The 115,343-nt window shown below is 64.4% G+C and carries 95 protein-coding genes and 2 pseudogenes (1 of these 97 running past the window's edge); 42 read left to right on the forward strand and 55 right to left on the reverse strand.

The window, feature by feature from the left end:
* The 3 genes from dnaA to AEB_RS00015 all read left to right on the forward strand — a co-directional run bounded on the left by dnaA (position 1) and on the right by AEB_RS00015 (position 2,700).
* Positions 1–1,404 carry a chromosomal replication initiator protein DnaA gene (dnaA, locus tag AEB_RS00005; protein ID WP_231958823.1) on the forward strand — a complete coding sequence of 468 codons (1,404 nt, stop codon included), beginning with the start codon at positions 1–3 and terminating at the stop codon, positions 1,402–1,404.
* An 82-nt stretch (positions 1,405–1,486) separates the two neighbouring features.
* A complete protein-coding gene (locus AEB_RS00010) occupies positions 1,487–1,930 on the forward strand; it encodes a DUF983 domain-containing protein (RefSeq protein ID WP_119081246.1) in 444 nt (147 codons plus the stop codon).
* Positions 1,927–2,700, forward strand: coding sequence for a HesA/MoeB/ThiF family protein (locus AEB_RS00015; protein ID WP_172592938.1), 774 nt, complete (start codon positions 1,927–1,929; stop codon positions 2,698–2,700). The genes AEB_RS00010 and AEB_RS00015 overlap by 4 nt, the downstream gene beginning before the upstream one ends.
* On the opposite strand, the gene AEB_RS00020 is transcribed toward AEB_RS00015, so the two are convergent.
* The gene (locus AEB_RS00020) at positions 2,689–3,390 is read right to left on the reverse strand and encodes an NAD-dependent deacylase (protein WP_119081248.1); all 702 of its coding nucleotides are present in this window, start codon (positions 3,388–3,390) and stop codon (positions 2,689–2,691) included. The two genes, AEB_RS00015 and AEB_RS00020, sit on opposite strands and share 12 nt — an antisense overlap.
* A gap of 35 nt (positions 3,391–3,425) precedes the next feature.
* On the opposite strand from AEB_RS00020, the gene dapB reads away from it, so the two are divergent.
* Positions 3,426–4,154, forward strand: a complete 729-nt coding sequence (gene dapB, locus AEB_RS00025; protein ID WP_119081249.1) for a 4-hydroxy-tetrahydrodipicolinate reductase — start codon at positions 3,426–3,428, stop codon at positions 4,152–4,154.
* Positions 4,151–4,810 carry an endonuclease III gene (nth, locus tag AEB_RS00030; RefSeq protein WP_119081250.1) on the forward strand — a complete coding sequence of 220 codons (660 nt, stop codon included), beginning with the start codon at positions 4,151–4,153 and terminating at the stop codon, positions 4,808–4,810. The genes dapB and nth overlap by 4 nt, the downstream gene beginning before the upstream one ends.
* On the opposite strand, the gene AEB_RS00035 is transcribed toward nth, so the two are convergent.
* The 3 genes from AEB_RS00035 to AEB_RS00045 all read right to left on the reverse strand — a co-directional run bounded on the left by AEB_RS00035 (position 4,764) and on the right by AEB_RS00045 (position 7,991).
* Positions 4,764–6,086, reverse strand: a complete 1,323-nt coding sequence (locus AEB_RS00035; RefSeq protein ID WP_119081251.1) for a dicarboxylate/amino acid:cation symporter — start codon at positions 6,084–6,086, stop codon at positions 4,764–4,766. The two genes, nth and AEB_RS00035, sit on opposite strands and share 47 nt — an antisense overlap.
* A gap of 112 nt (positions 6,087–6,198) precedes the next feature.
* Entirely contained in the window at positions 6,199–7,326 is a 1,128-nt protein-coding gene (dapE, locus tag AEB_RS00040) for a succinyl-diaminopimelate desuccinylase (protein ID WP_119081252.1), read from the reverse strand.
* Positions 7,323–7,991, reverse strand: coding sequence for a glutathione S-transferase family protein (locus AEB_RS00045; protein WP_119081253.1), 669 nt, complete (start codon positions 7,989–7,991; stop codon positions 7,323–7,325). Before AEB_RS00045 ends, dapE begins: the two co-directional genes overlap by 4 nt.
* A gap of 171 nt (positions 7,992–8,162) precedes the next feature.
* Here AEB_RS00045 and AEB_RS00050 point away from each other — a divergent pair, with 171 nt between their 5' ends.
* From AEB_RS00050 to AEB_RS00060, 3 genes are read left to right on the forward strand one after another with little or no spacing between them, the layout of a single operon-like run.
* Positions 8,163–10,244 carry a TonB-dependent siderophore receptor gene (locus AEB_RS00050; RefSeq protein WP_119081254.1) on the forward strand — a complete coding sequence of 694 codons (2,082 nt, stop codon included), beginning with the start codon at positions 8,163–8,165 and terminating at the stop codon, positions 10,242–10,244.
* On the forward strand, positions 10,244–10,840 hold the full coding sequence (locus AEB_RS00055) for a hypothetical protein (RefSeq protein ID WP_119081255.1): 597 nt from the start codon (positions 10,244–10,246) through the stop codon (positions 10,838–10,840). Before AEB_RS00050 ends, AEB_RS00055 begins: the two co-directional genes overlap by 1 nt.
* Positions 10,837–12,180 carry a PepSY-associated TM helix domain-containing protein gene (locus AEB_RS00060; RefSeq protein WP_119081256.1) on the forward strand — a complete coding sequence of 448 codons (1,344 nt, stop codon included), beginning with the start codon at positions 10,837–10,839 and terminating at the stop codon, positions 12,178–12,180. Before AEB_RS00055 ends, AEB_RS00060 begins: the two co-directional genes overlap by 4 nt.
* Before the next feature lie 9 nt (positions 12,181–12,189).
* On the opposite strand, the gene yihA is transcribed toward AEB_RS00060, so the two are convergent.
* The 6 genes from yihA to AEB_RS00090 all read right to left on the reverse strand — a co-directional run bounded on the left by yihA (position 12,190) and on the right by AEB_RS00090 (position 16,192).
* Positions 12,190–12,852, reverse strand: coding sequence for a ribosome biogenesis GTP-binding protein YihA/YsxC (gene yihA, locus AEB_RS00065; protein WP_119081257.1), 663 nt, complete (start codon positions 12,850–12,852; stop codon positions 12,190–12,192).
* Complete coding sequence (yidC, locus tag AEB_RS00070) at positions 12,849–14,642, reverse strand: membrane protein insertase YidC (RefSeq protein ID WP_119081258.1); 1,794 nt, start codon at positions 14,640–14,642, stop codon at positions 12,849–12,851. Before yidC ends, yihA begins: the two co-directional genes overlap by 4 nt.
* 34 nt (positions 14,643–14,676) lie before the next feature.
* Complete coding sequence (yidD, locus tag AEB_RS00075; RefSeq protein ID WP_119081259.1) at positions 14,677–14,886, reverse strand: membrane protein insertion efficiency factor YidD; 210 nt, start codon at positions 14,884–14,886, stop codon at positions 14,677–14,679.
* Positions 14,883–15,245, reverse strand: coding sequence for a ribonuclease P protein component (rnpA, locus tag AEB_RS00080; protein WP_231958824.1), 363 nt, complete (start codon positions 15,243–15,245; stop codon positions 14,883–14,885). Before rnpA ends, yidD begins: the two co-directional genes overlap by 4 nt.
* Before the next feature lie 22 nt (positions 15,246–15,267).
* Positions 15,268–15,402: a 50S ribosomal protein L34 gene (gene rpmH, locus AEB_RS00085; RefSeq protein WP_119081261.1), complete on the reverse strand. Its 135-nt coding sequence runs from the start codon at positions 15,400–15,402 to the stop codon at positions 15,268–15,270.
* Positions 15,403–15,469: 67 nt separating this feature from the next.
* Entirely contained in the window at positions 15,470–16,192 is a 723-nt protein-coding gene (locus AEB_RS00090; protein ID WP_119081262.1) for an alpha/beta hydrolase, read from the reverse strand.
* Positions 16,193–16,343: 151 nt separating this feature from the next.
* Between AEB_RS00090 and AEB_RS00095 the strand changes: the two are divergent.
* A pseudogene (locus tag AEB_RS00095) lies at positions 16,344–17,525 on the forward strand (YifB family Mg chelatase-like AAA ATPase); the annotation flags it as partial.
* A 410-nt stretch (positions 17,526–17,935) separates the two neighbouring features.
* On the opposite strand, the gene AEB_RS00100 reads toward AEB_RS00095, so the two are convergent.
* From AEB_RS00100 to AEB_RS18045, 3 genes are read right to left on the reverse strand one after another with little or no spacing between them, the layout of a single operon-like run.
* Positions 17,936–18,331 (reverse strand): antitoxin Xre-like helix-turn-helix domain-containing protein, encoded by a 396-nt coding sequence (locus AEB_RS00100; protein ID WP_119081263.1) that lies wholly within the window; start codon positions 18,329–18,331, stop codon positions 17,936–17,938.
* A 2-nt stretch (positions 18,332–18,333) separates the two neighbouring features.
* Complete coding sequence (locus AEB_RS00105; RefSeq protein ID WP_119081264.1) at positions 18,334–18,783, reverse strand: MbcA/ParS/Xre antitoxin family protein; 450 nt, start codon at positions 18,781–18,783, stop codon at positions 18,334–18,336.
* A gap of 24 nt (positions 18,784–18,807) precedes the next feature.
* Positions 18,808–19,446, reverse strand: coding sequence for a hypothetical protein (locus AEB_RS18045; RefSeq protein WP_145985241.1), 639 nt, complete (start codon positions 19,444–19,446; stop codon positions 18,808–18,810).
* 601 nt (positions 19,447–20,047) lie between these two features.
* On the opposite strand from AEB_RS18045, the gene AEB_RS18095 reads away from it, so the two are divergent.
* A complete protein-coding gene (locus AEB_RS18095) occupies positions 20,048–20,191 on the forward strand; it encodes a hypothetical protein (RefSeq protein WP_172592939.1) in 144 nt (47 codons plus the stop codon).
* Positions 20,192–20,519: 328 nt separating this feature from the next.
* Here the strand turns inward: AEB_RS18095 and AEB_RS00120 are convergent, their stop codons facing one another.
* The 7 genes from AEB_RS00120 to AEB_RS00150 all read right to left on the reverse strand — a co-directional run bounded on the left by AEB_RS00120 (position 20,520) and on the right by AEB_RS00150 (position 34,088).
* Positions 20,520–21,629 carry a DUF4062 domain-containing protein gene (locus AEB_RS00120; RefSeq protein WP_119081266.1) on the reverse strand — a complete coding sequence of 370 codons (1,110 nt, stop codon included), beginning with the start codon at positions 21,627–21,629 and terminating at the stop codon, positions 20,520–20,522.
* Positions 21,629–22,897, reverse strand: a complete 1,269-nt coding sequence (locus AEB_RS00125; protein ID WP_119081267.1) for a DUF6161 domain-containing protein — start codon at positions 22,895–22,897, stop codon at positions 21,629–21,631. Before AEB_RS00125 ends, AEB_RS00120 begins: the two co-directional genes overlap by 1 nt.
* Positions 22,884–24,356, reverse strand: a complete 1,473-nt coding sequence (locus AEB_RS00130) for a DUF2235 domain-containing protein (protein WP_231958825.1) — start codon at positions 24,354–24,356, stop codon at positions 22,884–22,886. Before AEB_RS00130 ends, AEB_RS00125 begins: the two co-directional genes overlap by 14 nt.
* Before the next feature lie 197 nt (positions 24,357–24,553).
* A complete protein-coding gene (locus AEB_RS00135; protein ID WP_119081268.1) occupies positions 24,554–27,334 on the reverse strand; it encodes a phospholipase D-like domain-containing anti-phage protein in 2,781 nt (926 codons plus the stop codon).
* A gap of 8 nt (positions 27,335–27,342) precedes the next feature.
* Positions 27,343–30,378 (reverse strand): anti-phage-associated DUF1156 domain-containing protein, encoded by a 3,036-nt coding sequence (locus tag AEB_RS00140; protein WP_119081269.1) that lies wholly within the window; start codon positions 30,376–30,378, stop codon positions 27,343–27,345.
* A gap of 3 nt (positions 30,379–30,381) precedes the next feature.
* Positions 30,382–30,948, reverse strand: coding sequence for a DUF3780 domain-containing protein (locus tag AEB_RS00145; RefSeq protein WP_145985242.1), 567 nt, complete (start codon positions 30,946–30,948; stop codon positions 30,382–30,384).
* A 38-nt stretch (positions 30,949–30,986) separates the two neighbouring features.
* Complete coding sequence (locus tag AEB_RS00150; protein ID WP_119081271.1) at positions 30,987–34,088, reverse strand: anti-phage-associated DUF499 domain-containing protein; 3,102 nt, start codon at positions 34,086–34,088, stop codon at positions 30,987–30,989.
* A 361-nt stretch (positions 34,089–34,449) separates the two neighbouring features.
* On the opposite strand from AEB_RS00150, the gene AEB_RS00160 reads away from it, so the two are divergent.
* The 4 genes from AEB_RS00160 to AEB_RS00175 all read left to right on the forward strand — a co-directional run bounded on the left by AEB_RS00160 (position 34,450) and on the right by AEB_RS00175 (position 41,116).
* Entirely contained in the window at positions 34,450–36,564 is a 2,115-nt protein-coding gene (locus tag AEB_RS00160; protein ID WP_172592941.1) for a metallophosphoesterase family protein, read from the forward strand.
* 100 nt (positions 36,565–36,664) lie between these two features.
* Positions 36,665–38,014 (forward strand): IS1380 family transposase, encoded by a 1,350-nt coding sequence (locus tag AEB_RS00165; RefSeq protein ID WP_172592942.1) that lies wholly within the window; start codon positions 36,665–36,667, stop codon positions 38,012–38,014.
* Positions 38,015–38,235: 221 nt separating this feature from the next.
* Positions 38,236–39,291 carry a hypothetical protein gene (locus AEB_RS00170; RefSeq protein WP_119081274.1) on the forward strand — a complete coding sequence of 352 codons (1,056 nt, stop codon included), beginning with the start codon at positions 38,236–38,238 and terminating at the stop codon, positions 39,289–39,291.
* Positions 39,292–39,436: 145 nt separating this feature from the next.
* Complete coding sequence (locus AEB_RS00175) at positions 39,437–41,116, forward strand: hypothetical protein (protein ID WP_119081275.1); 1,680 nt, start codon at positions 39,437–39,439, stop codon at positions 41,114–41,116.
* On the opposite strand, the gene AEB_RS00180 is transcribed toward AEB_RS00175, so the two are convergent.
* The 4 genes from AEB_RS00180 to AEB_RS00195 form a co-directional block, all read right to left on the reverse strand.
* A complete protein-coding gene (locus AEB_RS00180) occupies positions 41,113–42,318 on the reverse strand; it encodes a TniQ family protein (RefSeq protein WP_119081276.1) in 1,206 nt (401 codons plus the stop codon). The two genes, AEB_RS00175 and AEB_RS00180, sit on opposite strands and share 4 nt — an antisense overlap.
* Complete coding sequence (locus AEB_RS00185) at positions 42,318–43,223, reverse strand: TniB family NTP-binding protein (RefSeq protein ID WP_119081277.1); 906 nt, start codon at positions 43,221–43,223, stop codon at positions 42,318–42,320. The genes AEB_RS00180 and AEB_RS00185 overlap by 1 nt, the downstream gene beginning before the upstream one ends.
* Positions 43,220–45,085, reverse strand: coding sequence for a Mu transposase C-terminal domain-containing protein (locus AEB_RS00190; RefSeq protein ID WP_172592943.1), 1,866 nt, complete (start codon positions 45,083–45,085; stop codon positions 43,220–43,222). Before AEB_RS00190 ends, AEB_RS00185 begins: the two co-directional genes overlap by 4 nt.
* A 229-nt stretch (positions 45,086–45,314) precedes the next feature.
* Positions 45,315–46,043, reverse strand: coding sequence for a TnsA endonuclease N-terminal domain-containing protein (locus tag AEB_RS00195; protein WP_172592944.1), 729 nt, complete (start codon positions 46,041–46,043; stop codon positions 45,315–45,317).
* 168 nt (positions 46,044–46,211) lie between these two features.
* On the opposite strand from AEB_RS00195, the pseudogene AEB_RS00200 reads away from it, so the two are divergent.
* Positions 46,212–46,535 (forward strand): annotated as a pseudogene (locus AEB_RS00200) (YifB family Mg chelatase-like AAA ATPase); the annotation flags it as partial.
* Positions 46,536–46,540: 5 nt separating this feature from the next.
* Here AEB_RS00200 and AEB_RS00205 read toward each other — a convergent pair.
* The 3 genes from AEB_RS00205 to galE form a co-directional block, all read right to left on the reverse strand.
* The gene (locus tag AEB_RS00205) at positions 46,541–47,173 is read right to left on the reverse strand and encodes an HAD family hydrolase (RefSeq protein WP_231958826.1); all 633 of its coding nucleotides are present in this window, start codon (positions 47,171–47,173) and stop codon (positions 46,541–46,543) included.
* Between the two features lie 72 nt (positions 47,174–47,245).
* Positions 47,246–47,371, reverse strand: coding sequence for a type B 50S ribosomal protein L36 (gene ykgO, locus AEB_RS00210; protein WP_029724010.1), 126 nt, complete (start codon positions 47,369–47,371; stop codon positions 47,246–47,248).
* An 88-nt stretch (positions 47,372–47,459) separates the two neighbouring features.
* Positions 47,460–48,467, reverse strand: a complete 1,008-nt coding sequence (gene galE, locus AEB_RS00215; protein WP_119081280.1) for a UDP-glucose 4-epimerase GalE — start codon at positions 48,465–48,467, stop codon at positions 47,460–47,462.
* Positions 48,468–48,581: 114 nt separating this feature from the next.
* Between galE and AEB_RS00220 the strand changes: the two genes are divergently transcribed.
* The 3 genes from AEB_RS00220 to AEB_RS00230 all read left to right on the forward strand — a co-directional run bounded on the left by AEB_RS00220 (position 48,582) and on the right by AEB_RS00230 (position 51,572).
* The gene (locus AEB_RS00220) at positions 48,582–49,187 is read left to right on the forward strand and encodes a DUF4136 domain-containing protein (RefSeq protein ID WP_231958827.1); all 606 of its coding nucleotides are present in this window, start codon (positions 48,582–48,584) and stop codon (positions 49,185–49,187) included.
* Positions 49,188–49,232: 45 nt separating this feature from the next.
* Positions 49,233–50,363 carry a M14 family metallopeptidase gene (locus AEB_RS00225; RefSeq protein ID WP_119081281.1) on the forward strand — a complete coding sequence of 377 codons (1,131 nt, stop codon included), beginning with the start codon at positions 49,233–49,235 and terminating at the stop codon, positions 50,361–50,363.
* A 75-nt stretch (positions 50,364–50,438) separates the two neighbouring features.
* On the forward strand, positions 50,439–51,572 hold the full coding sequence (locus AEB_RS00230) for an aminotransferase class V-fold PLP-dependent enzyme (RefSeq protein ID WP_119081282.1): 1,134 nt from the start codon (positions 50,439–50,441) through the stop codon (positions 51,570–51,572).
* Between the two features lie 276 nt (positions 51,573–51,848).
* On the opposite strand, the gene AEB_RS00235 is transcribed toward AEB_RS00230, so the two are convergent.
* The 7 genes from AEB_RS00235 to AEB_RS00265 all read right to left on the reverse strand — a co-directional run bounded on the left by AEB_RS00235 (position 51,849) and on the right by AEB_RS00265 (position 60,499).
* On the reverse strand, positions 51,849–53,972 hold the full coding sequence (locus AEB_RS00235) for a catalase (RefSeq protein WP_197714458.1): 2,124 nt from the start codon (positions 53,970–53,972) through the stop codon (positions 51,849–51,851).
* A 91-nt stretch (positions 53,973–54,063) separates the two neighbouring features.
* Complete coding sequence (locus AEB_RS00240) at positions 54,064–54,270, reverse strand: hypothetical protein (RefSeq protein WP_119084362.1); 207 nt, start codon at positions 54,268–54,270, stop codon at positions 54,064–54,066.
* 1,035 nt (positions 54,271–55,305) lie between these two features.
* On the reverse strand, positions 55,306–56,655 hold the full coding sequence (locus tag AEB_RS00245) for an IS1380 family transposase (RefSeq protein ID WP_172592942.1): 1,350 nt from the start codon (positions 56,653–56,655) through the stop codon (positions 55,306–55,308).
* Positions 56,656–56,733: 78 nt separating this feature from the next.
* On the reverse strand, positions 56,734–58,515 hold the full coding sequence (locus AEB_RS00250) for a hypothetical protein (RefSeq protein WP_119081283.1): 1,782 nt from the start codon (positions 58,513–58,515) through the stop codon (positions 56,734–56,736).
* Positions 58,516–58,826: 311 nt separating this feature from the next.
* Positions 58,827–59,261 (reverse strand): cytidine deaminase, encoded by a 435-nt coding sequence (locus AEB_RS00255; protein WP_119081284.1) that lies wholly within the window; start codon positions 59,259–59,261, stop codon positions 58,827–58,829.
* Complete coding sequence (locus tag AEB_RS00260) at positions 59,258–59,956, reverse strand: glycoside hydrolase family 25 protein (RefSeq protein WP_119081285.1); 699 nt, start codon at positions 59,954–59,956, stop codon at positions 59,258–59,260. Before AEB_RS00260 ends, AEB_RS00255 begins: the two co-directional genes overlap by 4 nt.
* Before the next feature lie 36 nt (positions 59,957–59,992).
* A complete protein-coding gene (locus tag AEB_RS00265) occupies positions 59,993–60,499 on the reverse strand; it encodes a UPF0262 family protein (RefSeq protein ID WP_119081286.1) in 507 nt (168 codons plus the stop codon).
* A gap of 149 nt (positions 60,500–60,648) precedes the next feature.
* Here AEB_RS00265 and AEB_RS00270 point away from each other — a divergent pair, with 149 nt between their 5' ends.
* A complete protein-coding gene (locus tag AEB_RS00270) occupies positions 60,649–62,166 on the forward strand; it encodes a replicative DNA helicase (protein ID WP_119081287.1) in 1,518 nt (505 codons plus the stop codon).
* A 3-nt stretch (positions 62,167–62,169) separates the two neighbouring features.
* Here AEB_RS00270 and AEB_RS00275 read toward each other — a convergent pair whose 3' ends face one another.
* On the reverse strand, positions 62,170–62,676 hold the full coding sequence (locus AEB_RS00275) for a hypothetical protein (protein WP_119081288.1): 507 nt from the start codon (positions 62,674–62,676) through the stop codon (positions 62,170–62,172).
* 161 nt (positions 62,677–62,837) lie between these two features.
* Here AEB_RS00275 and rpoZ point away from each other — a divergent pair, with 161 nt between their 5' ends.
* From rpoZ to AEB_RS00295, 4 genes are all read left to right on the forward strand, one after another.
* Positions 62,838–63,182 carry a DNA-directed RNA polymerase subunit omega gene (gene rpoZ / locus AEB_RS00280; protein WP_119081289.1) on the forward strand — a complete coding sequence of 115 codons (345 nt, stop codon included), beginning with the start codon at positions 62,838–62,840 and terminating at the stop codon, positions 63,180–63,182.
* A 565-nt stretch (positions 63,183–63,747) separates the two neighbouring features.
* Positions 63,748–64,476, forward strand: coding sequence for a Crp/Fnr family transcriptional regulator (locus AEB_RS00285; RefSeq protein ID WP_119081290.1), 729 nt, complete (start codon positions 63,748–63,750; stop codon positions 64,474–64,476).
* Between the two features lie 304 nt (positions 64,477–64,780).
* On the forward strand, positions 64,781–65,515 hold the full coding sequence (locus AEB_RS00290; RefSeq protein ID WP_119081291.1) for a ParA family protein: 735 nt from the start codon (positions 64,781–64,783) through the stop codon (positions 65,513–65,515).
* A 65-nt stretch (positions 65,516–65,580) separates the two neighbouring features.
* On the forward strand, positions 65,581–66,630 hold the full coding sequence (locus tag AEB_RS00295) for a DUF3667 domain-containing protein (RefSeq protein WP_119081292.1): 1,050 nt from the start codon (positions 65,581–65,583) through the stop codon (positions 66,628–66,630).
* Between the two features lie 83 nt (positions 66,631–66,713).
* Here AEB_RS00295 and ftsH read toward each other — a convergent pair whose 3' ends face one another.
* Positions 66,714–68,666: an ATP-dependent zinc metalloprotease FtsH gene (gene ftsH / locus AEB_RS00300; RefSeq protein WP_119081293.1), complete on the reverse strand. Its 1,953-nt coding sequence runs from the start codon at positions 68,664–68,666 to the stop codon at positions 66,714–66,716.
* A gap of 125 nt (positions 68,667–68,791) precedes the next feature.
* Positions 68,792–70,045: a hypothetical protein gene (locus tag AEB_RS00305; protein WP_119081294.1), complete on the reverse strand. Its 1,254-nt coding sequence runs from the start codon at positions 70,043–70,045 to the stop codon at positions 68,792–68,794.
* 219 nt (positions 70,046–70,264) lie between these two features.
* On the opposite strand from AEB_RS00305, the gene AEB_RS00310 reads away from it, so the two are divergent.
* The 7 genes from AEB_RS00310 to AEB_RS00340 all read left to right on the forward strand — a co-directional run bounded on the left by AEB_RS00310 (position 70,265) and on the right by AEB_RS00340 (position 78,669).
* Positions 70,265–72,229 carry a TonB-dependent receptor gene (locus AEB_RS00310; protein WP_231958828.1) on the forward strand — a complete coding sequence of 655 codons (1,965 nt, stop codon included), beginning with the start codon at positions 70,265–70,267 and terminating at the stop codon, positions 72,227–72,229.
* A 353-nt stretch (positions 72,230–72,582) separates the two neighbouring features.
* Entirely contained in the window at positions 72,583–74,928 is a 2,346-nt protein-coding gene (locus tag AEB_RS00315; RefSeq protein ID WP_119081296.1) for a glycosyltransferase family 4 protein, read from the forward strand.
* A complete protein-coding gene (locus AEB_RS00320; protein ID WP_231958829.1) occupies positions 74,915–76,192 on the forward strand; it encodes a glycoside hydrolase family 130 protein in 1,278 nt (425 codons plus the stop codon). The genes AEB_RS00315 and AEB_RS00320 overlap by 14 nt, the downstream gene beginning before the upstream one ends.
* 15 nt (positions 76,193–76,207) lie before the next feature.
* Positions 76,208–77,026, forward strand: coding sequence for a class I mannose-6-phosphate isomerase (locus AEB_RS00325; RefSeq protein ID WP_119081297.1), 819 nt, complete (start codon positions 76,208–76,210; stop codon positions 77,024–77,026).
* 294 nt (positions 77,027–77,320) lie between these two features.
* Positions 77,321–77,602, forward strand: a complete 282-nt coding sequence (locus AEB_RS00330) for a hypothetical protein (protein ID WP_119081298.1) — start codon at positions 77,321–77,323, stop codon at positions 77,600–77,602.
* A 418-nt stretch (positions 77,603–78,020) separates the two neighbouring features.
* Entirely contained in the window at positions 78,021–78,215 is a 195-nt protein-coding gene (locus AEB_RS18050; protein ID WP_145985244.1) for a hypothetical protein, read from the forward strand.
* 193 nt (positions 78,216–78,408) lie between these two features.
* Complete coding sequence (locus AEB_RS00340; protein ID WP_119081300.1) at positions 78,409–78,669, forward strand: hypothetical protein; 261 nt, start codon at positions 78,409–78,411, stop codon at positions 78,667–78,669.
* 258 nt (positions 78,670–78,927) lie between these two features.
* On the opposite strand, the gene AEB_RS00345 is transcribed toward AEB_RS00340, so the two are convergent.
* From AEB_RS00345 to AEB_RS00365, 5 genes are all read right to left on the reverse strand, one after another.
* On the reverse strand, positions 78,928–79,701 hold the full coding sequence (locus AEB_RS00345; RefSeq protein ID WP_145985245.1) for a class I SAM-dependent methyltransferase: 774 nt from the start codon (positions 79,699–79,701) through the stop codon (positions 78,928–78,930).
* A 300-nt stretch (positions 79,702–80,001) separates the two neighbouring features.
* On the reverse strand, positions 80,002–80,787 hold the full coding sequence (locus AEB_RS00350; protein WP_119081302.1) for an enoyl-CoA hydratase-related protein: 786 nt from the start codon (positions 80,785–80,787) through the stop codon (positions 80,002–80,004).
* 94 nt (positions 80,788–80,881) lie between these two features.
* Positions 80,882–82,183, reverse strand: a complete 1,302-nt coding sequence (locus AEB_RS00355; protein WP_119081303.1) for a UDP-glucose dehydrogenase family protein — start codon at positions 82,181–82,183, stop codon at positions 80,882–80,884.
* Between the two features lie 133 nt (positions 82,184–82,316).
* Positions 82,317–83,690 (reverse strand): sugar transferase, encoded by a 1,374-nt coding sequence (locus AEB_RS18495; RefSeq protein ID WP_119081304.1) that lies wholly within the window; start codon positions 83,688–83,690, stop codon positions 82,317–82,319.
* A gap of 430 nt (positions 83,691–84,120) precedes the next feature.
* Entirely contained in the window at positions 84,121–84,300 is a 180-nt protein-coding gene (locus AEB_RS00365) for a hypothetical protein (RefSeq protein WP_119081305.1), read from the reverse strand.
* 300 nt (positions 84,301–84,600) lie between these two features.
* Here AEB_RS00365 and AEB_RS00370 point away from each other — a divergent pair, with 300 nt between their 5' ends.
* Positions 84,601–85,092, forward strand: a complete 492-nt coding sequence (locus tag AEB_RS00370) for a PilZ domain-containing protein (RefSeq protein ID WP_119081306.1) — start codon at positions 84,601–84,603, stop codon at positions 85,090–85,092.
* Positions 85,093–85,161: 69 nt separating this feature from the next.
* On the opposite strand, the gene AEB_RS00375 is transcribed toward AEB_RS00370, so the two are convergent.
* From AEB_RS00375 to AEB_RS00395, 4 genes are all read right to left on the reverse strand, one after another.
* Positions 85,162–85,539 (reverse strand): hypothetical protein, encoded by a 378-nt coding sequence (locus tag AEB_RS00375; protein ID WP_119081307.1) that lies wholly within the window; start codon positions 85,537–85,539, stop codon positions 85,162–85,164.
* A 459-nt stretch (positions 85,540–85,998) separates the two neighbouring features.
* Positions 85,999–87,312: a hypothetical protein gene (locus AEB_RS00385; RefSeq protein ID WP_119081309.1), complete on the reverse strand. Its 1,314-nt coding sequence runs from the start codon at positions 87,310–87,312 to the stop codon at positions 85,999–86,001.
* Complete coding sequence (locus tag AEB_RS00390) at positions 87,312–87,575, reverse strand: spike base protein, RCAP_Rcc01079 family (RefSeq protein WP_119081310.1); 264 nt, start codon at positions 87,573–87,575, stop codon at positions 87,312–87,314. The genes AEB_RS00385 and AEB_RS00390 overlap by 1 nt, the downstream gene beginning before the upstream one ends.
* 71 nt (positions 87,576–87,646) lie before the next feature.
* Positions 87,647–88,996, reverse strand: coding sequence for an O-antigen ligase family protein (locus AEB_RS00395; protein WP_119081311.1), 1,350 nt, complete (start codon positions 88,994–88,996; stop codon positions 87,647–87,649).
* A 163-nt stretch (positions 88,997–89,159) separates the two neighbouring features.
* Here AEB_RS00395 and AEB_RS00400 point away from each other — a divergent pair, with 163 nt between their 5' ends.
* Together AEB_RS00400 and AEB_RS00405 are read left to right on the forward strand one after the other, a co-directional pair.
* Positions 89,160–89,948 (forward strand): transglutaminase-like cysteine peptidase, encoded by a 789-nt coding sequence (locus AEB_RS00400; RefSeq protein WP_231958830.1) that lies wholly within the window; start codon positions 89,160–89,162, stop codon positions 89,946–89,948.
* Between the two features lie 234 nt (positions 89,949–90,182).
* The gene (locus AEB_RS00405; protein ID WP_172592945.1) at positions 90,183–91,355 is read left to right on the forward strand and encodes a cell wall hydrolase; all 1,173 of its coding nucleotides are present in this window, start codon (positions 90,183–90,185) and stop codon (positions 91,353–91,355) included.
* Positions 91,356–91,397: 42 nt separating this feature from the next.
* Here AEB_RS00405 and AEB_RS00410 read toward each other — a convergent pair whose 3' ends face one another.
* Positions 91,398–92,750 carry an O-antigen ligase family protein gene (locus tag AEB_RS00410; protein ID WP_119081314.1) on the reverse strand — a complete coding sequence of 451 codons (1,353 nt, stop codon included), beginning with the start codon at positions 92,748–92,750 and terminating at the stop codon, positions 91,398–91,400.
* A gap of 281 nt (positions 92,751–93,031) precedes the next feature.
* Positions 93,032–94,159 (reverse strand): glycosyltransferase family 4 protein, encoded by a 1,128-nt coding sequence (locus tag AEB_RS00415; protein ID WP_172592946.1) that lies wholly within the window; start codon positions 94,157–94,159, stop codon positions 93,032–93,034.
* Positions 94,160–94,459: 300 nt separating this feature from the next.
* Between AEB_RS00415 and AEB_RS00420 the strand changes: the two genes are divergently transcribed.
* From AEB_RS00420 to AEB_RS00440, 5 genes are all read left to right on the forward strand, one after another.
* Positions 94,460–95,032, forward strand: coding sequence for a polysaccharide biosynthesis/export family protein (locus AEB_RS00420; RefSeq protein ID WP_119081316.1), 573 nt, complete (start codon positions 94,460–94,462; stop codon positions 95,030–95,032).
* 97 nt (positions 95,033–95,129) lie between these two features.
* Positions 95,130–95,633 (forward strand): hypothetical protein, encoded by a 504-nt coding sequence (locus AEB_RS00425; RefSeq protein ID WP_119081317.1) that lies wholly within the window; start codon positions 95,130–95,132, stop codon positions 95,631–95,633.
* A 64-nt stretch (positions 95,634–95,697) separates the two neighbouring features.
* Entirely contained in the window at positions 95,698–97,008 is a 1,311-nt protein-coding gene (locus tag AEB_RS00430) for an outer membrane beta-barrel protein (RefSeq protein WP_119081318.1), read from the forward strand.
* Between the two features lie 43 nt (positions 97,009–97,051).
* Positions 97,052–99,157, forward strand: a complete 2,106-nt coding sequence (locus tag AEB_RS00435) for a GumC family protein (RefSeq protein WP_119081319.1) — start codon at positions 97,052–97,054, stop codon at positions 99,155–99,157.
* Positions 99,158–99,191: 34 nt separating this feature from the next.
* Positions 99,192–99,878, forward strand: coding sequence for a hypothetical protein (locus AEB_RS00440; protein WP_119081320.1), 687 nt, complete (start codon positions 99,192–99,194; stop codon positions 99,876–99,878).
* Here AEB_RS00440 and AEB_RS00445 read toward each other — a convergent pair.
* From AEB_RS00445 to AEB_RS00460, 4 genes are all read right to left on the reverse strand, one after another.
* Positions 99,811–101,199: an O-antigen ligase family protein gene (locus tag AEB_RS00445; RefSeq protein WP_119081321.1), complete on the reverse strand. Its 1,389-nt coding sequence runs from the start codon at positions 101,197–101,199 to the stop codon at positions 99,811–99,813. The two genes, AEB_RS00440 and AEB_RS00445, sit on opposite strands and share 68 nt — an antisense overlap.
* A complete protein-coding gene (locus AEB_RS00450) occupies positions 101,162–103,522 on the reverse strand; it encodes a WD40/YVTN/BNR-like repeat-containing protein (RefSeq protein ID WP_197714459.1) in 2,361 nt (786 codons plus the stop codon). Before AEB_RS00450 ends, AEB_RS00445 begins: the two co-directional genes overlap by 38 nt.
* Before the next feature lie 56 nt (positions 103,523–103,578).
* A complete protein-coding gene (locus AEB_RS00455) occupies positions 103,579–104,421 on the reverse strand; it encodes a WecB/TagA/CpsF family glycosyltransferase (RefSeq protein ID WP_197714460.1) in 843 nt (280 codons plus the stop codon).
* Between the two features lie 382 nt (positions 104,422–104,803).
* The gene (locus tag AEB_RS00460; RefSeq protein WP_172592947.1) at positions 104,804–107,200 is read right to left on the reverse strand and encodes a GH12 family glycosyl hydrolase domain-containing protein; all 2,397 of its coding nucleotides are present in this window, start codon (positions 107,198–107,200) and stop codon (positions 104,804–104,806) included.
* Positions 107,201–107,603: 403 nt separating this feature from the next.
* Between AEB_RS00460 and AEB_RS00465 the strand changes: the two genes are divergently transcribed.
* The 4 genes from AEB_RS00465 (at position 107,604) to AEB_RS00480 (ending at position 112,298) form a co-directional block, all read left to right on the forward strand.
* Positions 107,604–108,650: a glycosyltransferase gene (locus tag AEB_RS00465; RefSeq protein ID WP_119081323.1), complete on the forward strand. Its 1,047-nt coding sequence runs from the start codon at positions 107,604–107,606 to the stop codon at positions 108,648–108,650.
* A 20-nt stretch (positions 108,651–108,670) separates the two neighbouring features.
* Complete coding sequence (locus tag AEB_RS00470) at positions 108,671–109,960, forward strand: hypothetical protein (RefSeq protein ID WP_145985246.1); 1,290 nt, start codon at positions 108,671–108,673, stop codon at positions 109,958–109,960.
* Complete coding sequence (locus AEB_RS00475; RefSeq protein WP_119081325.1) at positions 109,957–111,246, forward strand: hypothetical protein; 1,290 nt, start codon at positions 109,957–109,959, stop codon at positions 111,244–111,246. Before AEB_RS00470 ends, AEB_RS00475 begins: the two co-directional genes overlap by 4 nt.
* An 86-nt stretch (positions 111,247–111,332) precedes the next feature.
* The gene (locus AEB_RS00480) at positions 111,333–112,298 is read left to right on the forward strand and encodes a sulfotransferase family protein (protein ID WP_172592949.1); all 966 of its coding nucleotides are present in this window, start codon (positions 111,333–111,335) and stop codon (positions 112,296–112,298) included.
* A gap of 12 nt (positions 112,299–112,310) precedes the next feature.
* Here the strand turns inward: AEB_RS00480 and AEB_RS00485 are convergent, their stop codons facing one another.
* From AEB_RS00485 to AEB_RS00495, 3 genes are all read right to left on the reverse strand, one after another.
* Positions 112,311–112,886, reverse strand: a complete 576-nt coding sequence (locus AEB_RS00485; RefSeq protein WP_119081327.1) for a serine O-acetyltransferase — start codon at positions 112,884–112,886, stop codon at positions 112,311–112,313.
* Positions 112,883–114,877, reverse strand: a complete 1,995-nt coding sequence (locus AEB_RS00490) for an acyltransferase family protein (protein WP_145985247.1) — start codon at positions 114,875–114,877, stop codon at positions 112,883–112,885. Before AEB_RS00490 ends, AEB_RS00485 begins: the two co-directional genes overlap by 4 nt.
* Before the next feature lie 96 nt (positions 114,878–114,973).
* Positions 114,974–115,343, reverse strand: partial view of a hypothetical protein gene (locus tag AEB_RS00495; protein WP_119081329.1) — the final stretch only. It continues 509 nt past the right edge of the window; the window shows 370 of its 879 coding nt (coding positions 510–879); its start codon lies off the right edge, out of view; the stop codon is at positions 114,974–114,976.

Below are 115,343 nucleotides of genomic sequence, written 5' to 3' on the forward strand. Positions count from 1 at the left end.
ATGGAAGATCAGGAAACCGCGGACCTCGCCGCGGATTGGGCCGACATCAGTCAGGGCCTGCGCAAGGATTTGGGGCATCAGTTGTTCAGCCAGTGGATCCGTCCGATCCAGGTGGGCGGCTTCTGCAAGGACACGGGCACGCTGCAGCTGTTCCTGCCGACGGAATTCTCCGCGAACTGGGTGCAGGATCGATTCCACGATCGGCTCTCGCTGGCATGGAAGATCGCGCGCAGCGAAGTGCGCCAGGTGAAGATTTCGGTCCATCCAGGCCGCCGCAAGCTCGCCGATCTCGACCTCAAGGGCGATGACGGATTCGGCCACCGCGCCGCCAATGACGGCACGCTGGGCATGGAATCGATCGGGCAGGACGGATTCATTTCCTCCGTCGGCCTCGACCCCTCGCTCACCTTCGCGGCCTTCGTCACCGGCACCACCAATGTGCTCGCCTGCAACGCGGCGGAGCGGATGGCCAAGGCGGAGAAGCCGCAGTTCAGCCCGCTCTACCTCAAGGCCGCGACGGGCCAGGGCAAGACGCATCTGCTGCACGCCATTGGCCATGCCTATCTGCAGGCGCATCCGCGGGCGCGGATCTTCTACTGCAGCGCCGAGCGCTTCATGGTGGAATTCGTCCAGGCGCTGAAATCGAACGAGATGATCGAGTTCAAGGCGCGGCTGCGCGGCTTCGACCTGCTGCTGGTGGACGATATCCAGTTCATCATCGGCAAGGCCAGCGCGCAGGAGGAACTGCTCTACACGATTGACGCGCTGCTGGCCGAGGGCAAGCGGCTGGTGTTCGCCGCCGATCGCGCGCCCCAGGCGCTCGACGGGGTGGAGCCGCGCCTGCTCAGCCGCCTGTCCATGGGCCTCGTGGCCGACATCCAGCCCGCCGATATCGAGCTGCGCCGCGCGATCCTCGAATCGAAGCTGACGAAGTTCGCCCCGCTCGACGTGCCGGGCGACGTGATCGAGTTCCTCGCCCGCACGATCAACCGCAATGTGCGCGAACTGGTGGGCGGGCTCAACAAGCTGATCGCCTATGCCCAGCTGACCGGGCAGGAAGTCTCGCTGCAGCTCGCCGAAGAGCAGCTGACCGACATCCTCTCGGCCAATCGCCGGCGGATCACGATCGACGAAATCCAGCGCACCGTGTGCCAGTTCTACCGCATCGACCGCTCCGAAATGTCGAGCAAGCGGCGCGCCCGCGCCGTGGTGCGGCCGCGCCAGGTGGCGATGTATCTCGCCAAGGTGCTGACGCCGCGCAGCTACCCCGAAATCGGGCGCAAGTTCGGCGGGCGCGATCACTCCACCGTCATCCATGCGGTGCGGCTGATCGAGGATCTGCGCAAGCGCGACGCCGATATGGATGGCGACGTGCGCAGCCTGCTGCGCCAGCTGGAAAGCTGAAGCCTTCGCTGGGCGGGGTGGCGAACGGGCGGCGATGATCTCGGTCATTGCCGCCCACCGCCGCAGCCCCTAGATAGCGGCCATGCCCCACAGCACGCCCTCCCCGCCCCCGGCACCGGCACCGGCCGAGCTGCCGCATACGCTGGCGGCCGCCGCGCTGCGCGGCGCGCGGGGGCACTGCCCGCGCTGCGGCGGGCCGGACCTGTTCCGCAAATGGCTGAAGCCGGTGGACCGCTGCCGCACCTGCGGGCAGGACTGGTCGCTGCAGAGCGCCGATGACTTCCCGCCCTATATTTCTATCTTCGTCACCGGCCACCTGCTGGCCCCGCTGCTGATCCTGCTGATCCTCGACGTGGGCCTGTCCGCCTGGGCGACGGCGGCGATTCTCCTGCCGCTCGCCGCTGTGCTGATGCTGGGCATCTTGCAGCCGGCCAAGGGCGCGGTGATGGCGCTGCAATGGTGGCTGGGGGTGAGCGGCTTCATCCGGGAACGGCCGGCCGCGCCGGGCCGCGGCGCCCGCCCGTGACTCTCGTTGCCGAGCGCCTGCCGCGGTTCGCGCGGCATATCGTCCTGCCCGAGATCGGCGGCGCGGGGCAGGCCGCGCTGGCCGGGGCGCGGATCGTGCTGATCGGCCTCGGCGGGATCGGCTCTCCCGCGCTGCAATATCTCGCCGGCGCGGGTATCGGCCACGTCCTGCTTATCGACGATGACGATGTGGACGAAAGCAACCTGCAGCGGCAGACCATCTTCACCGGGCGGGACGTGGGCCATGGCAAGGCCGTGGCCGCCAAGCGCTGGGCGAGCAATTTCGACAGCGGGCTGGACATCGCCATATCCGACACACGGGTGACGGCGGAGAATGCCCACGAACTGATCGCGGGCGCCGATCTGGTGGTGGACGGATGCGACAATTTCGCCACCCGCCTCGCCGTGTCCGACGCCTGCGTGGCGGCGGGCGTGCCGTTGCTGAGCGCGGCGGTCGGTCGCTTCCAGGGGCAGGTGGGGGCCTTCGCCGGCCACTTGCCGGAGCAGCCCTGCTATCGCTGCTATGTCGGCGATGCCTTCGATGCCGAGGATTGCGACACTTGCGCGGATGACGGGATGCTGGGCGCCATGGCGGGCTGGACGGGGACGTTCGCCGCCATGCAGGCGATCCGCGTGCTGCTGGCGCCGCTCGGCGGCATGGGCGATCCGCAATGGGGCCGGCTCCACCTGCTCGATGGCCTCGCCCCGGCCATGCGCAGCTTCACCATCGCCCGCGATCCCGCCTGCAAGGGTTGCGGCTCAGCCACCTAGCATCTCGTCCACCCACTGCGGCACGAGCAGGCTGGCGGCGCCCAGCCGCGTCTCGTCGAACCAGTGCGAGCCCTGGCTACGTTCGAGATTGAGCTCCAGCGCGCGGGCGCCATGCCCCTTCGCCTGCTGCACGAAGCCCGCCGCGGGATAGACCGCTCCCGATGTGCCGATGGAGACGAACACGTCCGCCTCCGCCAGCGCAGCGAAAATCCGCTCCATCTGATAGGGCATTTCGCCGAACCACACGATGTCCGGCCGCAGCGCCGCCGCCCCGCAGGCGGGGCAGGCCGGCCCGTCCCGCAGCGTTCCCTCCCACCGGTGCCGCGCATCGCAGGCGGTGCACCAGGCGGACAGCGCCTCCCCATGCATATGCAGCACGCGCGTGGCCCCGGCGCGTTCGTGCAGATCGTCGATATTCTGCGTCACGATCAGCAGGCCCCCGCCCCATTCCGCATCCAGCCGGGCGAGCGCCGAATGGGCCGGGTTGGGCTGCGCCGCCCGCACCTGCGCCCGGCGCTCGTCATAGAAGCGCTGCACCAGATCCGGATCGCGGCGGAGGGCGGCGGGCGTGGCGACATCCTCCACCCGGTGGTCTTCCCACAAGCCATCCTCCGCGCGAAAGGTGCGGAGGCCACTTTCGGCGCTGATTCCCGCGCCTGTGAGGATGACTATATTGCGGATGCCGGGCATAGCTCGCATGAAACACGCGGACAGGGAAAGGCGCAATGGCAAGCATCGGCATCATCGGCAGCGAAGGACGCATGGGGCAGGCGCTCGCCCGCGCGGTGGAGGCGGCGGGGCACAGCCTGGCCGGCGGAGCGGACAAGGGCAGTGACGTGGCCGCGCTGGCCGATGCGTGCGAGGCGCTGGTGGATTTTTCCGCCCCCGCCGCGCTGGAGGCGAACCTGCACGCCGCCGTGGGCGCGGGCGTGCCGATCCTGATCGGCACCACCGGCCTTGCCGAGGTGCATCACGCCGCCATCGATCAGGCCGCGCGGGCGATCCCCGTCCTGCAGACGGGCAACACCTCCCTGGGCGTCACCCTGCTGGCGCATCTGGTCCAGGAGGCCGCGCGCCGGCTGGGGCCGGACTGGGACATCGAAGTGCTGGAAATGCACCACCGGATGAAGGTCGATGCCCCCTCCGGCACGGCCCTGCTGCTGGGTGAGGCCGCGGCCGCAGGGCGCGGCATCGCGCTGGCCGACCATAGCGAGCGCGGACGTGACGGGCACACCGGCGCGCGGGCGGAAGGCGCGATCGGCTTCGCTTCGCTGCGCGGCGGCACGGTGGCGGGGGAGCATTCGGTGATCCTGGCCGGGCCGCAGGAACGGCTCATGCTCTCGCACAGTGCGGAGGACCGGATGATCTTCGCCCATGGCGCAGTGAAGGGCGCCGCCTGGCTGATCGGCCGCGAACCCGCACGCTACCGGATGGAGCAGGTGCTGGGCCTTTGACGAAGGACGAGGTGTTCGAATTCTTCCGCATTCTGGCGGAAGACAATCCCGAGCCGGAGACGGAGCTGGAATATGGCAATGCCTACCAGCTGCTGGTCGCCGTCGCCCTTTCCGCCCAGGCCACGGACGTCGGGGTGAACAAGGCCACCCGCCGGCTGTTCGCCGAGGTTGAAACCCCGCAGCAGATGCTGGAACTGGGCGAGGAGGGGCTGAAGGACCACATCAAGACCATCGGCCTGTTCAACTCCAAGGCGAAGAACGTCATCGCCCTCTCTCGCCTGCTGGTGGAGCAGTATGGCGGGGAGGTGCCCGATAGCCGGGAGGAACTGGTGAAGCTGCCCGGCGTCGGCCGCAAGACGGCCAATGTCGTGCTCAATTGCTGGTTCCGGCAGGAAACCTTCGCCGTGGACACCCACATCTTCCGCGTCGGCAACCGCACCGGCCTCGCCCGCGGCAAGACGCCGGATCAGGTGGAGGCGAAGCTGGACAAGCGCGTGCCGCAGCCCTTTCGCCTGCATGCCCACCACTGGCTGATCCTGCACGGCCGCTACATCTGCAAGGCCCGCACGCCTGAATGTTGGCGCTGCCCGGTGGTGAACCTCTGCGCCTTCAGGCCGAAGGTTCTGCAAGATCCGCGGAAGAGGTCGACGAAATAACCTGAGCACAGACAAGGTCGCCCACGACGTTCAGCGTGGTGCGGCACATGTCGAGGAAGCGGTCCACGCCCAGGATCAGGCCGATGCCTTCGGGCGGCACGCCCACCCCGCCCAGGATCAGCGCGATCACCGGCAGCGATCCCCCCGGCACGCCGGCCGTGCCGATGCCGGCCAGGATGCAGATCAGCATCACGAAGATCTGATCCGACAGGCTGAGATCCACGCCGAAGAACTGGGCGAGGAACAGCACCGTCACCCCTTCAAACATCGCCGTGCCGTTCTGGTTGGCCGTGGCGCCGATGGTCAGCACGAAGCGGGCGATGCGATCGGGCAGCTTCAGCTCGTCATGCGCCACGCGCAGCGCGGTGGGCAGGGTCGCGTTGGAGCTCGCGGTGGAGAAGGCCATCACGCTCGCCTCCCGCGTGTCGCGGAAGAATTCCAGCGGGCTCTTTCTCGCGACGAATTTCAGCAGCAGCGGGAACACGCCGAACATCTGCAGGCCCAGCGCCAGCAGCACCACGCCCACGAAGGCGGCCAGCTTCACCAGCAGATCCCAGCCGAACTGGGCCGACAGATTGAACATGAAGCAGAAGATCGCATAGGGCGCGAGCTGGATGACGAGGCCGATCAACCGCATCGCCACTTCGAACACGCCTTCGATCGCATCCTTCAGCTGTTCGGTGCGGCGCGTCTGCACCAGCAGCAGGCCTACGCCGAAGAACAGGGCGAAGAACATCACCGCCAGAATGTCGTTGTCGCTCATCGCGCTCACGACGTTGGACGGCACGATGTTGATCAGCTGGCTGATGCCGGTCTGCGCTTCGGTGGAAGCCTGCACGATGCTGCGCGCATTATCCCCGCCCTGCGCCAGCAGTTCCTGCGCGGCCGCCGGGTCCACGCCGCGGCCGGGGCGCAGGAGATTGACCAGAGCGATGGAGAGGGTGACGGCAATGCCCGAAACGATGATCGTGTAGACCAGCGTACGGATGCCGATCCGGCGCAGCGCGCGCACTTCGCCCATTTCAGCAATGCCCACCACCAGCGCGCTGAACAGCAGCGGGATCACCAGCATGAACAGCAGGCGCAGGAAGATCTGCCCCACGGGCCCGGTGATATAGGTCACCACCGTATCCACCCATGCGGCGTCGCGCGCGAAGGTATAGGTCAGCAGGCCGGCGGCCAGTCCGGCGATGAAGCCGATCAGGATCTTCCATTGCAGGCGGCCGTGGCCGATCGGGCTCGCTTCCGCGGCCATCTCCGATGCGTCGGTGCTCATGCGGCTTCGCCCCTCCCCTCAGTCATGTCCCCCGGAAGGAAGCAATTTGCGGCCCCCGGCGCAAGCGCCATGGGCACGCCCGCAACGCTGTTGCGCGGCGGGGCCGTGCGGATCAAACGCCCAGCGCCGCAGCCGCGATGCGGCGATAGATTCGTGCAAGGGCGTCCAGGTCGGCCAGCGCCACCGCCTCGTCACACTTGTGCATGGTGGCATTGGTCAGGCCGAATTCGATCACCGGGCACAGATCCTTGAGGAAGCGGGCATCCGATGTGCCGCCGCTGGTCGATGCCTCCGGCGTCACGCCGGTCTCGGCTTCCACCGCGCGGGCGATCATCGCGGAAAAGTCGCCCGGCGGCGTCAGGAAGGGCTCACCGGAAATCACTGGCCGCGCGGTGCAGCCATGCCGCCGGGCGATCTCGCTCACCCGCGCGCCCAGTCCGGCGCCGGTGTGCAGATCGTTGAAGCGGATGGAAATGCGCGCCCTGGCCGTGCCGGGGATCACATTGTGCGCGGGGTTGCCCACCTCGATCTCAGTGATCTCGAGATTGGAGGGCTGGAACCAGTCCGTCCCTTCGTCCAGCACCAGCGCGTCCAGCTCGGCCAGCAATGCCACCAGCCGGGGCACGGGATTATCGGCCAGGTGCGGATAGGCGACATGGCCCTGCACGCCCGCCGCCTCCAGGAAGATGTTCACCGAACCGCGCCGGCCGATCTTCATCATGTCCCCCAGCCGGTGGACCGATGTCGGCTCTCCCACCAGGCAGAGGTCGGGAATATCCCCGCGCGCGCGGATCAGTTCGATCAGGGCGCGGGTGCCGTGGATGGCGGGGCCTTCCTCGTCACCGGTGATGATGAAGCTGAGCGTGCCGGCATCCTGTGGTATCGTGGCCACCGCTGCGACCATGGCCGCCACGGCGCCCTTCATGTCCACCGCGCCGCGGCCATACAGCAGATCGCCGCGCACTTCGGGTGCGAAGGCGTCGCTCGCCCAGCCATCCCCCGGCGGCACCACGTCCACATGGCCGGCAAAGGCGAAATGGCGCGATCCTGCAGGGCCCGGGCGGATCGCCAGCATGTTCTCCACCGGCCCGTCGGGCAACTCGCCCTCGGTGAAGCGATGGATCCGGAAGCCCAAGGGCGCCAGCATGCCCTCCAGCGCGTCGAACACCGCGCCGCGCGCGGGCGTCACGCTTTCGCAGGCGATCAGATCGTGGGCGAGATCGGCGGCCGTGCGGTTCAAGCGGGCTGCGCCACTTCGAACTGCTCGATCACCCAGCGTTCGTCCTCCGCGGCGGAAATCCACGACTGCATCCAGTCATGCTCCCACACCGCCTGCATATAGGCCTGGGCGAAGCCGGGCACGCCGATGCCATAGGTGACGAAGCGGCTGACGATCGGCGCGTAGAAGATATCGGCCGCGCTGAAGGTGCCGAACAGGAAGGGGCCGCCCTTGCCGAAACGCGCCCGCGCCTCCGCCCACAGGCCGAGGATGCGCACGATGTCCTGCCGGGTCTCGTCCGTCAGCTCGTGCCCGTCCACCCGCTTGCGGATGTTCATCGGGCACTGGCGGCGGAAGGCGAGGTAGGAGCTGTGCATTTCGGCGACCATGGCGCGGGCCATGCCGCGCGCCGCATCCTCCTTCGGCCAGAAGCGATCGCGCCCGACCTTGTCGGCCAGATATTCGAGGATGGCCAGGCTGTCCCACACCACCACGTCGCCATCCCACAGCACCGGCACCTTGCCGGCGGAGGGCTGGAACTCGCCGTCATTGCGGCGCAGCGCCTGCCAGTCATCCCCGTCGATATGGACGGTCAGCTCCTCGAAATGGAGGCCGGACTGCTTGGCCGCCAGCCAGCCGCGCAGCGACCAGCTCGAATAATTCTTGTTGCCGATGATCAGCTTCACGGCCTGCCCCTGACATGCTCTCGCCCCCGGCCCTAGGGCATTCACCGCCCGACTGTCGAGGCTGAACGGCGGAATTGCAGGCCGCGATGAAGCATACAAGGCTTGCTAATGCGAATGCGTCGCATTACGGAGCCGCCATCGACGCGAATCCGCGTCCAGAATGGGGAAATCATGAACACCGTCCGATCGCTGTTGCTCGCCTGCACCTGCCTCTATGCCGCCCCCGCGCTGGCGGAGGAGGCGCCCGGCAGCGGGGACATCATCGTGACCGGGGAAGTGTCCGCGGGCAGCGCGGCGACCAAGACCGATACGCCGGCGATCGAAGTGCCGCAGCCCGTCACCGTCATCACCGACGAGATGTTCGAGGCGCAGGGCGCCCTCTCCGTCAGCGATACGCTGAACTATGTCGCCGGTGTGCAGGCCAATCCTTACGGGCCGGACAGCCGGGTGGACGGCGGCTTCATCCGCGGGATCACCCCGCTGCAGTTCCGCGACGGGATGCGCGATGTTTACAGCTACTACGCCAGCATCCGCGCCGACCCCTACAATTTCTCCCAGGTGGAGGTGGTGCGCGGCCCGGCCTCCGTGCTGTTCGGCGCGGGATCGCTGGGCGGGATCATCAATCTCGCCTCCAAGCTCCCGGAATTCACGCCGGGCGGCGAAGTGGCGGTGCGCTATGGCTCGTTCGACCGGAAGGAATTGCTGGCGGACATCACCGGCCCCGTCACCGGCACGCTGGCGGCCCGCCTCGTCACCCGCCTGCGCGATGCCGATACGCAGACGGATTATGTCGAGGATGACCGGGCGATGATCGCCCCCTCGCTCACCTGGGCTCCCAGCATGGATACGAAGCTGACCCTGCTCGGCCTCTATCAGGAGGATGACAGCGGATCGACTTCGCAATTCCTCCCGCTGGTCGGCACGCTGCTGCCCAATCCCAACGGCAAGCTGCCCAACGACCTCTTCGTCGGAAAGCCGGGCTGGGATCGCTACGACGGTCGGCTGCTGCAGGGCACCGCGCTGTTCGAACAGCGGGTGACCGACAAGCTGCGCCTCAACCTCAAGGCCCGCTACATCGACAGCGACCTCACCTATTTCACGCATTATCCGGACAGCTACAGCAACCCGACCAATCCCTATCTGGACCCCGACCAGCGCGTGCTCGGCCTGATCTCCTCCGGCAGCCTTGCCCGGATGGAGATCTTCACCATGGATCATAATTTGCAGTTCTCTTTCAACACCGGTGCAGCGGTGGAGCACACGCTGCTCGCGGGGGTGGATTACAGCTGGAGCCGGGTGCGCAAAGAAGATGGCTATGGCTTCGAAGCCATCGACATTTACGATATAGATTACAGCGCCTTGTCGAACTACGGCATGGGTCTGCCGCAGCCCAGCCAGCCCTCAGACGATACCCGCCAGGAACAGCTCGGCCTCTATGTGCAGGACCAGATCCGCTTCTTCGATCGGGTCTCCCTCGTCCTCGGCCTGCGCCATGACGATGCAAACTCAAGCACTTTCGGCACCGAGGCCTATGATCTGAGCGCCACGACCTATCGCGCCGGCATCATCGCGGAAGTGGTGAAGGGCGTCTCCCCCTTCTTCAGCTACACCGAGAGCTTCGAGCCGATCTCCGGCCGGACCAGCGCCGGTTCGCCGCTGAAGCCCAAGACCGGGCGCCAGTTCGAAGCCGGCATCAAGCTGCATCCCGGGCGGGCCACGCTGGCGACGCTAACGTTCTATCACATCAAGGAAAACGGCCGCGCTATTGACGACCCGAGTTTCCCCGCCGGCGATTTCAAGATCCAGGTGGACGGTGTGACCTCCAAGGGCGTGGAGTTCGAAGCCAGCACGACCCTGCCCGGCGATCTCCAGATCCTCGCCAATGTCAGCTATAACGAGGCGGAGATCGACGGGACGAACCAGCAGCTCGACAATGTGCCCAAGTTCAACACCTCGCTGTGGGCGATGAAGGGCTTCGCGCTCGGCGGAGATACCTACCTGCGGATCGGTGGCGGCGTGCGCCACTCGGGCGAGAACACATCCTATGGGCCCGCCTTCGCCAACGGTATCGTGACGCCGGAGTATACGCTGGTGGATGCCATGGCCGAGATCACCTGGAAGGAAAACTGGAAGCTGGCGGTCAATGCCACCAACCTCCTGGGCAAGGAGTATTATTCCGCCTGCCTCGCCCGGGGGGACTGCTTTATGGGCGCCGAACGCAATGTGTTCGCTACCCTCTCCTACGGCTTCTGATGGCGCCTGAGCTGGCAAGCCCCGCCCCCCTGCTGTGGCTCGGCGCCGCCGGCGCCCTGGCCGGGGTGGCGGTGCTGCGCGCAGCCTGGCAGCGCAAGGCGCGCTCCATGCCGCTCAACGCGCTCGGCTGGGGGCTGCTGCTCGCGGGCTCCGTGGCAGGCGGGCTGGCGGAAGGGGCATGGGGCGTCTCGGTGGTCGGGCTGTTCGGCATGGGCATGGCGGCGCTGCTGCTGGCCCATGCGGGTCTGACTTCCCCGCCGGGCAAGGCACAGGGTTCCACCCGCCGCGTGCGCATGCTGCCCGAAGGTGGGGAGCCGCTGCGGATTGGCACCCGGCTGCTCACCTTCCTGCTGGTGGGCGGCATCGCCCTGCTGGCCTCCATCGCCCTGGGCGTCTTTGCCCGTTGGCTGTCCCTCGCCGCCGGATGGAGCGAGAGCAACAGCAATGTCATGGCCCTGTTCACCGTTACCGTCGCCTGGGGTGTGCTGGCCTTCTGGCTGCTGATGCTGCCGCGGCGGCGCAGCCAGCTGCTGCTGCTTGCGGCCTGCTTCGCTCCGCTCCTGCCCGCGCTACTCCTGCGGAGTGTGGTTGCATGAAATTCGCCCCGGAAAGCTCCACCGTGAAGCAGGCGCTGTCCGCCCATGCCGCGATCGGCCTGATCGCAGGTGCGCTGCTCTATCTCGTGTGCCTCACCGGAACGGTGGTCGTGCTTTACGAGGAATGGCAGCGGGTTGAACAGCCGGATGCGCCGGAGATGCAGCACATCGCCCCCGCCGCCGTACAGGCCGGCGTTGCCGCGGTGATGGCGGAGGAAAGCGGGCGCGTGCCGCAGACCGGCCACCTCTATGTCCACATGCCGTCCCCCGCCCTGCCGCGCACCACGATCACCACGGATCACCAGGCAGTGCATCTGGCCGCCGACGGGACGCTCGCGGGGCCGGAGGAGATCGCCTGGTCCGATTTCCTGCTGCAGCTGCATTACACGCTGAACCTGCCGAGCCTTGTGGGTATCACCATCGTCGGCGCGCTGGGGGTGATGATCCTGGCGCTGGCGCTGTCAGGCGTGATCGCCCATCCGCGCATCTTCCGTGACGCCTTCCGCCTGCGCACGCGCCAGAGCGGCGGCGTTGCGCTGGCCGACTGGCACAACCGCCTAAGCGTGTGGACGCTGCCCTTCACCCTCGCCATCGCCCTCACCGGGGCGCTGATCGGCCTGGCATCGGTGGCGGCCTATGCTCTTGCCGCCGCCTATTACGATGGCGACACCGAAGCGGTCTATGCGCCCATCTTCGGGGAGGAGATGGCCGGCGCAGGCGCGCCAGGAGTGCCGGATGTGGCCGGCCCGCTCAGCTACATGCAGGCGCACCATCCCGGTGTGCATATGACCTATGCCATCGTGCATGAGCCGGGGACCGCAGGGCAGCATGTGCAGATCATCGGCGAACACAGCCGCCGCCTGATCTTTGGCGAGTATTACAATTTCGACGCCCGCGGCACCTTCCTGGGCACCGCCGGGCTGGCGGATGGCGACATGGGCCGGCAGGCCGCGGCGTCCACCTACAATCTCCATTTCGGCAATTACGGCGGCCTGCCGGTGAAGCTCGCCTATATTCTCTTCGGCGTGGCGCTGACGGCGATCTGCGCGACCGGTGCCTATATCTGGCTGGGCAAGCGCGCGCGGCGCGGCCATGCGGAGCCGCGCCTGCTGGCGGCATGGGATGCCGTGGTATGGGGCACCCCGCTCGCCCTCCTGCTCACCTTCCTCGCGCGGCTGGTGATCGGCAACGGCGCCCCCTTCGCGGTGATCTTCTGGATCGGCACGGCGGCGATCCTGGCGGTCAATATCGCTCTCGCCGGCCGAATGCGCACGCGCGGCGCATTGCAGCTGCTGCTGGGCGTGGGTAGCGCGGCCGGGCTAATCCTCGCCGCCGCCTGAACGGAGAGCCTAAGCCGAAGCGTCTTCCAGCAGCGCGGCGCGCAGCTCGGGAATGCCCATGCCCTTTTCGCTGCTGGTCACGTGGATCACCGGATAGGCGGCCACATGCTTGCGCGCCTGCGCCTCCACCCGGGCGAGGGTGTCGGCAAGCTCGCTGGCCTTGATCTTGTCGGCCTTGGTCAGCACCAGGCGATAGCCCACGGCTGCCTCGTCCAGCATCGTCATCATCTCTTCGTCGGGTGGCTTGATCCCGTGACGGCTGTCGATCAGCACCAGCGTGCGCTTCAGCACCTGCCGGCCGCGCAGGAAGGTGCGGACCAGATCCTTCCACCGCTCCACCACCTTCACCGGCGCCTTGGCGAAGCCATAGCCCGGCATATCCACCAGACGGAACACGGTGGGCGTGCCGATCTCGAAGAAGTTGAGTTCCTGGGTGCGCCCCGGCGTCACCGAGGTGCGGGCGATCGCCTTGCGGCCGGTGAGCGCATTGATGAGCGAACTCTTGCCCACGTTCGAACGGCCGGCAAAGGCGATCTCCGGAAAATCCGGCTCCGGCAGGAACTTCAGCTGCGGCGCGGACAGGAGGAACTCCACCCGTCCGGAGAAGAGGCGGCGGGCTTCCTCCGCCCGGTCTTCGGCCCGCTCTTCCGGTCGCTCTTCGGGGGTGCTCATCCCTTGGCCTGGTCGCGCTCGGCCGCGCGGGCCTTGTCAGCGCGATCCTTGTCCACCTGCGCCTTCAGTTGCGGGTGGCGCGAATAGAGATATTTCTGCTGCGCCAGCGTGAGCAGGTTGGAGGTGATCCAGTACAGCAGCAGTCCCGATGCGAAGGGCGCCATCACGAACATCAGCACCCACGGCATGATCATGAAGATTTGCTGCTGCGCCGGGTCCATCGCCGAAGGATTGAGCTTGAACTGCAGCCACATGGTGATGCCCAGCAGCACCGCCAGCACGCCGATGCTGAGGAAGCCCGGGGGATCGAAGGGCAGCAGGCCGAACAGGTTCAGGATATGCAGCGGATCGGGCGCCGAAAGATCGCGGATCCACAGCACGAAGGGCTTGTGGCGCATTTCGATCGCCACCAGCAGCGTTTTGTACAGGGCGAAGAAGATCGGGATCTGCAGGAAGATCGGCAGGCATCCGGCCAGCGGATTGACGCCTTCATCCTTGTAGAGCTTGCCCATCTCCTGCTGCAGCCTGGGCTTATCGTCCTTGTGGCGTTCCTGCAGCGCCTTCATCTTGGGCTGCACCGCGCGCATCTGCGCCATGCTCGCGAATTGCCTCTGCGCGACCGGGAACATCAGCCCGCGGATCACCACGGTGAGGAGGATGATCGCCACGCCGAAATTGCCCGCGATCGCGTAAAGCTCGCGCAGCAGCCAGAAGATCGGCTTCATGAACCAGCGGAACCAGCCCCAGTCGATGGAGAGGCCGAAATTCTGCACGCCGGCATCTTCATACATATCCAGCACGGCGCTTTCCTTGGCGCCGGCGAACAGCTGCGTGGTGGTGGAAGAACTGGCGCCCGGCGCCACGGTTTCCGTGTCGTAGATCAGGTCAGCGCGATACGATTCCCCGCCCAGCGCACGGAAATAGGTCTTGGCCGCATCCCCGGCCTGCGGAATCAGCGTGGAAAGCCAATAGATGTCGGTGAAGCCTACCCAGCCCGTGGGCTGTTCATTGGCGACGCTGCCCGCCTCGTCCACATCGTCATAATCCCACTTGAAGTTCACGCTGCCGGCGAAATCGCCGATCGGGCCGGAGTGAAGGTTCCAGGTGTCGGTGCTGGCCGTGCGGCTCGTCCGGTTGATGAAGCCATAGGGCTGGACCGCAACCGGGGCCTGGCCACGGTTGGTGACGCTCTGCTCCACCGACAGCATGTAATATTGGTCGATGGTGAAGCGGATGCGGAACAGGAGGCCCTGCCCGTTGTCCCAGGTGAGCGTGACCGGCTTGCCGGGCGCGAGCGGGCCGCCTTCGGCCTGCCACATGGTGGAGGGCGTCGGCACCTTCACGCCCAGATTGTTGGGATCGACCCAGCCGAATTGCGCAAAAGCCTGCGCAGGCGTGCCGTTGGGGGAGAAGATGCGGACCGGGCCGCTGTCCTTCTCCACCGTCTGCCGGTGGGTCTTCAGTACGATATCGTCCACCCGCGCGCCCACGGGATTGATCGAGCCGGCGACTTCGGGCGCATCGATGCGCACCCGGCCGGGCTGGGCCAGCGCCGACTGGAGATCGCGCACCTCTTCCTGCTCTTCCGCTGGATCGGTCAGCCCGCCATCACGAATGTGCTTGGCCGTGGCGCGCTGGCGCGGCGTATCCGCGCCGGCATTGGGCTGGGCGATCTGTTCGATCGGAGCCTGCTCGGACGCCGGGTAGAGGCGGCTCATCACCACTTCATAGCCCAGGAACACCACGAGGCTCAGCACCACGGCTAGGATGAGATTGCGATTGTCCAAGATCGGATCCTAAGAAATTTCCTGCCGGTCCGGCACGTCAGGGAACGGGGTCATGGCCATGCCCGCCCCAAGGGTGGCAGCGCAATAGACGCTTGGTCGCCATCCATCCACCCTTGATCGCGCCATGTTTCTGCAGCGCGTCTATCGCATATTGGCTGCAACTGGGCTGATACCGGCAGGAGGGCGGCAATATGCGGGACGGGCCGATTTGCCACGCCCGCGCAACAAGGATGAGCAGCACCTTCACCGGCGCGGCCCCCGCCCCCGGCGCGGCGGATCGCCCTTGCCGGCGGACGCACGGGCCAGCGCGGCGCCCAGCTCTTCACGTAATTGGGCAAAATCGCGCTCGATCCCGCCTTCGCGGCCGATCAGCACATGATCGTGGTCGGCCAGCCCCTGTTCCGGCAGAGCCGCGCGCAACAGCTCGCGGAATCGGCGCTTCATGCGGTTGCGCACAACCGCATTGCCGATCTTCTTGGTGACGGTGATACCGTAGCGCTTGCCCTGCCCGCCATTAGGCCGGGCGAGCAGCACGAAGCCCGGGCGCGCCACGCGCAACCCACGGTTGGCAGCGAGGAAATCCGCGCGGCGCGTCAGCACCGCCACGGACTTCAAGCCTTCGCCCGCGTCAGGCGCTGAGCTTGTTGCGGCCACGGGCGCGGCGCGCGCGCAGCACCTTGCGGCCGCCCGGCGTTGCCTTGCGGGCGAAGAAGCCATGCCGGCGCTTGCGCACGAGGTTGCTCGGCTGGAAAGTGCGCTTCATCTCTCGGGTCCTCAAATCTCAAACGAAAACGGCCGCCCGCTTGGGGCGGCCTGATATGGGCGCGCGGTTAATCCACAAGGGCAGCCAAGTCAAGATCGGCGAGCTGCGGCAGCTCCGCCTCGGCCGGGCCCAGCACTTCGCGCATTTCCGGTCCGGTGAGCCACAAGGCATCATCATAGGGCGCCGAATTGGTGAGGGCATAAAACCGCACCGCTTCCTCCGCCGTCATGCCCATGTCGCGATAATAGGCAAGATATTTGCGGTTCTGCGGCGAATCGGCGCCGAAGTCAGCGGCCTCCAGCCCGTCCTCGTCCAGCCAGGTGTGAACCGCGAACTCGGCGCCATCGGCGATGATCCGCCGCCGCCCGGCGAGAAACAGCTCCACCGCGCCCGATCGCACCGAGCCGCCTTCGGGCGCGACGGTGATGAGCCCCTGATCGCGGATCATCCGCCCCAACGCCAGATTCGCAATGTCGTCATAGGTGCCAGGGCAATCGTGGAAGGACAGTTCGGCAATGGCGGGATGATCGCGCAGCAGCGCGGCGAAGGCGGCGGGCGAATCCGCATCCGTGGCACCATCCAGCGCCACCGTGCGCTCGTCCACCACCAAGAAGGGGCCATAACTCTCCTGCACCGCTGCTGTGCCCTGCATCGGGACCGCCGCGGCAAAGCGCGACGCGCCCTCCGCCTGCTCCGCCGGTGCCGCAGGGGAGGGAACATGCGCCTGCCCCGCCCCCGGCCAGGCGCAGGCGATCAGCAGGCAGGCAAGCAGGGGCGCAGGGCGTCGCATGCCGATGGGGTGCTGCCGCTCCCCCTGCGCGGAGGTGAAGAAACATGGTTGGCGGCGGGTTCACCATAATCGCCCCGATCGCATCCGGAGCGGCGGGAACCGCTCGACAAGCGCCGCGGGCCCTTTATCTACGCGCGCAGGGGGTATCTAAGTGGTCGCACTCATATCGACGGTGGCCTACCTCGGGCTCGATGCGCGCCCGGTGGAGGTGCAGTGCCAGATCGCGCCGGGCATGCCGCGCTTCGCAATCGTCGGCTTGCCGGACAAGGCGGTGGGGGAGAGTCGCGAGCGGGTGCAGTCCGCGCTTGCCGCCATGGGCCTTTCGCTGCCGCCCAAGCGGATCACGATCAACCTCTCCCCTGCCGACCTGCCGAAAGAGGGCTCGCATTACGACCTGCCTGTGGCGCTGGCCCTGCTGGCAGCCATGGGGGTGACGGATGCCGAGCAGCTGGCAGATTGGGTCGCGGTGGGCGAGCTGGCGCTGGATGGCCGGATCGTGCCCTCCCCCGGCGTGCTGCTGGCCGCGCTGCACGCCAGTGAAGCGGAAAAGGGGCTGATCTGCCCGGCTGCACAGGGATCGGAAGCCCGCTGGGCCAGCGGCGTGCCGGTGTGTGCGGCGCCCGATCTCATCAGCCTGCTCAACCATTTCAAGGGCACGCAGCGCCTGCCCGAACCGCAGCGGGGTGAGGTGGAAGCGCCCGCCCACGGCCCCGACCTGCGGCAGGTGAAGGGGCAGGAAACCGCCAAGCGCGCGCTGGAGATCGCGGCTGCGGGCGGACACAATCTGCTGATGATCGGGCCGCCGGGCGCGGGCAAGAGCCTGCTCGCCAGCTGCCTGCCCGGCATCCTGCCGCAGCTTTCGCCGGCCGAGGCGCTGGAAGTTTCCATGGTCGCCTCGGTCGCCGGCACACTGGAGGGCGGGCGGCTCAGCCGCACGCGCCCCTTCCGCGCGCCGCATCATTCCGCCTCCATGGCGGCATTGACGGGCGGCGGGCTGCGGGTTCGTCCAGGCGAGGTCAGCATGGCGCATCTGGGCGTGCTGTTCCTGGATGAACTGCCGGAGTTCCAACGCGCCGTGCTCGATTCGCTGCGCCAGCCGCTCGAGGCCGGCAAGGTGGATGTCGCGCGCGCCAATGCGCATGTCACCTATCCCGCCCGTGTGCAGCTGGTGGCGGCGATGAACCCCTGTCGCTGCGGCCATCTGGGCGATCCGGCGCTGGCCTGCAGCCGCGCCCCGCGCTGCGCCGCGGATTACCAGAGCAAGGTGTCGGGCCCACTGCTCGACCGGATCGACCTGCATGTGGAGGTGGAGCAGGTGCGCGCGGCCGATGTGAAACACATAAGTTAGTGCGAATATCGGAAGCTAGTGAGAATAAATCTACACTCCACCCGGTGGACCTCGCTATTTTCCATAGGGTAACAAACGGCATAGCAGGATTGCCGCTTCAGCAGTGCCCGTTGTCTGGATGGATTTCACCAGAAGATCTGGCAGTCTCTTGTATGCGGATTTCCGTTGCGCACCGTCGTCCTTTCGACTCCGACTGATCCCGCAGCAGATTATCCGGCTCACGGGCACCGAGGGGAGGCGAAGTGCGCGATCACGAGACCGCGGGGACCCAGCAGGATCAGGGCCTCATCCTCATCGATGCGCTCGCTTGGATATGGTCGTCAGTGTTGACGACCTGGCCGAAAAGCAATGCCGCGACGCATTCGTTGTCGAGAACGCAAGACAAGCCCGTCTCCTCAGCTATGAATGCGTCCCAGGAGATACCTCGCGACGCGTTCAAGATCTTCAAGCTCGCCGCTGGTTATCACGGCCAACGGAGTTCTGCGCCGGAACGCCGAACCTGTGTTCGGCGCACGCAGCCAAACGGTAGTCTGTTCACCCGGAAAGAGCGTTGCGAGTGATGCGTAGATCGACAGAACGCAGCCGATCCGCACAATCACATCCATCGGGATCGCAAAGGCCTCGTGCGCTCGCACGCGAACTTTCCAATCGGCGAAGGTCACCGGGTCGTGAATACCGAGAACCCGCAGCTGCTCCTCGTTGCTCAAGCTCCATTGCTCGGCGATATTGAGAAATGTGCGGAGGCCCGCGCCGCCATGCAGAACAGGGTCCGGCTGGAAAGTGGGTTCCATTGTCAGATGTACACACCAGCTTCGATTGAGCCGATCATGTTGAGGACGAGTTCCAGACCTTCATCGGACTCCTCGGCGCGCTCGATCGGGCTCTGCCCCTCCAGCCACTGATGCGGGCGGTTCATGAAGTAGGCTGTGTCAAGAAGATCGCCTGCGTAAAGGCGGGTGGCTGCCTCAAGCGCAGCTTTCGTGGAGCGGGAACCCACCGCGGCAGCAAGATGGAAGCCTTCCGCCAACAAATTGACGGCTTCAGCTTCCCGGCCTGCGTCGATCAACGTAAGAATGTTGCGACGCTCAGTCACGCGCCCGTTCCTCCGTCCTGATGCTCTTGCTGCTTCTGCGAGATCGGAGCGCACCATCGCGAGAGCCTGCGGGATGTCGCTCCACTCGATCACCGATGACGATGTTCGAATTGCCGTCCGCTCGAATTCGGCGCCTGCAACTGTTTGCATTTTCGGACATGCTTGGCCGAACCATCACCATTCCGACGAATTGGGCGCGAGGATCGCCAGGCTCAGCGCCTCCGTGCCCATAAGTTCCAGCATTTCTCGCGGAACGTCGGCGACACCGAAAATCGTGAGAGCTTCTTCCGTCAGGTCGATTGGATAGTAGCCTTCAGCCAAGCTCTGCATGTGCTGATTGCAATCGAAGCCGAAGTCGTTGAGCGTGCGTCTGTAAGCGAGCAATTGGTCGAAGAGTGCATGGGCGGCGCCTACGTTGCTGTGCGCCATGCTTCTCGCGATCGTGTGCGCAATGTCGGCACCGTCTTCAGATACTGGCAACCGCTTTACGACGAGGTGCTTAGCCTCCTGCCAGATCCCACCTGTCTCATGTCTCGTGAAGGTCCACTCTTCCAGTTCAGGGATAGGCGGGATGGCATGGGTGAAGGACAGTACCAAACAGCAATCCGCCGGAGGCTTGCAGACCGCGCCTTTGACGCTCGAATTCCAGTCGGCGAGCGAGTTTACCGCGAAGTCTGGCCAACCAAGCTTGTGCAGGTCGACGGAGGGAACGAAACATTGTTCGGGCACGATGCTGATCGGAACTGGCGCACCTGGAGGTGCATGGAGACCGGCCAAACGTGAACTGCTCAGCCCAGCAGGGTCCTCGTGCATTCCAAAGTCCTCCAATAGCGAATCTAGAACACAACAAGAACATAATTTAAAGCGCGAGTCAAACAGGATGATTTTCAGGATGAAAGGTTCGAAAGAATGCATAAAAACAATGATACGTAACCATGTTAAGCTATAGTGCTTACTTGTTCTATCCGTATATCGAGGATGTCGAAAATTATACGTTCAGAGGTGTGAAATTATACTGACAAAATGGGCTATCGATAGCTGTGCAGAAATCGCTGTTTATTCAACCCTGTTGCCTCCACGCATGCCAGGATGCTCACCGATCGAGGCGCGGTTTAATGTAACGAGAGCAGTGCAGATGCCGTGACATAATACAGCGCGGACGGCATGTTGAGTTGAAGGCGGTGCCGATGGCTCCTCGTCAAGCTGGACCCCAAGCTCGAAACCCGACTAGCCCCCTAGCGGGATCACGAGGTTGAGCAACTCGTCGTCTTCTATTCGGAGTGGCACACCGTAATCGCCTTCGCTCACGTCCAGCAGCAAGGATGACCGAAATACGTGTGGCATAACTGGGGCAGCCTGATGCGGCTCTCGTAATGGCCTTGCCCTTTCCGCGAGCTTGGAGGAGTATGCGCTCATGCGCGACTGGGAAATGGATGAGGACGAGACCGGATCCGGTTGGTTCTTGGTGGAGGTCACGCTTGCGACAGTGGTCGTGTTCGGAGGGTATGTAGGTTTCGGATGGACGGCCGTGACCTGGCTCGTCGATCATCTTGCCTGACCCTTCGGATCAGGTGATCTCCATTATTTCGCCGTAGGTGATCCCGAGACCCGCGCGAGCGCCTTCCGCCCAGCCGTTCGGTCTGGCGCTGTGCGGCGAGGCGGCGGGATGTCGTCCAGCCAGGTCTGAAGCCGGAAATGTCCGGCGTGGTCGGCCCATCAGCTCTCGATCGAGCGGGTCGGCGAGTTGCGGCGGGCGATCCTGACCTTGATGGGGTAGGTGCCGTCATCGAGCGAAGAAGCCTCGAAGTCGATCGTGTGTCTCGGCTAGAGCGACGGGCGCGGGTCTTTTGGTCCGGCATCTATCTCTGAGGCCCCCTCGCCGACTGTCAGCTTCTGTGTTTACGCCGGAGGAGGGCAAGCAAGTCCTCCGTCATGCGGCTATGTTCGGCCCGCAGGGCCATGCGTGTCCGGTCCGGCGGGTTGAGCATGACGGGCCCTGATGTTGTTCTGTCCATCGCGACCTGCATGGAATCGGGGCTTGCCGCCTGCTCGCTTGCCGTCCGCCATCCGAACATACCACCCGTCCCGATATCGGCAGCGATTACGATGCGGGTGAGCCTCTGGGTGCGGTCGAACTTTTCGAGCATCCGGTCCGCAAAGGTAAGGGCCTTCTCGATCGCCTGTCCGACATGCTCCTCGATCAGCGGCTTGAGGTGTCCGGTCGCTTCTTCGATCGGCAGCGAGAGTAGCAATGCCCCGGCCTCGCAGATGCGCAGGGCGGCTCCATTCTCCTGCTCGATTACGAGTGCGCCATGCTCAAGACGCGGTTCGGTTCTGCGGCGGTAGGAGAAGTAGCCGTCGGAGGCGGACAGGTCGGCCACGATCCCGTCGGCAAGCGATTGATTCTCGATCTCGCTCGGGCGCAGGATGGTCTGTGCCGGTCCTCCAGCGATTGCGAGATGCAGGAGCGGCCCTGTCATGCGGGCGAACCCGCGCTCCTCGACGGGGATCATGCTGCGCGCCTTTTCCACCAGCGCCGGGACATCCACGGGCGTAGTGGCGGCCGACAGTTGATGCCGAGCGATCGCGCGCGTCACTTCGGTACGTAGTTCCTCCGGCGTCCGGAAGGTCTGACCGCGATGCATTCCGGTGTCGTAGTTCTCGACCTCGTCGACGAACCGCTGTTGAGCCGCCTCGCGGGGCACGCCGGACTGTACGAACGGCATGACCTTCCCTTCGGCTGCGGCCTCGCGGAACTCCTCGTGTGTCGGGGATATGCCTGATTGCGTACCGGACCAGCCATACCGCTCGCCGAGGATCAGGACGACGAGGTCCGCCTCCCGGACACCTTGTAGGCACGCAACGCGCGACGGGATGGTAGAGGCAGGAAAGTCCTCGGCACGGACGATCTCATGATCGAGGCTCCGGATGGCGGCGAGCGCCGCCTCCCGGTATTCCTCGAACCCGGTCATAACACTGCTGACGAAAATCTTCATCACGTACCCCCTGCTGATGTTCCGCCCGGTTTGCCGATCGCCAGTCCTGAGAGGATCGCGGCGGGCGTGATAGCTGGCAGACCGTCATCCTTCACGATCCCGTCGACGACCGGGCGGAAAAGCGAGGCGAGCACGATGGCCCGGTCCTGATCCGACGCCACGTCCTCTTTGGTGAGCGCAAGATACGTCTGGGCCATGGAGGCACGGGACTGGGCATCGATCCCGAGATGGTGCTCGGTCATGTACATGCGCACCACGATCCGCATGATCCAGAAGAACACCGTCAGGTAGAGCAGTGTCGCGGCCGAGGCGAAGATCACCTCGTACCGCCAAGTAGGGCGCAGGCCCGAAGGCAGTGGAGCGCCTTCGGTAACGACGAAAGCGTCGGAGAATAGCCATTCCGCAAGGCCGAGCGCACCCCATGCGACGCCGCCAGCAAGGACCAGTCCGATGATCGCGATCAGGATTGATCGCCATTGCCAGGCATCCGCGGCAGTATTGTGGATCCTGGCCCGCTCGGTCCAGAGCTTGACCGAGGATTCGAGCCGCAGTTTCTCGGTGTACTGTTCGTAGGCATCCTCATATTTCCGGTCCCACTCTTCGCGCTGTTGCCTCACCTCCTCGGCAACCGCGTCACGCCACTCCTGGGCGGCTTCACTCTGCGCCTCGCCCGCTTTCACCAGTTCTTCCAGCTTCTCGGCGTGGGCCCGTTCGCTCTCTTCCAGCTGCGCCCGGTGGGTCCTCACATCGTCCGCGAGGTCCTCGACCATCTTCCTCGCCGCATCGCGCGCACCGCGTACGCTCTTCGAACTGAGCCCGGCCATGCGCTGCTGGAAGGCCAAAGCACCCTCGATATGCACCTTCCCGAATGTCTGGAAGACCTGTTGGTTGGACGGCTCGTTATGGAACCTGAGAGCGCCAGCAGCCTGCTCGTGGCCAAGATCGTCGGCGATGGAGGCGATGACCTGCCCGATTTCGCTCTTCGTCGTGAACGCTTTGGGCAGATGGGCATTCCCCTCGACCTGAGCACCGAGACGCTCTTCCTTCGCGCCCGGCTGCGCGAGGTATGAATCGATTGCCGACGCTAGATTGCCCCAGGCCTGCGGAATTTCGCGCAGTTGCCGGTCACCCGGTTTATTGTTGCGTCCCTTGATGAGCGGGTGCTCGCTCCAGGCTGTACGCTGGGCCTGGACGTATTGCTTCAAATCTTCCGGCGTCTTAAAGCTGCGCCTGCCGCCTGCGGCATCACCAAAATCAACCTCGATCATCGGCCAGGTCCTTCCCATCCGCGTTAGGGGCCACGAGCGCCTGGGCCTTGTCGTGCGAGCTGAGGCTGGCCGGTCTGTATGGTCCCTGCATGTCGAATTGCGGTACCCGCGAGGCGGACAGCCGCTGATAGACCGTGTCGTGTAGCTGCGCATCCGGCTTGATCGAACGACTGGTTTCGCTCCATCCGAACCTTGCCCATTTCGGCCACCATCTCGGCCACATCTCCAGGCTCGCCTTCACTTCATCGTGTTGCAGCCCGAGTGGGTCGGGGAAAGTCCGCACGAAGCGCTCGTCGATTTTCGGCGGATCGGGAATCGCCATGAGTTCGTCCACCATCCACCGCAGTGCTATATCCGACAGACGGGACTCGCTCTCCGGGTAACTTCCGCCGATGTCGGAATGGTTGCCCGCGAACCATTCCTGCTTAAGCCATGCCAGGTCACCACGGTTCTGTTGGCTCGTGTCGTCGCTGTGGCCCCAGCCCACGCGTGGAAACCGTTTGCGGTTTTCGTCGATCGATATCGCATGCCGCGCATAGCCCACGCTGCTGTCGAGGAAGCGGTCGTAGTTCTTCAGATTCCACGCGGCGAAATGCCAGCTGAACCGTCCTCCCTGTGGCGGGTCCGTGATGCACTTGAACTGCTTCTTGGTCGCCCACAGGAAGCTGGCGACAAGCAGGCCGCCCGGCAGCCAGGCAAGGAATGACCACGGCGCATCCCAGCCCGCCCAGATCGAGACGAGACCCAGGAAGATGCTTATTGCGGCGAGAGCTGCGAGGATCCGTCGAACGATTACCGTGCCGAGGGCAGCCACGGTGTCGAATACGCCGATGAAGGTCGGTGCGACATTCCCCTGCGCCTCACCGCGCGTCCCGGTGCCCTCGCTGCGGTGCTTGGCCCGAAATCGCCTAGCTTTCTCCTCGCGTTCGAGTTCGTATTCGGCGCGGTCGTGGCCTGATCCGTGCTCGTAGACGCTGTAGACCGCTTCTTCGGCGATCCTGCGCAGCGCGACACCGCCTGCAGGCAGCGGTCCTCCATCGGCATTCTGACGAGGGATGCCGCAGAGATTCATGACGTTGGCCACGCAGCGCGCGGTGTAGGCGCCGCGGCTGAAGCCGAAAATGAAGACCCGGTCTCCTTCGTCGTAGTGTCGCAGGATCGCCTCGTAACAGTCGACTATGTTCTCGCTGATTCCTGTTCCGAACGCGGCGGCAAGGATGTTGCGGATGCGTCCGCCCAGCTCTCCCGACCCCAGCCCAGGGTCATAGTGGGCTACCTGCTCCGCAGGGTTGATGCCGGTCTGGGTGCCGGGTCGCATGGCCCGATACATCTTGTAGATGTTGGACAATCGTTGGTCGGGCATGACGCCGCCGTACTGCCCGGTGCCGTCCGAGAAGATGATGATGTTCTTCCCACCGCTGCCTGCGATTGCGGCGCCCTGATCTACGTTTTTCTCCACTGATCCAGCCCCCTGTCGACGCGCATTTTATGGGGGTCCGTTCATTGGTGCGGGAGGCTTCAGGATAGAACTACGCTTCCCGGGAGAGAAAGCACCCCGTGCGATTGAACATAGAGTGAACAGGAATCGTTTCAAGTTGCGCCGTTGAAATATCCCCGGAGGCCATCTGTTACTTGGTCGTAACGAAGGTTGCCGCTTTACCTTGCCGTCCAGCCCCGAGAGAGGAATTCCTCAACGTCATGGCGTGCGAGGACGGACGACGCCTCACTCCAGTTCGTGTCGTCGTCGATCAGGGCGTTGGCGTATCTCGCCTTGAACGGGTCAGCGCGTTCGCGTGGGTTGGTGTAGGTACGCAGCCTCTGTTCGAGGTTCTCGATGTCCTCGATCCACTCGGCATCGATGGTTTCGGGCATGGTCCCCAAAAGATCATGAGTCGTCCGAAGCCGCTCGGAAAGGACGCGATAGACCTTCTCGTCGACCGTGCCCGCATAGGTAAGGTTGGCCATATCGACCCGGTCGCGTGTCTGACCAAAGCGCTTGATACGCCCGATGCGCTGTTCGAGTTTTGACGGGTTCCAAGGCAGATCAACGTTAATCAGCGTGCCCAGCGTCTGGAGGTTGAGACCCTCGCAGGCGGCATCGGTGGCCACGACGAGGCTGATCTCGCGGTCTGCGATGAGTTTCTTGATGGCCGCGCGTTCGGCTGTCGTGCTCTCGCCGCCCTTCAGGATGCGCGATTTGCCGGCACCGGCGTAAATGGCGATCGGTTGGTCAGGATATTCCTTAGCGAGCTGGCCCGCTATCCAAGCCGCAGTGTCGTAGTACTGGCTGAAAATGATCGCACCCATCTCCCGCCACGTTCGGGTTCCTGCCTGATGGTCGTCGAGGAAGTATTTCACCGCGCGGAGCTTGGGGTCATCCGCGTCAGTCAATGCATCGATTAGGTCCTGCAATGCGATGCGTTCGTCCTCCACTGCTTGGAACGCGTCGCCATCCAATTCCTCGAGCGCCTCGTCGTCGAGCTCCCGTTTTCCCAGGAGCGCTTCGGCGGTGGCGATGCCGGCGGCGTGGCTCGAACATATACGCTGCAGAAGGAGGGTCTTCATGAACCCTGCCGCCCTCGTCCGCTTCCGATACGCGACGGTAAAACGTTCCGCTGCAGAATATGCATCGTCGAACGCGGGCGAAGTCCCGATACTCAGGCCATCGAAGATATAGTCGGGCAAAGGAACGTCGCCGTTCGGATGGATGTCGACCGGAAGCTTGGGGATCAGGCCCATTTCTTCCAGATCCCTGCGTTTACGCAGGACGACGTGGCGCAGGAGGGGGTTGTGGGCGCCCCTTTGGAAGTAACCGAGCCCGTCTTCGATCATCGTGAGACCGAGGTCGAGCTTCATTTCGGTGGCGGGGTTGGTGATGTCGGCAGGAAGCTTGGTCAGGATCCATTCTTCCGCCCGCATGCCGAACTCGTCACGCAGATCCGCGATCAGGTCGTCATTGCCCGAGGGTGGCATCGGGTTGACGAGGAAATCCCATCCCTCGCGGACATGCGTGATCTTCTTCGTGCCCGTCAGTATCGGGACAGCGGTCTCGGCTTTCGACCATGGAGAATAGATATTACCGAGCACGAAGTCGGCACCGCGGTTGAGCACGGTCAGGAGGTCCCACAGGTCTTCGACACTGGTTTGGATCGGCGTCGCTGTCGACAGCAAGAGATGCCGAGTGCGCTCAGCGATGCGGGTCATGAAGGAAAGCAGGTTATTGGGACTGCGTCCGGACGCGCCTGGCGGTTGTGCCCCGCGTGCCTTGTGCGCCTCATCGAGGATGACCATGCCGTAGCGACCCGCGAGAAGATGTTCCGCTTCTGTGTCGGGCTTGGCCTTTCCATGGTCCGCCATGCCGTGGACGATCAGGCCCGTGCTGACGATCCCGATCGCGTATGGGCACCTCGCGACATCGGCGACGCCCTGCCCTTTGATGATCCGACCTTCGGGATCGATCCAGCATTTTCGTAGCGAGTCCCAACGCGCTGTCGGCATCCCAAGCCGATCCTTGAGCTCGATCTGCCACTGCTCCGTCAGCGTCGAAGGGACAAGGATGAGGACCGGCCCGTCTCCGAGGAGTACCGAGAGCAGCGCCGAAGCCGCAAGCGACAGCGTCTTGCCGACACCGACCTCGTCAGCAAGGAGCAGACGAACCTTTCCGTAATCTCGCCGGTGCTGCAGGAAGATGCCGACAAAGGCCCTCTGCCAGCGCTGAAGGGATTCTCCGTCGCGATAGATCGGCGACTCGACCAGCGCCGCCCCCGGGATGTCTTCCGGAGCCAGACCCTCGACATTGGTTTCGTGGCGGTTTGCCAGACGTCCGACTTCCGCGACGACGACGTCCGGCAGGTCGACGCCTACTTTCCACAGGGCATCGAATTCGGCTTGAACCCACGCGACCCCCTCGCGGGAGCTGTCCTCCCACACGAGCTCATAGTTGTGGGCCCAGGCTGCGCGTGTCTCGTTTATCGAGCCCATGAACGCAGCGCTCGTCCCGTCCTTCCCCTTCACGACACCCGCCTTGCCGTGAAGGAAGGGTGCGATCGAGCGCGGGACTACCTTGATCTGGACCCGTCCCGAGGTCAGCAGCTCGTGAAGGCGGCGATACCGGTCGCGATGTAGCGCAGCGTCCAGGACGGCGTCGCCCTCGACGAAGCGACGGAACAAGGCTGCGTCCCGCACGGTCTTGGCAGCCTGGATGTCGGCATGGTCGAGTTCAGAATTGGCGACGATCCGGACGGTGCCGATGCTTGAAATCTCTTCCCCGACGAGCTCGAAGATCGACGAGCGGAAGTACCCGGCGATGCGATCGTAGGATTTCGCGGCCTTTAGTCGGTCCGAAAGATAGACGTGCGATAGCTGGCCTTGCCGAGAAGAGAAGCGAGCGAGGTGTCCTCCGTCTTTGAATGGTGTTGGGCGGGTTTCGCTCGACATTGCGTGCCTCAGGCGATTTTCTCGTTGCGAATGAGCTGAGCCAGGGTGGCGGCGTGGCGCCCTTCGCGATCATCATCCCGCCCGCGCTTGAGTGCGAGATATTCGGCGATCTCGACGAGGTCGTCACGGCGTCGGTAGTAGTTCTCCACCATTCCTCGCAGCTGCTCCAGGATCACATCGGCGTCTTCTTCCTTCGACAGCTGATAGGTGCCGTAAAGGACAGCGCGGATCGGACCGTCACCGAAATCGACGATGTCGAAGCCGGTGCGGTGCTTGAGGTCGTCGGACCGCTTCAGCCTTGCAGAGTTTGCGCGGTTGTCCGCCATGAGCGCGGAATAGTCCGGCACCCGGAATGCTCGCGCGAAATTCTGGTAATTGTCGAGCTTCTTGAGCCCCCCGGCTTCGAGACCCAGCATCTTGAGGTAGAATCTTTCGCTGCCGGTCAGCTGCTGCCAAAGACGGGGTGACAGTCCGTCGGGGACCATATGCTCGTTAGCGACCTGTACCGCGAAGTCGATGATCCTTTCGACGAAGCCCTTCTCGCCGCGCTGCCGCGGGCGTGTCGCCTCGGCGGTCATGTCGCGCCCGTCGATCCGGGTGTAGCCTGTCAGGACGCGCAGGGCCGCTGCGTAGCCGGCCATCTGCAGGTCGGCATCCTCGAACAGGTTTTCCATCCGCCCCTCGCCCTTCAGGGACTGGTTGAGCCCGACGAGCGTATCGATCTGTCGTGCGACTTCGGAACGCACTTCGTGGGCGATCTCGTCCTCGTAACCGCTCTCGTCGCCAAGTCGCTTGCGCAGGACGAGTATCACGGTGCCCTGGACGAGTCCTGCACCTTTCTTGCCGGGCGCGTTGCTGCCGGTTTCAGTGGCGATGTACCATGCCGCACTGACTTTGAGACCGGCGCCCCAGAATATCTGCGCGAGATCTGCCCAGACCGAACCCGACTGGTGCGTGAACATCACGACCTGCATCCCGTTGTGGGGCATCTTCTCGGCCAGATTCGCATACGTCGCGACCATCTTGCGTCGGAACTCCTCGCCCTCGCCCTGAATAGCGAGCGGCCTTCGCGAGTCCCACGTCCAGCCGTCGAACGGTGCAGGTGGATTCTTGCGCAGCCAGGAGATGAAGAATTCGGTGAGCTCGTGGTAGACCACCGCATCCGCATATGGCGGATCGGTGATCCAGATGTCCCGCTCCTGTGCCGCCTGCATTCCAGGAAGCGTATCGATGCGACGCGGGGCATCGAGTGCCCATGATCTGGATGGGCCGCCGACGAGCGTGCGCATCCCTATGGCCCCCCTCACGCAGAAGTTGATCAGCGTGTTCAGCGCCTGATTATCGAAAGTACCTTTCGGTCCGCCGAGTCCGCCACCTTGTCCCGTAGCCCAGCGATTGAGGCGCGAATTGTTGTCCAAAGCTCGCGGCATAAAGAAGTACATCTTCGCTGCGTCGGGGTGAGCGCGGATGCGGCGATGGAGCTGCGCCATCGCCAGGATCTGGCGCGGATGAAACAGGTGCAACCAGTTGCTCCAGCCGCGGGTCCGGATGGGATCGTCGGTCTTCATTCCGGGCTCGACGGGCATGTCAGGCACGAGACCTTCTTCGCGCCAATCCGGCAAGTTCTTGCGTACGACGTCGACCACTTCCCGATCCCTATCGAGATCCGCTTCGGTGGGGCCGGCGAAGTAGGTCGACTGCCTTCCGCTCTCCAGCGTCTCGGCGGTCGCCCAATGGATGCAGTAGAGTCGCTCGCGGAACACATCGCTGTCGCGCGGTACTATGTCGTCGCTGCTCCACTGGCGGAGTCTGTTGCCGCGCGTCTCTCCGGTGCGGAAGTCGCCGCGCACGGACGAGATCGAGAACCGATACGTCTCGCCTTCCATTTCGTAGGTGACGTAGTCGCCGTCGACAGTGCCGTTCTCGGCTTCGGCTAGCGCCCTTTTGCCGACACCGGTTTCGATCTCGATCTCGATCCGTTTGCTTTCATGGTCGGGCACGAGCTTGCCGATCGTGCCGGTCTTCGGGCTGATGACCAGGCTCGGCACGAGGGGAACCGAATAACCCGTCTCCGGGCAAGTCGTCTCGAGGCAGTAGAGGTACGCCTTGGCGCGGTTGCCTTCGCTGTCGGTTTCATACGGCGCCATGTCGTCTTCGACGTCCCGCTCGATGGCGGCGAGTTCTCGCATCACTCGTTCGAGTTCCTCGGGCGATGAACCTGCCAGCTCGAACGAGCTCCATGTCAGCAGGGCGGCGATTGGGTTGGGATCGGAGGCGTAGGTGTCGCAGCCGGTTCGCAGTGCTTCGAAGGGGATCTGGCCCGAACCGGAGAACGCATCGCCGACACGCGGTCGATGCCCGAACCGCATGATGCCCAACTGCTCGACCAGTTCGGGCATGCTGTGCGCATCCGTGCCCAAATGGGCGTTCGCCTTGGCCCAGACATGGCCGTAATGACGCACACGGGCGTCCGGCTCTTCTTCGAGGTACTCGGGACGAAGGGACAGATCGACCTTGTCGTTATAGGGAACCTTGGCGAGGATCTTCTCGGCCATGTTCCGCCAGCGACCGCTGTCCAGCATCTGAGGTGACCAGCGGAGACGATTGCCCGCTTCGGCCAGAGCTTCCTCGCTCAGGCTTTCCAGCGAGGTGAATTCTCTGCCATCCTTCACGACAAAGGACCTGCGGGTCTCCTCCTGGCTCAGCCCTCCGTGGGCGAGCGCAAGCCGGGCATAGTGTCTTGCCCCTTCTCCATGACGTTCCACGAATCCGCGGTCGTCGATCATCATCAGGGCCTCGAAGATTTCGAGGTCCGTTTCGGGATCGTCCGTGGCGGGAAGCAGTGCACCGAGGATGCAAGCCCGGTTGAGGATCAGAGGCTTGCGCCCCTTCCAGTAGCTGCCGAGCCCGGTCAGTGTCTGACTGGAGACGGACTTGCGCTCGGCCTCGGATTCCTTCGATATCTTCTGAGCGGGCCAGAGCCGTTCGATCAGCGAAGGAGCGTCCTTCAGCGAGAGAGGGGTGACATTGGTGGCGTTGGTCATTCCTTAGAGGTCCTCGAAGCTGATCTGTCGCTGGTTGCCCGGCGCGACGGCGCCCGCACCTTCCGTCAATCCGATTCGGATGGCCTTGCGCCATCCCTTGTCGACGTCGTCGGCGCGGCCGGTCGAATGGACGGCCATTGCATATAGCCACCACCGTTCTTCGGGTCGCAGTCCGGTCCAAGCGTCGATGGCGGCGGGGATGAGGGACACGTCGCATGTCTCCACCGCCCATGCGAGCACGCACAGTTCGCGACCCAGCAGGCGATGGACGAGATTGTCCTTCGCCTCCCACCGGCCGGTGGCGATCCTTCGCCCTTTCAGTCGTTCGTTGAAGATCTGCCTAGCGGTCGGTGCGATCGCTCTCCATCGCTTCGGGTCGAGCCGGCAGCGGACCACCTGGTCGGACTGGAGCCTCGTCTCGGGATCGAACTGGGGTCCGGCGATCCCGAAATCCTCGATGATCACCACCGGCTCACGCGACGAACCGCTGATCCGAACGATGAAGCGTTGCGGATCGATCTCGTCGGTGGGAACGCCGAAGCCGACGCTCTCCTTCGCACGTGTGGCCATAATCTTTTCCTTCCGCTCAACCTGTTTCAGGACAAGCGTCACTGCTGTTCTATCTCCGTGGGATCGACCGCCTCGTCGATTGCCGACGCGAACGCGTCGATGTCTGCCGCCCGCTGGAAGTTCAGGGCCTTCCACGTAACCTTTACGTCAGCCTGGTCATCCTTGACCTGCGTCCTTCCGAACTTCGCCGCTTCCTCGATGGCTGCACCGTCAACCTCGATGTCAGCGGCGAACGAAGTCGTCACGTTCTGGCTGCCGCTACCGACGATCACGACGACGGACTGGAACGTCACGTTCGACTGCTTGGCCTGGGTCGTGGCGGCGAAGACCTTGTCGTTGGTGTTGGCCTGCATCGTCCGGCGAATGACGGCCGGCCGTGCGGCGTCGATCTTCTGCCCGGCCCCCTCGCGGCGGTTTATCCGAAAATCCTGCTTGATCGTGACGCCCTGTGCCTCCGCGTAGGCGTAGATGGTGACGTCCTCCGTCCCATCGAGCTTGATCGGTCCGGTGTATTCCGAACCTTCGGCAGCGTTCGTGCCGTCGGTGTTCCATCGGATCGTTCCGGTGGGCTTGACCGTCAGCGTGACCTCGTAACCGCTGCCAACCGGCTTGGGCTGATGAGTGAGGTGCAGCCGATTGGTCCATTCATGGACATCGCCGGTTTCGTGCTCGCCATCCGGATCGATCGCGAGGAAGTAGCGCTTCATGTCGGCCGTGCGCACGGTAGTGTCGTCGAGCACCGGCGAGTCCTTCGTGACATCGGGATCGTTCGACCAGTGGATGACCGGCCTGCGGCCGGCATTCTGCGCACTGACATGGATCGTCGCCGTCCCGGTCCCTTCGTCGTAGCCGGCATCAGCTACCGCGATCCGGGTCTTCTGCTTGGCGAAAGGACCCTTTTCGATCCAGCCGTTGCCGGTGTCGCGCCATACCCCGCGTGCCTTGGCGAGGCGGATCAGCTCATCGAGACCGCCTCTCGGCAGCCAGAGCCAGCGGACATTCGAAATTGCGCGGTCCTGGATATCGGCGAGCCTGGTGGTCTTCTCCGTTCCTGGCCAGAGCATATCTTCGGCACGAATCCGAAGCTTCTCGAACTCGCCTTCGACGTCTTGCACGAGCTTGCTCGCGCCGGTTGCGGTGAGAGCGGCTATGACGGCACCCTCGCCGTCGAAACCGGAACCTTCGGAACGCCGGTGGCCGTCGAGCTTGAGCGGCGTGGCGACGAGGCCTTCACCGCTGCTGTCCTTGGCTGGATACCAGATCTTGTTCAGGGTTGAGGCGATCGTGGTGTAAACGTCGATCTCGGCTTCCGCTTGTCGTTCTTCGAGGTCGGGCCGGTTCGGGCTATTGACCCCTTCCTCCTTGAGGACCTTTTCGATGGCGTAGGCGGTTCGCACCTTCTGCTCGACCGAGGCCAGCGAATGACCGTCCCCGCTGACGATCGCGAAGTTGTTCTTCGCGGTTGTGTCGGAAAAGAGCTTGCTGGCGGTATCGGGTGGCAGCTTGGCATCCGGCGAGAGCACGATCAGGACGCGTTCGCCCCGGGTCTCGATATCCTCGACCTTCGGAAGGGGCTGCACCCTGGCATAAGCGGTCTTGAGCTTCGGCGCGAACACCTCTTCGAGACGCCGTGCGAGGTCTTGGTCGACCTTGTGCGCGGGCGCGTTCTTGGCGGTGTTCTCGATCTTCTTGGTTAGGTTCTCGTTCTTGGAAAAGAACCAAGCGCCGTTGTCGCGGCGATGGAGATACCACGAGATTGACTTGAGCGCATCGAATCCGGTGATGAATTCTGCTTCGGAGCGATGCGGAGCAAGCAGGTAGGCCAACACCTCGGTATCCAGCAGGCCTTTGACCGCGTCCGAAGCCTCCGCGAGCGAAGCCATGAGGATCAGCGTCGCCGCCTGACTAGCGGCGTCGTTCTGCGCATCGAGGTCGATCTGTTCCGCGTGCGCGTCGCTGGTGCCCGTGTCGACGATGTCCTGCGTGATCGCCGCATCGAGATTGTAGATGTTGTTGATCACATCGCGCGTTTCGCGGTCGGCCAAGTCGATGTGCTGAGGCCCAAGAAGATAGACGTCGTTGTGCTTGCGCGCCTGTGCCGAGCGGATCATCAGCGCGGCGAGCGTCATCAGGCCACGCGTCTGGCGGAAGTTCTCATTGTCCTTGAAGGTCGCGACGACGGTCTTCAGGCCGGGATGGAACGGATAGGTCGCCTGGACCTCGTCCGCGATCTTCTCGGCCGATCGCTCGAGCGTCTTGGAGGTCACGGCTGCGGACAGGATCTTGCCGTATTCCTCCGCAACGGCATCGACGACGGCGGAATCCGGTTCTTCGGTCAGAAGCCGCTTGCGCAGAATGGCATAAATCTCGTCTGAACCGAGTTCCACGGGGGTGATCGGCTTGGCCTGACGCCTGGCTTCGGCGGTCACCTGATCGATGATCTTGGTGAGGTCTGCGCTGGCCCTGTACTGGCCCACGAGCGTCGACAGCACCACGCAGAGGTGCGGCACCTTGGTCGCCGCGGAGAACAGGTTGGACAGTGCCTGGGACGTGACATCCGCCAGGGTCCCCCCGCCGACCGGGATGGAGACGGCGGCATCGAGATAGGGCGGCAGTTCGTCGAAGAGGATGAGCACGGGCTCATCTCCAAACAGATCGATCCAGTCCTGCTCATTCGGGAACCGTGGGCCATGAGCATAGAACTGTGCGAATTCCTCGGCCTTGCCGAGCTGTTCTGCGACGCTGCCCCAGAGGTATTTGTCATGCGGGATATTACGGCCCGAAACGACGACGACCTTCGCTTCGACCGGTTGGAAGCCCTCGGTTATCTTGGTGTCCAGCGTGCGCGCGACGGTCGGGTTCGCCGCGAGATAGCCAAGCGCGAGCATCGAGTGGGTCTTGCCTCCGCCCATGGCCTGCCGAAGTTCGAAGATCGCCTGCTTGTTGGTGCCGGCCAGACGCTGCAGCCCCTGACGGATGAGCGTCGCCATGCCTTCGGTGACATAGGTCTTGTCGAAGAAAGCTTCCGCGTCTTCGTGCGTATGTCCGGCCAGGTCGGATAGATCCTCGATCTGGTCCGTGAGCGCGAAAGCGATCGCATCCTGTTTGAAGGTGCAGGTGTCCAAGACAGTCTGAAGCATTAGTCGTCCCTGTTCATGAATTGCTCGACGAGCCGGGTTGTGTTGCAAAGGGTGTGGCCGCGGTCCTGCAGTAGAGTCAGCAGGCGTGGGGGAAGGGTATCCGGCAGGTCTCGATCCCCGGCCGCCCAGAAGCGGACGAGCCGATCGGAGACACCGACGTCACGCGCAAGCGCCCGTTGCCAATGATCCCCATAGAGCGATTCTCCGACTGCCCTGATTAGCTCGTGACCTTCCATGTTCCTAATTCTAGGACAAGAACTTCAGGAAGCATAGCGACCCTAGGGTAATTGTCCCCATCCGATGCTCGGCTTCCATGTTCATCCGGTTGCCTGTTCACCGCATGTTCTCTACCATCGAAACGATGACCGATCCCGACCTCATCTCGATCCTGCACATCAGCGACTTCCACTACACCCAGCGAAAGGCGCGAGAGCAGGGCATCATCGTCGACGCTCTGATTGATGACTTGAAGAAGCTGTGCATCGGGCATCGTAAGCCCGACCTGATTGTCTTCACGGGTGACCTTGTTCAAGCTGCTGGCGTTGATCCTCACGCCGAGGCTTATGATTTTTTCATTGAGCGCGTCTCGAAGGCCACCGGGACGAGCGACGATCGCATTTTCCTCACACCTGGCAACCACGATCTTTCCCGAGCGGTGACCGAGGCGGCGGCAGACATCCACCGTGAATGGCGCGGAGATCTGGGCAAGGGGGACGAAATGGCCTTGCTCAATCGGAGGTTCGAAGCCGGTGAATACGATGGGCTGGCCAAGGACAAGTTCGAGGCATTTGATGACCTCGAGGCGTATCTGCGTGGCGATGATCACGAACACAGCCGCAAGATGGAGAACGCTTTCGTTCGGGTCGATCGGGTGGAAGCGCTCAACGTGGACATTATGACCTTCAATACGGCCCTCCTGTCGACCGGCGGCAGCGACAAGTTCGAGGGTGACGAGCGAAATCTGGCGGTCCCGGAATACGCGATCATGGAAGCTGTGAAGGCATTGACGCCGGGATCTCTGCGCGTGTTCACGACGCATCATCCGTTGTCATCGCTCAGCGAGGCTTCCTCACGCTACCTTGAGGACCAGATCACACAGCACGCCCACTACCACCTGTTCGGACACATGCACGACCCCAAGCCGAGGAGTGTGTCGGCGCTACGTGGCGAAGTCTTCACCGATCAAGCGGGGGCGATCTTCACCGCCCGTAAGGAATACTACAACGGTTACTCGCTGATCACGATCGACCGGGCGACCGAACACACGGAGGTCCTGATCCGCTCCTACTACAAGGAACGAAACGAGTTCGCCGAGGGCACCGATATCTGCGAGGGCGGGAAGTGGTATAAGGACAACGAAGCCCGCCAGCACTTCCGCAAGATCGCTGCGCCGGTCGATTTCGACAAGTTCCGGTCGCATCTCGGCGGGGAATTCAGGGCCCGGTTGGCCGAGGAGGATGCCGCGCCAGGTGGCGATGCGGAACTGCATCAACGGTTCGTCGAACCGCCCATGATGAAGACGTCGATCATCGACGCGAAGACGACCGATGCGCCGGCGGAAATTCAGGTGTCGGTATCGTTCGACGATCTTGTGACCAGCAGCCGGAACGCGATCATCTATGCACGGCCCGAATACGGTCGCACCAGTCTCCTGCGCGAATTGCGGCATCGCATGGTCCGCGATGTCGATGGTCCCGAGTTTCCTCGCCTTCCCGTCATCATCGACTTCTCGCAGATCGCTCAGAACGTAAACAAAGTGCTCGGATTGGTCCGTGGGTCCGCCGCTCCACTTCCCGAGGGGCACGATACCGAAGGGCTCCTTAAGCTTGGCCACCTTTGCGTCATGGTCGACGATGTGCACTTCGATGACGCGAAGCGCATGCGGTTACTGCGCGATTTCGTGAAGGCGTATCCCAAAGCGAGGTATGTATTTTCCAGCAACTGGGACGCGGTCTACCGGTTTGGTGCGAAGGTTAATCCGGAGATGCCTGTGCGATTCGAGTTCATCGAACTGCAGGAGCTCAAGCGTCGGAATATGCGTCAACTCATCTCCAAGTTCGAGCATTGCGACGACGTAGAAGGCTGGCTGGACCGATTGCAGGATCAGTTCCGCGAGATCAACCTGCCATTCACGGCGGCGAACGGCACCATTTTGCTGGAGATAATCGGCTCCAACGGCAAGTTCGCACCGGTCAACCGTGCGGTTCTGATGGAGCAGTTCGTTGAGACTACCCTGGAGAAGGCGGCGGAGAACCAGAGCTACCGGGCCACCTTCGATTTCAACAACAAGGCCAATCTGCTTTCCTATGTTGCAGCTTGGATGGCACGCGAGAACCAGTATGTGCCCCTTCGCGAGGACGTGCGGGCCGCGATGAGGACGTGTCTCGACGAAATGGGCCTCGATGCGCCGCCGCTCGACGAGCTGATGGACGAGTTCCTGTCTGCTAACCCGTCTTATTCACCGGGTGCGGCCTGAAGGGTTGGCGGGAGTGGCATAAGCCTCTGATCTGTTTTAGGAACTGGGTGTCTACGCCGGCCCTGTCGCAGGGCAGAAAATGTCACAGGCCACACCCGCCATGAACGATGATATCGCAAGCCCATTCCGATTCCCAGCGGTGCATCGCAAGAAAGTCGCCGCAGCCTTCGACGGTGGCCGCCTCACTTCGGATGGCGGGGTTTTGCTGCTGGCACAGGCCGAACGCGCGATGGGGATTTGCCGGCGGCTTGCGGGCTGCATTGCCGACCGGCGCTCTCCTGCGCGGGTGATCCATCGCCTCGACGACATCCTGCGCGCCCGCGTGTTCGCGATCGCGTGCGGCTACGAGGATGCCGATGACCTTGACGCCCTGCGTGACGATCCAGGCTTCCGCCTGGCGCTGGGCAAGTTGCCGGGATCGGGCGCGGGTCTCGCCAGCCAACCGACGATGAGCCGCTGGGAGAATGCGCCGACCACACGCGAGTTGGCCAGGATGATGGCCGAGATGATCGGCATATACTGCGCCAGCTATCCCGTGCCGCCCAAGGCGGTGACGCTCGATATCGACGACACCTGCGATGTCGTCCACGGCTATCAGCAACTCTCGTTCTGGAATGGCCACCATGGCGAGCGCTGCTTCCTCCCGGTCCACGTCTATGACACCGCTACTGGCCGCCCGGTCGCCATGCTGCTGCGCACCGGCAAGACACCGTCGGGTGCCGAAGCGGCGGGTCACATCCGACGCCTCGTGCGCCACATCCGCCGGCACTGGCCCAATACCCACATCACCATCCGCGGCGACGGGCACTATGGCCGGCCCGAGGTCATGGCCTTCTGCGAGGCCCACGGCATCGACTACGTGCTCGGCCTGCCAACCAACGCCGCGCTGCGCACCGATCCGGTCATTGTCGCGGTCGCCGATGCCTGCGCGGTCAGGCGGGCTCAGCGCCAATGCCCGGTCCTGCGTAACTATGCCGAGACCCGCTACGGCGCAAAGACCTGGCAGTGCCAGCGCCGCGTCGTCGCCCGGATCGAGGCCAGCACGCTGGGCATGGACATCCGCTATGTCGTCACCTCGTTGGCAACAGGATCGGCCGAGCACATCTACGACACGCTCTACTGCGCGCGTGGTCAGGCCGAGAACCTGATCAAGCGCCACAAGTCCCAGCTCGCCAGCGACCGAACCTCGTGCCGCTCGGCCAATGCCAACCAGATGCGCCTCATCCTGCACACCGCCTCCTACTGGCTGATGTGGCGTATCCAGCAGGAAATCCCCAAAGCAGCGGCACTGGCTGCAGCCGAGTTCGCAACCCTGCGCATCCGGCTGCTCAAGGTCGCTGCCCGCGTCATCGAGAACGCCTCGCGCATCCGCTTGCGGCTAGCGTCAGCCTGCCCCGATGCCAGCGTGTTCAGAGCCATCGCCATCGGTCTCCGGCCTGCACCAACATAGCCAGCGCGGCAGTGCCGCTGACCCCCGCCCCGTCCATCAACCTCGAAAAGCCCATTGATCCTGCCGCGGTGAAAAATGCCGACGATGGCGCACGTCCAGGCCACGCCGCCAATGTCAGATCACCGCCGAACGAGCCCGGAGCGGCGGCCTCATGAATAAGACAGGCTAAGATCTTCGAGCGCCGTTCTGACGACCGAGTGGCGTTTCGATACCGCGGCGTTATGGAGTATTTTATCGCCTACCGGATGACCGTCGATTCTGCGTTCAAGGATTGGGTCATGGAGGAGGGCCGTTATCTGACCTTTGTGAACGAGCTGCTCTACTATGCCGGAAAGACGAGGAACGACCCGAGCTTGATCGATCTTGTTCGTGATCGTCATCTGACAATCTTTGGCGAAGCAACGAAGCATCTCCAGCCCATCGACCTCAATGTGTTCGACGATTTCGTCCTCCCCAGGGATGACGATGGTGAGACGATCGAGGACGCCGCGGAGCGGATCGCGACACCACCGCTTTCGCCGGAGGAGAAGGACGAGGAGTTCGATCTGGACATGCCGAGGGACGAGGAAGGCCGGCAGGAGGTCTTCCGGCCAAAGATCACCGACGTTCACGAGGCGCTGACTTTTTCGCTGATGCTCTACTCGGGACTGCTTCGCAATTTCGAGCACATGACCGACGCAAAGAAGCGCGAGCACCTTGGGCACATCTGGCGCAGCTGGGGAGCAATCATGCTGGACAATGCCCGCTTCGCACCTCGTCTCGCAGCTGAGCGTAAGATCCGTATGAACGGCATCCTATATGAACTTCAGGCCCCCAAGGGCATGAGCGATGCTGCCGTTCTCAAGCAGATGTTGATCACACTGCCGCACGCGATGATCCGCATGATCGCAACCACGATGGGCACGGAGAAACTGCGTAAACAGTTGATCGAACCGGATCTGGAGGAGGGGCTGGAGCCGAAGGTCATCAAGATGTTCAGGGTCGGGCTCATTACCGAGCTGCGGCTCGACGAGACGCCGGGCGCTGTGAGTGACTTGGTGGGCACGCTGCGCGAGAATATGTATCTCCTATGGTCCTTTGTGGTCCACCTGAGCCATTTGAGGCGCCATGACCGCATCCGCGAAGATCACGTAAAGGCTCTGATGCCTCCTACCGCTTCGGCTATCGCCGATATCGGAGGCGGGTCCAAAAGGGAGCGAGCCGACCGTAAGAGCAAGCAGATGGCGCGCTTGCAGCGCGAGCAGCTGTTGTTGAAGATGAAGCGCGACAAACCATAAGCTTCGTCGTGATCGGTAAGTACCCATTTCGGCCCGGTTCATGGATACGCGGACATTGCAAGTAGGAGCTAGCAAGCGGCAAGTTGCAGCCTGAGACTGCCGATATCGGTAGAAATTTTTACCGCCTCCTCGATACCACCGGTGTATGACGATTCGGACGCCGAGGATCGGCGAATTCAAGCATATTAGCGGAGTAGGTGAGATCGTGGGCCTCGGTCGCGTTCGTCAGCCGACCGGTGGGGCGCAGGAGGTCGAATGCCAGGTGATGCTGGCCGTCGACATGGACCGGCGGTCGTTCGACCCGGACATAGATACGACCTCCGAATGGGTCGGCTGTGGACAGCTGGATCTTCTGGTGCCGGGCACTCGGTGGGAGAATGGAGCATACGCTGGCAGCGGCCCGACCAAGGCCGAATCTGGTCAGTTCCATAAGATTAGCGACGAGACCCTCGGTTTGGGCGATCGTGTTCAGCCATCGGGTGGCCGACCTTTTCCAACCCTCGGCATCGCCGATGCCCCCTGCTTTCTCCTCGAAGCCGCCGACGCGGGCGGCGGCGTAGCGAAGCGGCGCGTGATTCTGCTGCCCAAGATGGAGCTCATCCGCTGCCTCTTCGGCGTCGGCAACGACGTGCTCCTCGAACTCTTCGACGGTTTGCACGGAGGGCCGGCTGCGCCCGACCGCTCCCCGATCGACCGAGGTCGATCGTTCATCGATACGGACGGTACGGCCATCATCGCGTCGAACAAGGACATGACGGATGACAGGGCGCTCGTCGTTGCGGCGGTGCTGTTCGACGAGGCCATGCGCACCTTGCATCGTCAGGTCTACCAGCAGCTGAGCGTGAACCCTGCATGGCGGGATGCGCAAGCGGTCTACGTGGATATGGCTTGGCCTTGGAAGGGCCCAATCCCGATGAGGGTCTCGGGCAGGTGGATCCGGCGAACAAACGGGTTGAGACGGTTCGTCGTGTCGCACATCGACGAGATAACGGTTCCTTTCGATTTCGAACGGATCGAGGTCCGCTATCCGGGATCATCCCGCGTGACGGATATCTCGCAACCCGTCGCCGGTGGCCGCATGCGCCTCTCGAATGCGATGCGCCCAGCTCTCGCCACCGGAAGGGCCGCGTCTCCTTCCCGTCATCCTCTGACCGTCCAGACCGGTACAAGTGGGAAGATCGACGCTACTGGAATTCAGGTGGCCCACATTGATGTGGGTGGCCGAAGTCGGGGAACCGAGAACATCATCGGTGAGCAGCGTCGTGACGACGCGCTATTCGGCACGGGTGGTCGACATCCAGGAGCCGATCCCGAGATCGGGTCCGCCGTTACCCGGCGCGGTGAGATGATCGAAGACAATCAGCCATCGCGTTCTATGGTGGAAGCATTGCGAAAGACATGGACGGCCCTCGAAGCCGCTTGCGAACAGCAGGGTTGGAACATGGTTGCCTTGCCACGTCATGATCCTGTCGGGGCAAGCTCTCCCTACGGCGGCCTAGATTTCGAACGGGAGCCACTCGTGGCCAAGATCCGCTCGGACGGCATTAGGCTGTTGGTAGTCGATCGCGGCTCTCCGTCGGGTGATGAGGTAAGCCTGGGCATTCTGATCCCACGAGATGGCTCGACGCCAGACCGAGTGCTAGCCAATGCCGCTCGCAAGGCCAGCGATGCCGTCGGCGGGCGTTGGCGTTCGCCGAGATGTAGGTCCGACGTGTTTGATATCGTGTCCGTCAACCGAGCTCAAAATTTGTGGGGCGATGCCGGAGCGTTCAGGGACGCGATGATTCGTCGGCTGGAAACGGTGCTGGAAAAGGCCCGACGTTAGTTCGGCGCATCCGCCATGGCTTCGACCCGCCACCTGGACGGTCTGGTCTGCTTCCTCTCGTAGTCCATGTGCCGGTAGATGGTCGCGCGGCTCTCGCCGCAGATCATCTTGAGGTCACGGTACGTCGCTTTGCCTTTGGTCCGCCGCAACCAACCGGCAGCGGCGGCGACTTCGGGCTCGCTGGGGTAGTAGGGCCTGGAATCCAGATACGATCGCAGGATGGCCTCGTAGGCGAAGGGCGGTGAACGCATGTCCTTGATGGCATGGGAGCGCTGGATGCCGGCTTCCGCGCAGGAGTGGACGAACCTGAAGGGCCAACCGGCCATGACGCGTTCCACCAGATCGAACAGGCGATGACGTTCCTCAATCGAGAGGTATTCGATCGGCTGACGGGCAGTCGGTTTCGCATACGGAACCGGATCCCCGTCCCAGTCGCGTGCGACAGCGTTGCGAAATGCATCCGCCTTCCTGCCGTTCACGAAGAGCGTGGCGACCTGCCGGACGATCGCGAAGCCCACGTGCGACCTCAGCGTTTCGTCCCCGAGCTGCAACCAGCCCGTGCGGAGACTGCGCTCTAGACGGGACTGCCATGCAACGTGATCCGGCCTCGTCCATGCCTGTTTCCCTTCCCGCACGTCGCTTCCGCACCTGAAGCAGTGCATCGCCGTAGCGGCAGCATGGGGGTGCAGCGGCGATTCGCATTCGGGGCACCTGTCGCGAAGCATCTTGCCGTGCCTTGTGCAGGTCGTGACGAACGCCAGCCGCCAGATCTTGCGGTAGTGTGGGCGATCGTCCTCGGTCAGGCAGTCTGCGCAGTACTGGAGGCCAAAACGGTGCCTGAGGTTGTTGTCTATGGTGGTCGGCAGCAGCCAAGGGTTCCTCCCCTTCGGATTGTGCGTGGTGAGCAGGGTGCCGACCAATGATGGCAGCGTGCAGGCGGCGATCTCGTCCGGCGAGCGTTGCGTGCCGATCGAGATCCGTTCAATGATCCGATCCGGAGCGTAGTTGTCGAGGTCTTGGGCGAGCAGGTTCTTCCTCGATCCGAAAATCGTGTTGAGGAACGTGATCGGCTTCAGGTCCATACCGGCCGCGAGACGGCAGAGATAGGACGAGAGCAGCTCGTCGGGTTGCGGTTTTGGCTGGTATGGCCAGGGCGGCAACTCGAGATGCCTGCGCCGTGGAGTGAGCCTTTCCGAGACCATCAGGCGGCGCGGCGACCGACTGATACGATGCTGCGGTCCTTTATCTTGTCGATCGTGAAGGCGGTGATCCGCTCCTCACCGCTTTCGATGGCCACCTGGCAGGCATCGTGCAGCAGGTAGTTGAGCCGACCGATGTAGCCCTGTGAAAGCGAATAGAGGGCCTGGATCACGTCTTCGCTGGACCGGAGGACGGATGCTCGGCGCAATGGCAGCATACGCTCGAACGAAAGCAGCACCTTCACGAATTCCGCAAGAGTGAACGGTTTCAGCTTCACGACCCTATTGAGCCTCCCCGCGATCTGGTCGTCGCTCGCCATCAGGTCGCGGACCTCATGCGTTCCGCCGACGACGAAGGGCCGCCCGGTTTCGTTGATCAGGCTCTTCATGAACGTGAGGAAGTCGACGAGCTTCGAGTTCATCCGGTTGTCACGCTGGATGTCGTGGACCTCGTCGATCATCACCGTGCCCACACGGCAGGACTTCAGCATCATGATGACGTGGCTGCGCAGATCGGCAGGAGATGGATTGTAGCGCAGGGGATGTCCGAGCTCGATCAGGATCTTCTTGAGCAGGATGACCGGATCCGGGTTGTCCGGTGCGGTCAAGTAGATTGCCGGGAACTCGGCATATTCCGTTCGCAGATCGATCTGCGGCGGGTTGAGATCCCGGAACGCGGTCAAGGTTCTGCTCTTGCCCGTATCAGCTTCGCCCGCGATGATCAGCCCCCGCGGCTTCGTCGACGGAGCCGCGTTCATGCAGTCCTGGAGAGCGAGGAACGCCTCCTTCGTCGACGGCGTGGGTACCCATACCCTATCCCAGCAACGATAGAGGCGCTCCCGCCCGTCGATGTCCAGGAATTCCTGCATCTCGGGCCTGAGAGCCCCGTTCTCGTAGTAGCCACTCATTCGAATACCTCGTCGAGTTCCTCATCGCTGATGTCGGCGAGGATTGCCGCTAGGCTGCCCTCGTCAGATTTCGGGGCAACCGGCTGTGCGGCTGGACCCAGATGTTTCGGGGCTGGCGGGGTCTGGATGGAATCCCTCCCTGTAGCCGTGTCCACCACAGGGAAAGAAGCAGTGGAGGCACTTGCCCTCATCCGGTCATGATGCATCTTCCGTGCAGCTTCGCGTTGGGCGGTCTTGGTCTTCTTCTTGGCCTCTTCGATGTGCTTCTGCTGTTCGGTAATGATCTTGGCCAGCACTTCGGGCGTGCGTTCGCGCGACCGTCTCAGGGCCTCGCGGCGCGCCTGCTGCAGTTCGTAAATGCTGGCGAGCGGGAAGTTCAATTGGCGGACGTGAACCGCGATCCACTCGTCGCTATCGTCGCTGTCCGGGCTCTCGGTCTTCCGGTCGGGATGCCGGACATAGATGACTCGCACGTCGAATGGATGGCGCCTGACTTCGATGGCGCCGTAGTTCTTGCGGTTCCGCACCAGCCACCGAAGTGCCGGACTGTAGTAGTCCAGGTGATCGATACGGATGCCGTATCGCTGGATGGTCCGGGTCACGAGCGGGAACCAGTGCATCCGGAACTGGAGATTGTCGACGTAGACCGGCGGGAGCCGGTGACGCTGACCGTGGGGGCCGAAAAAGTAGCCCTTGAACTTCTCCAGCGGCGTCTTGCCGATGCCCGTGTGAACCTCGTTGTGATATTCGTCGACCATGAGCCAGGCGTGCTTGGTCACGTCCTGCAGGGTGAACGCGGCGGTCATCTCGGGACGGAGTTGCTTGCGCTCGTCGGCGGTCGCTCCTGTCGCACCAGGGAGATCCTTGAACCTCGTCGCGAGGGTTCCGTTCAGGCGCTCGATGTGCGCGCCGTACTGCGGTTGGCCGATAGGCCTCCATTTGAGACGAATGCCGAAGTGCTGGGCCGAGGCCCGCGCGGACTTGCCGGTGAATTCACCGGCGTTGTCGGCTTCCAGCCTGACGGGTTTTCCTCGGATGGGATTGTCCCACTCGATCCCATGTTCGCTCGCGACCGCGTCCTTGCTTGTCATGCCGTTTATCATGGCCATACCGAAGGTCATCGTGCTCGGCGCGTCGAGTCCGACATGCATGCCGAAGACCATCCGCGAGAAGACATCGATCGCGAGTGTTATCCACACCCGCCCGATGACCTCGGTGCGGTCCTCGGACAGGATTTCGATGTCGGCCTTCCAGTGGTCGATCTGGACGACTTCCAGCGGACGCCGGACGTCCGGGTAGTGGTCGAGGATGGGATCGTGGGTCTTCCGCGTCTCGTTATAGCCCTTGCGCGCCTTGGTGAACCTGTATTCGGGTATCCGGGACAAGCGGTCCGCTAGCGTCGATTGCGATACCTGCAGCCCGGCATTTTCGAGCCGGCTCTTCACCTCACGATAGAATTTGCGGGGCGAGGCGCCTTGCCTTGTCAGCACCACCTTCTCGATCACCTCCTCGATGATCTGCTGCGCCCGATGATTGATGCGTGGCTTGCCCCTGCCTCCCGGCCTGGTGGGCGGAGGGAGATGATCGGTCCTGCCGGTCTCGCGATAGCGCGCCAGCGCCTTGTAGGCCGACGAGATAGATATGCCGAGGCTGTCGGCAGCCTGCTGAACGGATGCTTTCGTGTTGCGGTCCTTGTCGAGCAGCGGACCGAATGCGGAGAGATAGGCGTCGATCTTGGAAGCGCGGATGGGATCGACGGTCACTCCGTCCTTCACCTTCGCGTGGGCTGCCTCCGCTTCGAGTTCCTTGATCGGAGCGTTGAAGATCTCGCCTTCCACGCTGGCGACGACGAGCGTGTCCATGTCGCGTGCACCGATGACCCGCATCGGTGCACCACCGTAACTGACCTTGTCCCCTTTTCTCGTCCCAATAAGCAAGCGATGCGGCTCCAGTAAATCGTGCTGGACCCGAGTCTATAGCATTTGTTCCCTAAATGTTTACAAAGAATCTTCATCGGGGAACACCTGGGCTCGACGTGCCGACCGGTTCTATTGGAGGCGGCAAACAGCGACTATTGGTCGGAACTACCGGTCACGCTGCATCTGCTTCATCCAGGGACCGCAGGATCGGATCATCGAGACGTAGGTCCCGCTTACTCAGATCGCGCACCCGGATGACCGAATGATCACCGAATTCGAGTGAGAGGTCACAGGTCAGCCTGCGCCAGGCGACGCACTGCTCGATGCTCGCCCTGGCATCGGGCTCCTCGACGCAGTTCTGACGCATGAGTGCAATCGCGTCAGCGACTTTGATCGCCTCATGGCCGACAGCGTCCTGCAGGATGTCGACGCTCACCAACTCCGGATCTGTTTCGAGGTACTGGCTGAGCAATCGGGCATTACGTAGGTATGGTGTCCTGATCCGAATATCGTCCATGATGCGGAACGCCGCGCCCAGATTGTCAGCAGCTCGGCGAGCGGCCTCGAATTTCGCGGCATAGTTGGACGCATTTGCGATGAGATCGGCGCGCCGCTTGACCTCGATGATGTATCTGGCCGCCGGCAGGTCGCCCGACGCGTGGAGCTGGACGATGATGTCTGGCGTGTAGGTGCGTCGCTTGCCGTCGAACTCGTACTCGATGATCGGCTGGGTGAGCAGGTCGTACACGCCAGGTGCGAAGGCGAGCTGATCGAGCAGTTCGCTTTCGAGTTCGGATTCCGTTTCCTGTGGGCCGGACGGGGTGTTGAGAGGAACGAGGCTGCGGAACGATCCGAAGGTGGACTCGATTTTTCGCTGCTGGAAGTGTTCTCGCAGGACCATAAGTCCGACCTTAGAATAGGTTACGGCTCTACCGCCACGTGTAAGTGGTCGCATAAGCTTTTCCTTCTATTTCGGTTGGTCTCGCTAGCTTCGCTGATATTCCAGCTAGCTTGTCGGATTGTGGCCCAATGAGGGGCTCGAGATTCCCGTGTACTTTCGTGATTCACAGCCGATCTCGCCCTGCCCCCTCCGGCGGAGGGATCGGCGGAGGTCGCCGCCCGGGTGGCGGCGGCGCGGCAGGTGCAGGCGCAGCGGGGGATTCGCAGCAATGCCGAATTGGATGGAGATGCGTTGGAGGCCCATGCCACGCCTGACGAGGCCGGCCGCGCGCTGCTGCTGCAGGCGGCAGAGGCGATGCGGCTATCGGCCCGCGGCTACACCCGCATCCTGCGCGTGGCGCGCACCGTGGCCGATCTCGCCGGCGCGGAGCGGGTCGGGCGGATCCATGTGGCGGAAGCGCTCAGCTATCGCCGCCAGCCACCGCGCAATTGACCCGTCTAGCGCGCTTCCAGCAGCCCGAGGGCGACCAGTTCGCGTTCTAGCCCTTCCGCGCCGGTGAACAGATGCGCCTGCCAGCCGCGCGCCCGCGCCGCCTCGACATTGGCCGGATTGTCATCGGTGAAGAGGATTTCCCGCGGCGCCGCGCCAAAGCGCGCTTCCGCTATGGCATAGATGGCCGGATCGGGCTTGGCGCGCTGTTCCACGCCTGAAACCACGATGTCGCCGAAGTGGCCCAAGAGCGGGAAGGTCGGGCGAAAGCGGCCCCACAATTCGACGCCAAAATTGGTCAGGGCGAACATCGGTACGCCGCGCTGCGCCAGTCGCTCCACCAGTTCGGGCATACCGGGCACCGGCCCGGGGATCGTTTCCAGGAAGCGATCGGCATAGGCGTCGATCAACGCGGCCTGCTGCGGGAACAGCGCCTTGCGTTCCGGCAGCATCGCCGCCAGCGGGCGGCCGGCATCATGCTGATAATGCCATTGCTCGGTCACGACATTGGCGAGGAACCAGTCCAGCTCCTCCGGATCGTCGATCAGCTTTTCGAACAGATAGCGCAGGTTCCATTCGATCAGCACGCGGCCGATGTCGAACACCACCACCCGTATCGGCACGGCGCCTGCGTCAGACACGCAAAAAGCCCCCGAAGTGACGGGGGCTTTCGCGTTCATCGCGGCCGCGAACGAATCGCGGCGCGGCAAAGATCAACCCTGGCGCGCCTTGAAGCGGCGGTTGGTCTTGTTGATCACATAGGTCCGGCCGCGACGACGGATCACGCGGTTATCGCGGTGGCGGCCCTTCAGCGACTTAAGGCTGTTGACGATTTTCATGGCTCTCGTTCCAAAACAAACAGCACCGGAGACATGCCCCGGTGCCGGAATATCACGAGGGGGCCGTTACGGGGGCAGGGCTGCGAAGTCAACCTTCGGCGCGAATCTCGGCCAGCTTTCGCTCCCATGCGAGGGCATGGCCGACGATCTCCTCCAGATCGGCGTGCCGCGGCTGCCACGGCAGCGTGTTCATTAGCCGCGTGGGGTCGGACACCAGCGAATCGGGATCGCCCGCCCGCCGCGGTGAGAGGACGCGCTTGATCTTGCGATTCGTTACCCGGTCCACCGCGTCCAGCACCTCCAGCACCGAGAAGCCGCGCCCATAGCCGCAGTTCATGGTCAGCGAGCGATCGGGCTGCTGCACCAGCGCTTCCAGCGCCAGCACATGGGCGGCGGCAAGATCGCTGACATGGATATAGTCGCGCACGCCGGTGCCATCGGGGGTCGCATAATCGGTGCCGAACACCTGCACATCCTCACGCTTGCCCAGCGCCGCTTCCACCGCGACCTTGATGAGATGCGTGGCCCCGGCGGTGGACTGGCCGCTGCGGGCCTGCGGATCGGCGCCGGCCACGTTGAAATAGCGCAGCGCGCAGAAGTTGAAGCCATGCGCGGCAGAGACATCCGCCAGCATCTGCTCCGTCATCAGCTTGGACCAGCCGTAGGGATTGATCGGCCGCTTGGGCAAATCCTCCGTCACCGGCGAAACCTCGGGAATGCCATAGGTCGCCGCGGTGCTGGAGAAGATGAAATGCGGCACGCCCGCCTTCACCGCCGCCTCTATCAGGGCCCGGCTCTTCACCGTGTTGTTGTGGTAATATTTGAGCGGGTTCTCGACCGATTCCGGCACCACGATGGAACCGGCGAAATGCATGATCGCCCGCGTCCCCTGCTCCGCAAAGATGCGCGCCAGCAGCGCCCCATCCTCGATATCGCCGCGGTAGAAGGGCACGCCGTCGGGGATGGCGAATTCGAATCCAGTGGTGAGATTGTCGATCACCGCGACCGGCCACCCGCCATCCTTCAAGGCCAGGACCGCATGGCTGCCGATATAACCGGCCCCGCCGGTGACCAGAACGGAAGGTTTGCTGTTCATCAATGCCCCCTAGCACTGCCATTCGCAGAAAGCGCCCGCCCACAGCGCCAGCATTCTCGCCGTGCCGTGAAACCTGTTGGTTGCGCAACCCTTTGAGTGCAGAAACGTTGCCATATGATGATGCGCGCTCTCCTTCTCTCGCTCGCCAGCGCCCCGCTGCTCGCCGCCTGCGCCACGGCCTATGTCTCGCCGGTGGAAGTGACGCGCTTCACCGGCAGCCAGCCGGCCCGGCTCGGCCAGGGCACCATCGCGGTGGTGCCGGAAGCCAATGCGCCCGGCGGCGGGCTGGAGTTCTCCATCGTGCAGCGGGCAGTGGCCGATCGCCTGCAGGCGCTGGGTTATCGCGTTGTTCCCGGCGAAGGGGCCAGTCAGGTGGCTGAACTGGGCTTCGCCAGCTTTGCGCAGCAGCCCGGCGGTCGCAGGTCCCCTGTCAGCGTGGGCGTGGGCGGATCGACCGGCAGCTATGGCTCCGGCGTCGGGCTGGGTGTGGGGATCGACCTGTCCGGGCCGCCGCCTGCCATGATCGACAATTCCATGCATGTGATCATCCGCGATAATGCGACTGGGCAGGCGCTGTGGGAAGGCCGCGCGGGCTTCCGCGCTGCAGAGAAGAGCGACTATGCCTCCCGCCAAGCCGCGGCCGCACGCCTGGCGAGCGCGCTGTTCCAGGATTTCCCCGACGAAAGCGGCAAGACCGTGGAAGTGACCCCGCGCGACTGAGCGGCATGGGTTCCATGCCGCGCTGCGAACGACTATCGCCGCGGCATGAATGACATCCAGATCGACGCCGGCTTCGACAGCGGCAATATCGAAGTCCTCTCCACTTCGGGCGCGACAGCGCGCCTGCGCATTTCGAAGGACCACCTTTCCGACTTCTACCAGTGGTTCCACTTCCGCGTGGCCGGCGCCGCCGGGCGTGAGCTGGAGCTGAAGATCACCGATCTCAACGGATCGGCCTACCCGGCGGGCTGGCCCGGCTATCGCGCGTGCGTGTCGGAGGATCGCGATTACTGGGGCCGCGCCGAAACTCAGTTCGACAAGAACGAGGACGGCGGCACACTCACCATCCGCCATGCGCCGGTGGGCGATCTCGCCTGGTTCGCCTATTTCGCGCCCTATTCGCAGGAACGGCACCATGATCTGGTGAGCGAGGCGGCGGCGAGCGAAGGCGTCTCCTATCGCTGCCTGGGCCACAGCGTGGACGGCCGGCCGATCGACTGCCTCGAACTGGGCGAAGGCGATATGCCGGTGTGGCTCTATGCGCGGCAGCATCCGGGCGAGAGCATGGCCGAATGGTGGATGGAAGGCGCGCTGGAGGCGCTGTGCGATCCGGCCGATCCCGTGGCCCGCATCCTGCGCAGCCGCTGCCGCCTGCACATCGTGCCCAATTGCAATCCCGACGGCTCCTTTCGCGGCCATCTGCGCACGAATGCGCGCGGCGTGAACCTCAACCGCGAATGGGACAATCCGACCGAAGAGGACTCCCCCGAAGTGCTCGCCATCCGCAATGCCATGGATGCCACGGGCGTTCGCTTTGCCATGGATGTGCACGGGGACGAGGCGATCGCCGCCAATTTCCTCGCCGGCTTCGAAGGCGTGCCGAGCTGGAACGAGGAGCTGCAGGGCCAGTTCACCCGCTTCGCCCGCATCCTGGAACGGCGCAGCCCCGATTTCCAGACCGCCAAGGGTTACCCCGTCACCCCCGCCGGCAAGGCCAATCTGTCCATGAGCACCAACCAGCTGGCGGAGCGGTTCCGCGCCTGTTCGATGACGCTGGAAATGCCCTTCAAGGACAATGACGACCTGCCCGATCCCGACCAGGGGTGGAGCCCGGAACGCTGCAAGCTGCTGGCCCGCGATTGCCTTGCCTCGCTGGTCGAATGGCTGGACGGCTGAAGCCGTAGCCCCGCCCCGCTTCGCATTTGACTGGCGCGCCGTTCGGTGGAACGCGCCGCGCGAGAGGAGAACCCCATGACTGCCCTGCGCCCCGACATCGATCCCGACGGCCTGCTGGAATATTCCGTCGTCTTCACCGACCGCTCGCTCAACCACATGAGCAAGGCCTTCCAGGAGGTGATGCGGGAGATCCACGCCACACTGTGCGAGGCCTATGGCGCGGACCGGGCGGTGGTGGTGCCGGGCGGCGGCACCTATGCGATGGAATCCATCGCCCGCCAGTTCGCCACGGGTAAGACGGCGCTGGTGATCCGCAACGGCTTCTTCTCCTATCGCTGGAGCCAGATCTTCGAGATGGGCAGCATCCCTTCGCGGGAGATCGTGCTCAAGGCGCGCCGCCAGGGCGATGGCCCGCAGGCCCCCTTCGCCCCCGCCCCCATCGCCGAAGTGACCGAGGCCATCCGGCGCGAGCGGCCCGAGATGGTCTTCGCCCCGCATGTGGAGACGGCATCGGGCATGATCCTGCCCGATGGCTATATCGCCGCCGTGGCCGATGCCGCGCATGAGGTAGGCGCGCTGTTCGTGCTCGATTGCATCGCGTCGGGCTGCATCTGGGTGGACATGCAGGCCACCGGCGTGGACGTGCTGATCTCCGCCCCGCAGAAGGGCTGGTCCGCCCCGCCCTCCGCCGGGCTGGTGATGATGAACGAAGCCGCGCTGGAACGCTGTAAGGCGGCGCAGTCCACCAGCTTCGCCATGGATCTCGCCAAGTGGAACGCGATCATGGAAGCCTATCTCGGCGGCGGCCATGCCTATCACGCCACCATGCCCACCGATGCGCTGCGCAAATTCCACGACGCGATGCTGGAAACGAAGGCGATCGGGTTCGAGGCTCTGCGCAAGGCGCAGTGGGAACAGGGCAATGCGGTGCGCGCCATGCTGGCCCAGCGCGGGCTGCAATCGGTGGCCGCCGATGGCTTCGCCGCGCCCGGCGTGGTGGTCTGCTATACCGATGATCCCGCAATCCAGAACGGCAGCAAATTCGCCGCCCACGGCCTGCAGATCGCGGCGGGCGTGCCGCTGATGGTGGACGAGGGGCCGGACTACCGCAGCTTCCGCATCGGCCTGTTCGGGCTGGACAAGCTGAAGGACGTGCCCGCCAGCCTCGCCCGGCTGACCCAGGCTTTCGACGAGGTTCTGCCCCGCTAACTCCTGCTGCAAGAACCGTTTCGGCAGGTCAAATATGGCATGCGCTTGGAACACGCTGGAACAGTGTTCTTCGCTAAAAAATCCTCCGCCTTTTGAAGGCGTTGCAACGCGCCACGGCAGGCGGGTATTGGAGCGGCGGAGGCGAAGGAAGCAGGCGGAGCGCATCGCCGCACGATGCCCACGGCGGGGCGTGTAGGATAGCGCGCTTTCGCCAGCCGACCGGCGGGACCTGGAGCCCCGCCGATCCGCTTCCGCACCGCCTGCTGGCGGAACGAGCTAGGCCAGCAGGCGCAGCTTCGGCTCGCGATCCCAGTGTCGGGCCGGCGCGATGGCGAGGAACTCCGCATTGGGGACCACGCCCGCGTCCGGTTCGATCCCCAGCTTGTCGAGGATCTCGGCCTTGGTCGCGGGGCAATATCCGATCGTCTTGCAATGCGCATAGGCGTCCATGAACCAGGCCTGCGCGGCGCTCTCCTTGGCGAGCTTCTTCGCATTGTCGGGCATGATCGCGCAGGCGACCGCGTCGAACAGCACGGATGGCGAGCCGGCAAGCTGGCCATCGGCCGACAGCGTCCCGCCCTTCACCTTCATCGGCCCGACCTTGGGGGCGACGAGGAAGGGGGTTCCGCCGCCCTCCTTGATCCCGGCCACCAGCGTGTCGATCGCCGCCTTGTCGGAGCCTTCGTCGAACAGGATCGCCACCTTGCGGCCCTGCATCACGGGCTGATAGTTCTTCTGGATCGACAGCGCCGGGCTCTCGTCCATCTCCACCCGCTCGCGCGCGACCGGCGCGGCAGGCGGCAGGTCCATCGCCAGGCCGTCCGCCACCCGCCGGGCGAGATCCTCGTCGATGTTGCGCAAGCGGCTCATCACCCGGATCCGCACCGTCTCGATCAGCACTTTGGACAGTTCGAACACGATGGCTGAGGCGAGATGCGCCTGCTCGTTATCGGTCTGCGAGAGGTAGAACAGCCGCGCCTGGCTGTAGTGATCGGCGAACAGCTCGCCTCGTTCCCGCACCTTCAGGCCGGGGTCGTTGCGCTCGGCATTGGCGGGGAAGGTTGTGAACCCTGTCGCGGGGGCCTCGCGCGGGCCGCCCTCCTCGCCATTCTCGGCAAGGCTGTTGGGCTCGTAATTGGCCCGCCCCTTGGGCACCATGGTCTGCATGTGCCCATCGCGCTGGAAATTGTGCATCGGGCACTTGGGCGCGTTGATCGGAAGCTGGTGGAAATTGGTGCTGCCGAGGCGCTTGAGCTGGGTATCCAGATAGGAGAACAGCCGGCCCTGCAGCAGCGGATCGTTGGAGAAGTCGATCCCCGGGACGATATTGGCCGGGCAGAAGGCGGACTGCTCGGTCTCGGCGAAGAAATTGTCCGGATTGCGGTTCAATTCCATCGTGCCGACCTTGCGCGGCGGCAGCACTTCCTCGGGGATGAGCTTGGTCGAATCCAGCACGTCATAGGGCTGTGCGGCGGCGAATTCCTCGTCGAACACCTGCACGAACAGATCCCACGCCGGGAAATCGCCCATGTCGATCGCTTCGAACAGGTCGCGGCGGTGGTAGTCGGGATCGGCCCCGGCGATCTTCACCGCCTCGTCCCAGCAGGTCGACTGCACGCCCAGCCGCGGCTTCCAGATGAACTTGCAGAAGCTGTCCGCCCCTTCGGCATTGACCAGCCGGAAGGTGTGGATGCCGAAGCCCTCGATCATCCGCAGGCTGCGCGGGATGGCGCGGTCGCTCATCGCCCACATGATCATGTGCATGCTCTCGGGCATCAGGCTGATGAAGTCCCAGAAGGTGTCATGCGCGCTGGCCGCCTGGGGGAAGCCGCGGTCGGCCTCCATCTTCACCGAATGGATCAGGTCGGGAAACTTGATCGCGTCCTGGATGAAGAACACGGGGATGTTGTTGCCGACCAGGTCCCAGTTCCCCTCGTCGGTATAGAACTTGACCGCGAAACCGCGCACGTCGCGCGGCGTGTCCACGCTGCCGGCGCCGCCCGCCACGGTGGAGAAGCGCGCGAAGACCGGGGTCTGCTTGCCCTCCTCCGCGAACAGCGAGGCGCGCGTCAGTTCGGGGATGGGATCCGTGCAGGTGAACACGCCATGCGCTGCCGAGCCGCGCGCATGGACGATCCGCTCCGGAATCCGCTCGTGATCGAAGTGGAAGATCTTCTCGCGCAGCACGAAGTCTTCGAGCAGGGAGGGGCCGCGCGTGCCGGCCTTGAGGCTGTTCTGGTTATCGGAAACGCGGATGCCCTGATTGGTGGTCAGCGCCGCCGCCTCGTCCAGCGCGCCGGTATCGCTGGCCTGCTGGTGGGTCTCGCCGCCCTCGCCGCGCTCGAAGGAAAAGCCCTTGTCGCCGCCGGGGTAGTCGGCCTTTGTTTTATTCGATGCCAATGGACAATTCCTTCCAGTGATGGGCCGGGCGGACAGCGCGCGGGGGATGGGTGCAACGCGCCTTTTCGCTCGGAAAAAATGATCGCCGCCGTCAGGCGGTTTCGGAGGCCTTCGCCTCCAGGATTTCAGCACAATCCGCGCAAGGCTCCGCCGCCGTGCTGCGCTGCCGCCCCATGGTCCAATTGCCCTGCATGCGGACCTTCGGATTGGGGGCGCACCAGATTTCGCCGGTGGCGTCGATGGCGGTGACCCAGATGAGATTATGCTCCTGGCTGTAATCGATGACGCCGATGGCCATGCCATCGCCCTTGCCAAGGACGTGGAGCGGAATGGGAGGGTTGAGCTGAGTGAACACCTGTCACCGCCTTTCGACTGCCCAACCTGCCGGAAATTATTAGGTTCCCAAGGGAATTGGCGCCCGGAGCGGGAACCAAACCAGCGGGCGCGCAGGCGGCCCGGCTGGTCGCGGAGGGCGTGCCCTGGAACACGCTGGAACAGTGTTCTTAGGGAAAAAATCTGGTGCGCTTTGAAGGCGTTGCAATGCACCCGCGCGAGGCGGGTGTTGGAGAAGCGAGGACCGGTGGAGCAGGTGGGGCGCATGCCCGGACGATGCCGGCTGGGGGGCGTGTAGGATAGGGGGCTATTGGACTCGATGATGACGAGTGCTATTGGTCGCCTGATTACGAACGGGACACCGCTGGCGTAATCGAGCAAATTCCTGAAGTAATCCGGTAACTATACGCCACTAGCACGAAGGAGCCGTGTTAAGCGGCTAAGTTCCTCACTGCACTGTCGGGGGCCGCTCCAGCGCCCCCCGGTCGCACGCTCCGGCACTTCAGTCTTCGAGGCTCCAACTTAGCCGCCCGTCCGACCAAGAAAAGCTTACCGAATTTGCCAGATCGTTGCGCGCTACCTCTCGCAGTCTGCGCACAACACCGGCTTCAATTATTCTGTGGATGAGCTTGGACAGCCAAGCGCCAGGGCGATCCATCGCGCTCGCAATGGCCAACATTATGGAGATCAGTCCGGCGATCACCGCCCACCAGTTCAGATGCCCTGCCAGCGAATTGCTCGCCAGCGCAACGGTGGGAATTAGCGCGATAGCGACCGACGTCGCTCGGACAACAAATCTGGCTGTTCTGAACCGCTCGCTTCCCCGCTCTACTAACCTGTCTTATTCATGAGGCCGCCGCTCCGGGCTCGTTCGGCGGTGATCTGACATTGGCGGCGTGGCCTGGACGTGCGCCATCGTCGGCATTTTTCACCGCGGCAGGATCAATGGGCTTTTCGAGGTTGATGGACGGGGCGGGGGTCAGCGGCACTGCCGCGCTGGCTATGTTGGTGCAGGCCGGAGACCGATGGCGATGGCTCTGAACACGCTGGCATCGGGGCAGGCTGACGCTAGCCGCAAGCGGATGCGCGAGGCGTTCTCGATGACGCGGGCAGCGACCTTGAGCAGCCGGATGCGCAGGGTTGCGAACTCGGCTGCAGCCAGTGCCGCTGCTTTGGGGATTTCCTGCTGGATACGCCACATCAGCCAGTAGGAGGCGGTGTGCAGGATGAGGCGCATCTGGTTGGCATTGGCCGAGCGGCACGAGGTTCGGTCGCTGGCGAGCTGGGACTTGTGGCGCTTGATCAGGTTCTCGGCCTGACCACGCGCGCAGTAGAGCGTGTCGTAGATGTGCTCGGCCGATCCTGTTGCCAACGAGGTGACGACATAGCGGATGTCCATGCCCAGCGTGCTGGCCTCGATCCGGGCGACGACGCGGCGCTGGCACTGCCAGGTCTTTGCGCCGTAGCGGGTCTCGGCATAGTTACGCAGGACCGGGCATTGGCGCTGAGCCCGCCTGACCGCGCAGGCATCGGCGACCGCGACAATGACCGGATCGGTGCGCAGCGCGGCGTTGGTTGGCAGGCCGAGCACGTAGTCGATGCCGTGGGCCTCGCAGAAGGCCATGACCTCGGGCCGGCCATAGTGCCCGTCGCCGCGGATGGTGATGTGGGTATTGGGCCAGTGCCGGCGGATGTGGCGCACGAGGCGTCGGATGTGACCCGCCGCTTCGGCACCCGACGGTGTCTTGCCGGTGCGCAGCAGCATGGCGACCGGGCGGCCAGTAGCGGTGTCATAGACGTGGACCGGGAGGAAGCAGCGCTCGCCATGGTGGCCATTCCAGAACGAGAGTTGCTGATAGCCGTGGACGACATCGCAGGTGTCGTCGATATCGAGCGTCACCGCCTTGGGCGGCACGGGATAGCTGGCGCAGTATATGCCGATCATCTCGGCCATCATCCTGGCCAACTCGCGTGTGGTCGGCGCATTCTCCCAGCGGCTCATCGTCGGTTGGCTGGCGAGACCCGCGCCCGATCCCGGCAACTTGCCCAGCGCCAGGCGGAAGCCTGGATCGTCACGCAGGGCGTCAAGGTCATCGGCATCCTCGTAGCCGCACGCGATCGCGAACACGCGGGCGCGCAGGATGTCGTCGAGGCGATGGATCACCCGCGCAGGAGAGCGCCGGTCGGCAATGCAGCCCGCAAGCCGCCGGCAAATCCCCATCGCGCGTTCGGCCTGTGCCAGCAGCAAAACCCCGCCATCCGAAGTGAGGCGGCCACCGTCGAAGGCTGCGGCGACTTTCTTGCGATGCACCGCTGGGAATCGGAATGGGCTTGCGATATCATCGTTCATGGCGGGTGTGGCCTGTGACATTTTCTGCCCTGCGACAGGGCCGGCGTAGACACCCAGTTCCTAAAACAGATCAGAGGCTTATGCCACTCCCGCCAACCCTTCAGGCCGCACCCGGTGAATAAGACGGGCTAAGGCGTCCAAGGTCGCGATATCGTTCGACGCCTTCTCTTCCGCTATGCACGCGGCAGACTGTTCGGTCTTCTCGGCCCGCAGTTGCTCGGCTTCGAGTTTTTGCTCAACTTCAGCCAACTGACGTTTGAATTGCTCATGCTCCTTGATTCGACGTGCCTTCTCCTTTGCGGCCACCTCCTCCCCTGCCGCATCTACTGCGGCTTCTACGAGCTGTTCGATCGTTGCACCTGAAACGTACCGCTCATTGTTCAAAGTTGCGTCCATAACCGCGCGCGCAGATCTCGGCACTTCGAGCAACAGCTCAAACTGTTCGACTTGCTCCGGTTTAATTTTGGCGAGCTCTGCTCGCGCACGGTCAACGACCTTGCGGTTTAAGCGCAGCGACCGATCACATGAAAGCAGTAACTGGCTGTTCGGGATTTTGAAGCGAGACGCGGCGCCTCGGTTTCCGATCTCGATCCAGAGCTTGGCTGCTAGCTCTTTCAGGGTGATGATTGGCGGAGTCTGCCTTGCATTGTAATATGCTATTTCCAGCAGGTGCCTCTTCGTCGCCCGCGCGAAGATATCATTCGTCGTGACGCAGACATAGCGGCTCTCGAAAAGGTCCGATGTCCGATATCCTGCCCGCCTCCGGATTGTGAGAACGGTGGTATCCGCATCCGCATAGCGAGCGTTCCCGTTCTCCTCGTCGTGCCAGTTGATTATCTCATCGATACCTCTTGCACGATCCATATCGAAATAGACATGCGAACTAGGCATGAAGTCAGGTGTGTCCGGAAGAATTTCTATGCCTTTTTTCCTTACGGCGACATCGAATGCCTGAAGCAAGCTCAGAAGCGCGTTTTCGTTGACCCACCCCTTGCGCAGTGCCTCGCCAGTCGGGCCGTATCTATCTCGCGGGTTCGCCTTGAGTACCGAGCGCAGCGCGTCACGCGCTTCCTCCACACAATGCGCAAAGGTGACGGTTGAAGCACCCATAGCCCGCAGGCTCTCGAATACATCGACGGACGCTTCTGATCTAATCTCGCCAGAACAACCGAGGTAGTCCAGGATTACCGGACCATCCACCACTACCTTGAGATTGATAGTCCGGCGCTTGGAAGGATTGCCGATCTCTTCAGCCACGCGAAACAGAAACCCTACCGCCGAGAGGCTCGAAAGGACATCGCGAGCCGGCAACCTCTTCTTATTCACGTGCTCGACGAACCGGGCGGACAAATAATCCGCATCCGATCCTCGCGGGCTTACTGTACCTTCGAGCGGCGCATTTGCGTCGACGACGTATCGCAGTAAGACCGCGCCCGCTTCCATCGGATCGTCCGGCAGGGCATTGATGGGCGACAGTTCAGAGGCGAAGCTTCTAAAGGCGGTGCCAATCTCGATGAGCGCGTCACGAGTCTCATTAACGCGATCTGTTTCCTGTTCGGCTTCGGCAAGGTCAACGTAGAACGGACCTCTCGAAGGAAAATCCGATCTCGACTTGAGCCAACCAAGCTTTCTCAGCTTTGGGATGAAATACTCGGCCGCATCCGCCGAGACAGACCATCCGAATTGCTCTTTAACCTTTGCGATGAATGCCGTTGGCTCGAAAAGTTCGCCGTGCATTAGACTCAGAGGGCCAGAGAGCAGGACCACCAGTGCATCGGCCGGATCCGCGCTGTCTTTGATGACCGCACTCGCAAGTAGACAGATTCTTGCTTCCTGGACGATAGTTGCCGCGTCGTTCAAGAGTCCCCCATCATCCTACACGTGTATTTCTTCTCCCATTATGCTCTAGCTTCATCCGCACCGCATTGCGAGCCCCAGGCGCAGTTCTGGTGAACAATAGAAATCGGCCAGTTCAAAGGTAGTCAGACCCGCGTCCTGGCCCGGCCGCTATTAGCCGATAAGGCAGGGCTATCTCTAAGCTGCTCCTCCCGTAGAGCAGGTTGCGAGCAGCGCCTCACGGGCATCCAATAAAAAATTGCCTTAGTGATATAACGCTCAGGGGGCGCGAACGGCCGCTTTGGGGGCGCAAAGCTGCCCCACCTGCCCACCCTCTAATCCAAACTCGCCGGCCCGAAGGCCATCGGCAGCAGGGCCGAGAGCCTCACTTCCTGCACCGCGTCGGGGCCGACGCAGAGGACCAGCGGGTCGGTGCCGCCCAGCGCGGCGAGTTCGTTCAGCACCTGGCGGCAGCGGCCGCAGGGGGTGATGGGGGCGGCGCCGGGGGCCATGCGCGGGCCGGTGACGGCCACGGCGACGAGCCCGCCGCGCCTGCCCCCGGCCATGGCGGCGGCCACGGCCACCGTCTCGGCGCAGAGGGCGAGGCCGTAGCTGGCATTCTCCACATTGGCGCCCGCCACCACTTCGCCATCGTCGAACAGCAGGGCGGCGCCCACGGGGAAGTTGGAATAGGGGGCATAGGCGCCCTGTGCCGCGCGGCGGGCGGCGGCGATCAGATCGGCATGGGGGTGAGGCTGCGGCTCGCTCATGGCTGGGCGACCACCCAGCGCAGCGGTTCGGGCGCGGCGGCGGTGCGCAACGCGGCATTGGCGGTCCACAAGGTCCACGGGCGCCCCGCGTAATCCGGCTGCATGTAATCCCTTTCCAGCCACAGCCCGCGCTCGATCCGGGCGGCGAGGTGATAGCGATCCTCGAACCCGCGCGACAGCTTGAGCACGGCGGGGCGGCCGACATGGCCCTCCACCTGGTTGAGGAAGGTGGTCAGCTCGCTTTCCACCGCCGCCTCGCTCACCGGATCGGGGCAATCGTCGGCCAGCTTGCTCAGCTCGATCGCGGGGGGCAGCAGATCATCCTCGCGCGGGACGATGGTGACGAAATTGGCCGCCTGCCGCTCCGCCGGGATGCAGGGATCATAGGCATGCACCGCGCCGAAGCGCAGGCCGCTGCCCTGCACCCGCTCCAGATTGCGGGCGAAGGTGCCGTCGCGGCCATTGGCGCCGCTGCTGGCCTGGAGATAGACGAAATCGGCGCCGATCGCGCGCAGGGCGGTGAAATCCACCTCGCCATCGCCCGCGCCCACCAGCGCGCCCTGCACGGGGAATTGCTCCACCGCCGGCGCCCAGTGCTGCGCCTGCCACCACAGCCAGCCGGCGCCGGCCAGCGTCACCAGCAGCAGCGCGCCGGCGATACGCCAGCGCCAGGGAAACGCCCTCTTCCTGCCCATTACCGCCCCGAAAAAACCCGTGTTGCCTGCAGCCCGTCAGGCCTTGATATGAAGCACGCAGATCAGCGTGAAAAGCCTGCGGGCCGTATCGAAATCGGTTTCGATCTTGCCCTCCAGCGCTTCCAGCAAGTGCCGCGTGCCGCGATCGTGAATGCCGCGCCGGGCCATGTCCACCGTCTCGATCTCCTGCGGGGAGGCCTTGCGCAGCGCCTTGTAATAGGAATCGCAGATGGCGAAATATTCGCGCACCACCCGGCGGAACCGTGCGAGGCCGAGGCCGACCGTGCCGGCATCCTCCCCCGCCCCGTCGCGAATCGCGATGGCCAGCCGCCCGTCCACCACCGAGAGATGGAGCGACCACGGCCCTTCCTGCCCCGTCTCCAGCGCGCGCAGCGGGGTGAAGCTGTTCGCCGCCTCCAGATCGCGCAGCGCGGCCTGCCGTTCGGATTCCACCGTGTCGCTGCGGCGCAGGATCGTCGCCTCGTCGAGGACGATGCGCGCGATGCGGTCTGCGCTGCGGTGGGAGGAGGTTTCGTCCGGCATCTGAGCCTGCTGCTTTCGCAGAGCGGGCGGGCTTTCGCAAATGCCAGATGAGGGAAGTGCGGGGGATCATGCGGTGATCCCCGCTATCCACAGGGGGGCCGGTGGCCCGGCCTCTTGCGGCCGGAGTCGAGTGGGCGCATCAGGCGGCCATGCCCGATCAAGACCTGCTCATCCGCGCCGCCACCCGCCAAGGGGGCGAAGCCGCCGCCGGCCGTGCCCTCCCCGCGAATCTGGAAGCGGAGGCGGCCTTCCTGGGCGCCGTGCTGATCGACAACCGCGTGCTGGAAGAGCTTTCGGTGCCGCTGCGGGCGGAGCATTTCTTCGCCCCGATCCATGCCCGTATCTTCGACCGGGTCGCGGTGCAGCTGGACAAGCAGATGGTGGTGACGCCGGTCACCCTCAAACCCTATTTCGAAGGGGATGAGGCGATGGCGGAGATGGGTGGCACGGCCTATCTCGCGCAGCTGACGGCGGACGGGCAGGGCCTGCTGGCCCCGCGCGAACTGGCCCAGCAGATCTATGACCTCGCCCTGCTGCGCGAACTGGTGAGCGTGGGCCGCGAACTGGTGGAAGGCGCGCTCGACACTTCGGAAGAGGTGGAGCCGATGCGCCAGATCGAGCGGGCCGAAGCCTCGCTCTATCGCGTGGCCGAAGGCGCCTCGGGCGAATCGGAAGCGGCCACCTTCCGCGGCGCCACCAACAAGGCGCTGGAAATGATCGAGACGGCGATCAATTCGGGCGGCCATGTTTCGGGCAAGACCACCGGCCTCACATCCGTGAACGAGAAGGTCGGCGGGCTGCACGATTCCGACCTCATCATCCTTGCCGGGCGGCCGGGCATGGGCAAGACCTCGCTCGCCACCAACATCGCCTTCAACTGCGCCGATCGCCTGCTGCGCGACCAGCGCGACGGGATCGAGAAGTCGGTGGGTGCGCCGGTGGCCTTCTTCAGCCTGGAAATGTCCAGCGACCAGCTGGCCACGCGTATCCTGGCGGAGCAGGCGAAGATCTCCAGCGAAGCGCTGCGCATGGGCAAGATCAGCCGCGACGATTTCCAGCAGCTGTCCTACGCCAGCCAGCGACTGGCCGAACTGCCGCTGTATATCGACGATACGCCCGCGCTCACCATCGGCGCGCTGCGCACCCGCGCGCGGCGGCTCAAGCGGCGCTATGACATCGGGCTGATCGTGGTCGACTATCTCCAGCTGCTGCAGGGCAGCGGGCGCGCGCAGGACAACCGCGTGAACGAGATTTCGGAAATCAGCCGCGGGCTGAAGACGCTGGCGAAGGAACTGGGCGTGCCGGTGATCGCGCTATCCCAGCTCTCCCGCGCGGTGGAGCAGCGCGACGACAAGCGCCCGATGCTGTCGGACCTGCGCGAATCCGGCTCTATCGAGCAGGACGCCGACATGGTGTGGTTCGTCTATCGCGAGGATTACTACATCGCCTCGCGCGAGCCGAAGCTGCCCGCCGGCGATTCCGATGTGAAGGCGCAGGAAGCGCATGATACCTGGCGGCAGGAAATGGAGCGGGTCTATGGCCTCGCCGAACTGATCGTGGCGAAGCAACGCCACGGCTCCACCGGCAAGGTGCGCCTGCGCTTCGAGCCGAAGATCACCCGCTTCTCCGACCTGGCAGAAGGCGAATACCAGGGCGGCTACGACTAGCCGTCAGGGGCCGCAGGTCCAGCGGCCGGGGATCGTCAGCATCGCGCCGTCCTGCCGGTTCAGCCGCAGCTCCGCCGGGAAGGGCGGCGATTCTCCCTCGCCCGCCGCCGTGGTGGAGGTAAGCGCGACCTCATAGCTCATATCCGACCCGGTGAAGCTGGTGCCGTCGGGCAGGGGATCGTATCCCCCCGCCTCGGTGGAGGTGAGCAGTTGCGGCGCATCGGCCCGCTTGGCGAGGCCGAGCGCATGGCCCTTGGCATCGGCGACGTTGCCCATGGCGAGCAGCAGCATGTCACCGTTTTCCGCGGTGAAGGAGCAGCCGAGTTCGCCCTTCAGATCGGCATCGGCAACGTCCTGCGGCGTGAGCGGGGTCAGTTCGATCGGCGATCCGGCCATTCCGCCGGCTGCGGGCGTGGCGGAAGCCTCCGCCTCGGGCTCGGGCTCGTCCGCCGCGGGGGAGCAGGCAGCGATTGCCAGCGCGGCGAAGGGGGCGATGAGGTGGCGGGGCATGATAAGGTCTCCTGTGCTTGCCCATGCAACGCCCCGGCCCGGCACGGTTTCCCTCCCGGGCCCGCCGCACGGGGAGGTGGCGCCGCCATTTCCTTGACTCCGGCGCCCTACGCCCCTAGGTGCAGGCCTTTCCGGACAACACGTTTCTATCGGAGTGCCCTATGGCGCGCGTTACCGTCGAAGATTGCATCGACAAGGTGCCCAACCGTTTCGATCTCGTCCTGCTCGCCGCGCAGCGCGCGCGCGAGATTTCGGGCGGCGCGGAACTGACCGTGGACCGCGATCGCGACAAGAACCCGGTCGTCGCCCTGCGCGAGATCGCCGAACAGACGGTGAAGCCCAAGCATCTGCACGAAAGCGTCGTCCAGTCGCTGCAGCGCGTCTTGCCTGATGAGGAGGACGAGGCCGATGAGATCGGTTCGCTGAGCCAGTCGGCGGAGGCTATGCGCCTCTCGGCCGCGGCCCCGGCCCGCTCCACCTCCATGGGTAGCGATTACGACGGCTGAGCCCGCCCATCCCGATTCCTGAAGGGCCGCACCGGCTGGTGCGGCCCTTTTTGTTTGTGCAGCCCCTCCTCCCCGCTGCCCCCGGCGAGATGTTGAAACAGGGCAGCCGGCTATTTCCAGGGCGATACTGAAAAACTCCGAACCGCTAACATGGATCAAGGCGGCGCTCCGCATTTAGTCCTTATCTGCGTGCAACAGGGGTTCCGGCACTTGCGGCTTTGCTCGCGACGGCAGGGGTGAGGGGATGCGCCAATGGGCGAAACCAGCCTCTGCCGGCATGGTGCGGACACGCCCTGGAATGATCTGACGGCGGCTGTGCTGCCCCACCTGACCCGCCGCTGCTTCGGCTCGGCGCGCAGGTGGCGAGTGAGGGAAGCGGTAGAATGTCCGGCAGGCTGCAAGAGGCGGAGATGATCCGGGGTGGAGGCGATTCCAGCGCCCCCTCCGGCGGCTGTGCGGATAGCGGCGGCTCTGCCGCAAACCTCCCGCCAGCAATGGATCCATTTCAGATGGAGGGCGCGGGGATCCCGGCGCCTCTGCCAGCGAGCGAGACCCGATCCACGTGATGCGCAACGCGCCCAAGGCCGGCGAATATGCCCTTGATCCGGCCCTGAAACGACTGAACGGGCTTACTCCGCTGGATGAACCTGCCACGGCGGCGCTGCGCCAGGCCTTTGCGGGCGCATGGCGGGTGCCCGCGGCGCACGAATTGCAACAGGAAGGCAAGGAAGTGCCCAAGGCCCGGCTGTTGCTGGGCGGATGGGCCGCGCGGTTCCGCATATTGGAGGACGGACGGCGCCAGCTGATCAGCCTGTTCCTGCCGGGCGAGCTGATCGGCATGTACGATCATGCCCAGCCGCTGGCGGCATCGCATGTGACCGCGATCACCGACGTGCTGATCTGCACTGCGCCCCCGCCCGAGACATCGCCACGCCTGGCCGAGGCCTATGCGCTCAGCCGCGCGCTGGAAGAGGCCTATCTGCTGAACCAGATCACCCGGCTTGGGCGACTTTCGGGGCTGGAGCGGCTGCTGGACCTGTTGCTTGAACTGCGCGAGCGGCTGGACCGCTGCGGTCTGGCGGACGGCGGCAGCTTCCCCTTCCCGCTGACGCAGGAAGCGACCGCCGATGCGCTGGGCCTCACCTCCGTGCATCTCAACCGCATGGCGCAGCAGGCGCGACAAACCGGCGATCTGGACTGGCGGGCGAAGCAGGTGACGCTGCGCGACCCCGCCGGGCTGGCGCGCAAGCTGGGCCGCAATGAAGTGCGCGTGTCTGCCGGCCCGGCGAGCTGACGGGCCACACTCCGTCTCTGTCGTTAGTATCGCGCAAGCGGGAGCCCCGAACACTGCTCTGGATCCCCGCCTTCGCGGGGATGACGAGAATAGGACACGCCCCCCTCTTTCGTCATTCCCGCGAAGGCGGGAATCCAGCGGCGCCGCACGTCCCAGCCCGCGCGCCGCCGACGCAGCGCCGACCGAAGAACCAAACCCCCGCTGCCAATGACCGTGAAATGACGGCAGGCGCCGGTCGCTTGATAACCGTCATCGAAGTGTAACAGAGCTTGCGGCGAAACGCGGCAAGGAAGAAGATGGGTCGATGGCAGTAATCGCGGTTTACAGCGTGAAGGGCGGCGTGGGCAAAACCACGATTGCGGCCAATCTTGCCTGGTGCTCAGCCGCGATTTCCTGCCGCAAGACGCTGCTGTGGGATCTCGATGCGGCCGGCGGCGCGGGCTTCCTGCTGGGCCTCGATCCTGACGGGAAGCACGATGCGGGCAGCGTGTTCGCCAAGGATGCCGCGCCCGACAAGCTGATCCGCAAGACGGGCATCCCCCGGCTGGACCTGCTGCCGGCGGATGAAAGCCTGCGCGAGCTCGACAGCGTGCTGGCGCGGATCGGCAAGCGCAAGCGGCTGGCGAAGCTGGGGGAGGATCTTTCGCGCCGCTATGATCGGATCATCCTCGATTGCCCGCCGGTGCTCAACGAGATCAGCGCGCAGGTGGTGCGGGCGGCCACGCTGGTGATCGTGCCGCTGCCCCCTTCCCCCCTCTCGCGCAGGGCCTTCGAACTGGTGACCAGGGAAATCCGCCGCCACGCCAAGGTCCATCCGCCGATCCTGCCGGTCATTTCCATGTTCGACGGGCGGCGCACGTTGCACCGGCAGGCGCGGGAGGAAAACCCCAGCTGGCCGGTGATCCCCCTCGCCAGCGCGGTGGAACAATGCGCCGTTCGGCGCCAGCCGGTGGGTGAGTTCGCCCCCACCTCCGCCGCCGCGCGCGGCTTTGCGCACTTGTGGACCGCGATCGAGCGGAAGCTGGCCGGCGGGAAATAGACCGGCGGCGCTTGCGGTCCGCGCCGCGTGGGCGATACAGTGCCCGCCTGGCGAGTGGGGGCACCGTGAGCATATTCGAAAGCATCGGCACTATTTTCGAAGGCGGCCTGTTCGCCCGCGCGGCAGAGCCTGACCGGGGCGAGGCGCAAGGGGCGCATGACTTCGCCGGCGCCTGTCTCAATTGCGGGACGGAACGGGTCGGCCCCTATTGCCATGCCTGCGGCCAGTCCGCCCATATCCACCGTTCCATGGGCGCCTTCATGCACGACCTGCTGCACGGCGCGCTGCATTGGGAGGGCAAGACCTGGCACACGCTCCCGCTGCTGGCGGCACGCCCGGGGGAGCTGACGCGCCGCTACATCGCGGGGGAGCGGGCGCGCTTCGTGTCGCCCATGGCGCTGTTCCTGTTCACTGTCTTCCTGATGTTCGCCGTGTTCCAGATCGCCGGCATCGGCACGCCGACCGACTTCGACCCATCCGACGGGACGCTGGTGAGCAACAGCGAGGCGCCCCGCCAGCTGGAGGAACAGCGCGCGGAGATCGAGCGGCGATTGGCGGCGCTGCCGGCGGGGGATCCCGCACGGGCGGAACTGGAAACGGAACGCAAGGCGCTGGAGACGGGGCAGGCGATCGCCGAAGGGCCGGAGCGGATCGGGCAGGAGATCACCTCCATCCGCACCGGATCGCATTTCATCGATCACGGGCTGGAGAAGTGGCAGAAGAACCCGGCGCTGATGCTCTACAAGCTGCAGGCCAACAGCTACAAATTCTCCTGGCTGCTGATCCCGCTGTCGATCCCCTTCGTCAGCCTGCTGTTCCTGTGGCGGCGCCGGTTCGGCGCCTATGACCACGCCGTGTTCGTCACCTATTCGCTGTGCTTCATGACGCTGCTGTTCGTGCTGCTGACGCTGCTGGCGCAGTTGGGGCTGAGCAGCGGAGTGGTGCTGCTGCTGGGGACCACGATCCCGGTCTGGCATATCTACCGCCAGTTGAAGGGCGCCTATGGCCTGTCGCGCTTCTCTGCCGTGTGGCGCACCGTGGCGATCACCGTCTTCATCTTCGTGATCGTGTCGCTGTTCATCAATCTGTTGCTGCTGCTGGGCGCCATGGGCTGAGCCCACAAGCAAAGAGGCCGCCAGGGTCATCCGGACGGCCTCTGTGGTGTTGGATTGTCGCCCGACGAGCGGGAGTGAAGGGGTCAGGCGCCCTGCGGCGCCGTACCACCCTGACCGCCGAAGCGCTTGCCGGCCTTGGGAATGGCCGAACCGCGCAGCGGCTTCACCGCCACCGGGCCGCGCGGCTCGTCCGGCCGATCGACCTTGCCCTGATCGAGCAGCTGCTTGATCTCGTCGCCCGTCAGCGTCTCATACTCGAGCAGCGCCTGGGCGAGCAGTTCCAGCTCGTCGCGATGGGTGGTCAGCAGATCGGTCGCGCGCTTGTAAGAGCCTTCGACCAGGCCGCGGATTTCCGCATCGATCAGCTTGTTAGTCTCGTCGCTCGCCATGGTGCGCTGCGACCCGCCCATGCCGAGATAGCCTTCCTGCTGGTCTTCATACTGCAGCGGGCCGAGCTTGTCGGACATGCCCCATTTGGTGACCATGTTGCGGGCGAGGCTGGTGGCATAGGAGATGTCGGAGCTGGCGCCGCTCGACACCTTGTCGTGCCCGAACACCAGTTCTTCCGCCACGCGGCCGCCCATGCTGACCGCCAAATTCGCGTGCATCTTGTCGCGGTGATACGAGTAATTGTCCCGCTCCGGCAGGCGCATCACCATACCCAGCGCACGGCCGCGCGGAATGATCGTGGCCTTGTGGATCGGATCGGAGGCAGGCTCGTGCACGGCGACGATGGCATGGCCCGCCTCGTGATAGGCGGTCATCTTCTTCTCGTCGTCGGTCATGACCATGGAGCGGCGCTCCGCCCCCATCATCACCTTGTCCTTCGCGTCCTCGAATTCCTGCATGGCAACAAGGCGCTTGTTGCGCCGCGCGGCCAGCAGCGCCGCCTCGTTCACCAGATTGGCGAGATCGGCGCCGGAAAAGCCCGGCGTGCCGCGTGCGATCACCCGCGGATTGACGTCGGGCGCCAGCGGCACCTTCTTCATATGGACGGCGAGGATCTTCTCGCGCCCGTCGATGTCGGGCACGGGCACCACAACCTGCCGGTCGAAACGGCCGGGGCGCAGCAGCGCCGGGTCGAGCACGTCGGGTCGATTGGTGGCGGCGATGATGATGATGCCTTCGTTCGCTTCGAAGCCATCCATCTCCACCAGCAGCTGGTTCAGCGTCTGCTCGCGCTCGTCATTCGAATTGCCGAGGCCATGGCCGCGATGGCGGCCCACGGCGTCGATTTCGTCGATGAAGACGATGCAGGGCGCGTTCTTCTTCGCCTGTTCGAACATGTCGCGCACACGGCTGGCGCCCACGCCCACGAACATTTCCACGAAGTCCGAGCCCGAAATGGTGAAGAAGGGCACGCGCGCTTCACCCGCAATGGCGCGGGCGAGCAGCGTCTTGCCGGTGCCGGGCGAGCCGACCAGCAGCGCGCCCTTGGGGATCTGGCCGCCGAGCTTGGAGAAGCGCTGCGGATCCTTCAGGAATTCGACGATTTCCTGCAGTTCCTCGCGCGCTTCGTCGATGCCGGCGACGTCGTCGAAGGTGACGCGGCCCTGCTTCTCGGTCAGCAGCTTCGCCTTGGACTTGCCGAAGCCCATCGCGCCGGACCCGCCGCCCTTCTGCACCTGCCGCAAGGCGAAGAAGGCGACGCCCAGGATCAGCAGGAACGGCAGGGACTGCAGCAGGATGAACACCAGAATGCTCTGCTGCTCCGGCGCCTCGCCCGAATACTGCACCTCGTTCTCGGACAGGAGACGGGTAAGGTCGGTGTCATTGGCCACCGGGATGGTGGAGAAGGCGGAGCCGTTCTTCAGCTTGCCGGTGATGCGATCGGGGCCGATCTGCACTTCCTGCACGCTGCCTTCGGCCACCTTGTCGCGGAAATCGGAATAGCGCAGCTGGGTGCCGGCCGCATCGCGCGGGCTGCTGAACATGGATACGACCAGCAGCAGGGCGAGGAAAATGCCGCCCCACACCATCAGGCTCTTCAGCCAGGGGTTGCCGCCGCCATTCTCCGGTTCGCGATTCTCGCTCATCACCTGTCCTTATGTATGCCTGGCCCAATGTAGGCGCGCACGGGTGAATGGCAAGTTACGGCCGCCCGCCTTGAGCCCGCCCGTTTTCGCCCTGAGACGGTGAGGGGTGGCGGGGCCCCTCGCACTCACTTGCGGATGTGGGCGACGATGAACTTTTCCGACAGATCCGCCCCCTGCTGCCCGGTGATCTGATAGAGCGCTTCGAAGTTCTTCCCGTCAGCCGCCGGCTTGGCCAGGGCCGGGGCAATCTCGGCAGCGGCCACCAGCGGCGCGATGCCGCGCAGCCCCGTGTCGCGCGCACCGGCGACCACCGCCACCAGCGCGCCGCTGGGTGCGTGGAAGCGGGCGAAATAGCCATAGTCGGTGTAGTAGGCGGGGGAGGCGATGCGGCGCGCCTCGTCGCTCATATAGACCTGCCCGCTGCCGGTATCGATCAGCTCGTCATAGCTTTCGCCCACCTGGAAGCGGGAATCCATGAAGTTGATGTCTTCCAGCAGATGCATGCCGCTGACCAGCCCGACATAGATCACGTTGAAATAGTTCAGCATGTCGGGTTCGAGCTGGGAGGCGGGGATGATGTTCACCTGCCGCCCGCCGCGCGTGAGCACGGGCACGATCTCCTGCAGCCCATAGGCAGCGGAAAAAGGCAGATAGTTGAGGCCGACATCTTCCGCATTGGCGAATTTATCGGGATCCACATCCTGCATCCGCACCAGATCGGTGGGAGAGTTGACGCGGAAATCACGCACCAGCCGGCCCTCCTCCGGCCGGACGGGGTCGATCTCGCCATAGATGTAGTAATCGCCCAGCACGATCAGCACGGGGCGCGAGGAATCGACGAAAGGCTGCCACAGTGCATTGACGGGCGGCGCCTCCCCCGCGGCTTCCGTGGCCCGCCCCGCGAAGAAGCCCGCACCGAGCAGCAGCACCGCCAGCAGCAGGGCAGCGCCTGCCAGCCTGGTGCGGCGGGAGCGGAACCGCCCCCCCGGCTGATCGACCGGCACACCTTCCATCTGTTCCGCGTCTTCCGGCGCATCGGCTTCCAGCCGCAGGGCGTAGCTGCCGGGGGGAATCGTCAACCGGCTGGCACCGGGCCGCTCTCCCTCCCCCGCGTAGAACTCCTCCATCCGCTTGCGCAGGCGGTGGATATAGACGCGAACGGTCGCATCATCCCCTTCGGAATCGGTCTGGCCGAACACGCATTCGGCAATTTCGGCCTGCGAGGCAGGGGGCGCATCCGCCCCGCGATCGGCGAGGAAATCGAACAGGGCGCGCAGCCGGCCGCTCGCGCCCGGGACGTTCAGCTGGCGCAGGCGCTCCACCTCAGCGGCGAAGGCAATATTGCCCCGCGGGTCCACAGCTTCGCCCTCCCCCCTCATCGATCTGGCCCTTCCCGTCCCATGTAACGTGGGTGTAACGTGCGATTACCGTAATTAACTTTCAATTGCGAGAGGGCGAGAACACCACCCATCGGGACAACATTCGATGGGACGGGACCTTTGCACACTTGGCTTCTCCGCAGCACGGCCGCTGCGGCTTTCCTATTTATCGCGGCGCAAGCCGGTCCGGCGCTCGCCCAGGATGCGGAGGGCACCGCTGTGGCAGCCGCCGACGGAGACGGCGACAGCGCGCCTGCCGATCCGATCTATGTCTATGGCCGCGGGGAGAAGCGCATCGGCATTGCCGGCGCCGCGAGCGAAGGCGGTGTAGCCGGGCTGGACATTGCCGTGCGCCCGCTGCTGCGACCGGGCGAATTGCTGGAGGCGACGCCCGGCCTGATCGCCACGCAGCATTCGGGCGGGGGCAAGGCCAACCAGTATTTCCTGCGCGGCTTCAACCTCGATCACGGCACCGATTTCGCGCTCTATATCGATGACATGCCGATGAACTTCCGCACCCATGGCCACGGCCAGGGCTATCTGGACGTGAACGGCCTGATCCCCGAAACGGTGGAGCGGATCGATTACCGCAAGGGCCCCTATCGCGCAGACACGGGCGATTTCGGCTTCGTCGGCTCCAGCTTCATCACCACGAAGGACCGGATGGCCCCCTTCGTGCTCGGTGAGCTCGGCGGCTATGGCTATCGCCGCTATGTCGCCGGCGGATCGGCGCGCGTGGGCGGCGGCGATCTGCTGCTGGTGGGGCAGGCCAAGTTCAACGACGGGCCATGGGCACTGCCGGAGGATTACGAAGGCTATTCCGGCTTCGGCAAATATTCCACCACGCTCGGCGCGGGCGATTTCCAGCTATCCGTCAATTACTTCCACGCCACATGGGCCCCCACCGAACAGTTGCCCGAACGCGCGATCGGCACACTGGTGGAGGACCGCTATGGCACGCTGGATCCCACGCTGCGCGGCCATACCTCGCGGCAGATCGTCACCGCCAATTACACCGACGATGACTGGAAGATCACCGGCTGGCTGCAGCATTACGACTGGAGCCTGCTGTCCAATTTCACCTTCTTCCTCGATGATCCGGTGAATGGCGACCAGCTGCGGCAATATGAGAAGCAGTGGTCCTATGGCGGGCGGCTGGAGCGCAACGTCACCCTTCTGGACCAGCTTTCGCTGCGCGTCGGTGCGGAAGCGCGGATGGACAATATCGATCCGGTGGGGCTCGACCACACCAGGGCGGGCGAGTTCCTCTCCACCCGCGGCGCCTTCACCGTCGATGAAAGCTCCCTCGGCCTCTACGGCGAAGCGATCTGGCGTCCACTCGACCGGCTGATGGTGATCGGCGGGCTGCGCGGCGATTTCTACCGCTTCGAAACCAAAGCGGCGGGCGGGCCGAACAGCTGGGGCGGCACGGCAAAGGACCAGCTGGTGACGCCGAAGTTCGGGGTGAACTACACGGTCGCGCCCGGCCTCGCCGTCTATGCCAATTACGGCCAGGGCTTCCATTCCAACGACGCCCGCGGCGTCACCAGCCCCACCGATCCGGCGCCGGGGCTGGTGCGCGGCAATTTCAAGGAAGTGGGTGCCCGCATCGAAAAAGGCGGGCTGATCTTCACCGGTGTCTATTGGTGGAGCTCTATCGACAGCGAGCTGATCTATGTCGGCGATTCCGGCGCGGTCGAGCCGAGCGATCCCGGCAAGCGGCACGGCTATGAGTTGACCGCCTTCTGGAAGCCGAACAGCTGGCTCGCCGTGGACGGGGTGTGGACCGGCAGCACGGCGCGCTACAAAGGCCTGCCCGCGGGCGAGAACTATGTCCCCGGCGCGCTGGAAAGCTCGGGCGAACTGGGCGTTTCGGCGGTGTTCCGCGAGTTCAACCTGTCCGGCCGGGTGCGCCATCTGGGCCCGCATGCGCTGATCGAGGACAATTCGCAGCGCGGCTCCCCCACCACCACGGTGAACCTGCGGGCCGCCTACACACCGCAGGATTTCTACGGCATCGAAGTCTATGCCGAACTGCTCAACGCGCTCGATTCCAAGGGCGATGACATCGACTATTATTATGTCACCCGGCTCCCCGGCGAGCCTGCCGAGGGGATCGAAGGGCGGAACAGCCGCATCGTCGAACCCCGGCAGCTGCGCGTGGGACTGAAGAAGACATTCTGACCGGCTACTCCTGCGGCGCGATGGCTTGCGCCGCTCCCTCACGCCCGCCCGTCCCCCACGACGGGCGGGTTTTTTGTGCGCCCGCGAATCGCGGTTTGTCGCACCGCCGAAGCGGATTGGCCAAGATCGACCCGTCGCGCGGAACCGGAAGGCACGGCCGTAGTTAAGCTGCCGATAAGGCGGGGCTGTGCCAGCCCTGCTTTTCAACGCTTTATTCTATGAATGATCGCCGTTTGCGATGGCTGGTCCGGGTGGTTCGAGAATCATCTTGCCAATCATCGAAGCCCATGATGCAGTGCAACATCGCGGCCGCCCTTCAGCTTTGCCGGCGGGTGGCCTTCTGAGGAACACCGATGTCGAAGGACGACGCCATCCGTGATGGAGCCGCCCCAGTCCCCGGGGCAGACATCCATGTGATCTTCGGCCGCCGCAAGGGGGCCGCGCCGCTGCGGCGCATCGCGCTGATCGGCACATTCGCGCCGCGCAAATGCGGCATCGCCACCTTTACCGAAGACGTGTTTGAGAAGCTGCGGGAATTCCACCCGGAAGTGCAGGTGGATATCTACGCGCTGGACGACCCCGCCCAGCCGCTGCGCTACGAGAATGTGGCCGGGGTCATCAAGGTGGACGACCGGCAATCCTATTATCGCGCGGCCCGCCGCATCAACGAAAGCGGCGTGGACGCCGTATGGCTGCAACACGAATACGGCATTTATGGCGGGCCGGACGGGGAACTGGTGTGCGATTTCGTGGATCGCATGGCCGCCCCGCTGATCCTGACGCCGCACACCGTGCTGACCACGCCGGGCGATAATCAGCGGCGGATCCTGGAACATCTCGTCTCGCGCGCCAGCCGCACCATGGTGATGTCCACCCATTCGCGCGATCTGCTGGCCGAACGCTATGGCGCGCCCAATGAATTGCTGGAGGTGATCCAGCACGGCGCGCCGGACCGACCCTTCGGCCGGCAGGAAGAGTTCAAGCAAATGCTGGGCCTCGCCGGCCGGCATGTTCTGATGACCTTCGGGCTGCTCGACCCCGGCAAAGGCATAGAGCGGGTGATCGAGGCCCTGCCCGCCATCGTCGCGCGGCATCCCGAGACCGTCTATCGCATCGTCGGCGCCACGCACCCCAATCTGGTGGCTGCGGAGGGCGAGGCCTATCGCGAGCGGCTGCAGGCGCTCACCCGGGAACTCGGCGTCAGCGACCATGTGCTGTGGGACAATCGCTTCCTCGAGACCGAGGAACTGCTCGACCAGCTCGAAGCCTGCGACATCTACATCACGCCCTATTTCAACATGCAGCAGTCCACATCGGGAACGCTGTCCTATGCCGTGGCGCTGGGCAAGGCCGTGGTATCCACGCCCTATCTCCACGCACGCGAGTTGCTGGGCAGCGATGCCGGACGGCTGATCGAGCCCGACTGTGCGGAGGCCGTCGCGCGCGAGGTGACCGCACTGCTCGACGATCCGGCCGAACTCTCCGCGCTGCAGGCGTGCGCCTATCACCGCGGGCGGCAAACGATCTGGCCGCGCTTCGCCGATGCTGCCGCCACGTTGATCGAAGCCGCCGTGGCAGCGCCGCCGCGCCCGGTGCCGATCACCGCAGTGCCCGGCCTGTCGGGCGTATTCGACATGAGCGACGGCACCGGCATGATGCAGCATGCCATCGGCATCGTGCCCGATCGCGATCACGGGTACTGTCTGGACGACAACGCCCGCGCGCTGATGCTGATGAATGTGGCCGAAGGGCTCACCCCGGCCGAACGCTCGCAGTGGAGCCTCACCTATGCCGCCTTCATGCAGCACGCATGGAACCCGCAGGCCGGTGCCTTCCGCAATTTCATGCGGTTCGATCGAAGCTGGGCGGAAGATGCGGGATCGGAGGATTCCAACGGCCGCGCGTTATGGGTGCTGGGCCACACGATAGAATGGGCGCCCGATGGCGAATTGCGCGACTGGGCACAGCGGCTTTTCGACACCGCCCTGCCGCACTGCGCCACCCTGCCCTCGCCCCGTGCCATGGCCTTTGCCATGCTGGGGGCGGCGGCTCGGCTTCGCGTTCAGGCCGACCATGGCGCCTCGCGCGATCTGCTGGAAGCCGGCGCGGATTTCCTCAGCCGCCTGCTGGATGCGGCGCGGCGGCCGGACTGGGCCTGGTTCGAAGCCGTGCTGGGCTATGACAACCCCCGCCTGTCGCAGGCGCTGATCGAGGCGGGCCAGCAGCTTGGCCGGTCGGATCATGTCTCGGCCGGGCTGGAGACGCTGGAATGGATCGCGCAGCAGCAGATTTCCGCCAGCGGCTATTTCCGCCCGATCGGCTCCGACAGCTTCGGACAGAAACATGCGCATCTGCCCTTCGACCAGCAGCCGCTGGAAGCGCAGGCTGCGATCGAGGCAGCACGCGCCGCCTTCGCCGCCACCGGCGATACCCGATGGTTCCACCATGCCTGCACAGCGTGGAACTGGTTCTTCGGCGCGAACGATCGCGGCGTGGTCCTGGCCGATCTCGCCAGCGGGCGGTGTCATGACGGCATCAATCCGCGCGGCGTGAACGCGAATTGCGGCGCGGAGTCCATCCTCGCCTTTCAACTCGCCCGTTATTCCGTGCTAGCCCTTGCCGAAGCACAGCGCGATTCGGCGGGAGATGGCATTGAAGGGCGGAATTGCGGGCGCGAACAGTCTGTTGCAAATACTTGACGAGCGGCTGCATGCCGACCCTTCCCGCGTGGTTCTGCGGCCCTTTCACCTCGGCTGGCAGGCGAAGAACGCCCCCGGCGGCCGCGCCCTGCGGCTGGTGGAGGATGTCGCCAGCCTGAGTGAGGAGCAGGTTGCGGCGGAATATGAGCGTGTGCGGCGCGATTTCGCCGAACGCCACTGGCAGACCGAACAGATGTTCGCCGAACGCTTCGAAGAAGTGGAAGAAGGGCTGGGCATAGACTGCTCCGGCTTTTCCGAAACGCGCAAGCGCCTGCTGGGCGCCTTCTTCTGCCACGAATATACCTATGCCGCGGCGGCGCTGATGAACCCTTCCATCGTGCCGCATCCCGACCAGAGCGGGATTCGCGAGGGCGCGGTGCGTTTCGTCATGTCGCTGCGCGCGGTGGGCGAAGGCCACATCAGCTCGATCGTCTTCCGCGAAGGGATTGCGGAGGATGACGGCGGCTTTGCCCTCTGGCCGCAGAGCGCCTTCGCCACTTCCGTGGAGTTGGACGATGCTTCGCTGGCCCTCAGCGACGGCAGCGTGACGGTGCATCGCCATGCCGAATCCAGCCTCTCCAACACGGTGATCTTCCCGATCACGGAGCAGCAGCAGAACGGGCTGGAAGATCTACGGCTGGTCCGCTTCGACCATGGCGGCGGGGATTACGAATGGATCGGCACCTACACCGCCTATTCCGGCCATTCGATCCGGTCCGAACTGCTGCGCACCCGCGATTTCCGCCGCTTCGTGCTGGAACCGATCGAGGGCGAGGCCGGGCGCAACAAGGGCATGGCCCTGTTCCCGGAGAAGATCGGCGGCCAATATGCGATGATCGGCCGGCAGGACGGCAAGAACCTGTTCCTGCTCAAGTCCGACCGGCTGGATTGCTGGGACAGCGAAGGCGTGTTGCTGATGGAGCCGGCCTATCCGTGGGAATTCATCCAGATCGGCAATTGCGGCTGCCCGATCCGCACCGATGAGGGCTGGATCCTGCTGACGCATGGGGTGGGCGCAATGCGGAAATATTCGCTGGGCTGCGCGCTGCTCGATCTCGACGATCCTTCCAAGGTGATCGGCCGGACGAAGGAACCGGTGCTGACCGCGGTGGATGCCGATCGCGCGGGCTATGTCCCCAATGTCGTCTACACCTGCGGCGCGTTGCGGGTGGGCGAGCGGCTGCTGATCCCCTACGGCATTTCCGATAGCGCCGTCGGTTTCGCCACCGTGGAGATCGACGAGCTGCTCGACCTGATGCGCTGATCGGAGCCGATTGCCATGTTGCTGCCTACCAGGACCGTCGAAAAGCCGTGGGGAAAGGACGTTCTGCCCGCGCCCTTCACCGCGCCGAAGGGCAAGCGGATCGGCGAAATCTGGTTCGAACCGCCCGCGCAGCTGCCGCAGCTGCTGGTGAAATACATCTTCACCAGCGAGAAGCTGTCCGTGCAGGTCCACCCCAACAGCGACCAGACCGAGGCGGACGGCATGGGCCGGCAGGGGAAGGAAGAATGCTGGGTGGTGGTGGATGCCGAACCGGGCGCGGCGCTGGGCATCGGCTTCACCGAAGAGATCGATGCGGAGGCGATGCGCCAGGCCGCGCTGGATGGCTCGATCGAGGGCAAGCTGGCCTGGCGCGAGGTGAAGAAGGGCGATTTCTTCTATATTCCCGCGGGCACGGTGCATGCCATCGGCGGCGGGGTGAGCATCATCGAGATCCAGCAAAATTCGGACATCACCTATCGCCTCTATGATTACGGCCGCCCACGCGAGCTGCATCTGGACAAGGGGATCGCGGTCGCGCGGCGCACGCCGCCCGATCCCGCGCTGCACCGCGTGCTACCGGCCGAGGGCGGGGAGCGGCTGGTGGACGGCCCCTATTTCCGGCTCGACTGGATCGACGGTGCTCCCTCCCCGGCGGTGGCCGCCAGCTATGCCGATGCGCCGCTGCTGGTGATCCCGCGGAAGGGCGAGGCGGTGGTGGCCGGCGAAGCCGTGGCCCCCCGCCAATGCGCCCTCGCCCCCCAACTGTCAGACATCCGCTTCGCCCCCGACGGCACCTGCCTGATCGCGCAGCCCTGTGAGGGCGGCGGGGATTAGGTGTCGGGAAGACCAGACCCGCACAGCAATGGCCCGCCATTGGACATCACCTTGTTACGCTGAGTTCCAATGCGAAGTGGAAAGCAGCCATTAGGCTTTCTCCGGTAATTCGGCACGATGACAAGGCAATTCGCAACTGCTTTACGCGCGTTCAGTGTCATGTTGCTTGCTGGCATTTCCACTGGCTGTGCACGTTGGGAGCCCGAAGCCAGCGGTCCCGCGCGACTCACTCGCGCTTGCCCATTAAAGCGCGCTCCCGCCGTTACGGACTACGGCGAGGCCGGCGTGTACGCGATGTATCATTACGTGGTGCAGGATGCCTCTGCCGAAGAAATCGCAGCATTCAAGAATGAACGGATTGCAGCTGGCTTTGCCGTTGCGGAGATCGTCATCAACCTCAATGGCAAAGACACGCTCTTCGTTCGTGGGGCCACAGCCATGCGTCGGCAGGCTGAGGTTGATCGCGAGTTTGCCGCCGCTTGCGAAGCGGGATCCGAGGACGTGTACCTGACGCACGTCTTTTATCAGCCCTTTGATCCCAACGAGGCAAATCCCACCGCGATACGGGTGAGGTAGGTTTCGGACCAGTGGGGGCTCGCCCTTCGTGTGTGGGCCGACCCAGGCGCCGCCGGCTTATAGGAGTGGCGACGAAGCAGTCAGGTGAAGGAGCAGTTGTAAAAGCTTCCCAGCATCGGGCGACACGAAGCGTCGAGCAAGAACGTGATTCCATCGTGTTCCTGATACTCTCCGTCCCATCAAACCGGCCCTCCTTGGCCAGCTGAAATACCTCTTCATGCTGGCGTCGCTGAGCGAATTGCGCAGCAGCTGGAAATCTGCCTTAAGTCAGTCAGGGTCTGAGATGATCCCGTTCGTGGTCGATCGTCAGGCTCCAGGGACTCGTATGGAGGACGCTCATTTGCTCTCTTGCTTTAGAACCAGAAGCCGCGCAGCGCTTGTATTCCTTGTCGTTGCCGGGCCCCTTACGAGCGGCTGTATGGCGGCGGCTACTGCAAAGGCGCGCGAAGCGGCGGTCGATTACTGCGCCAGCAAGGGGGCCCTCTTCGTGGAGGGTGAAGTCATCACCGATCACAATGCGCTGGTCTCAGACCTCATGCTGACGGGTGAATGTCTGTCACCGGGTGATCCGGGATACGAGGAAGCCGTGGCTAAATCGGACGCATCGCGATAACGCCCCGCAAGTCGCATATCGTATAGCTCCGAGGCAGCCCCTCGCGCTGGTGGAAGCCCGCAGGGATATGGCCGAACTGGTCCGCTGATATACTGCGGCAGGACCTCGGCCAAAATTAGCGGCCGATCGGGGGCGCTCGCTCTGTCACGCGGGAGGGCTGGAAGCGGACACGCCCGATCCCGCGCTGCACCGCGTGCTGCCGGCCGAGGGCCGGGAGCGGCTGGTGGACGGCCCCTATGTCCGGCTCGACTGGATTGACGGCGCGCCCTCCCCGGCGGTGGCCGCCAGCTATGCCGATGCGCCGCTGCTGGTGATCCCGCGGGAGGGCGAGGCGATGGTGGCCGGCGAAACCGTGACCCCCAGCCAATGCGCCCTCGCCCCCCACCTGTCAGACATCACCTTCGCCCCCGAAGGCACCTGCCTCATCGCCCAGCCCTGCGGGGGTGAGAGGTAGGGGCTGGGGAGAGCCCCGGTCCGGAGATGGCCCACGGTCGGGCTATTGGCTTGCTGCAATAAATGACCGGATTGCGTGAGAAGCAGCCATAGTCCTCTCCCCTTCAGGGGAGAGGGTTGGAAGAGGGGGAGTGAACGCCCCTACCTTTCTCAACTGCGGCTAGCAGACACATCAAGTCCCCATCTTCACTGGAGCGCGCAGGAGTTTTCTTTGATTTATTCGGCGGGTACGAGCGGTTGCTGTACCCATCGGCGGGTCTTACCGGTGGGCGATAATCGTGTAGATCGGCCGCATCCTCCCACCATATTGAAAGTCATGCCAAGTGATACTCTGCTGACCAAAGCCGAGGATGCCAAGGTATTCCTGCACCAGCAAGGGCGGCAGGCGAAACCAACCATCGCTGATCCCGTCCGGCCGGTCGGCCCGCGGCATAAAGCGCGGGGTCCGGCGGTATCGGCTCGCCAGCTTGCCGTATGGCGACAGGTCGGCAACGATCATGGTCTCGCGCGTCAACCGGGCTGCATTTTCCAGCGCGAGAAACGGATCGCGCAGATGCAGAAGGATGCTGCCAAACACGGATACGTCGACCGGTCCAATCGTCTGCGGAATGTCGTAAACGACGCCGTTGACCATTCGCGCTCGTGACTGGAATGCCCTGTGACATAACCAATAGCCATTGTTGATCCGGCGTAAATGTCGTCTCCGTTCCTGCCGCATACTGTCCGCATCGTTGGCGGCGAAGGGAACGATGTCCCAATCATAATCATCCGACAGATCGAACGAGACCACTTCCGCGCCTTGCGTTTCCATGTGGAAGCTGAGGATGCCCGACGCGGCGCCGACGTCCAGCACCCGTTTGCCGGCGAAGTTGAAGTTCCCGAGATAGGGACCTATCCGCCCACGGAGGTCCCACTCACCTTGGACGGGGCCATAACCAGGCACGTCCATGGAATGATAGAAGTAACATTCGTCCAGCGATTGTACGTCCCGCGGACGCGAATACGGGGGCTCAGACGTCAGAGTGTCGTTCATCATCGCCGCGTAGCGCGGCAAACACCGGCTGCCTACCGCTGAAATTGGCTGCACGCTCAAGGTTGACTATTCGGTCGACTTGCAGCGGCCCAGGGCGCCCTCGGTCGACCGATTGGTTTACCGCACATGCGTCACACAAGGCTCCGCAACGCCCGGCTGTTTCGGCAGGCCTGAGAACAGGAGGCCGTTTCGAGAGCCACCGCTACGTCGCTGCCATTCTGCAGGGAAAGGCATACCTTGGCCGACAGCTTCGAACCACAGGTTCACCAGAACCTGCCCTGATCGAACCCGCCCCTGCGCCTACCGCCCCTTCCACTCTGCCGGGCGCTTTTCGAGGAAGGCTGCCATTCCTTCCGCCTTGTCGTCCGTGCCGGCCAGCAGGTGGAATTCGCGGCGTTCCAGCAGCAGGCCCTGGTCCAGCGTGGTTTCGAAGGCTGCGTTGACCAGTTCCTTGGCCGCCAGCGCGGCGAGCGGGGGCATGGCGGCGATCTTTGCGGCGGTCTTCAGCGCTTCTTCCAGCAGATCGGCGGCGGGGACCACGCGCGCGACGAGGCCGCTGCGTTCCGCCTCCTGCGCGTCCATCATCCGGCCGGTGAGGATCAGATCCATCGCCTTCGCCTTGCCCACGGCGCGGGTGAGGCGCTGCGATCCGCCCATGCCGGGCACCACGCCCAGCGTGATTTCCGGCTGGCCGAATTTCGCCGTATCGGCGGCGATGATGAAATCGGCCATCATCGCCAGTTCGCAGCCGCCGCCGAGGGCGAAGCCGTTGACCGCCGCGATCCACGGCTTGCGCGTGGCCTTCACGAAGTGGCTGCTCCAGCGCGCGAACATGTCCTCGCGGTAGAAATCCGCCATCGGCATCTCCGCCATCTCGCGAATGTCCGCGCCGGCGGCGAAGGCCTTCTCGCCCGCGCCGGTCACCACCGCGCAGCGCTGCGCCGGATCGGCCTCGAAGGCGGCGAAGGCGGCGATCAACTCTTCCAGCACGGCGCTGCTGAGCGCGTTCAGCGCCTTGGGGCGGTCGAGCGTGACCAGCGTCACCGCGTCGCGCCGTTCGACGCGGATGTGTTCGAATTCGGCCATGGGGCCTCCTTTTCCTTTCCTGCGCGGCGAGGATAGCGGAAGGCGGCGGCCGGTGCGAGGCGCCCCCTCGCGGGGGGACGCCTCAGCCGGCGGCCTAGCGCCCTACGCCGACATATTTGATGCCGAGATCGGCGACTTCCTTCTTGTCGTACACATTGCGCAGGTCGACCAGCACGAGATCCTTGAGCGCCTCGCGCACGCGCTTCAGATCCAGGCCGCGCAGCTCGTCCCACTCGGTGATCAGGGCGACGCAATTGGCCCCTTCCACCGCCTCATAGGGCGAGGCGCAATATTCGACATTCTGCAGCACCTGCCGCGCCTGCTCCAGCCCTTCGGGATCGTAGGCGCGGATCGTGGCGCCGGCATCCTGCAGCGTCTGGATGATCGAGATGGACGGCGCATCGCGCATGTCGTCGGTGTTGGGCTTGAAGGTGAGGCCGAGGAGCGCGATCGTCTTGCCGCGCACGTCCCCGCCCAGTGCATTGATGATCTTGCGGCCCATGGCGCGCTTGCGATCCTCGTTCACGGCAACCACCGCTTCCACGATGCGCTGCGGCGCTTCGTAATCCTTGGAGGTCTTGAGCAGCGCCAGCGTGTCCTTGGGGAAGCAGCTGCCGCCATAGCCCGGGCCGGCGTGGAGGAACTTGGAGCCGATGCGATTGTCGAGCCCGATGCCGCGGGCGACATCCTGCACGTCGGCCTCCACCTTCTCGCACAGATCGGCGATTTCATTGATGAAGGTGATCTTCGTCGCCAGGAAGGCGTTGCCGGCGTATTTCGTCAGCTCGGCCGAGCGGCGGCTCATTTCCACGATCGGCGACTTGTTGAGGTGCAGCGGGCGATAGATCTGGCGCATCACCTGCCGGCCGCGCTCGTCATCGCCGCCGATCACGATGCGGTCGGGCCGCTTGAAGTCGTCGATCGCGGCGCCTTCGCGGAGGAATTCGGGGTTGGACATCACGGTGAAATCGGCGCCCGGATTGGTTTCGCGGATGATCCGTTCCACCTCGTCGCCCGTGCCCACGGGCACGGTGGACTTGTCCACGATGACCGTGAAGCCATCCAGCGCGCGGGCGATATCCTCCGCCGCGGCATAGACGAAGGAGAGGTCGGCATGGCCATCGCCGCGGCGCGAAGGCGTGCCCACGGCAATGAACACCGCGTCCGCCCGCGCCACCGCCGGCGCGAGATCGGTGGTGAATTCCAGCCGCCCCGCCTCGACATTGGTGGCGACGAGCTGGTCGAGGCCGGGTTCGTAGATCGGGATCTTGCCGTTCAGCAGCGCCTCGATCTTGCTGGCATCCTTGTCCACGCAGGTCACATTGTGGCCGAAATCGGCAAAGCAGGCGCCGGAAACCAATCCAACGTAACCAGAACCGATCATCGTAATGTGCATGAGCTTCTCCAAGAATCTGCGTGCCGGGGCCGCGCTGGGTGACCGCCTACTGTTGCTGTAAGACAAATTGAAGAGGGAAGTCCCGAGGGGGAAAACGCCCCGTACTCAGGACCCTCGGCGGGGTGCCGCACCCTCAGAAAGCGTTGCGATGCATCAGCACCAGGAAGGTGCGCATCAGGATCGAGAGTTCGCCCACCAGCGACCAGTTGCCGACATATTCGAGGTCGGCCTGCAGCCGCCGTTCCAGATCGACCCGCTGCTCCGTCGCGCCGCGAAAGCCGCGCACCTGCGCCAGGCCGGTGATGCCGGGCTTCAGCGAATGGCGCAGCCAGTAGCGATGGTCGACTTCCCAGAACAGCGCATCGCCGGCCAGCGAGCCCAGCGCATGCGGGCGCGGGCCGACCAGGCTCATGTCCCCCTTCAGCACATTGAACAGCTGCGGCAGTTCATCGATGCTGGTCTTGCGGATGAAGGAGCCGACGCGGGTAATGCGATTGTCCGTCCGGCTGGTGGAACGCGCGCCGCGGCTGTCGCAATCCTCCACCCGCATGGAGCGGAACTTCATGATCTTGAACAGCTTGTTCCCGCGCCCCACGCGGTCCTGCTTGAACAGCACGGGGCCGCGGCTGTCGAGCTTGATGGCCACCGCCACGAAGGCCAGCAGCGGCGCCAGCCCGATCAGCACCGGCACGGTAATGGCGAGGTCCAGCGCCCGCTTGAGCGCCCGGTTGCTGGTGTTGAGCGGCCCGCGCGAGACGACATGCGTCATCTTGCCGTTGAACTTGCCGAGGCCGAGGATCCAGCTGCTTTCCTCTTCCCGCAGGATGATCTCCCCGTCCACGGCGGCGCCGCGCAGCAGCAGCGTCCAGGCATAGTGCCGATCGGGGGGGCAGAGCACCATCACCCGTTCGAACCCCGCCACGGCCACGCCGATCCGGTGCAGCATGCCGGGATCGCTGAGATCCGGGTGCAGGCCCAGATCGCGCGTGCGGATCATGAATTGCGGGTCGGGCCCTTCGAACGGCACCTCGTCCACGATCAGCAGTTCGTTCTGCAGCGATCCTTCGCGCGGGCGGACCAGGTGGCGATAGAACAGCGACCGGCTGGCATAGAGGAAGACGAAGCCGCCCAGCGCACCGACGCCGAATTGCAGCCGGGAAGTGAGCGTGCCCGACTTGGTGACGAAGAAGAACAGTACCGCGATCAGCAGGGCGTAGGTCAGGCAGATGAAGGCCTTGCGCCGATTGGCCTTGGGCTCGTTCAGCGCGTGCTTGGAATAGACTTCTGCTGCAACTGCGAAGGCGAAATAGGTGACGCAGACCAATGCAGCGAGGCCGAGGCTGGAGAACATCTCCGGCGTGCGGGGGAATACCAGCCCGGCGAGGAGGAAGCCGAGCGTGATCGCGAACAGATCACCGCAGAGCAGGGCAAGATACAACTGGAGCCTGAGGGTCCGCTTCGATTTCACCGGAGTGAGCGTGCTCAGCGGCACCGTCGCAAGATCCATTGTAACTCCCCACGAAGCCAGCCAGCCCCCTCACGGCTGGACTTGCCATGCGGACCCGCCGGATCACGCGCAGCCCACATCATCTCTTGTGCACCTACAGCAATTATTGCGCCTGCACAAAGATTCGAATGCGCAATACCGCATTTACGGAGCGCATCGTCCCGAAACGAGGCATGACGCAGAGCAGCGGGAACCTTGCGGGGAGGAGGTGCAGGTGCTCGTTTTTCCGGCGGCTGGGCGTATCAGGGCCGAGAAGCTGGCGCGGGATCCCCGCCTGCGCGGGGATGACGAACAGGGGGCGAGGCTTCCTTGAAGGGCGCCAGCCGCAGCCCTTTCCCTCGTCATTCCCGCGTCGGCGGGAAGCCAGGAGCGGTCATGCCAGCCGCCCCCCAGCCAGAGACCGTTCAGCGGGGAATGACTAAAGCCGGACTCAGGTCAGGAAAACGGCGAGAATCCCCGCGATGGCCAGTGCCATGGCCCCGTAGCCTGCCATCTTCGAAATCCACTGGATCGTTTCTTCCAGCGACTGGTCGGCGGCTGTACGGGCAGAGACATCGGCCGGCGTATCCCGGAAGGCCGTGAATCTCGGCGGGGCATCATCGTGAAACATGAAGGCGACCCTTTCCCTGTTGCGGTCTTTTTCCTATCGGAAATGTATTAACCAATTTATTTCAAGACAACCAGCGGAATTCTGGAAACATCGCCGGTTATTTCGGGCACATTTGCTGCAACGCAGAATGTTCCGTATATCCTGCACTTCAAGCCTATGAAACTGTTGGCTTGTGCAGTGCAATATACGCAGCATCTCGGCGAAAGCGTTGACGGCAATCAAACTGCGCTTGCCCCATTAACGATCTTTTAGGGCTAAGGTTTCACCTGCTCTTAGGATCGTGGCGATAAAATCGCACCTATGATGCCAGCCACTCACGCCGCCCTGTATCGGATCGAACGTACGGAAGACCGCGTGCCGGTCGCCCGCCCTTCCACCCTGCGCGGGCCGAACGGCGATCCGGGCGATGTCCTGATCGAAGATCTTTCCACCACCGGCTGCCGGCTGGCGACCGCCACCGATCATGCGATCGGTGATGAGGTCATGATCGGCCTGGCCGGTGTGGGCATCCGCCAGGCGCAGGTGGTATGGGCGGAGGAAGGGCACATCGGCTGCGCCTTCGACGAGCCGCTTTCGCTGAACGATATCCAGAAGACGCGCTTTGCCGAAACGGTGGCCGAAGGGCGTTTCGGCAACCTGCCCACCGCGGCCGAAGAGGATGCCGAAGACGGCGCGCAGGGAAGCGATTTCTCGCCCCGCATGCGGCTCGCCATCATCGGCAGTCTGGCGGTCGCCTCATGGCTGGCGATCGGCGGCGTGGCGGCGGCGGGGCTCGCGCTCGTTCAGGGCTGAGCCGCCCGCCCGTCCGTCACCGGGCGGGATCATCCGCAAGCACAGGCTGTCCCGGCACCGGCCGAGGGATCACCCCGGCCTGCGCTCTCCCGTGTAGCCACTGAGTTTGGCGAGTGCCTGCTGCTCGCGCAGGCGGCGCTCCCACCGGGCGCGGCGGTGGAGGCCCAGCCCGGTCAGCACGGCGGGCCAGGAGATGGTCAGCAGGATGTCGTCCAGCGCATCGCGCCCCGTCCAGGCGGGATCGCCCAGATAATCGAACAGCTCATGCGCCACGGCGACGGCGATCACCACCTTCAGCGCCCGGATCGAGGCGCGGCGGGTGCGCAGCGCATATTGCACCAGCACGTAGATCGCGAGGCCCGCATGGACGTGGAGGATGGAATGGCTGGCGCCGACGGAGTCCGCAAAATCGGACAGCAGGTCGTGGTAGGCGTGGAAGATGTCCATGCCTCCGGCGTAGGGCCGGGTGGTTAATTTTGGGTAAGGGCCGGCGGCGCTGCGCGCCCCCTTTCATCACCCCCCCTTGCGCCATCCCCGCGCAGGCGGGGATCCCGCGCCAAGCCCTCGGCCCGGAAATGGCCCACGCGGTGTCAACTGGATTCCCGCCTGCGCGGGAATGACGAGGGGTGGGGAGTTGAGCTCGTCGGCTCATTTCCTCTCCCTCTTCTCGCAATCCGTCGCAGTCTATTTGGGTATTCGGTAGGTGAGCCGGGTCCGACCCCCACCCTCGTCACCGCCGCGAAGGCGGCCCCCTCTTCGTCATCCCCGCGCAGGCGGGGATCCCGCGCCAAGCCCTCAGCCCGAATGGCCCGCGCGGCGCCGGCTCGATTACCGCCTGCGCGGGAATGACGAGGGAGAGGTGCGGGGCCGGCCCTCCCTCGCCCCGCCTCCCGCGCCCGACGCGCCTCAGGCCGGAAGTGCCAGCGCGCGCAATGCGGTGATGATCGTCCTGCGCCCGGTCGTGTTGCTGGCATTGACCACGATATAGCCCTGCTGCCCTTCCGGGACGGTGACCGTCAGGCTGGCCGTGGCCGGAGCGGCAGAGGTGAAGCTGGCCGGGCCTGCCAGCGGGCCGACCGTGGAGCCGGTGTTCACATTCATCACCTGGAACGCCCCGGCGGTGCCATCCGGCGCGGAATAATCGAAGGCGATCTGATAGGTGCCGGGCGGCAAGGGCGCGTCGCGAACCCAGCGATTGGCCTGCCCGTTGACGCCGGTGATGATCCAGCTTTCCCCCGGCAGCGCCGCCGGCCCGGGTACGCCGGAGGATGGATGCGTGCGCGTCCAGCCCGCAGGGGCGGCCGGGTTGCTGGCCGAGGCATTCGTGAAGCTTTCGGCAAAGGGCGCCCAGGCCGGAGGCGGATCGGGCTCTGTCAGGCCGAAGGTCAGCACCCGCTCCGCCGCGATGGTACCGATAACGCCGGCGGTATCGAACTCGTTATAGGTTTTCGTGCGGGCAAGCCGCCGCGCGGAGATGCGGGTGAATTGCGGCTGCGATGGTGCATTCGTCACCTGGCGGACGGTGTGGCCGGTGATCGGGTTGCGCAGCACGAGATCGAACGGCTTGGCGATGGCGCAGATGCTGTCGTCCCCGGGAATATCGCTCCAGCTTGCGCCCCCATCCGTGCTGAACCGGCAGAAATCCGGGTGCATGATCAGCATGCCCAGCGTCCGCGTGCTGACCACCCCGGCCGAGGAAGCAGCGATCGCTTCCTGCACCGCCCCCTGCCCGGACAGCGAGAACTGGCGCGAGATGGCGATTTCGGTGCCATTGCTGAAGCGGATCACCGATTGCTGGTCGAACTCGAAAGCGGGCACGAAGCCGGCTTGCGAAAGATCGGTGCCGGTATAGCTGACCAAAGTCTCGCCCCCGTGCCACGATCCGCCATATTCTGGGATGGCGGCAATCTGGAAGGCATAGTCCCAGGCTCCGACATCGGCCCCCAGCACAGTGCCGGCGGTGGCCGGATCGCCCTCGACATCCGCGAGCGCATAGACCGCGGTCATCCGCCAGGCCTCCCACGGCGCACCCAGGTTCGGAAATCCGCTTCCGCCGGTGTTGCGCTGGAATCGCAGCGCCACGGCCCCCAGCGCCGGATGCGGGGCCAGCGCATAGGCCAGATCCCCGTTCACCGGCGCGATGCGCACTGTGGCGGGCAGCGGCGTGGAAGCCTGCTGCCCGCCCAACGTCGGGCCGATCCCGATGCCCAGTGCCAGCATCAGTCCATCACCACCAGATCCGCGGCGGTGGTGCCGGTGGCGCGGATCATGGCGGCGCGAAACGGCAGCACGGCGCCGGCGGGCACGTTCTTCCAGACGGCCTCCCCGCCGCTCTCGTCGCTCAGCGCCAGGTCTCCGCCGCGGCCTACATAGATTGCCCGGGGCAGGAAGGGCAGCGGATCGGTGTCGCTCGGGATGGCGCCGACGGCGCGGGTTGCGGGGGCACTCAGGCCGGGGGCGTGGCGCAGGAACCGGTCTTGCATCGATGTCCTCCAATAGGGGCGATTCGTCTTTCGACGGAAAGTGCCGTATTGGTTAAAATCCTACATTGCAACTAACCTGTTACGCGTTTCCTCGTAGGCACGGAGGCGGGCGGCTTGCCCGCTTCGAGACGGCGGCTGGTGAGCAGGGGCGTGCGGACGCGATACCGTTCGGCGATTAGGGCCACCGTCACCATCAGCAGGATGTTCAGGGTGAAATCGGTGTTGAACAGCACCGATTCGGTCAGGCTGATGCCCGCCACGCCCACGATCATGGAGGAGAGCAGCGCCGTATCCTTCGGCGGAATGTGCCGGGCGAAGCATTTCAGCAGGGGGATCACCAGCGTGCTGCCCACCACCAGCACCAGGCCGGGCAGGCCGATGGAGGTCCACACATCCAGATAACCATTATGGCCCGTCAGGATGTTGCGCACCCAGTCTTCATGCGAGAGCGCATAGATCGGGCTGCGATCGCCCACGCCCCAGAAGGCGCCATATCCGGTGCCCAGCAGCCAGTGATCGTGCAGATAGCGGGCCAGCGCCTCCCAGATCGCGCCGCGCCCGGTGAAGGCATCGGGATCGTGCAGCGCATTGCGGAAGGGGGCGATGATCCTGTCGTAGGACAGCGCCAGCCCGACGATGGCATAACCTGCAAGGGGCACGAGGAACACGCGAAAGCTGCGGTTGTAGAGCGCCACCACCCCGCAGGAGAGGGCGATGGCGAGGATGCCGAGCGAGGTCTTCGACTGCGTCTTGTAGAGCAGGAAGACCGCCAGCAGGATCACCACCCCGCGCAGCACCAGATGGCGGCGGCGGAAGCGGCTGAAGGCGAAGAACAGCACGGTGACGAGGCAGAACTGCCCGCAGGCGTTCTTGTCGATGAACACGCCGCGCCAGGTGCCGCCATAGTTCTTCTCGGTCAGCACCGACATATACTGCACGCCCACGCTGGGGATCAGCGTGCACACCACCAGCGACATGACCAGCGCCACCGCCAGCAGCACGCGCAAGGTGGAGATGCTCCGCTCGTAGCCGACCTGCCGCACGGTGAGGAAGGCGGTGAAGGTCACCGTGGTCAGCAGCGCGGCGCGGCGGATCGTATCTGCCGGGGAGATGGACCACACGACGCTCAGCCAGGTCCAGCCCAGCGCCACCACCAGGCTGGCGGGGAGGACCAGCAGCCGTGCCGGGTTCTTCCACGGCTGCGCAGCGACGAGGGCGAGGCCTAGCGCCCCGAGGAAGGCTGTCTGGTTGACCACGCTGCCCGCGCTGCCCGCCAGCGCCAGCGTGCCGCCGGCCAGCAGGAAATTGCCGAACAGCGCCATGGTGAGGAACAGGACCATCGCGGCAAGCGCCAGCGGATTGCCGCTCGATCGACGGAATGGAGGAACGTCTCCCACGGTCGGAGCGAAGCGGGAATTCATCCTGCAGCACGCATAATCGAAGCGGTCCTGTCCTTCAACGCGGGTCGCCCGCGGGATAGCACGTTTCCTCGCCCCAATTGCTAACGGCCCGTTAACCACTTCTCATAACCGCATGGAGACCCTGTCTGCTGCACAAGCCTCCCCAGGCAGCGAGGAGGCTATCGTGCTGAACAGAGTCATCGCACTTGCGGCCGGGGTCGCCCTCGGACTGTCAGCCACGCCAGCGCTAGCATCACAGCAGCCGGCATTCATCCCCTTTGGCGAGACGGCGGATGCACCGGCGGGCTTTCTCGAAATGTGCGTGCGCGATGCCGCGCAATGCGCCGCACCCGGATCGCCTGCCCTCCCGCCCCATCGCGCGCCGGATCAGCTGGTGCCGCCGCCGATGATTCTGGCCGGATGCGTGGATGAATTCTTCGCCGGAGCAGGCGCCGAAGCATCCCCATACACTTGCACCGCCGGTGCAACGCCGCAGTATTTCCGCAGCGCCAGCCTTGTAGTGCCGGCCACCGCGACCCCCGCAGACCTGGATTTCAGCCCCCCACGGGCGGAACCCGACAGCCGGCAGCTGCCGAAGCTCGTTCGCGAGATCAATCAGCGGGTCAACCGCTCGGTCCGCCAGCGCAGCGACCTGCAGCTCTTCGGCGTCGACGAATACTGGCAGCCCGCCGGCTTGGGCGCCGACGCCTTCGGCGACTGCGAAGACATCGCCCTGCAGAAGCGGGTCCAGCTGCTGCAGGAGGGCTTCGCTCCGGAGCGGCTGTTCCTGGCGGTGGTGTTCCGCAGCGGCGTCGGCCTGCACACCGTGCTGGTCGCGCGGCTGGACGATGGCGACGTCGTGCTCGACAGCGCGACCGGGATCGTCTGGCCCTGGCAGGACACGCCCTACAGCTGGCTGCGCGTCCAGTCGCCCGACCAGCCGATGCAGTGGTATCGCGTGGCGGCCGGGTAACTCACCCCCGCCTTCCCTCTCGTCAGCGCAGCTTTGCTTGCCCGGGCCGGGCCATCTGCTATTGGCGCGCCGCAGCAATTCAGGTTCCCATCGGGCTTTTCGCGCGCCCCGGCAAGACGAGTGACGCCTATGGATGCGGTTGAGCCGCCGCCCCTTCCCCGCCCTGCTCCTGAACCGCGAGCGGGCACCCTCTGGGCCATTCTCCTCCTCCTGATCCTCCTCATCGGAGGTGCAGTGGGCGGCGCCGTCGCCGCCTATATGGGCATCTTCGACAGCTATCTGTCCACGGCTCCGGCGGGCGGAGAGGGCCAGGCCGTCCTCGCCAGCGACGCTCCGCCGCCGCCGCCGGCCATCGAGCCGGTCGAGTTCCTCGACCTCGCCCCCGAGACGGCGAAGGAAATCAACGACAGCGTTCCCTTCACCACGGAGCCCGTGCCCGCCGCGGCTCCGCTCAGCCTCATCTTCTCGACGCCCGAGGACCAGCAGCGCGCGGCGGACTGCCTCGCCGCCGCAGCCTGGTACGAGGCGGGCAACGACACGGTGGGCGAAAGTGCCGTGGTCCAGGTCGTGCTCAATCGCCTGCGCCACGCGGCCTTTCCCAAGACCGTGTGCGGCGTGGTGTTCCAGGGTTCGGAACGGCAGACGGGCTGCCAGTTCACCTTCACCTGTGACGGATCGATGATCCGGCGCAGGCCATCCGCGTCGGCGTGGCTGGCCGCCCAGTCCATCGCCCTCACCGGAATGCGCGGTGTCGTCTTCCCGCAGATCGGCTGGGCCACGCACTACCACACCGATCAGGTGGTGCCCAACTGGAGCTCCAGCGTGGACAAGGTCGCGGCCGTGAAGACGCATCTGTTCTTCCGCTGGCGCGGCGCAAACGGCCGCCCCCGGGCCTTTCAGGCGCGCTATGGCGGCGGGGAGCCGATCGTGGCCGCCATGGCCGGCCTCTCGCCCGCGCATGGGGAGAAGACCGAAGCCGCAGATGATCCCGCACCGGTTTCCCTGGAAGCGGCACCGCTGACCGTCTCGGACGATCTGGCCGGCCAGGCGCCCGCCCAGCCGCCCCAGGTGAACCTGAGGGGCAGCACGCTGACGCGCGGCAACCGCGCCACCAATCTCTACGTGCTGCAGCTCGAGCCGGGCCAGCTTTCGGGATCGACGGCGCTGACAGGAGTGGAACTGTGCAAGGGGGTGCAAACCGCATGCACGGTCGCCGGCTTCGTGGGCCAGCCCGGCCGGGCGCTGGCCCAGTCGCTCGGCAAGGTCACCTTCCCCGACCGGAACCCCGATTTCTACTATTTCGTCGACCGGTCCCGCGGCCGGGAACGCGTGCTGTGGAACTGCAATCTGGTGAGCCGCACCGACCGGAGCCAGTGCCTTTCCGGCGCCTTCGAGGCGGAGGGCTGACCGCGCAGCCGACGCGCTTACGCGACCCCTCGACCGGCGCGCTTAAGGCGCCGTCTTGGGCAGCGAACGGGAGGCAGCTTGCGGAGCCATCCGCCGGCCCCGCCGCCGCACCGCGGACCGGTCTGCCCACGGGCCGGTTTCCTGCCAGATCAGCGCAAGCGTGAAGCACAGCGCTACCTCAATGATCTCGTCGCGGTAGAACAGGCTCGTCTCGGTCAGATTGTGGCCTGCGCAGAACAGCAGCAGGGCCAGCAGCAGAGCGCCGGCTCCGCGAGAGATCCGATGGCTGGTCAACAGCTTGATCACCGGCCACACGATCGCGCCTGCGACCACCAGAACCAGCCCCGGAATGCCCAACTGCACGAGCAGGTCGATATAGCCGCTATGGGCGGTTCCGACCGTGGTCACCCAGTCATCGGTATAGCGATTGATCGCCGTGTTGGCGCCTGTGTTCCAGAAACCGCCGTAGCCCCAGCCGTACCAGACCTTGTCGCGGATCGACTCAAGCGAGACCTCCCAGATGCGCACGCGGCCGGTGAACCCCGCGGGATCTCCGAACGGCGCGGATATCTCCTGCCAGTAGACGATGGCCAGCAGGTACAGCGCCGCCGCGCCGATGCAGAACAGCGGAATCAGCAGCACGCGATAGGCGGGATTGTAGCGGATGTAGATCCAGCCGCAGAATGTCGCGATCGCGAGAATGCCCATCGATGTCTTGGACATCGACATATGCAGGCAGAACAGGGCAGCAAGGATGATACCCCATCGCAACACGGGTTTCATTTTGCCGGGGTCGAAAAGGAAGACGATCACCGCAAATGCGCTGACGGAACCCACGTGGTTCTTGTGCATCATGATCCCGCGCCACGCGCCCACCAGCGCCTTGTCGCTCTCCGTCGCGGCCTGGTGCACGCCGAAGCTGGGGAATGCCAGCGCGGCCACATAATTGGCGACGAGGCAGATGACGACCATGATGCGGATCGCCTTCAGCGTTTCCTGGTAGGTGGACTGCCGCACGGTGAGGAAGATCGTCCACATCGCCAGCGTCGTCAGCGAGATTCGCCGCAGGGAGATGGAAAAATTGTACGACCAGGCAAGGCTAAGCCAGCACCACGCCAGCGCCACTGTGAGCGCGAGAGGGATCACGAACAGCCGCTCCGGCCGCGCCCAGGGGCGGGCGTTGGCCACTGCCAGCACGGCAAGGAGAATATAGGCGGCCTGCCGCACCGGGCTGCCTTCGCCGGTGAACGGCGCGGGCTTGTAGCTGATCACCGGCCCCAGGAAGGTCACCGCGAGCAGCAACAGGGAGAGCAATGCACCGATCGCCTGCGTGCGCGTCAGCCCGGCGGACGGGCCGGTAGCGCCAAGAGCGGGTGTGGAAAAAACGCTAGCCATCAAGCTGTTCCGAATCGTCCGTGGACGCAGCGCGCCAAAGGTGGAACGTCATCATGCCGGATGCCATTCGCACAAATTCCTTAATGCTCCCAGCGCTGTATTGGTGCGCCCGACGAAGGCAACCGTCCGCCCCGGGAAGCTGCCGGGATAGCCCGACGGCCGGGAGAGGCCAAGGAGAGGATTGTTACGGCCCCGATTCCGCACAGATTTCGTCACGACGTGGCGACCGGAGCGAGCCGATCGCGCCGCCCCTCGCAGGCTCACATGGAAACCTTCGCCCCTCACATCAGCAGGCGCTCGTACGCATCGATCATCGCATCGAAAGTCGCCTCCGCCCCCAGCTTCAGCGACAGCTGTGACAGGCGCGCATATTCTTCGGGATCGCCAAGCACGCTGTCGATCGTGCGAGCCAGGCCATCGGCGTCCGCAATTCCCACCGATCGGCCGCACAGCGTGCCATCGGCAGCGGTGATCCCCTCTATCTGCACGGGAACGTCAGACACGATGAGCGGAAGCCCCAGCTTCGCGGCTTCTACCAGCGCTAGGCTGTGCCCTTCGAACAGGCTGACTTGTGCGAAAACCTCTCCGGCCGCGAGGGCGGCAAGCGCCTCCTTCCGGGTCCGATGGCCGAGGAAATGGACATTCTCCTCGGCGCCGACCTCCTTGCGCAGGGCCAGCAGGGCTTCCCGGTCAGGACCGTCGCCCACGATGTTGAAGGTGACGTCCTTCAGCTTGCCCGCGGCGCGGATCAACAGCGGATAGTTCTTCTGTTCGGCAAGCCGGCCCGTCGCGACGACGATTCGGTTCGCGGCGGGGCGTGGAAGCGCCGCTTCGGCCAGCCCGACGATATAATCCTCCACGCCGGGCGGCAGCGCATTGTGAATGGTGATTCGCTTGTTCCGATAGGCGCGCGATTTGCCTGCAAGCGAATCGGAAACCGTGTTCGAAACGCTCACCACCGCCTTTACGCTGGGGAGCGAGCCCGCAACGCCGTCCACGAAATCCAGCGCGGGATTATGCGTCTGCACCGGGGAGTGGTGCGAGGTCACCACCTTCGTCCCGTTGCCCGCCAGCGCCGCGCAGACGCTTGCCAGGACGTTGGCAGCGGGCATGGCGGTGAAAACGATCTTCGGCCGGTCGCGCCGCAGGCGGCGGATGAGCGCCCACACCAGGCGCACCATGCCCAGAATGTTCGTGGGGCGGCGCTCCACAATATAGTTCCACGGCAGATGGTCGGCCGTCTCGCGTACCGTGGCCCGATAGGGATAGAGTGCCGCCAGCGTCACCTGGTGGCCGCGCGCCGCCAGGCCCTCGGCGAGATTGGCCCAGATCTCCTGCGCGCCGCCCGCGGAAGAATGAGACACCAGCACCATCACGGAAGAGGTTTCGGCCAAACGCTCGGTCGTCATATCGGAACACCCCTTTGACAGCGCCATCTTGCTGCGTTGGCGGCAATGCCCACACGGACCGCCCTTTTCAACGGCGCTGGCCGGAGGATCGGGACATTTATGTGAAGCGTCGCATCCAAGGACGGATCATAGGCCGTTGGCTGCTGCGCGGGCCACCCTGCGGCTTTTCCTTTTGCCGGCTGCATTTAGGGGAGACGGCAGGGCGACACTGTGCCAAGACGGAACAGCGTGAGGCTCCGCTTGCCCCTATTCAGCGCATGGGTTAACTGGCGCCGATCCTGAATTAAGAGATATTAACCAATGAAGCTCAACCTGCTGATTGCCGCTCTGCTGGCACTCGTGCTGGCGGCCTGCGCTCCGAACGCGGTGCTCGCGCCGGGGGACCGCGTGGCCTCTACCGCCACTGCGGTGGAAACCGATTATCAGCTGGGTGTCGGCGATCGCATAAAGGTTAATGTTTACAACGAGCCTGCCCTTTCCGGTGAGTTCGCAGTAAACGATGCGGGTAATGTATCCTTTCCGCTGATCGGCGATGTCCGTGCCGCAGGCACCACTCCCAGCGAAGTGGCCCGGGTGGTGCAGACGAAGCTCGCCGATGGGTATCTTCGCGATCCCAAGGTGAGCGTGGAGGTGGCGGTCTATCGCCCCTATTACATCCTGGGCGAGGTGAAGGCCCCCGGGCAGTATCCCTACGCCAGCGGCCTGACAGTGGTGAATGCGGTGGCGACGGCGCAGGGCTTCACGCCGCGCGCGCAGAAGGGCGTCGTGTTCATCCGCAAATTCGGCGAAGACACTGAAAAGCCTTATGAACTTACCCCGGACCTGAAGGTTTTCCCGGGGGACACGATCCGTTTCGGAGAGCGGTATTTCTGACCGCTTGCCGGGCGAAATGCTGAACCAGTCGTGCTCGCCGCTCTGCCGGAGTGGCGGGCGCTTCAAGAAACCGGGTTAACAGAAGGGAGGACGCATAATGAATAAGAGTCGGCTTTCGGGCGGAACGCTCTCGCGGAGCGCCATCGTCCTCGCTGTTTGTCTCGCATCTGCAGCGGGCAATGCGCAGGTGCGCCGCTCGCCTAACCTGTTCGAGAACTGTCCGCAGCTCACGCGGCTGTCCGCGAGCGAGCAGGAAGCGCAAGTGCAGGCGCTCGCCGCATCCATTCGTGCGGAGCTCAACCAGCTTCCCGCCACCGCCTCGGCGCAGGATGTGGAGGCCGCCATCGCCTTTGCCTTCAGCCAGGCCAATGCGCCCGCCGAGATTGCTCAGCGCGCACTGACCGCGCTGGAAAGCAATCCCAACCTTTCCAACAATGTCCGCCGGGCGCTGGTAAATGCGCGGCTCGCGCTTGCCGATTGCCAGGGCGGCATCGGCACCGCGGCCATCGGCCAGGCCGGCGCGGGAGCGGGAGGATTCTTCTCCTCCTCCCCCATAATCGGAGTCGGTGGCGGCGGATCGTCGAACTACACCAGCCAATAAGCCTGAACTTGAGGGGGGCCTGAACGCATCAGACCGAACGAACCTTCAGAATTCGGAGTCCGGAATGCGATCACTTACTTTCGCTGTGTCGATCTCGGTTTGCGCCGTGATTGCTCATTCATCACCCGCCCTGGCCCAGGAATGGGGGCAGGACGAAACCGTCATCGTTCCGCGCGCTGTCGAGCTCGACTATGATCGGGGCCGCAACGTCAGCGTGACCGAGCGCCCGCGGCCGGATTACGAGCCGCAGGGCATCCGGACCGGTGGCTTCCTCGTCTATCCCCGCATCGAGGCCGGGCTCGGCTACACCGATAACGCCTTTCGTACCGAAACGGACGAGAAGTCGGATGGATATGCGTCGTTCAGCCCCTCGGTGATGGCGCGCTCGGACTGGTCGCGGCACGCCATCCAGCTGGGCGCGGGCGGCCGTTTCCGGCGATACTTCGACTCCACCGCCCGCAATGAGGACGGATTCTACGTCAACGGCCTCGGCCGGGCGGACCTCGGCGAATCGCTGGCGATCACCGCCGAAGGGCGCGCCGGGCGGATCTATGAGTCTCCCTTCACGGCCGGCACTGACGCCGCACTCGTCGGCATTTCCAGCTATGACTACAATCTGGAAAGCCTGCGCGCCGCGCTGACGCTCAACCGCAACAAGATCTCGCTCGGCTATTCGCGCTCCGAATACGATTTCAACCGTATCGACGTGGGCAGCTCGACCTTCATTGACCAGTCGGACCGCGACCGGGTGATCGACAGCGTGGTCGGCCAGGTCGAACATGCGATCTCGCCCGACACGGCGCTGTTCGGCCAGCTGAGCTATGCACACACGGATTACGACCGGCCCCTGCTCACCGGCGCGGCTAACCGCGATTCGGACGGCTACCGGGTGCTCGCCGGCGTGCACATGGATCTTTCCGCGCTGCTGCGCGGCTCCATTGGCGTCGGGTATACCTGGCGCAGCTTCGATGATCCGGTCTATTCTGACGTGGACGGTTTCTCGGCCGAAGCGACGATCGAGTATTTCGCCTCCGCGCTGACCACCGTCAGCCTGGGCGCGCGGCGTGTGCTGGAGGATTCGAACTTCGCCACCATCGGTGCCTATTTCGACAACCGTGCCATTGTCCGCGTCGACCACGAATTGCTGCAGAACCTGATCCTGGATGCATCGGCATCCTATGCTCGTCAGAACTATATCGCATCGGCGCGGAAGAACGACGTCTTCCAGGGGTCTGCCGGCGCGCGCTATCTGATGACGCGCAATCTCGAGTCCCGTTTTGATGCAACATATTCAAATCGTAAGCGTGGCGGGCCCGATTACGATGGTGATCTCGACGAATTCCGTGTCGCTGCGTCGATGATCTTGAAGTACTGAGAGTTCGATGCTGCAGCGCAGCAATGATTCGTAAGAGGGCCGCATGACGGATTCGATGGATACTGCCGGGTATGAGGCCCGGCTGAGCGACGCATTGCGTTCGCTGAAGAGCCTGTTGCGCCGTCGATGGCTTACACTGAGCATCGTCACGGTGACGGTGTTTGCCATCTGCGCGACCGTTATCATGCTGATGGGCCCGAAATACGAAGCGATCGCCCGGGTGCAGATCGATCCTACCCGCGATCCCACCGTTGCCGCTTCGAACAGCGCGCAGGCGGATCTCGGCTCGGAGGCCATCGAAACCGAGGTTTCGATCCTGAACTCCGCCGCGCTGGCGCGGCAGGTCACCGAGGCGCTGAACCTGCAGCGCGATCCCGAGTTCGCTCCGTCCCTGGAGCCCGACGAAGCAGCGCAGCTTACGCCGGAGGAGCGCCTTCAGGCGGTATCCCGCAAGGTTCGCGACAATCTCACGGTCGGGCGTGATCGCCTGACCTATGTGATCAATATCGCCTACGAATCGAAGGATCCGGCCAAGTCGGCCGCCATCGCCAATGCCTTTGCCGAAAGCTACCTCGCGACCAAGGTGGGCGATCGCGTCGGCACGGCTGAGCAACAGGCCAAGTTCTACCGCGACAGGCTCGACGAGCTGGCCGGCGAAGTGCGCGCTGCCGACAGCGCCGTCGCCGCCTATCGCGCCCGGGCCGGCATTGTGGAGGGCATGGGCAACAGCACCATCGTCGATCAGCAGATCGGCCCGCTCTCCACGCAGCTCGCCACCGCAGAATCCGAGGCCGCCGAGGCGCGCGCCACGCTGGCGGCAGCTCGCCGGCAGATCGCCCAGGGCGGGCTGGACGCGGTCTCCGCTGTCCGTGGTTCGCCGGTGATCTCCGACCTTCGGCGCCAGCGCGCCGAGGTGCTTCGCAACATGGGCGAGGTGCTGGCCCGCTATGGCGAACGGCACCCCGAGAGCATCAAGATCCGCGAGCAGCTGTCCGCGCTCGACCAGCAGATTCAGGACGAAGCCCAGCGCGCCATCGGCTCGCTGGAGGCGCAGGCCAGCGCTGCGGAAGCCCGCGTATCCAGCCTGCGCAGCACGATGCGCCGGATGGAAAGCGAGCAATCCTCCAACACCCGCGCCGCGGCGACCGCCAACACGCTGGAACGTGAGGCGGAAAGCAAACGGGAAGCTTACGACCGGCTGGCCGAACTGGCGCAGAAGAGCGAACAGAACGTCAGCAACACCATCGCGCGCGCTACGATCGTTGATCGCGCGGTGCCTCCGGCGAGCCCGACCTCGCCCAATCGCCCCCTCCTTCTCGTTCTTGCGCTCGTCGTGGCCTGCGCCACAGGCGGCGCCACGATCATCGTGCAGGAACTGATGGTGGCCGGCATCCGCAGCGTCGGCGAGTTCGAATCCGCCATGGGCGTCTCGATTCTGGCCGCCCTGCCCCGGGTCAAGAACGCGCGCCCGGCAGACCTCGTGGTGGACAAGCCCGGCACGATGTATGCCGAGGCCATCCGCGTCGCACGCTCCACCCTGATCCGTCTGCAACCGGCGCCCAAGTCCATTGCGATTGCCTCCGCGCTGCCGGAAGAAGGCAAATCGACAACCAGCGTGGCCCTGGCGCGCATGCTGGCCCTGAATGGGGAAAAGGTGCTGCTGATCGACTGCGACCTGCGCCGCGCGGCGCTTGGCCAGGTGGTGCCCTCTTCCGTCGGTGCGCCCGGAACCGTGGAGCTGCTTTCCGGCGCCGCGACCATGCAGCAGGCAATCGTCCCGGATCGCGTTCCGGGGCTGGATCTGATCTATGTGCGCACCCCGCAGGTGGTGAACGAGGATATGTTCGGCGAACGCTTCCGGACCTTCCTGAGGAAAGCGGGCGAACAGTACGATCGCGTCGTGCTCGACCTTCCGCCGCTGGGCGGTCTGGCAGACGGTCGCGCTATCGCTGCGGCGGCCGATGCGACGCTGTTGATCGTGAAGTGGGGCTCCACGCCCAGCCAGCCGATCGAAGCCTCGGTCAACTGGCTGGAAACGGACGGTGCAAATCTGGTCGGCGCCATCTTCTCGATGGTCGATCCCTCGTCGGAAGCCATGGGTGGCATCTACTACTCCAACAAATACGGCAACTATTACCAGAAGGCGTAGGCCCGCTCCCGCCGCGGCGCCGACGGGAGAGGGCATGCGCCGACGGCTGCGGCCGTCCGCACTTCCCATCGGCGTATTGGTGGTGCTGCTGTTCGCCTCGCTTGTCGCTGCGCGGCGGGAACTGGAAGTGCGCCATTGGGCCGGCCTGCTCCAGGCACAACAGCTGGCTGCGGCGCGCGGCGAGCCCGTGGTCGACCACGCGCCCGATGAGCCTTCAGCTTCGCCCCGGGTGCTGATCCAGGCCGCCCTGTACAGAGCCCGGTTGGCGGAAGCCGCCACCGGGCCGCTTCGCGCGCAGCGGCTGGTGGAAGCCCAGAACTACATCGACCGAGCACTCGCCAAGCAGCCGCAATGGGGGGAAGGCCAGATCGTGGCCGCCTATGTCGCGGCGCTCAAGGGAGACAGCGAGGCCGGCGCGCTAGATCGGGCTCTTGCGCTCAGCTACCGCTATGCGCCCTATCTGCGCGATTCCGCCTTGTTCCGCCTTCAGCTGGGCCTGCCCCGATGGGCGGAGCTGCCCCCCGACACACGGGAGCACCTGATCGACGAAGCCGTCTGGTTCGCGCGGCTCGAGCCGGAAGCGCGCGAAGTGGTCATCATGAACATCCGAGGAAGCGGCGCCTATCGCTCGTTCCTCCGGCGCTGGTACGAGGTCAGGTCGCTCGACGCGGACCTTGCGTCCGGTCGGGCATCCACAGCAGGCCGGCCAGGAATGTCGTAAGGCAGGCAAGCCCCGGCACATCCAGGGCGATATCAACCATCGAACAGGCGAATACGATCCCGATGGCGCCGATGATGCCGTCACTTCCATGGCCCCAATGAAGCGCGGCAGCGCGGGTCACGGCGCTGCGGGCAACCAGCGCCGCAGCACCGGCGAGGAGCAGGAAGTAGACGATCCCTCCATCCAGCACGAACTGCAGCACGAGGTCATGTGCGGAATTGACCATCCACAAGCCCTGCGCGAGCCGAGGATCACCGAGATAGCGCGCGTTCAATGCCTCGAACGAGCCAAGGCCATATCCGAACCATGGCGAGCGGAGTGCGAGATCGGCGTAGTGCGACCACATCACCAGCCGGCCGGAGCGGTCCCCCGCCACGGCATCATCCAGCCGATCGACCAGCAAATCCGAAATGCCCGCCGCCATCACCAGAAACAGGACGATCGCGCCCGCCGCCACGATGATCCGCTGCGACGAACCGCTCTCCTTCTGCAGGGCGGCCTTGACCCCGAGGCCCAGGAGTACTGCGACAGTAATGGCACCGGCCGAACGAGACCCTGTAAGGAAGCAGACTTCCAGCAGGAGCGTGAGAGCCACGAGATACGCTCCCGCGTGCGCCAGTTCGCGCGGCTCGAGCCCTCGCCCGATCCGCACCTCAAGCACGCGCGCGAAAGCGAGCGCCGCCATCATGCCGAAATATGCGCCCGCTACATTGGCGTTGCTCAGCGTGCCGGTAAACCGCACCCCAGGGCGCGACTGCCACAAGTCGAGCGGAATCGCGCTGCCGAACGAATTCATCGCCACACCGAAGATGGCATTCAGGCAGCCCATCAAGATCAGCGTATCAACGGCCATCCGCAGGTTCTTGCGTCGATCGCCCAGCCGTGAACCGCACAGCAGTGCGCACAAAGCGGCGGCAATCCCCAGCGTCTCAGACAAGGCGAGGCCACCGCTCAGCAGATTGTCGCCCAGCGCGGGAATGGCCACCGGCAAAAGGGCCCAACAGGTGGCGCCGGCGACGAGCAGGACCGGCCCCCGCCGCGCGCGCCAGAACCGGGCATCGGGCGGCCAGACGAGGGTCAGCGCAAGGAGCGCGCCTGCCGCGAAGATGCAGGTCAGCGGATTGCCGAACGCATTGTTCAGACCGTTCAGCGTGATGGCGAGGCTGAAGAGCGCCGCAACCGCGACCGCGGCAAGGCGCGGGGTGCTGGTCGGCCTCTTCCACAGCACCGGCAGCCCCGCCCCGACATCTCCCCCCGGCTGATGATGCCGCTTCAATCCGTTCCTACTCGACAAGGACGCACTGCTCCTGCGGGGTTCCATCCTCGGGCGTGCACGGCGCGGGCTCCCCGTAAGTCCAACCTGACCCCTTGTAGCCGAGATAGACGCGTCCGAACACGTCCGGATCGGCACCCACGACGGAAACCTGATCGAGCTTGCCCGTGGGGAAGCGGCCGATCATCTGCCAGGAAGCGCCTTCGTCGATCGAACGCCAGATGCCATATTTCCCGTCCACCCGGCCGGAGATGTAGAGCGTAGGGTAGTCTGCCCCACTGGCAGCCTTGCCGAAGGCGATATCATCCACGCGCGTCAACCGGTCCAGCACCTGCCAGCTTTTGCCGCCGTCGGTGCTCCGCCGCAGCCGCGTGTCCCCGCCGCCCGCCACGGACGATGTGAAGAACAGATGCCCCGCCTTGCCGGGCACCGCGTGGAGCTTGGCCGCAAAGCCGCTCTGCGGGGCGATTTCCCTATCATACACCCGCTGCCAGTTTCGCCCACCGTCGCTGGTCTTCCAGAGGCCCAGTAGACCACGGTTTTTGCCGTTCCCGCTGTGAAACAGATAGAAGGTGGCCGGAAGGACGCGGTCGGCGGCCAGCAGCTTGCGCGGCATCCACCAGTCCCCATGGGTTCCGGTAAGCGGCAACTGCTCCCCCGGCAGCACCACGCGCTCCCAGCTTTTGCCTCGGTCGAGCGTGTAGAAGGGGGAGCGATAGTAGCTCGGCGCCCAGACGATGTTATCCTTGTTGTCGGCCGAGACGGCGATCATGCCGAAGGACATTCGCCATGGATCATCCGCTTTCGCTCCCGGTGGCGTGGGCAGCGTGGCGAATTTTGTCCAGCTTCGGCCGCCATCGGTGCTGAACCCTGCCAGCACGGAATCGCCGTCCTGCCAGCAGCAGCCGGTCCGCGTGTCGCTGGCATTGGTGACGATGAAGGATGGATCCGCCACGTTCCAGTCCATTTGCTGCGCGGAAATCAGCACGCGCGGCTTCGGGCCGAAGGTGGTCGAGAACTGATCGAGATCGTCCTTCACATGGATGCCGAAGTCCCATGCCGCGAACAGCGGCGCGCCGCCCGGCGGCTGGATCACGTCATTGGTCACCAGTTGCTCGATGCCGCGGACCTGCGTCACCCACTTCATCGAAAGATTGAGCAGACCGGGATCGGTGTGCATCGGCCCCACCCCGGTGGCGAACCAGAAGCGGCCGCTCTTCACCGGGTCGGGCATGACCATGCTCACGGGCACGTAGTTGAGATCGTTCACTTTCAGCCAGGGTGGATCGTTCTCGCCCACATCCACGCTGCGCAGCATCCGGTGCCAGCTGCTGCCGTCCGCGGAGGTCTGCGGGCGGCCACCCTGATCGAACACATAGAGCCGGCCGCTGGCGGGATCCGCCGCGATGGACGCGTAGTCGCGCTTGCGCAGGGCGCCGGTCGCCACCAGGTCCGTCCACGCCCCATCGGCATATCGCCATACGGACTTGGTATCCGGGTCCACGCCGTAGAACTTGCCGTCGGGCGTGAAGGTGCCGCGCTTCAGCCGCGTGGGCGCAGTCGTGCGGGAGGGAAGAGGCTTGAAGCTCCGCCCCTCGTCCTCGGAAACGAACATGCCGACCGCCGGAACGAAGGCCCACAGCTGCTCGCTCTCCGGCTTGAACCAGAACGAGGCGCCGATGGTTGGCAGCCTCTTGCCCTTTTTGGCCTTCTCACGCAGATCGCCGCTTTTCGGCAGGCTGGCGACCGGGGCCCAGTCGCGCCCCCCATTCTCGGTCCGCCACACGCCTGCAAGGGGCGAACCGAACAATGCAATGTCCGGATTGCGCGGGCTCACACCCATGAAGGGGCCGTACATTCTGAAATCGTCGTTCGGGTCGAACTCCAGCGGCGGCATGCCCTCTCCAAGCTGCCAATGCTTGCCCCGGTCATCCGTCCAGAACACCGCGCCCTTGATCGCCATGTAGATCCGCTGCGGATCGGATGGCGCCACCGCTATTTCGTACACGCCTTCCGCCATGCCGTTCTGGTCGCGGGCGAATTCCGGCATCGTCCATTCGGTGACGAGCTGCTCCCACCGGTCGAGTTCCGGCCGCCACAGATAGGCGCCATAGACATCCGCGCGGGCAACCATCGTTTCGCCCTTCGCGTCGCTGGAAAGACCGGTGATGAAGCCGCCCCCGCCGATTGCAACCGGCCGCCAGCGGTAGGTTTCTCCGGGCACGGCGCCATCCTGGCCAAGGGCCGCACCAGGCGCTTTGGGAGGGGAGGGCGAGCTTGCGAGCGCAACCCACGCCAGGACCGAGGCGATCACGACAACCGCAAGCATGGCCAGGGCGCGTGGCACGCCCGATGCTGTCGGTCTGATCAAGATGCTATTCTCCCTCGTCGCGGCGTCCGGCAAAGCCGGTGCGGGTAAGTCGCCGTTCAGGGCCTCTCAGCGGGCGTGCAATCGCTCTCGTCACTCTTCGTGATCAGGTGCCACATAGCAGAGGGGTTGGTCGAAATATACCGCACCCCCAGCCGGATCGGCTCAAGACTCGCACGGTACAGCCATTCGAGCCCGAGGTTCTGCAGGAGCTGCGGCGCTCGCCTGGCATCTCCGGAACAGAAATCAAACAGGCCGCCACAGGTGCGGATCCACCCAAGCCCCGCCAGGCGGCTGCGCTGCCGAAAAGCGAAGGCTTCCTGGCGCGGGCTTCCCAATCCCACCCACAGAACATCGGCGCCCGAATCGACGATCTGCCGGCAAAGGTCGATCTCGTCCTCCGGCGCGAAATAGCCGTGGCGCGTGCCCACGACCTGAAGGCCGGGATAAAGACCCGTCAGGCGGTCCGCAGCACGCGCTGCAACGCCGGGCTTGCCGCCAAGGAAGTAGAAGCGAAGGCCTTCGCGCGCAGCCATCCTGCACGCATCATGGACGAAATCGGTGGTGGCCACGCGCTCGGGAAAAGGTTTCTTCCAGAACAAGCGGGTGAAGTTCACCATCGGCATCCCATCGGCATCGACCACGTCCGCGTGGTCGATCAGCCGCCGGAACGCCTGGTCGCGGTGGTAGCGGGCGATGACCGAGCCATTCGACGAGACGACAATACGCGGCTCCGCCAGCGTGCCATCGCGCGCGGCAAGGCAATCTGCCGTCATCATTTCCGCAAACTGTAACCTCGTGCCTTTAGCCGTCATGATGCCGGCCAGGCAGGCCCGTTCCAGGCCGTCCGACCAGCTTCGGGCCTCAGGCGTTGTCACAAGGGGACTGGGAAGAGCGCTCAATGACAGAGCTGCTGTAGCATCGTTATGGTTAAGCACCGGCCCCCCACCTCCAGAAAGTCAGATCGCCCTATAGGACTAAAACCCTTTTGATTCAGGGAAATATCTCCAACGCATTCCGCGAAGTCCGGGCCTCAATCTCGAGTTTCGGGACGATGCCCGCAGGCGGGCAGTCACTCGGCTCGACAGGACGTGGAACTCAGCATGTTACCGGCGAGGCGACGTGCAACGCCGGTTGCGTCAAAGACATTTTCAGGCGACCTGGAACAAGGTTAACATCTCTCCTGTCTTGAAATCGAACACAAAAATCGCGCGCAGCCACATGCACCCCGGGGTGTGTGGCTGCGCGCGATCAGAAACGCAGCTTTTCCGTCGGTTTTCGCGCTTAGACCATCAGGATGAAATCTTGCGCCGTCAGCACCGGCCGGTTGTCCAGATGTGCGAACTGCACCGCCTCAGCCGCACCGTTGCCGTCCGGATCGTAGTACAAATTGCCGCTCGCCCGGTCGTAGATGATTCGGTCGTCCGCATCGACAGCGGTCGGGCCAGCCGCGAAGGCGGAAAGCGCGAAATGCCCGCCGACGTCCACGTCGTCGAAGATATGGCTGTCCAGGGCAATCTTGTCGGTGCCGTGCTTGAAGCCACGGAGGATGTCGACATCGTCATTGCCGATCGTGGTGTCGAAGACGAACATGTCCTTGCCACCGCCACCGATGAGAATGTCGGAGCCGAAGCCGCCGCGTAGCAGGTTTGAGCCCCAACCGGCGGAGATGATATCATCGCCGATGGTTCCGTCGTGTGTCCGCTCCAGCGCCGTCCAATGCGAATCATATTCGGTGGTCACCACGACGCCGTCCGCTGCAGGCCTGGAAACCTCCGCTCCGGCGAACTTCCAGTCCTTGTCGTAATGTAGGTTCCACACGGAGCCATCGTCGCGCACCGAAAGGTTATCCGCGCCGGTGAACTTCGCGTTGGCATCGAAATGACGCGTACTCGTCACGCCGTCCTTCACCGAGATTTCATCCGAGCCGGTGAACTGCCACTTCGCGTCGTAATAGCGGATCGAGCTCGCACCATCGCCCTTGTCGACCACGTTGCGCGCACCGGTAAAATGCCAACCCGAGTCGTAAGACCGGATGCTGGTCTGCCCGGAAGCGAGCACCACGGTGTTTTCGGCGCCCAGGAAAGTCCAGTTCTGGTCGAAATGCTGCAGGGAGGTCTTCCCGTCGGCCTTCTCCGTAAACTGATCGGCGCCGGTGAACTTGCCGTTGGCATCGAAGAACTGCGTCTCGGTCATCTCCCCATGGCACTTCGCCACTTCGGACTTCACCAGCTTGCCATCGGTGTTGCACCATTCCGTCTTGGACAGATCGCCGTCGTGCGTCGTGCTCTTGAACCCGACCAGCGCGCCCGCAGTGACGATGTCCTCGACATGGACCGCAGGCTCGGGCGGGATCTCGGTGACGGTGGTCCCGGCGCCGGTGACCTCCTTCCTGATGATCGTCCCGTCGTCCCCGCGGGTTTCGAGCGTGAAGTCGAGGTTGTTCACCGTCAGCGACCCGTTGCCGAACACTACTTCCGCGCCGAGGTTGATCGAGGCGAGATATTCGTCAGAAGAGACGATACCGAGCTTCTCGAGCGTGCCAAGCAGGGCCACCATGTCGAGCTGTCCGCTCGGCCAGTCCTTGTCGAATACGACCGCCGTGTAGGTGCCCTCGTGATAGATCGAGGCCGTCTGGCCGTCCTGCGTATAGGTGCCGACCACCTTGCCGACCGGGGGGAAATCGCCCGTGTGGAGCCACACCATCAGCTCGTTGGTGATGCTTTCGCGCCCGCCGAACGGCTTGTCGGTCAGCCAGATGTCATAGGAGACGTTGAAGCCCGAAACGGTCCCGCTGAAGCTCACGTCAAAATCGATCTTCAGCGAGGCGATATCGTCCACCTGTACAGGGAACACGGCCGCCGTGTCGGTGGGATTGCCCTTGTGGCCGACCGCGGCCTTCGGATTCACGCCGAAGGACACCTCCGGATAGGCGAGGATGTTGTAGGCCGACTTGGTTCCGTAGGGATAGGACCAGGTGAACTCGGTTCCACTGGTCATGTCGTCGCGACTGTAAACGCTGTCGAGCGTGTAATCCACGCCTTCCACCAGCTGCCCGGAACCCCAGGCGTTGTTGTGAACATACCAGCCGTGGGCGTTGAAGGCCCTGCCGGCGCCGTCCATCTCAAGATAGCCCTCTGTCGCCTGCGGCGCAGGAAGGCGGAACTCGAAATCGGTGGCCTGCAGTTTGAACAGGGCCGTGTTCTGCAAGACCAGCGTATCACCGCCCAGGTAGAACTGTACGTCCGCCCCGACCTGCCGGCCGTGGGTGAGCAACTCTTCAAAGCTGTGGACGCCGAAATCCTTCAACCGGATGCTGTCCCAGCCCTGCTGGAAGTTCACGACGGTGTCCCGTCCGCTTCCTTTGCCGAACTCGAAGATGTCGGACCCTGCGCCGCCGATCAGCGTGTCGTTTCCGGCCATGCCGTTGAGCGTCGAACCGTAGGGGCTGGCAGTGATCGTGTTGGCAAGGGCATTGCCGACGCCGAGCGTGTTGCCCTTGGTGAACAGGACGAGATTCTCCACATTGTCCGGCAGAGTGACTGCTCCCCAGAACCGGGCGTTGAAAGTATCGACACCTTCACCCGCTCGTTCCAGAATACGCACGTCGGCGCTCCAGACATTGTAAGTGTCATGGCCTTTACCGCCTGAAAGCCACGCTCCCGGGGCGCCGATGAGCATGTCATTAGTTCCGGCATCCACTAAACTCTGGGAAGTGGTCGCTGTGGCTTGCATTTGCGTGGAGGACATTTATTCGATTCCTGGTGTGTGGGGTACACCAGCTATCGGCCTCTCCAGTGTATTCGGCGTTAGAGGTCAGGCCTAATGACATATAAACCATAGAAAACTTTGGCAGGGCCCGGAGCCGTGCGGGCCGCCTCTCTTGGTCCGATCGCGACACTGATCGGTGTAAATCTGTGCATGATCGAGACGATCCGCGCGCAACACGGCAGTTTTGTGCAATTGCGAAGGCTTGGCCTTGTCGCCCCCGCGCGCACCATCTATCAGGCAATCGCCTCAGTTCGCGCAGACTGAAAGTCTTCGCGGGCAGTCGGGTGGGACTGCTGAAGGACAGGTCAAGGCTTTGAAAGTTACCGTCGGCATCAAGGCCCTCAACGAGGAGAAGCATATCGCCCGCGCGCTTGCGAGCGCGGTGGCGGCTGTGCGGCCGCTGAGCGGCGAGGTAGTGCTGGCGGACAGCGGATCCACCGACCGGACGCTCGAAATCGCTAGCGAGTTCCCCGTACGGATCGTCCAGTTGGCCAATCCGGCAGAGCGGTGCTGCGGCGCCGGAGCCCAACTGGCCTTCGAGCATGCCCGCGGAGAATATTTCTACCTGCTCGATGGGGACATGGTGCTCGATCCGGAATTTTTGCCGGTCGGTATCGCCTATCTGGAAGCGCATCCGGAGGTCGCCGGTGTCGGCGGGCGGGTGCGCGAAATGGAAACCACGGCCGAGGAGTTTCAGATCAGGGCCAAGGCCACCGCGCAACGCAGCGGCTGGCAGCCCGGCATCGTGGACCGGCTGGATTGTGGCGGCCTGTATCGCACCGAAGCCATCCGCCAGGTGGGCTGGTTTGCCGATCGCAATCTCCACGCGTTCGAAGAATTCGAACTCGGCTCGCGGCTGCAGGCCAAAGGCTGGAAACTGGCGCGGATCGATCAGCCCGCGGTCGAGCATTATGGCCATGCCGTCGGCGGCTACAAGCTGCTGCTGCGCCGCATGAAGTCGGGCTATTCGGGCGCACCGGGCGAGGTGCTGCGTGGGGCCTTGGGCAGGGCCCACTTGCCTATCGTGCTGCGGCGTCTCGGCCATGTCCGCACCGGATTGGTGGTTATCGCCTGGTGGCTGTTGTTGCTCGCCTGTATCGCAACCGGCAATTGGCTGCCACTAATCGCCCTCCTCATCGCACCGCTCGCCTTTCTCAGCTGGCGCCGGGGGTCGATCAAGCTCGGGCTGTATTCGCTCACCGCGTGGAACGTCAGCGCGATCGGGCTGATCCAGGGAATCTTCCGGCGGCGCGCGGATCCGAACAGGCGCCTGGCCGCGCGGATCATCGTGGACGCTGGTGACGGATCGAAGGGCAGCCCCTCTCCGGCATCCACCGCCCCTCATCCTCTGTCGCAATAGTGCCGATCACTTCGGAAGCTTTGCCCAGGCTTCAGCGCTACGCCGTTGCTGGGGTAGGGCCGTTTTCGGGTGCCCTGGCCCAGTTCCTGCTCTCGCTCCTGGTGTTGCGCTCGCTCGGCGCGGCGGAGTTCGGCACCTTTTCCTTCCTGATTATCGCGTCCATCTTTAGCGCCGGCGTGTGCAGCGCGCTGTTTTGCGCCCCCTTGCCGGCCCTGCTGCACAAGAGCGGGCAGGCCGAGCGTGCGGCGCTGCTTCGCTGCATCTTCGCGATGAGCGGCATGGCCGCCCTGCTGGCGCTGGCGGTGTTCCTCGGCATGGGCCTCGCCCTGCGGCTTCCCTTTGTGGAAGCGCTGCTGTTCGCCATCTACGCCGCCCTGTTTCTGCTGCGCTGGTTCGGTCGGTCCTATTTCTACGCCATCGGCGACCGGCTGCGCACCGCCCGTTCGGACATCGTCTATTCCGCGGTACTGCTGGTGGGGATCGGCGGGCTGGCCGCCACTGGGCGCGTGTCATTGCAGCTGAGCTTCGCCGTGCTGCTCGTCTCCATCCTGGCGGCCTTGCTGACCTTCGGCCTGCCCTATCTGCAGCGCCAGTTCCTGTCCTTCTACCCAGCCGCCTTCGCGGATTACCGGCCGATCTGGCGCGCCCATTCGGGCTGGTCTCTGCTTGGCATCGTGACGACCGAGGCGACGATCAATTCGCATGCCTATATCGTCACCCTGATCGCAGGGCCCACAGCCTATGCCCCCGTCGCCGCCACGGCGCTGCTGGTGCGCCCGCTCAACGTTCTCCAGAACGCTCTCGAAGAGTTCGAGCGGCCACAGATGGCCGCGGAGCTCGCCGGTGGCCGCATGCACGCCGTGATCCATTCGGCGGCCCAGTTCCGCCTCGTACTCTTTGCGGGTCTGCTGGCTACTGCCCTGGCAGCGGCGGTGATGTTCGTGCTGTTTCCCAACGTGCTGTTCCCCCGCGAGTATTCGATGGCGGTGCTGATCACCGGGGCAGCGCTGTGGATCGGGGCGGCGGCGGTGCGGCTGGTGCGCGTACCGGACTCGACGATGCTGCAGGCGGGCGGAGAATTCCGCCGCCTTGCCTGGTCCAGCGTCGTCGCCTGTGGGTTCTCAATCGTTTCGGTGCTGTTTCTGCTCGCGCTCGCCGGGCCGATCTGGTCGATCGGCGGCATCATTATCGGCGAGATCGCCTTCTGCACCTGCGTGCTGCACCAGTCGCGCCGGTGGCGGAGCTCGCCCGAGGGGGCAAACCGCAGGAAAGCGCTGGCGACCTCCACTCCGCGGGCAGGCCAGCCATGATCAAGGCTCTGCCCAAGCTCACGCGCTATGTCGTCGCCGGCCTCGGCCCGATTTCGGGGGCCGTGGCGCAGTTCGTGCTTTCGCTCCTGCTGCTACGGCTGCTCACACCGGGGGAGTTCGGCAGCTTCTCTTTCCTCCTCACCACCTCCTTCTTCACGGCAGGAATCTGGAGCGCGCTGTTCTGCGCGCCCCTGCCCGCGCTGCTCAACAACGCCGGCCCCGAAGAGCGCGAACGGCTGGTCCGGTGCATATTCGGCGTGAACCTGCTGGCGGCAATGATTGCCTTTCCGCTCATCGCCGGGCTTGGTCTTGCGCTGGGCCTGCCAATGGCGCCGGCCCTGCTGTTTGCCGGTTACGCCGTGGCCTTCCTCCTGCGCTGGTTCGCGCGCGCCTATGCCTATGCGACCGGCAATCGCCTGCGTACCATGGCGTCCGACCTCACCTATTCTTCCACTCTGCTCCTGGGCATCGGTACGCTGGCCTATCTCGATATTACGTCACTGGTGCTGGCTTATACCATCCTGCTCGTCAGCGTGGTGGCCGGCCTGCTCCCCTTCGGCGCGGCCTATCTCAAACGCCAGTTCACCTCTTTTCACCCCAGCGCCTTCGCCGAATATATCCCGATCTGGAAAAGCCATTCGGGCTGGTCGCTGATGGGGATCATCACGACCGAGGCGACCGTCAATTCCCACGTCTATATCGTCACTGCCGTGGCGGGACCGGCAGCCTATGCGCCGATTGCGGCGACCGCTCTCATGATCCGCCCCATCGGTGTGCTGCAGAATGCGCTGGTGGAATATGAACGGGCTCACATGGCGATGGATCTGGCGGCGGGGCACGTGGAGAGGGTGTTCAAGACGGCACGTCAGTTTCGCTGGATGCTCCTGGCGGTGCTGCTGGGCACGGCAGCTGCCGTTGCCGGCATGTTCCTCTTTGCGCCGAACCTGGTCTTCCCCCCGACCTATCCTTTGGCCACGATGGCCACGGGATCGGCCCTATGGATGTGCGTGGCCGGCTTGCGCCTGATCCGCGCGCCTGAGGCGACGATGCTGCAGGCCGGCGGCGCCTTCCGGCGGCTCGCCTGGGCCAGCGCAGGATCGTGCGGCTTCTCCATCGCGACGGTCTTCCTGCTCCTGTTCCTGGTTGGCCCGTTGTGGTCGATCGGCGGCATTATCCTGGGGGAGACGGCCTTCTGTATCTGGATCGTGCGCCAATCGCTGCGTTGGCGCGCCGAGGTCCGGGGCAAGGCCACCAACGCCGCCAGCGAAGTTCTGGCACCAAGTTAAACCGAGAGCGTGGCATACCGGTGCCGTAGCAGGCGATTGGTCCGGTGACCGGCCGCCAGTACGATCGAATGAGTAAGGAGAACAGCATGACGCCGGACAAGCGATTTCATGAGATGCGGTTCATGCGGCCGTCCTTCTTCCTGCGCCGGCTCGCCCGCAAGAGCACCTTCAACACCGAGCTGACGCGAGGCGCCCAGCTCTCGGAAGAACAGCGGGCGCATCTGGCGGAAACCTCGCTTTCGGCGCAGCGCCAGTTCGAAGACAAGCAGTTGCTGTTCGTCTTCGGACTGATGCCGCGCAGCGGGACCAATTTCCTTTACGAAATGATGCTGCATATCTCGCAGGTCGAGCGGCCCGGCATTGCGTTCGACGAACTGCCGATCCTGGCCTGGCCGCAGGCGTTCGACGGCCCTCTTGAGCTCATCAACCATTACCACCCGCCGAGTGCGCAGGCGTTCGACCGTCTTAGCTGGCTCGCCTTTGCGGCAGCTGGCCTCCGCAATCGCCTGCTGGATATGGCGCCCGAAGGTTCGATGACCCTCATCAAGGAACCGCATTTCTACGGCATCGATCTTTTCCCGCTGGTCTTCCCGCAGGACCGCGCAGTGCTCGTGGTGCGGGACGGCCGCTATATCGTCGACAGTTTCCGCCGCAGCTTCACGAAGAACCCGTGGAGCCGCTCGTTCGAAGATCTTTGCGTGGAGTTCCGCGAAGCCGCGCAGGCCGTGGAGCGATTCCGTAGCGGACCCTATGGCGATCGCATGATGATCGCGCGATATGAGGACGTGAATGCCGACCGACGCGGCTATGCCGAGAAGATTCTCGCATGGTTGGGGCGTGAACCGCGCGCCGGTGACCTCGACGGGCTGGACGACATGCCGATCTATGGGTCCTCCGTGCGCTCCGTGGGTCAGGGCGGAGGCGTCGACTGGACCCCGGTAAAAGACAAAGCCTACAATCCTGCAACCCGGGCAATCGAATGGACATCTGCCCAGCGAAAGATGTTCGAGGCCATCTGCGGGGAAGCCAACCGGCGGCTTGGCTACGACTGATCGGCCCGGCCGTCAGGGGCCGATTGGCACCCTGTTGAACACGTCGGGCAGGCAATCTTCGCGGACCACGCGGGACGGATTTCCCGCGACCATAGATCGCGGGGGGACGTCGTTCACCACCACCGCCCCTGCCATAATGCGGCTGCCGGAGCCGACACGCACATCTCCCGCGATGACGGCGTGGGGGCCGATCCACACATCGTCCGCAATGACCGGATAGAAGGTGCGCCGCTCGCCGTCGGCCCCGATCTCGTCGCCCTGGCCAATGGTAGCGCCGTGGAAAAGCGTCACATTGCTTCCCAGCACCGCCTTGCCATTGACGACAACGCCGAAGCAATGCGCGATCGCGAGGCCCGGTCCGACGACTGTAGAGAGCGGCAATTGCATGCCTGCCCACCCTTCCAAGAACCTGTGCGCCAGAGCGATGAATGGCGCCAGGAGGCGGCCCGGGAAACCGCTGCTGCATCGCTGATGAAGCCGCAGCGTCAGAACCGGCCGAAACCCGGCGTCCTTCAGGAACAACGCCAGCGTGGCCGCCCAGCCCGTCCGCCCGGTCGCCCGAAACACGTCTGCCTGCAGCGGGCTCATGGAGCGGTACCGCGCCCATCGCCATTGATGATGCCGACGAGATCCTTCTCGATAAGGTCCACAACCTCCCGCGATCCGACTGCGGAGAAATGGCCGTTATCGAACTGCAGCGGGATATCGTCTTTCGCCCAGACGCGGCAATCCTTGCCGCGGCAGAGATTGTCGATCAAAGAGATGTAAGGCACGCCGGCCTCTCGCGCGATCTCCCGCAGCTTCCGGTCGACCGGAAACGCCTGAGGATCGGCGAAGCGGGCAGGCAGATGGGGATCCTTCCTGCTCTCCGCCGCGACCAGCAGCCGCGGCAGTGCCGATTCATACTGCGGCGGCGGGCCGATCAGGATCAACTTCGTGTCAGCCAAGCGCGGATCCGCCAGAGTAGCCCGTACCAGATCGTAGTCACCCACATGCCACCGGCCGGCGAGCAGAACCGCAGCCGGCTTATGCTCCGGCACCCACTGCGTCAGGAGGGAGCGGAAGAAGCGTTCGCAGGTCTTGCCGCCGACGCCGGGATAAATGCCCGGTGGGCAGCCGACCATGCTCGCCTGCGCAATAGTGAAGGGGCTGTCAGCCTGCGAAAGCCCCGGCCACAGATGGGCCGAATAGCTGTCGCCGATCAGGAGCACGAGCGGCTTGCCACCGCCTGCTTGGAGGCAGCGATCCTTCGCGAAGGTCTGGCTGTAGTCGGAGATGAAGCAACTGCCGCTGCGATAGCTCTCCTCCTGATCAAGATAGAGGTAGCTCGCGATCTTGCGTTCGTGCGGCGAATAGCGGTTGGCAAACCCATTAGCGGCCAGAAGCACACCCGCAGTGACCAGCGCCGCGGCCATGGCGGCCAGCGCGGCACCGAACACCGCGCGATCCGACCACCGCGGCCCGCCAACCCGGAAGGGCGTCTCGACGAAACGCCAGGAAAGGAAAGCCAGCACGAATGATAGGGCAACCGCCGCCAGATTGATCGTCATGCGCGAACCGGGAAGCAAGGAAACGGCTGCGAACACCAGAACGGGCCAATGCCACAGGTAAAGCGAGTAGGAGATTTTCCCGACGAAGATCGCCGGGCGCAAAGACAGGATCCGCGAAACCAGCGTGGCCCGATGCGTCCCGGTCAGGATGATGAGCGCGGCCCCGCCGCACACCGGCACCGCCGTCAGCCCGGGAAATGTCGTCAGCACATTGTACTTCCAGACACATAGCAGGATCGCCAGCCCGCCCGCCGCGGCGAGCACTTCGTCCAGCCAGCGGGGCAGCGGCCGCCGGGGTAGTGTGGCGATCACCCCGCCGATCCCCAGCTCCCAGGCCCTGCTGGGAAGGAGGTAAAAGGCCGCCTCCCGGTCGCGGGACACCATGACTATGGCAGCGACTAGGCTGGCGGCCGTCACCGTCCAGACCAGTAATCGCAATCGCCGCAGCCGTGTCGCGCCTACCCAGGCAAGCGCCAGCGGCCAGATGATGTAGAACTGCTCCTCGATCGCCAGCGACCAGGTGTGGAGCAGCGGCTTCACCTCGGACGCAGCATCGAAATAGCCGCTTTCGCCATAGAACAGGACATTCGACCCGAAGAGAGTCGCGGCCGCCAGCGAACGGGCGTAGCGCTCCAGCTCGCTTGGCAGCAGGAAGATCGCCGCAAGCGCTGTGGTGACAAGCGTGACGAAAAACAGTGCGGGGAAGATGCGCAGGACGCGCCGGCGATAAAAACGCGCGATCGTGTGCCGGCTGACCTCCAGATCACGCACGATGATCCCCGTGATCAAATAGCCGGAGATGACGAAAAAGATGTCCACCCCGACATAGCCGCCGCTGAAGCCGCGGAAGCCGGCGTGATAGAAGACGACCGAAAGCACAGCGAGCGCGCGCAGACCGTCAATGTCGGGCCGATAGCTGTGCACCGCGCCCGAGGGAACCGCGGCGGGCTCTTCCTCCCGCAGCAACTCGGCGGGGCGGCCGAAGCGCCAGGGGAAACGGCCCGATACCATCTGTCCGAAAACCGCCAAGGTCGCGCGAAGTCCCTCAGGCGCCGCGGGAGAACGGTGTGGCTGCGGAACGCGAAGCGTGCTTCATCGCTGACTTACCCCCTAAGGCTTGTCTTCTCAGGCTGGTACAGCCTTTCGTGCATCGAACTTCCGGATCAGTTCCACCGTGGATTCGATGTTCCGCCTGCTGGATGCACCAAACAGGATGGATTCGACATAGGGCTCGTTCACCACCCACTCGATCGCTTCGCTGGGCGAGATTGCGCCCGATGCCAGCACCGACATGGCGATCACCCGCGCCGGATATTTCGCGGTGATTTCGCGATAGGCCTCGATGCCGCCTGACATGCGAAATGCCGACTTGTTCACGTTTGCGCACACGATCGGGTTCTTGAGCCCCACCGAATCGAGCGCCGGCAGCAGCATCGGCAGGTTCATGCTGAAAAAGCCCGCCTCCGCGTTGTAACGCGTGCGAACATGCTCTTCG

Origin of the sequence: Altererythrobacter sp. B11, from assembly GCF_003569745.1 — a bacterium.
In the GTDB taxonomy this organism is placed as follows: Bacteria; Pseudomonadota; Alphaproteobacteria; order Sphingomonadales; family Sphingomonadaceae; genus Croceibacterium_C.

What these genes read in the sequence shown, in the direction of transcription:
- AEB_RS18050 (WP_145985244.1), top strand. Translation starts at nt 78,021, where the DNA reads ATGGCGGCGGCTACTGCAAAGGCGCGCGAAGCGGCGGTCGATTACTGC.
- AEB_RS00355 (WP_119081303.1), bottom strand. Translation starts at nt 82,183, where the DNA reads ATGCACATTACGATGATCGGTTCTGGTTACGTTGGATTGGTTTCCGGC.
- yihA (WP_119081257.1), bottom strand. Translation starts at nt 12,852, where the DNA reads ATGAGCACCCCCGAAGAGCGACCGGAAGAGCGGGCCGAAGACCGGGCG.
- dnaA (WP_231958823.1), top strand. Translation starts at nt 1, where the DNA reads ATGGAAGATCAGGAAACCGCGGACCTCGCCGCGGATTGGGCCGACATC.
- AEB_RS00150 (WP_119081271.1), bottom strand. Translation starts at nt 34,088, where the DNA reads ATGCTTCAGACTGTCTTGGACACCTGCACCTTCAAACAGGATGCGATC.
- AEB_RS00105 (WP_119081264.1), bottom strand. Translation starts at nt 18,783, where the DNA reads ATGCAAACAGTTGCAGGCGCCGAATTCGAGCGGACGGCAATTCGAACA.
- AEB_RS00060 (WP_119081256.1), top strand. Translation starts at nt 10,837, where the DNA reads ATGAAATTCGCCCCGGAAAGCTCCACCGTGAAGCAGGCGCTGTCCGCC.
- AEB_RS00420 (WP_119081316.1), top strand. Translation starts at nt 94,460, where the DNA reads ATGAAGCTCAACCTGCTGATTGCCGCTCTGCTGGCACTCGTGCTGGCG.
- AEB_RS00055 (WP_119081255.1), top strand. Translation starts at nt 10,244, where the DNA reads ATGGCGCCTGAGCTGGCAAGCCCCGCCCCCCTGCTGTGGCTCGGCGCC.
- AEB_RS00020 (WP_119081248.1), bottom strand. Translation starts at nt 3,390, where the DNA reads ATGCCCGGCATCCGCAATATAGTCATCCTCACAGGCGCGGGAATCAGC.
- AEB_RS00475 (WP_119081325.1), top strand. Translation starts at nt 109,957, where the DNA reads ATGATCAAGGCTCTGCCCAAGCTCACGCGCTATGTCGTCGCCGGCCTC.
- AEB_RS00255 (WP_119081284.1), bottom strand. Translation starts at nt 59,261, where the DNA reads ATGAGCGAGCCGCAGCCTCACCCCCATGCCGATCTGATCGCCGCCGCC.
- AEB_RS00290 (WP_119081291.1), top strand. Translation starts at nt 64,781, where the DNA reads ATGGCAGTAATCGCGGTTTACAGCGTGAAGGGCGGCGTGGGCAAAACC.
- AEB_RS00305 (WP_119081294.1), bottom strand. Translation starts at nt 70,045, where the DNA reads ATGAGGGGGGAGGGCGAAGCTGTGGACCCGCGGGGCAATATTGCCTTC.
- AEB_RS00260 (WP_119081285.1), bottom strand. Translation starts at nt 59,956, where the DNA reads ATGGGCAGGAAGAGGGCGTTTCCCTGGCGCTGGCGTATCGCCGGCGCG.
- AEB_RS00165 (WP_172592942.1), top strand. Translation starts at nt 36,665, where the DNA reads ATGAACGATGATATCGCAAGCCCATTCCGATTCCCAGCGGTGCATCGC.
- AEB_RS00230 (WP_119081282.1), top strand. Translation starts at nt 50,439, where the DNA reads ATGACTGCCCTGCGCCCCGACATCGATCCCGACGGCCTGCTGGAATAT.
- AEB_RS00180 (WP_119081276.1), bottom strand. Translation starts at nt 42,318, where the DNA reads ATGGTCTCGGAAAGGCTCACTCCACGGCGCAGGCATCTCGAGTTGCCG.
- AEB_RS00430 (WP_119081318.1), top strand. Translation starts at nt 95,698, where the DNA reads ATGCGATCACTTACTTTCGCTGTGTCGATCTCGGTTTGCGCCGTGATT.
- AEB_RS00140 (WP_119081269.1), bottom strand. Translation starts at nt 30,378, where the DNA reads ATGACCAACGCCACCAATGTCACCCCTCTCTCGCTGAAGGACGCTCCT.
- AEB_RS00035 (WP_119081251.1), bottom strand. Translation starts at nt 6,086, where the DNA reads ATGAGCACCGACGCATCGGAGATGGCCGCGGAAGCGAGCCCGATCGGC.
- AEB_RS00265 (WP_119081286.1), bottom strand. Translation starts at nt 60,499, where the DNA reads ATGCCGGACGAAACCTCCTCCCACCGCAGCGCAGACCGCATCGCGCGC.
- AEB_RS00440 (WP_119081320.1), top strand. Translation starts at nt 99,192, where the DNA reads ATGCGCCGACGGCTGCGGCCGTCCGCACTTCCCATCGGCGTATTGGTG.
- AEB_RS00145 (WP_145985242.1), bottom strand. Translation starts at nt 30,948, where the DNA reads ATGGCCACACGTGCGAAGGAGAGCGTCGGCTTCGGCGTTCCCACCGAC.
- AEB_RS00485 (WP_119081327.1), bottom strand. Translation starts at nt 112,886, where the DNA reads ATGAGCCCGCTGCAGGCAGACGTGTTTCGGGCGACCGGGCGGACGGGC.
- AEB_RS00315 (WP_119081296.1), top strand. Translation starts at nt 72,583, where the DNA reads ATGTCGAAGGACGACGCCATCCGTGATGGAGCCGCCCCAGTCCCCGGG.
- AEB_RS00275 (WP_119081288.1), bottom strand. Translation starts at nt 62,676, where the DNA reads ATGCCCCGCCACCTCATCGCCCCCTTCGCCGCGCTGGCAATCGCTGCC.
- AEB_RS00050 (WP_119081254.1), top strand. Translation starts at nt 8,163, where the DNA reads ATGAACACCGTCCGATCGCTGTTGCTCGCCTGCACCTGCCTCTATGCC.
- AEB_RS18495 (WP_119081304.1), bottom strand. Translation starts at nt 83,690, where the DNA reads ATGGATCTTGCGACGGTGCCGCTGAGCACGCTCACTCCGGTGAAATCG.
- rpoZ (WP_119081289.1), top strand. Translation starts at nt 62,838, where the DNA reads ATGGCGCGCGTTACCGTCGAAGATTGCATCGACAAGGTGCCCAACCGT.
- AEB_RS00090 (WP_119081262.1), bottom strand. Translation starts at nt 16,192, where the DNA reads ATGCGACGCCCTGCGCCCCTGCTTGCCTGCCTGCTGATCGCCTGCGCC.
- AEB_RS00375 (WP_119081307.1), bottom strand. Translation starts at nt 85,539, where the DNA reads ATGGACATCTTCCACGCCTACCACGACCTGCTGTCCGATTTTGCGGAC.
- AEB_RS00185 (WP_119081277.1), bottom strand. Translation starts at nt 43,223, where the DNA reads ATGAGTGGCTACTACGAGAACGGGGCTCTCAGGCCCGAGATGCAGGAA.
- AEB_RS00415 (WP_172592946.1), bottom strand. Translation starts at nt 94,159, where the DNA reads ATGACGACCGAGCGTTTGGCCGAAACCTCTTCCGTGATGGTGCTGGTG.
- AEB_RS00390 (WP_119081310.1), bottom strand. Translation starts at nt 87,575, where the DNA reads ATGCAAGACCGGTTCCTGCGCCACGCCCCCGGCCTGAGTGCCCCCGCA.
- AEB_RS00460 (WP_172592947.1), bottom strand. Translation starts at nt 107,200, where the DNA reads ATGCTCATCGGCGCCCCGGGAGCGTGGCTTTCAGGCGGTAAAGGCCAT.
- AEB_RS00220 (WP_231958827.1), top strand. Translation starts at nt 48,582, where the DNA reads ATGATGATGCGCGCTCTCCTTCTCTCGCTCGCCAGCGCCCCGCTGCTC.
- AEB_RS00100 (WP_119081263.1), bottom strand. Translation starts at nt 18,331, where the DNA reads ATGGAACCCACTTTCCAGCCGGACCCTGTTCTGCATGGCGGCGCGGGC.
- ftsH (WP_119081293.1), bottom strand. Translation starts at nt 68,666, where the DNA reads ATGAGCGAGAATCGCGAACCGGAGAATGGCGGCGGCAACCCCTGGCTG.
- AEB_RS00395 (WP_119081311.1), bottom strand. Translation starts at nt 88,996, where the DNA reads ATGAATTCCCGCTTCGCTCCGACCGTGGGAGACGTTCCTCCATTCCGT.
- AEB_RS00120 (WP_119081266.1), bottom strand. Translation starts at nt 21,629, where the DNA reads ATGAAGATTTTCGTCAGCAGTGTTATGACCGGGTTCGAGGAATACCGG.
- AEB_RS00190 (WP_172592943.1), bottom strand. Translation starts at nt 45,085, where the DNA reads ATGGACACGCTCGTCGTCGCCAGCGTGGAAGGCGAGATCTTCAACGCT.
- galE (WP_119081280.1), bottom strand. Translation starts at nt 48,467, where the DNA reads ATGAACAGCAAACCTTCCGTTCTGGTCACCGGCGGGGCCGGTTATATC.
- AEB_RS00285 (WP_119081290.1), top strand. Translation starts at nt 63,748, where the DNA reads ATGCGCAACGCGCCCAAGGCCGGCGAATATGCCCTTGATCCGGCCCTG.
- AEB_RS00345 (WP_145985245.1), bottom strand. Translation starts at nt 79,701, where the DNA reads ATGAACGACACTCTGACGTCTGAGCCCCCGTATTCGCGTCCGCGGGAC.
- AEB_RS18095 (WP_172592939.1), top strand. Translation starts at nt 20,048, where the DNA reads ATGCGCGACTGGGAAATGGATGAGGACGAGACCGGATCCGGTTGGTTC.
- AEB_RS00160 (WP_172592941.1), top strand. Translation starts at nt 34,450, where the DNA reads ATGACCGATCCCGACCTCATCTCGATCCTGCACATCAGCGACTTCCAC.
- AEB_RS00370 (WP_119081306.1), top strand. Translation starts at nt 84,601, where the DNA reads ATGATGCCAGCCACTCACGCCGCCCTGTATCGGATCGAACGTACGGAA.
- AEB_RS00480 (WP_172592949.1), top strand. Translation starts at nt 111,333, where the DNA reads ATGACGCCGGACAAGCGATTTCATGAGATGCGGTTCATGCGGCCGTCC.
- AEB_RS00125 (WP_119081267.1), bottom strand. Translation starts at nt 22,897, where the DNA reads ATGATCGAGGTTGATTTTGGTGATGCCGCAGGCGGCAGGCGCAGCTTT.
- AEB_RS00330 (WP_119081298.1), top strand. Translation starts at nt 77,321, where the DNA reads ATGTATCATTACGTGGTGCAGGATGCCTCTGCCGAAGAAATCGCAGCA.
- AEB_RS00425 (WP_119081317.1), top strand. Translation starts at nt 95,130, where the DNA reads ATGAATAAGAGTCGGCTTTCGGGCGGAACGCTCTCGCGGAGCGCCATC.
- AEB_RS00445 (WP_119081321.1), bottom strand. Translation starts at nt 101,199, where the DNA reads ATGGAACCCCGCAGGAGCAGTGCGTCCTTGTCGAGTAGGAACGGATTG.
- AEB_RS00195 (WP_172592944.1), bottom strand. Translation starts at nt 46,043, where the DNA reads ATGGTCCTGCGAGAACACTTCCAGCAGCGAAAAATCGAGTCCACCTTC.
- AEB_RS00010 (WP_119081246.1), top strand. Translation starts at nt 1,487, where the DNA reads ATGCCCCACAGCACGCCCTCCCCGCCCCCGGCACCGGCACCGGCCGAG.
- AEB_RS00270 (WP_119081287.1), top strand. Translation starts at nt 60,649, where the DNA reads ATGCCCGATCAAGACCTGCTCATCCGCGCCGCCACCCGCCAAGGGGGC.
- AEB_RS00365 (WP_119081305.1), bottom strand. Translation starts at nt 84,300, where the DNA reads ATGTTTCACGATGATGCCCCGCCGAGATTCACGGCCTTCCGGGATACG.
- AEB_RS00435 (WP_119081319.1), top strand. Translation starts at nt 97,052, where the DNA reads ATGACGGATTCGATGGATACTGCCGGGTATGAGGCCCGGCTGAGCGAC.
- ykgO (WP_029724010.1), bottom strand. Translation starts at nt 47,371, where the DNA reads ATGAAAATCGTCAACAGCCTTAAGTCGCTGAAGGGCCGCCACCGCGAT.
- rpmH (WP_119081261.1), bottom strand. Translation starts at nt 15,402, where the DNA reads ATGAAGCGCACTTTCCAGCCGAGCAACCTCGTGCGCAAGCGCCGGCAT.
- AEB_RS00240 (WP_119084362.1), bottom strand. Translation starts at nt 54,270, where the DNA reads ATGGCCATCGGCGTCATCGATTACAGCCAGGAGCATAATCTCATCTGG.
- AEB_RS00410 (WP_119081314.1), bottom strand. Translation starts at nt 92,750, where the DNA reads ATGGCTAGCGTTTTTTCCACACCCGCTCTTGGCGCTACCGGCCCGTCC.
- AEB_RS00325 (WP_119081297.1), top strand. Translation starts at nt 76,208, where the DNA reads ATGTTGCTGCCTACCAGGACCGTCGAAAAGCCGTGGGGAAAGGACGTT.
- AEB_RS00245 (WP_172592942.1), bottom strand. Translation starts at nt 56,655, where the DNA reads ATGAACGATGATATCGCAAGCCCATTCCGATTCCCAGCGGTGCATCGC.
- dapB (WP_119081249.1), top strand. Translation starts at nt 3,426, where the DNA reads ATGGCAAGCATCGGCATCATCGGCAGCGAAGGACGCATGGGGCAGGCG.
- AEB_RS00170 (WP_119081274.1), top strand. Translation starts at nt 38,236, where the DNA reads ATGGAGTATTTTATCGCCTACCGGATGACCGTCGATTCTGCGTTCAAG.
- AEB_RS00385 (WP_119081309.1), bottom strand. Translation starts at nt 87,312, where the DNA reads ATGCTGGCACTGGGCATCGGGATCGGCCCGACGTTGGGCGGGCAGCAG.
- AEB_RS00350 (WP_119081302.1), bottom strand. Translation starts at nt 80,787, where the DNA reads ATGGCCGAATTCGAACACATCCGCGTCGAACGGCGCGACGCGGTGACG.
- AEB_RS18045 (WP_145985241.1), bottom strand. Translation starts at nt 19,446, where the DNA reads ATGCACGAGGACCCTGCTGGGCTGAGCAGTTCACGTTTGGCCGGTCTC.
- AEB_RS00225 (WP_119081281.1), top strand. Translation starts at nt 49,233, where the DNA reads ATGAATGACATCCAGATCGACGCCGGCTTCGACAGCGGCAATATCGAA.
- AEB_RS00135 (WP_119081268.1), bottom strand. Translation starts at nt 27,334, where the DNA reads ATGTCGAGCGAAACCCGCCCAACACCATTCAAAGACGGAGGACACCTC.
- AEB_RS00175 (WP_119081275.1), top strand. Translation starts at nt 39,437, where the DNA reads ATGACGATTCGGACGCCGAGGATCGGCGAATTCAAGCATATTAGCGGA.